Genomic DNA, 115343 nt, shown 5'->3' on the forward strand with positions numbered 1-115343 from the left:
TGTTAGATAGTATTAAAAACTAGATATCGGGGTAATGTAAAAAAGAAGTGGTTTGAAAGTTGAAGAAAGGCAGGGGCGATCAGGACATGAATAAGAAAGCATGGAAAGCGGGTGCGGTATCGGCACTGGCAGTTGGAGCGGGGCTGGCGGCAGCGGCGTCGAAGCGGAAAAAGGCAGGAAAAGTGGTTAAGTCGGCTTCGGATTACCGGAATACGGAACGCGGCAGCCAGGAGAAAAACAGCAAGGGAATTTATTATTCGAAGGGAAATTATGAGGCATTTGCGCGCCCGGAGAAACCGGCGGGAATCGAGGGCAAATCGGCTTATATCGTCGGAAGTGGATTGGCTTCTCTGGCGGCGGCGTGTTTTCTTGTGAGAGACGCACAGATGCCGGGAGAAAATATCCATATTCTGGAGGCGATGGAGGTAGCAGGCGGTGCATGTGACGGTATTCAGGATCCGACCCGTGGATATGTGATGCGCGGCGGCCGCGAGATGGAGGATCATTTTGAGTGCTTGTGGGATCTGTTCCGCAGCATCCCGTCCCTGGAGGTGCCGGGGGCATCAGTTCTCGATGAATATTACTGGCTGAATAAACATGATCCGAACTACTCGCTCTGCCGTGCGACGGTCAACCGAGGCGAGGATGCACACACGGACGGCAAATTCCGCTTGAGCCAGAAAGGCAGCATGGAGATCATGAAGCTGTTCTTCACGAAGGATGAGGATCTGTATGACAAATCCATTGAGGATGTGTTTGATAATGAGGTGTTTGATTCGGATTTCTGGCTGTACTGGAGAACAATGTTTGCGTTTGAAAATTGGCACAGTGCATTAGAGATGAAACGCTATTTTCAGCGTTTTATCCACCACATTGGCGGACTTCCGGATTTCTCGGCACTTAAATTTACGCGTTACAACCAGTATGAGTCGCTGATTCTGCCGATGCAGAAATATCTGGAGACGGCAGGCGTCCAGATCCAGTTTGGCACCGAGGTTACGAATGTGCGGTTTGACATCCAGGGTGAGAAAAAGGTTGCGAAGGCGATCGAGTACGTGAAGGGCGGCGAGAAGAAGGAAATCGCGTTGACTGAGGATGATTTTGTCTTTATTACGAACGGAAGCTGTACTGAGGGAACGATCTACGGCGACCAGAATCAGGCACCGGTAGAAGGTGCGGAAGTGCGTACCAGCGGCTGCTGGAGTCTGTGGCGTCAGATTGCTGCGCAGGATCCGGCATTTGGACATCCGGAGAAATTCTGCTCGGATATCCAGAAGACGAACTGGGAGTCTGCGACGGTCACGACTTCGGATGAGACAATCATTTCCCAGATCCGCAAGATTTGCCGCAGGGATCCGAGAAGTGGACGCGTCGTAACAGGCGGTATCGTGAGCTGCCGTGATTCAAGCTGGCTGCTCAGCTGGACGATCAACCGTCAGGGACAGTTCAAAGCGCAGGATAAGGACGAGATCTGCGTCTGGGTATACAGTTTATTTACGGATGTACCGGGCGATTATGTGAAGAAGCCGATGCGCGCCTGCACGGGCAAGGAGATCACCGAAGAATGGCTGTACCATCTCGGAATCCCGGAGGATCAGATCGAGGAACTGGCTGAGAACCATGCGAACTGTACGCCGACGATGATGCCGTATATTACAGCATTCTTTATGCCGCGGCGTGCCGGAGACCGCCCGGACGTTATCCCGGATGGATGTGTCAATGCGGCATTTCTGGGGCAGTTTGCGGAGACCCCGCGTGATACTATTTTCACGACCGAGTATTCCGTCCGCACCGCGATGGAAGCGGTGTATGGCTTGTGCGGCGTAGACCGCGGCGTACCGGAGGTATGGGGAAGTGTCTACGATATCCGCGAGCTTCTGGACAGCACGGTCAAGCTGATGGATGGCAGATCGCCGCTGGAAATGAAGCTGCCGATGCCGCTTGAAGCACTCAAAAAGCCGGTTCTCCGGAAGATTGACAAGACGGTGGTTGGAAAGCTGCTGCGCGATCACGGCGTGCTGAAAGACTGGATGGTGTAAGAGACTGAGGAACGCAGGTGTTACTGGACACGTATGCATGAACAGTAACACGCAGGTAAATATGGCTGCGTTAGATAAAGGAAGACAGGCTGTCACAAACAGAAGGCCCCGGACGGAAATCGTTCGTTTGGCATTCGTGTGGCAGCCTTTTTTTGTGTAACAGGAAATTGTCGTGAGGCACATTCTTTTTCACTTGCCCGTTTTTCTCTGACATGATACAATAAAGATTGGCGTAAATGTAGAAAATTTGAGAAGAAAACGATTTTGAAAAGGATCGTTTGATAGATGTGAGGGAAAATAGATGGATTATTTACTTTGTATCCCGGCGCGGGAGACAAATACGAGAGAGAATTGTGAGAAAATACATAATGTTCTGGCGCGCATGTCCGATACCTACAAACTGCGGATTGTACCGGAACCGGTTAAGAATAAGCAGTTTCCATGTCCACCGTATTACAAGAAATACCGGATCTACAAGCCGGTAAAGGAACGCGATACGAACGGAGAGGCATATCTGGAAAAAGAAGAGGAAGAGATGCTCTTGAGTTCCTGCAAGACGGAGGAAGAGCAGGAACTGATGAAAAGCTGTATCTATGCGTACCAGTATTCGGCGGCGATCGTACTTAAAAGCTTCCGGGAGAAGGAAAAGAAAAATAAGATGCAGGTTCGACCTCTTTCGGAGCGGACACAGGCGCCAAGAGGCGTAAGTGGTCCGAATAGGGGAACACGTCTGGAAACACCGGAAAAAGCCGAAAAGCCGGAACAGGAGCGCAGCGCACAAGAACGTCCGTCTGGCAGTGACAGACCGGAACGATCGGAGAGAAGCTATCGGAACCGTACAGCGGATCGTGCTGCTGAGGGGAATACTGAGCGCACGCAGGGCAGAGAAAGAGCTTGCTCAGAGAGAGAGAGGGCAGCGCGTGTTTCGGGAGCCGAGAGAGCAGCGGACAGACGTAGCGGAAACCGCGCGGTGCCGGAAAATGAGAAACGGGAAGACCGCCCGGCTTCTGGAAGACGGGAGCGGTTTGAGCGCCGTCCACCGCGCAGAGGAGAACGACCAGAAGTGGAGAAAAATGAGGTCGTGAGAGATCCGGCGCAGGGCGAAATTCCGTTCCGCGCTTACATGGAGACAGGCAGCCTCCCGGCGTTCCGGGATACGGCAGCAACGGTGCCTGTACAGCCGATACAGCGGAAGAAAGAAGGTTATATGCCGATGGAGCGCAAACCGGCCGCGCAGACGCAGGAGCCGGAACCACAGGTGTAAGGTATGTGACCGAAACAGAACGATAAAATTAAATCATAGAATTTATAGAATGGCATCGAAACAATAAGAGTTCCGATGCCATTTGAGCATCAAACAGGACTATGCTTTCCATTTCTTTATTCCAACCATTCAGTTCTAATCCCCCCTATTTTCCGCATATGAATAAATGCAGTCTGTGAAAAGTACAGAACAGGGACAGAAAAAGGGGGAAATGCGCATGTATGAGAACCGGACGGTGGAAGAGGTGTGCAGGGAGTTTTCGGTCGATTTGCGGACAGGCTTATCGGCAGCGGAAGTGGAGGTGCGGCAGCGCCATTATGGGGAAAATGAGCTGCGGGAAGCACCACCGCGGAGTCTGATTGTGCGCATCGGGGCACAGCTTTGCGACTCCCTGATTTTTGTGTTGTTTGCGGCAGCCGGGATCTCCCTGCTTTTGGGCGAGTACGGCGATGCGGGGGTAATTCTGGCGGTTGTCGTATTAAATGCCACGGTGGGCGTGATTCAGGAGGGGAAGGCGGAGAAAGCGCTCGAATCCTTAAAACGGATGACGCAGCTGGAGGCGGTTGTGATCCGGGAAGGAAAAGAGCGGGAGATTGCCGCGCGGGAGCTGGTGCCGGGGGATCTGGTCGTGCTCGATGCCGGGCGGCAGGTTCCAGCCGACCTGCGTCTTACCGAGACAGCTGAAATGCGGGCAGAAGAATCAGCGCTGACCGGCGAATCGCGGGCGGTTGAGAAAAACAGCCATTTTTTAGCCGCCGGTGCGCTTCCGGTGGCAGAGCGTAAAAATGAGACATTTATGACTTCTTACGTGACGGCAGGGCGGGGAAAGGGAATTGTCATCGCCACCGGCATGAATACGGAGGTAGGGCGGATTGCTTCTCTGATCCGCGAGGCGCCGGAGGAGGAGACACCGTTGCAAAAAAGGCTGTCGGATCTGGGGAAACTATTGAGTATTCTTACGATCGGGCTGTGCGTTTTATTATTTGCCCTCGCCGTCTGGCAGAAGCGCGACGTGATGGAAATGCTGCTCACTGCGATTTCCCTGGCGGTAGCTGCCGTGCCGGAGGGGCTTCCGACGACGGTGACGATTGTGCTGGCGCTGGGAGTGACGAAAATGGCGCGGGCTGGCACGATCGTGCGCCGTCTTCCGTCCGTGGAAACACTGGGGGCAGTCAGCGTGGTCTGCTCAGATAAAACGGGGACGCTGACGAAAAATGAGATGACGGTGACGACATGTTATGTAAATCGACAGGAGTATACGGAACAGGAATTGGCGCGCTCTAAGGAAAGAGAAGTGGGAAAACGGCTTCTGGAGGTATTTGCGCTGTGCAGCGATGCCGGGGAGACGGTGGGGGATGCCACCGAGCGGGCGCTGTACGGATTTTGTGAAAATTGTGGTGTTTCTCCGGAGCATCTGCGTCGGAGATATCCGCGGAAAGGGGAGATTCCCTTTGATTCGGATCGGAAGAGAATGACGACGGTGCATGAGCAGGGAGAAAACTGGATTTCTTGTGTAAAAGGGGCGCCGGATGTGATTCTTAAAAGGTGTCGTTATGAGATGGAAGAGGACAAAATTGTGCCGCTGACCAGGGAGAGGCGGACAGAGATTGAGGCGGAGATCACGCGTATGTCCGCGCGTGCCCTGCGAGTACTCGCGGGGGCGTATAGGGAGCTTCAAACAGGAAAAATGCCGGATGGAAAGTGGGAGAAACAGGTGGGACAGCTGGAGCAGAACCTGGTATTTCTGGGTCTGGCAGGCATGATGGATCCGCCGAGGGAGGCAGCAGCCGGGGCAGTTGAGGCATTTCGCAGGGCATCTGTGCGGACGGTCATGATCACTGGAGATCATGCAGACACGGCGCTTGCGATCGCCAGGCAGCTGGGGATTGCCAAACGGCGGGAAGAATGCATGACGGGGGCGCAGCTGGAAACGCTGGATGAGGGAGCTCTGGAGGAACGAATCGGTTCTGTATCAGTCTTTGCACGGGTGTCGCCGGAACATAAAGTCCGGATTGTGCGGGCTTTAAAACGCGCCGGGTGCGTGACGGCGATGACCGGGGACGGCGTAAATGATGCGCCGGCGCTTAAATCAGCGATATCGGGATCGCGATGGGAAAAGGCGGAACCGATGTGGCGCGGCAGGCGGCGGATATGATTTTGACGGATGATAATTTTGCGACGATCGAGAGGGCAATTGAGGAAGGGCGCGGCATCTATGAAAATATACGAAAATCTATACTGTTTCTGCTTTCCTCCAATCTGGGGGAGATTTTAACCATGTTTGCCGCCGTTGCTATCGGAATACCGGCGCCGCTGGGAGCCGGGCACATCCTTTGGATCAATCTGATTACGGACTCGCTTCCGGCGCTGGCACTCGGCATGGATGGAAACGACCGGGAGAACTTGATGCGTCAGCCGCCGCGCCGGACGGGCGAGTCGCTGTTTGCCGGAGGCGGGTGGTTCTGCATGGTATTTTACGGGTCTCTGATTGCAGCAGTCACGCTGGGGGCATTTTTCAGCAGACAGGAGCTTTTGCGGGCACAGACGTATGCATTTACCGTTCTGGGGCTGTCGGAGCTCTTTCATGCGGTCGGCATGCGCTCGCTTACGGGCTCGGCATTTTCACGCAGTCTTGGGAAAAATCCGCTGATGCTTGCGGCAGTCCTTGTGGGGATTCTGATGCAGGTTGCGGTGACGGAGATTCCTTTTTTGATGAAACTCCTTCACACGGTGCGGCTGCGCCCGGCAGAGTGGCTGGCGCTTCTCCTGTTATCCGCCACGCCGCTGTTAGTGCATGAACTTCTAGCATTTCTTTTTCGGAAACGGCATTGATATAGCGAAAATGCAGTTTACAGATAGGCATTTTTGAAGCCACGGAAAAATCCGTTACTGGGCATGTGTGCGTGAACAGTAACACGCGGTAGGAGATTGGGCAGATTTCGAAAACAGGCTTGTTCTTTTGGACAAAAAAACTTATAATAAAATGGAGTCCAAGCTGATTTTGTCAGAAAAGTATAAAAAGTTGCTGTCCGCAGACTGGCATTATTGAAGCCTGAGGTGCCGCATGAAATTAGAATGGCAGCAATCATAGATACATAGGAAGATGAGGGAAGAGATGAGGGAGAAACAGACGAGAGAGGACGCCTCCGGCGTTCGAAAGAAACCGGCAGCTTCATCCGCACGATCTTCGGGCAGGCGGGGCACCGCAAAGAAAAGCGGGAAAATCGATGTCGGCAAGCGAAAGAAAGCGGGCAAAAATAACAGCTGGAGCGGTGGGCGGATCGTGTTCCATGCGATGGCAAGGATCTTTGGAACCATGTTCAAGACGCTTCTGGTGTGTCTGGTACTGCTGGTGATTGGCGGTGCCGGATTTGGAGCATATAAGCTGATTCCGCTCTATGAGGACTATAAAAGCCAGATAGAGGGAGTGGTGGAAAACAGTACGCTGGATACATTCCGTTTGCAGGAGGCAAGTTATATTTATGATTCCAACGGTAATGTGCTGGCGAAGCTGACGGGAGACGAGGATTCCAGTTATTTGAAGTATGACCAGATACCGCAGAATGCAGTCAACGCATTTGTGGCGATCGAGGATCGGACGTTCTGGGAAAATCCAGGCATTGATATAAAAGGTATTTTCCGTGTCGCAGTCAATTACTTTTTGACTGAGGGAGCAGAAAAGCACGGCGCGAGTACGATCACCCAGCAGTTAGCGAGAAACCGTTTTCTGACCCGCGAGGTGTCGATGGAGCGGAAGATCAAGGAGATGCTGATTTCCTTAGATCTGACGAAGAAATACACCAAAGAGCAGATTATGGAGTTCTATATCAATGATATCAGCTTCGCGAACACGTACTACGGGCTTCAGGCGGCTGCAAGAGGTTATTTTGGCAAGGATGCGGATGAACTGTCCTTGAGCCAGACGGCATATTTGTGTGCGATTCCGAACTCGCCGACGTATTACAACCCGTACCGTCATCCGGAAAATGCGCTGACACGCCGCGATAAGATTCTGGAAGATATGCTGAGTATGGGATTTATTACGGAGAAAGCGTGCAAAGAGGCAAAGGCGGAGGAGATCACGGTCAACCGCCAGAGAGTGCCGCTGCACAACTATGAGACGACGTATGCGATCGACTGTGCGATTCGCTATCTGATGCGCCGTGACGGCTTTGAATTCCAGTATGGATTCCGCAGCGACGAGGCTTACAAAGAGTACAATGCCAATTACAACGAGGTGTACAACCAGGAGCGCGATGCGCTCTACACGGGCGGCTATAACCTTTATACCTCGTTGGATCCGGACAAGCAGACGATCCTGCAGGATGCATTAGATGGAGTTTTGTCCTTTGATGGCAATACATCCGAAAACGGCGTTTACAAGCTGCAAGGCGCGTCCACCGTTATTGACAACAAGACGAACCGCGTCGTGGCGATTGTGGGTGGACGTAGTCAGGAGACGGATACCTACACATTAAACCGTGCGTTCCAGAGCCCGAGACAGCCGGGAAGTTCTATCAAACCGTTGATCGTGTATACACCGGCACTGGAAAATGGTTACACATCGGAAACAAAGATTCCGAATATCGATATTGACGCGGCGAAGCAGAAGGGCGTGGATGTGAAGTCCCTTTCCGGCGAGAGGCTGGAGCTTCGAAATGCGGTCGAGCGAAGTAAAAATGGTGTGGCATGGTATATCTATGATGATATCACACCGGATGTCGGCATGGCATATTTAACCCAGATGCGCTTCGCGAGCGTGCAGGCGGCGGACTATTATCCGGCGACCTCCCTGGGCGGCTTTACCACCGGTATGACGACCGAGGAGATGGCGGGCGCTTATGCAGCGCTGTCAGACCGGGGACAGTACCGCGAACCGACCTGTATTATCAAGATGATCAATAACCAGGGCGAAGATATTTTTGAAGATTATGAATCGGTTCAGGTTTACCAGGAGAGCAGCGCCGTGATGATGACCGATATTTTAAAGGGAGTTGTCACAAAAGGTACGGCGGCATCGATGGGGTGGAGCGGCAATATAGAGGCGGCCGGAAAGACCGGTACGACCAACGGCAGCCGTGACGGCTGGTTCTGCGGCATGACGCCATATTATACGATGACGGTCTGGGTTGGCTACGACCAGCAGAAGACACTTTCCAGCCTGTACGGCGGCACGTATCCGGCGAAGATCTGGAAAAATGCGATGGAAAAGATGGTAGAGGGGCTTCCGGCGGCGTCCTTTGATACCCCGGAGACGGACAATGGACGCGGAGAAGGAACCTATCTGGCAGGTCATCCGGATGCATTTGAAATCACAACCAGCGGATATACCGCGGCGAATTTCAGAAGGGATCATTTGCTCTCGGATGAGGCGGCGAAGCTTCTGGAGTCTGCAAAGAGCGGCGATTCCGGCCGCAGCAGCAAGGAGTTAAAAGAAGACGCCAGCGCCAAGATCGAGCAGATCAAGAGCGAATCCATCAAAGAGCGGATGCAGCGGATCCACAAGACGGGTACGGCAGGAAAACGGTATTCAGCCCCGGCGGTGGTGCCGGAAACACCTGCCGAGACAGTTGAAGATCCGGCAGAATCTAGCACGACGATCGTGCCGGCAGGACCGGGCAGCGACATCGGACCAGGACACGGTCCGGCGCAGGAACCGGCAGTGGGTCCGGCGGCGGAGATTGGGCAGTAAAGAATTGAAAATGAGAAGAGTCATTTGATGCAGAGACATTAAATGGCTCTTCTTTGTTTTGTAGAAAAGAATTGTTCTATGAAATCTGTTCAAGATTTATGTGGAATCAATGGCGGAAGAATATTTGAATGAGAATAAAATTGACCGATTGTTTATGCAATAAGGGAAATATGGGGGAAAATGGATTGGAAATGTACAATACAATGAAATAAAACATGATAAAAGATCAATACGATTTAAAGTTCGTCAAATAAAATCAGAAAACGACTTGAAAATAAAAAAATAAAGTGCTAATATATCAGTAAGATATCTGAGATATATTAAAGAAAACAAAGTGCATGTACTAATAAAAGATTAAAAAAGAAAGGAAGGAAAAAGAGTATGGGCGACAAAATCAGATTTGGTATTATCGGCGGCGGTATGGCAGGTCCGTTAAATGCAGGAGCACTTCGGGATATCCCGGAAGCAGAGGTTGTTGCATTCTGTGACGTGAAAGAGGATGTGGCAAAGGAATTCAGCAAAGAGTACAATATTCCGTCTTATTACACGGATTATAAAGAGATGCTGAAACGAGATGATATCGATGCTGTCTGTGTAGTAACACCTCCATTCCTGCATGAGCAGATGGTTGTGGACTGTGCGAAGGCTGGCAAACACGTAATGTGTGAGAAACCAATTTCTGTCGATTGTAATGCAGCTGACAGGATGATTGCAGCATGTAAAGAAGCGGGCGTTAAATTTGGTGTTATCTTTATGTACCGTTTCATGGATCAGGCTCAGCTGATCAAGAAAGCGCTGGATGAAGGCAAGCTTGGTAAACTTCTTTCGGTTGATTGTTCTGGAAAATGCTTCCGAAGCGATGAATACTATGCTTCCGGTGCATGGAGAGGTACATGGAAAGGTGAGGGCGGCGGTTCCCTGATTAGCCAGACCGTTCATTTTATTGACTTAATGCTTTATTTAGTCGGCGATGTAGAGAGACTGACTGGTAATTATATGACAACCCTGCATCCGGATATTGAAGTAGATGACGTAGCCAACGCAATATTCAAATTTAAGAATGGGGCGTTGGGAAGCCTGGTAAGTAGTAGTGCAGTCCGTCCGGGTTATCCGCGTCACATCGAAATCCATGGTGAAAAAGGTACGATCAAGATTGTGGAAGAAGAGATCGTAGAATGGAAAGTAGAAGGCATGAACGAGGATGATTACCTGACCAAGGTAAAAGTTGACTCTGGTGATACAGCAACGGGTGCTGGCTATGTGGCAACCGAAAATCACAGAAGACAGCTTACTGATTTCATCCATGCGATCAAAGAAGATCGTGAGCCGATGGTAGACGGCGTAGAGGGAAGAAGAACACTTGAATTTATCCGTGCGATTTATCAGTCGAGCGACCTTGGTAAAGAAGTGCATTTCCCGATCCAGGAAGATGAAAAATACGGAAAGAAGACAGCTTGGTAATAAGGAGGTATAGATTATGGAAAAGAAGATGTATACAGAGACGTTGGAAAAGGTTCGCAATGATTATGCGGTTCGCAATATTGATAAATTAGAGGCAGCGATCAAAGCCGGTGATATGGAAAAAGCGCTGGAGCTGCACAAATTAAATGTAGAGAAAAAGACAGGATTTCACCATTTCGCAGTCCGCTGGGTAAATCAGACATTACGCAATTTCAAGAAATGGGCACCGGATGAGGCGATCTTTGAATGTATGGAAGACTATGCATTATGGTGCTATCCGCCATGTCTGCAGGACTGGATGGAGAAATATAAAGCGGGTCAGGCTACATATAAAGATTTCCCAATGGAAGATTTCCTGGAGAACCGTGCAGTATTATGGTCTGCTCTTCATGATAACGGCGATCAGATTTGGGAAGAGGATGAGGAGAAGATTACCTTTACACTTCCGCGTTGTAACAGCGGCGGCTGGCTGGTAACCGAATGTCAAGACAAGGTACAGACTTTAGATAAACCGGATCCAAGAGCTTATAATAAGGAAGGATTCCAGTGCTACTGCCTGAACTGTACAACCATGTGGGAGTTTGGTTGGTACAAATGGTTTGGATGGCCATTATTCATTATGGATGTGCCGACTATCGGCAGTGACGGTAAGTGCGTGATGGTTATGTACAAAGATCCGAAAGATATCCCGGATTCTTACTATGAGAAACGCGGCTTAGAGAGAAAGATCTAATAAAAAACCGGCGGCAGTTTCACCGGCTGCCGCCTTTGTAAAAACTATCCAGGAAAGGGGGATACATTATGAAAGAAAAGGGGAACCCACTTCTCCAGATAATTCGAAATGTAAATGATGCGGTAGTAGTTGTTCTTTTCCTTGCGATGACAATTACAGTTATTATTCAGGTTTTTTTTCGTTTTGTAATACAGAGTCCTCTTAGATGGACCGAAGAATTAGCGAGATATCTGATGATATGGCTGGTATTGATGGCATCGGCGATTGCGATGAGAAATCGTTCTCACCTTCAGGTAGATGTTCTGACATCTGCACTTCCGCAAAAGCCGAAACGCATTTTGACCGCGATTGTAGATCTTTTAACGATTGTTTTCTTATGTATTATGACATATTTCGGGTTCAAAGTAGTACAGTCTACGACGGCTCAGACGTCTCCGGCGATGCAGATTCCGATGGCTTTGATTTACGCGGCATTCCCAACCGGTGGAGTTTTGATGATTATGGAACAGCTCCTTACCTTTATCGAACGCTTAAAAAACAAGAATGCACCGGAAGAACCGAGAGAATTTATAGATTAGTAAAGGAGGCTGCGATATGTTAGGATTTTTATTTATCTGTATTTTGTGTCTGTTTCTAATCGGAGCCCCTATTTTTGTTGCACTCGGAATGGGAACGACACTTTCGATTATGCTTGAGGGAAATTTCCCATTGGTTCTGGTACCGCAGAGAATGTTTGCGGGTCTTGACAGCTGGCCGATCATGGCGATTCCGATGTTCATGCTGGCAGGAAATCTGATGGATCAGGGCGGTATGTCCAAACGGATTGTAGATTTTGCAAGTGCGTCGATCGGCTTTGTAAAAGGAAGTCTGGCGATGGTAGCCGTACTGGCATCCATGATTTTCGCGGCAATTTCCGGTTCAGCAACGGCTGGAACAGCAGCAATCGGTTCGATCATGACGCCTGCATTTAAAGAAAAAGGCTATAACATGAGTTTCGTAACGGTTCTGCTCTCAGCAGCAGGAAGTATCGGACCGATTATTCCGCCAAGTATCTTAATGGTTCTGATTGGATATTCCACAGGTGCATCTGTTGGTCAGTTATTCCTCGGAGGCGCTATTCCTGGAGTTATGATTGGTGTGGCACTGATGGTCTACTCCTATATTCACGCTTCCAGGGGCGGAGATGCATATATCCAGACAACCAAGTTTGATCCGAAAGAAGTACGGAGAACGATGTTTTCTGCACTTCCTGGTTTAGGACTTCCGATTATCATTATCGGTGGTATCATCAGCGGTATCTTTTCTGCAACTGAAGCAGCGGCTGTGGCGGTTGTCTATGGCTTCCTGGTAGGTATGTTTATTTACAAAGAAATTACATTGAAAGATTTACCTGGTATTTTTGTTAAGTCCGCGCAGACAGCGGCTGGCATCATGATTATCACAGGCTGCGCTTATATCTTTGCATGGTTTATCACAGCAAAACAGCTGCCGCAGCTCTTAATCCAGGTTATGAATACATTCATCACAAGTAAGACTGCATTCCTTATTTTCTTAAATATTGCGCTGTTCTTAGTTGGAATGTTTATGGAAAGTTTCTCTGCAATTATCGTTTTAATGCCGATCTTATTCCCGGTAGCAACCGCTTATGGATCGACCCGATTCACTTTGGTGTTATTGTCTGCATCAACCTGGCGATTGGATACGTAACACCGCCTTATGGAGCAACTTTATTCGTTGCCTGTGGATTGACCGGCAAGAGTGTAAGAGAGGTATTCCCGTTTGTAATTCCTACGATTCTTGCAATGTTAGTTGTACTGATTATTGTTACATATCTCCCGCAGACCTATTTATGGCTGCCGCAGTTAATGGGATAAGAAGATGAAATGAAAGGAGGATTTATTGATATGAAGAAAAATGTGAAACGGTTTGTAAGCATGACGATGGCGATGCTGGTGGCAGCTGGCTCTCTGGCAGGATGTGGAGGAGGCGGCAGCGCTTCCACAGGAGAGTCCGCAAAGGCAGCGGCTAATACAGGCGGTTCATCCGGTGGTGCGGTGACCGTAAAGGTTTCCTTATCACAGGCAGCAACCGAACCTCCGGTAAAAGCAGCGGAATATTTTAAAGAGATTGTGGAAGAGCGATCCAATGGCGAAATTAAAGTAGAAATATATCCGGATAACCAGCTTGGCAATGAGCGAGATGTCATTGAGGGTATGCAGCTTGGCACCGTAGAGATGGCGATGACGTCGGTAGCGCCGTTCTCCAGCTTTGTTCCATCTGTTAATATATTCTGCCTTCCGTTCCTCTGGAGAGATAAGGAACATATGTATTCCGTTCTGGACTCTGACGAGATTGGAATGTCCTATAGCGGTGACTGTGAGGAGAAAGGCTTCCATCTGATGGGCTTCCTGGATTTGGGAACCAGACATATCATGACAACGCAGAAGACGATCAACAGTATCGAGGATTTAAAGAATCTCAAGATCCGGACCATGGAAAATCAGGTACAGCTGGATTCCTTTACCGCATTCGGCGCAAGCCCGCTGCCGATGGCATACGGCGAATTATACACAGCGCTGCAGCAGAACATTATTGACGGTGCAGAAGCGGCCAATACAAACTATTATTCCAAGAAGTTTTATGAGGCAGCGCCGCACTGGGCAATGGTTGGATGGACCAACGACTTAGGTATCTGCGTAGTTGCTAAGAATTTCTATGATTCTCTTTCGGACGAGCACAAACAGATTATCGATGAGTGCACCAAAGAAATGATCGATAAAGAGAGAGAACTTTATACAGCATCTGAGGATGAGTGCTTGGAACTGTTAAATGGAGAGGGCATCGAAATCACAGAGCCGGATCGCGAACCATTTATCGAGGCAGCCCAGAGCGTATATGATCAGTGGGGCGATAAAGTAGGCGGAAGAGATAAAATTGACGCAATCGTTAATTTTGGAAAATAAAATGTGTTCAGTGACAGAGAAAGGCAAAGGTGTATATGGGATTTGATTATCAAAGTTTTTTGAATGACAAGATTTTTGAAGAATTAAACAAGATAAAAGCCTTTTCTCCGGAGGTTATTGAGCAGGAAGCGGCGGCGCGAAAAAAACCGGGATTTCCGCATGATAAGCTGGTATTTGCGGCAGCGGATCACAATGCCAGAATGATCAATGAGTACAAAGGAAATCCGATTGGTTTAAGTAATAGGCGGGAGTATTTATCCCGCCTGGTGCGGATGCTGCAGAGTGATCAGATTGATGGAATCGAGGCGACACCGGATATTATTGAAGATTTATTTATCCTCAATAAGTTGCAGCGGGAACGTGGAGAAAAGGCGTTTCTGGATGGGAAGATGCTGGTTGGCACTGTGAACCGGGGCGGTCTGAAAAATACGGTATGGGAGATGGACGATATGCCGTCCTGTTATACAGTCGATCGCCTAGTGAAACTTCGGATGGACGGTGTAAAGTTTATGATCCGTCTGAATCCGATGGATGAGCGAAGCAAATATACGGTTCGGTACTGTGCAGAAGCTGTCAATGCAGCAGAGTCAGCTGGTCTTCCAATTTTTATCGAGGCGCTGTATGTAGAAACGACGGAAACGGGGTTTACGATGAAGACGGATTCAGAGAGTCTGTGTAAGGTAGTCGGCGTGGTAGGCGCTCTTGGCTGCCGTGCATCCGGCAAATGGATTGAAGTTCCGCTGAATCATGAATATGCAGTTCCGACGGCGGCGACCACCTGTCCGGTGCTGGTAGTTCCAGACGAGGTAAAGAGTGAGCCGATTGAGGTTGTAGAAGAGTACACGAAAGAGATCGGAATCAGCAGCAATATCCGCGGAATCTTGCTGGGACGAAATGTTATGTACAATGAATCGGATCCGCTTCCAATCGCGGAAGCGATCGCGGATATCTGGCATAAGGGCGGCAACGCGGAAGAAAATTACAAGCGATGCGTCGAAAAATTATAAAAAAAATAGGGCATATCAGGTTACTGGGCATGTATGCGTGAACAGTAACTATATCAGAAACGGGGTATATACAAAAGTCTAATTGAATTTGATCCTTATTTGCGCTATTATAAAAATAAGCATTCCTGTAGACTAAAAGAAGTTGGATGCAAATCACAGATTTGTTCTACAAGAAAGATGAGGGAAACAATGCGAGTTAGTGATGTGGCATACGAGAAGATTAAGATGATGATTATTACAGCCAGACTTCGCCCCGGACAGACATTAGTAGAGGCTGAATTGATGGAAGAGCTGGGGATGGGACGAACTCCCATCCGTGAGGCACTGAATCGACTGGCATGGGAAAACTTTGTGAAAATTGTCCCGAGACAATGTATTATGGTAAATGAGATTTCCTTATATGAAGTGGAATCGATTTATCAGATGAGATTTGCTCTGTCTCCACTTGAATCAGAGCTTGCTGCTATGAATCGGACGGAAGAAGATTTAAAGCGGCTGAAAGACAGCCTGGAAGTCCTGAGAGAGGAGACAGATGCGGAAGAAAGAGTTCTTTTGGATCGAGCATTTCATAGAATTATTTCTTCTATGACTAGGAATCCGTTTCTTGAGCGGGAGATGAATAATTACCAGGATTTGAGTATTCGTCTTCTGTTTTTAAACCGGATTAATTTATCTTCGATTGATGATATGGATATTGGACATCATGAGGAAATTTATCGTTGTCTTCAGGAGAGAGATGTAGATAAATTGATATCGGTTCAGAAAGCGCATGTTCAGGCATTTAAAGAAAAATTTATCCGCTGAGAGCGGGAACTTCCCTTCGCTGAAAGGCGAAGGGAAATATAAGCCACATAAGATATATTTGAAGTATATTACTAACTCGGACTTTAAGTTGAAAGGAGACCAGCTATGAAAAAAATTGCTTTTATTGGAAGTGGAACTATGGGTACAGCTCTTGCAACGGCAGCCTGCAAGGGAATTGATCCATCGGAAGTTGTGATTACAGATGTGGTTACAGAAAAAGGACAGAAATTAGCGGACGAGCTGGGATGCAACTTTGTTGAGACCAATGGAGAAGCGATCAAGGCAGCTCATTATGTTGTGTTCTGTGTAAAACCGCAGTTTTTAAAGAGTGTTCTGGAAGAGGTGAAACCGGTCTTTGCGGCATGTGCAGAAGAAGGGCAGGAAAAAATTATCGTTTCGATTGTAGCGGGTGTTGAGGTTTCAACCTATATGAAAGAATTAGAGTTAGAAGGAAAGAATGTTCCGGTTATCCGTATTCTCCCGAATACAGCCTGCTTGATTGGAAAAGGTTTTATCCTGATCGAACAGGGCGACAGCTACACGAAGGAACAGGAGGACGAATTCCGGTATATTCTACGTGAAGCCGGTGGATTTGACAGCCTTCCGGCCTCCCAGTTTGTGGCAGGCACGGTATTAACATCTACATCCCCGGCGTTTATCGCAATGTTTGCTAATTCTCTGGCAGACGGCGGCGTTTACAATGGTCTTTTACGTTATCAGGCGAGAAGATATGCACTGGAAGGAATCCTTGGAACCGTGCAGCTGTTTTTACAGAGCGAAAAGCATCTTGAGAATTTAAAAGATGATGTGTGTTCTCCGGCTGGTCCGGCGATGATCGGTGTGAAGACACTGGAAGACCGTGGGTTCCGCAGCAGCGTGATCAATGCGGTTGTCGATGCTTATAAACGATTTGATGAAATTGGAAAATTAAAATAATCGTTGCATCATCCTGAAAAAGCCCCCCTTTATATTTTTATACCACCTTAGCAGCCGGTCGGTTTCCCTGATGAAGAGAAGCCGGCCGGTTTTCCATTAACTGCTTGGGATATCTGGTTTTGATAAGTGTTGTTTCCGGTACTGTGCTGGTGTGCAGCCAATGATCCGTTTGAATGTGGCGATGTAATTGCTGACCTGGTTGTATCCGACCAGTCCGGCAATCTGTGAGATGGGCAGATCGCGGTGAAGGAGGGAAACACTGGTCTGGATGCGGTAATTAGTTAAATATCCATAGGGAGTTGTGTGAAGAATATTTTGAAAAATCCGGCAGCATTCTCCGACGCTGATATTGGCTGATGCAGCCAGGTCTGAGAGCTGTAAATCATCTGCGTAATGTGCATAGATGAACAGGAGAATGGATTGCAGGCGCTGCTGGCGCAGGAGGTTAATAGAGGTAGAATTCCCACTGCTGTGAAAATTGGAAATCAACAGATTCCACATCGAGGTAATCTTAATGCAGATAGAATATTCATTGCCTTTAACCTGATTGGAAAGAAATAAATCGGTTATTTTTTTGTGCAGTCCGATCAACTCTTTCTGCCATTCGGATTCCGGGTGAATAGAGAAAGCGGAGAATTTCCCGCCGGCGGTATAGGGCAGGACGTAGTCCTGATCCATGCGGCTTCCAGGAAAAAAGGCAAGAAGGCGGTAAGGAAAATTGAGGCTCGCATAGGAGCCGTCTTCCGACATCTGTGTGACGGCATGAATCAGGGAGGTGTTGACGAAAATCAGATCTCCAGCCTGTCCGGGCAGAGAAAGATTATCTACCTGCATTGTCAATGTTCCGCTTAGTACGAGGGTAAACTGCAGCTCATCATGCCAGTGGAAGTCGCGCAGCCAGCGTCCCGGCGGCTGCATGGAATGAATATCAGAATAGTAGACATTGACCGGAAAATCTTGATCTTGATAGTGGTTGATTTCCTGTAACTGGGAAGTAGATTTCAAAGGATCCCTTCTTTCTATAAAAATTCAATATGTTAAGATTTTGGTATTTTTAGTTATTGATATTGTACCATTTCCACATAAGAATTGCTATACTTTTAAACGAAAAGAGATTTATAGCAGGTGCTAAAAAAATAAATCCCACAGAATGGGAATGTGAGTAAAAAATAGGAGGAAATCAGATGGCAGCAATCGAAAGAAAACCATACATGGATCGGATTGACCGATTAAAACAGAGAGTATTAAAGACCAAGCCAGAGATGGATCTGGAAAATGCAATTATCCTGACAAAGGGCTTCCAGGAATCAGAGGGACAGCCGCTGTGCATCCGGAAAGCATATGCATTTAAGAAACAGTGCCTGGAGAAAACTGTAAAAATCTGGGGGGATGAGCTGATTGTCGGCAATGCCGGAAGCAAGCAGCGCGGCGGTATTTTAAGTGTCGATACCTGCTGGTCGGTTCTGGATGAGGAGCTGGATACCATCAGTACCCGTCCATATGACCCATTCTATCTGCGCCCAGAGGATCGGAAGGCATTTGAGGAGATCATCCGCCCGTACTGGAAGGGACGTTCCACGTATGAGCAGTGGCTGGTACAATGCCCAGATTTTGCGGCAACCTTACGTGACTGCGGCGCTCTTTACATCAACCGTAAATCGGTTCGTGGCTGGGGCGAGACGACTGCGGGTTATTCCAGAGTCATTAAAGAAGGCATGGAGGGAATCAAGGCGCATATCCATAAAGTGCTTGATACACTTGATATTACCCGTCCGGGTGACTATGAGAAGATTGAATACCTGAAAGCGATGGAGCTGGCAGCTGACGGTATCTCCGCATTGGGACACCGCTATGCGGCAGAGGCGAGAAAGCTGGCAGAGGCAGAGCCGGATGAGAAGCGCAGAAAAGAACTGTTACAGATTGCAGGGACCTGCGATCAGGTTCCGGAAAAACCGGCGCGTACCTTCCGCGAGGCGATTCAGTCGATGTATATTTACCAGACCTGTATTTTCATGGAGCAGAATGCAGCAAGCTACAACCCGGGACGTATGGATCAATATCTTTACCCATTTTATAAGGCAGATATCGAGGCTGGCCGTTTGACAGAGGAAGAGGCGCAGGAACTTTTGGACTGCTTATGGGTTAAATTCTCTGAGCAGTGCCTGTTCCAGGATCAGGTAACCGCACAGTTTTCCGCCGGTTACCCAATGTTCCAGAACGTATGCTGCGGCGGTGTGGATGAGCGCGGCATGGACGCAGTCAATGACGTGTCGTACCTGATTTTGCAGGCAACCGCAGAAGTACAGTTATATCAGCCATCCCTGTCTGTCCGCTACAATATGGCGAAGAATCCGAGCAGCTTCTTAAAGAAGATTGCAGAGGTTATCAAGCTTGGAACCGGTTTCCCGGCATTTCACAACGATGAAGTTGGTATCGAGATGCTCCTGAACAAGGGAATCCCGTTAAAAGAAGCATATAACTGGAATCCATGCGGCTGTGTAGAGACGAACCTGGAAGGAAAACAGAGATGCTACACCGCATATGCAGACTTCAACTTAGGTTCTGCGGTTGAATTTGCCCTGTTAAACGGCAAGAGCCGTAAATATGGCATTCAGGCATCTGAGGCGACCGGCGATCCGACTGCCTTTAATACCTACGAAGAGTTTGAAGAGGCAGTCAAAGAGCAGATCCGCTATGAACTTCGCGGAACCGTGGCTTCCAGCCATGTATGCGATGACATTGGCTTCCAGAGGGTCGTTCCGGCACTTTCCCTTTCCTTCTATGAGTGCGTAGAGAATGCGAAAGATTACGCATGGGGCGGTGCGAAATATAACCTTGGAAATGGTATTGATGCGATCGGCGTAGCAGACCTGATCAACAGCCTGATTGCAGTAAAGAAACTTGTATTTGATGAGAAAAAAGTAACGATGCAGCGTCTTCTGGATGCACTGGATGCAAACTTTGTGGGTTATGAGGATGTCAAGAAGATGTGTGATGAAGCTCCGAAGTACGGCAATGATGACGACGAAGTAAACGAGCTGACCGGTGATATGTTCTGTTTTATCGCGGACTATATTGAGTCGTTCCACAGCAAATTCGGCAAGATGACGCCAGGTATTCTTCCGGTATCTGGAAATACTCCGTTTGGTCTGGAGGTCGGTGCACTTCCGTCCGGACGTCTGGCTTGGAAACCGTTAGCAGACGGCGTATCTCCGAACCAGGGAACCGATACCGAGGGCATGGGCGCTGTATTGAAATCCATTTCCCACATTCCGCATGGCCGTTTCAATCAGGGAACCCTGCTGAATGTAAAGATGGATACGGTATTCCGCGACAGCCCGAACTCGACAAAAGAACTGATGAACTACCTGCGGAGTCTCTGCTCCCTGGGCGTATTCCACACACAGTTCAATGTCATCGATACGGAGACCTTAAAAGAAGCACAGAAGCATCCGGAGGATTACAACGGACTGCTGGTACGTGTAGCTGGTTATACAGCATATTTTACAGAGCTTGGAAAAGAAGTACAGGACGATATCATTTCCAGAACTTCACATTCCAATATCTGCTAGGAAAAAGAGTGAAATCTGCCGTGTTTCATAAAAAATACGGCAAATCAGCTACCGGGGATGTGCATCATGCGCGGTGGCGGGCAGCAGGCAAGGTGTACTTGACAGGAGGAACAGCGTATGGAATTAAAAGCAAATATTCTTCGGATTGAGCGGTTATCCCTCTCCGATGGGAAGGGAATGCGGACGGTTGTATTTTTTAAGGGCTGTCCCCTGCGCTGTGCCTGGTGTTCGACACCGGAGTCACAGTCGGGGCAGCGGGAAGTCTACTATATGAAAGAGCGCTGCACCGGATGCGGTGCCTGCATCCAGGTCTGTCCGGAACAGGCACTTCGCCGGAGCGAAAAAACGGGAGAGATCGTGAGGGATTACAGCCGCTGTAAACAGTGCTTTCAGTGTGTGGATGCCTGCAATTACCGGGCACAGCAGATCTATGGCAAGGAGATGACCGTAAAAGAGGTAATGCGCGAGATCCAGAAGGATGAGATGTTTTTCTTCTATTCTGGTGGTGGCGTGACACTTTCAGGAGGTGATCTGTTCTGTCAGACGGATTTTGCGGAAGCACTGCTGGAGGCCTGTGATGATGCCTGTATCAATGCGGCGGCAGAGTTAGATATGTTTACTTCGTTTGAAAATGTCAAACGGATCGTGCCGCATCTGCAGATGTTTTATGTGGATGTGAAAACCATGGATCCGGAAAAGCATAAGAAATGGACGGGGCAGGACAATGCCTGTATTCTGGAAAATATCCGCAAATCCGATGCGATCTGCGCGCCGCATTCGATTCATGTCCGTGTGCCGCTGGTAGAAGGAGTCAATGATGATGTGGAAAATATTCGGAAAACGGCGCAGTTATGCCAGGAACTTAAAAATTGTCAGGAATTGGAATTTCTGCCATATCATAGACTGGGGCTTCATGCATACCGGCAGCTGGGGAGAAAATATCAGTTAGAAGAACATACGTCGATGAGTCGTTGGGATGTGTATCAGAAAATGGAATTTCTGTGCGAAACGGATTGGACATTTGATATAGCGATATCGGGATTGGAGGTGTATAAAGCTGGAATAGGAAAAACGGGAGTAACAGAGGAGGTGTTAAAAGCGTAAAATACGATAAAAATTAGTATTGGATAAAAATGGATAATGGGAAAATGCGTACCGTGTAAGATAAGGTTGGTTGGTGAAAAATAGTCTTGCACGGTACGTTTATTTCTATGAATTTTCTATGAATTTCAATTTTCCTCTGGACAAATAAGATGAGTTAGTGTATACTAACTTCATCAGCAGTTAGACAGAGCTAACTTTCGGAGGATAAAATATGAGTGTTGTAATTGTAGGTGGTCATGACCGCATGGTCAGCCAGTACGTGAAAATCTGCAAATCATTTAACTGTAAGGCAAAGGTATTTACACAGATGACGGCGGATTTCGGCAAACAGATCGGAGCGCCGGATCTGCTTGTACTCTTTACAAGCACCGTTTCCCATAAAATGATTCGGACGGCGGTTGATGGTGCAAAGGGAAGCCGGACAGAAGTTGTCCGCTGCCACACCAGCAGCAAAACCGCGTTGGAAGAAATTTTGCAGGAACACTGTGCAGCTTGCTGACGTATTTAAAGGCGAAGCCACGGCAAATTCCGTTACTGGGCACGTATGCGTGAACAGTAACTCCGTCGGTTTCTGGAAACGATAGATTGATTTCGATATGGTTTGAAATATTCTTCCAAATATGGTATTCTAGTATATAGTATTATGGTAACTGGTCGGCAGTTTGGGAAGACTATTCTGCGGGAGACGGGAAGGCACGAAGCCAGGCCGGTTATGTGTTAGAAGTTTGGAGGGAATCACTTTGAAAATACAGCAGTCAGCAGAGGATTATCTGGAAACGATTCTTATGTTAAGCTATCGCAAGCCGATGATCCGTTCGATCGATGTAGTCAATGAGCTGGGGTATTCAAAACCAAGCGTCAGCGTTGCGATGAAGAATCTTCGTGAAAACGGTTATATTTCGATGGATCATGAGGGATATATCACTCTGGAGCCGTCGGGACGGAAGATCGCGGAGATGATTTATGAGCGTCATACATTACTGACAAAGCTTTTGGTAGCGTTGGATGTGCCAAGAGAGGTGGCAGTGGAAGATGCCTGCCGCATTGAACATGTGATCAGCCCGCAGAGTTTTGAGGCAATCAAAGAATTTGCAGCCGCGCATCTGGCAAAGCTCGAGAAAGCAAACCGGACAGATGAGCCGGAAAAATAGATGGCTGTTTAAGATTCGGACAGTTATATTCTCATCATAAATTTATAATTGCAGAGGACACGGAAGAGAGACCGCACGCGTGAACGTGGCGGTCTCTTTTTTCATAGGAAATTACGTCCTATGAAACAAAAAAACGCTTCGCGGGATTTGCACTCGCGTGAAGAAGCTTTTCTCAAATAAAAGCGATCAGGCGTTGAGCATCTGTACCGAAAAATCATTAAAAGTACCCAGAACCGCCAGTGTGTAGCTGTAACCGCTGCGAAGCCGGATATTTGTGTTGACGATGGCGAATCCCGGATTGGTCCGGCGGTAGACGGTCAGCTGGTAGATGCCGGGGATGATGTGCATGTAGCGCGTATAATTCATGTAATCCAGATCGGATACGACCAGACGTCCGTTCAGGTATATATCGATGGGTTCGCGGATGGAGGCGGCATTGTAGAAACGCAGGTGCGCGATCTCCGATGAGGTGGAAAAGAACGGCGAGAGAATGCCCCAGGTCCAGAGCGCGCCATTTGGAGATGGCTTCCAGTTGGAACCGCCGCAGTTTATGCAGCCACCGGTGTTCGGGCTGCCATGATTATTGGACGGCAGGGTGGGCATCACATCCCCGTATGGTCCGAAGCCCGGAGATACCTGAAGATCATTGGATGAGCTGTCCGGATATGTTAAGATAACAGGAGGCTGAGAACTAAATCCAGACTGTGCCGTATCACTGGTTCCAGCTGCTGCCGCATCCGTCTCCGGTGCCGCCGCCGGAGTCGTGTCAGCATCCCCCTCAGGCACTGCTGCTGCATCGTAGTTGTATGTTTCCATAAAAAGATACCTCTTTTCATATTGGCTATATTGCAGTATATGAAGAAGAAAAAAGGAGAGTTACTATTTGCAGGCAGGAATTTTCTGGACTGAAAATCCTGTTCGATACTGTAGAAAAGTGTATTTTGCCGATCTGGAATGCGGAGCATCGGCAAAATTCAGTTATAGTTTACATGATTTTGTGAAAGGTCAAGAATGAAGAAAATAAAAAAGAGACTCGAATCTCGAATCTCTTTCCAGTGACCTGTCCGGGAATCGAACCCGGGTTTACGCCGTGAGAGGGCGTCGTCTTGACCGCTTGACCAACAGGCCATATTTAATTTTATTCAATCGAGGCGACGTGATTCGAACACGCGACCTCTGCGTCCCGAACGCAGCGCTCTACCAAACTGAGCCACGCCTCGATATGATTTTCTCGCTTTTGAAGCGGTGCTCATCAGCGACTCCTATATACTATCACGCCTTCAAAAAAAATGCAAGCGTTTTTTTGAAAAAAATTGAAAAAGTTTTAAAAAATTGAAAAAACCCTTTAAAATCAATATTTTCACGCTTTTAACTTATATTTCGAAATTATTATGAATAACGTAAGAAAGCGAAAGGATGATTAAAGTCTTGCTAAGGATGCGCCGAAACTCTTTTCATTTTGGATAAAAAGAATAAAATGGGGAACAAAGCATAGTGAGCTTGCATTGAAAAATGAATGAGTCAGGAGGAATTAAGTATGAACATCATCGCAGCCATCTTATTTGGAATATATGGAGTGATCGGAGGCGTGAGTACCGTCGTATGTACCGTGAGCATTCCGGGTATCATTATTTGGAAAATTTACCGGAAAACGAAATATCATAAGGCGCTGACGGATTAAGTAAAATAAGGGTAACTGTTCAGTAGGTCTGTGCATTTACTGCGCTGACCGTACGAAAACATGGGCTAGCAGGCAAAAATCCCATTGCCGTAGGCAATTTTTAATGGATTTTTGCGCGTGACTGTGAAGGTACTGAACAGTTACAAATAAGAATTATAAAAAAAGGGTCTTGCAGGTGAAAGATTTTCTATCTGCAAGACCCTTTTTTGCTTAAAATCAATGTAATTATCGGACAATATAGACATCGGCGCTTCTCTTTCCATACTGCAGTGCCTGACTGTGGGAATTGAAGAAGATGTCCAGTTTGTTTCCGCGGATGCCGCTGCCGCTGTCCTCAACGGTATAGACAACGCCGTTGATGCGGAGTTTAGTTCCGAGCGGGAATACGCGCAAGTCGGCGGAAATGGTATGTCCTGCCTGCGGAATGGTGCCGGATTTAGTGCGGTTCTTTCCACCACGGCAGCATCTGCGGCAGCTGCAGTAAGCAGTTGTCGTAAAACGTCCGGCGTAGATTTCAGCAGGTGCCTCTGCTTCCTGTGCCTCGGCAGCAGCATTTGTGTCAGTATTTTCAGTCATTGCAGCTTCGCCAGCGTTCTCTGCCTCCACTTGTGCAGACTCATTTGAAAATGCAGCGACTTCTGCCTCGGAAGCGTTCGTGTCAGCCGCTTCTTCCGCAGCAGCGTTTGTCTGCTTTCTAATCAGCTCCGGATCGGAAGCCGGACCAGATGGTGTCTGGGCTGCTTCGGTGGAAATGCCGTTTGTTTCTTCACCGGCTGCCGCATCTATTTGGGAGACAAGCTCAGTTCCGGCATCTGTGGCTGCCAGTGTATTCATGGTGCCTGCCATGAGACAGACCAGGCTCATTGCCGTTGTGGCAAGTCCGCGCCGCATGGTGTTCATCATATTCATCAAATAAAAACCTCTCATTTCAATTTAGATTCATTTGTCTCATCGCAACGATTGTGTATCTCACAAATATTGCAATGCGTTTACAAATGTTATAATTTGTTACTATTATATTACAAAAATGTTAAATGTCAAGCCGGAGAGCCTGAAATAGGGCTCTGGGAGCGGTCGGAGGTTCGACAAGTCGAAAGCTTGTTCGGACGCAAACAGGAAAGCGGGTGAGTGAGTTTCTACCTATAGAAAGTGTGAAAATCAGCGTGCCTAAAAACAGGGTATGCAGAATGAAAAATTTTATTCGAAAAAAGAAGAAAAAATTTTTTTTAAAAAACCGAAAAAAATCATTGACAAATACTTGCGTAAGTAATATAGTATGAACTGTAGATATTAGCACTCTGATAGATTGAGTGCTAACAAAAAACTTCCAGAGCGGGTTTAAGAGACCGGCGGAAGCGGATGCACGGAAGGAGAGATTGGATGGAACTGGATGAGAGAAAAGAAAAGATTTTGAAAGCGATTATCCAGAACTATCTGGAGACCGGAGAGCCGGTTGGTTCCAGAACGATCTCCAAGTATTCCGATTTGAAACTCAGTTCGGCGACGATTCGAAATGAGATGTCGGATCTGGAAGAACTGGGATATATCATTCAGCCGCACACATCGGCAGGCGGATTCCTTCAGATAAAGGATATCGTTTCTATGTGGATCAGTTGATTCATGAGAAAGAGACGGAGGTCACGCAGGTGCGTGATATGGTCATCCAGAGAGTGGATCGGGTGGAGCTTCTGTTAAAGCAGATGGCAAAGCTTTTGGCGAGCAATACGAATTATGCGACGCTGATCAGCGGACCGCAGTATCACCAGACGAAGATCAAGTTTATACAGCTTTCCAGAGTGGAAGCCGGGAAACTCCTGATTGTCACTGTTTTAGAAGGCAACATTATCAAGAACTCGATTGTGGCACTCGATGCGGAGCTGACTGATGAGGACATCCTGAATCTGAATATTCTTTTAAATAGCGGTCTCAACGGATTGACGATGGAGCAGATTAATCTGGATGTCATTACCCGGATGAAAGGGCAGGCAGGCGAGCGCAGCCACATCGTGGATGTGGTACTAAGCGAGGTGGCCGAGGCGATTCGTTCCGGCGAGGAAGATTTACAGATTTACACCGAAGGTACGACGAACATTTTCAAATATCCGGAACTGAGCGATGGTGCGAAAGCCAGCCAGCTCATCGGGACACTGGAGCAGAAAGACCTCTGGAGAGAGATTCTTACCGAGGACGATGCGGACAGCGATAAGAAAAATGAGATTCAGGTCTACATCGGAAGTGAGACACAGGTGCAGTCGATGAAGGACTGCAGTATCGTTACTGCCAATTATGAATTGGGGGACGGACTTCGGGGAACGATAGGAATCGTTGGACCGAAACGAATGGATTATGACAAAGTTGTATCGACCCTGCGCTCATTAAAGAGCCAGCTCGATCAGACATTCAATCATAAAGATACCGAGTAGCACGGATGTGCAAAATAAAGAGGTGAGAGACATGGCAAAGACAGAGATAGATTCCAAAGCAGCCGAGGCAGCAAATGAGGAGCAGGTAAAAGAAACAGAAACCCAGGCAGAAGCTGAGGTAGTGAAGGAAAAGGAAGCTTCTTCGGAAGACGCACAAGCGCCGGAGGGAGAAAAAGAGAAAAAAGGATTTTTCTCCAAAAAGAAGGATAAGAAAGATGAGCAGATCGAGGAGCTGACGGATCGCCTGAAGCGCACGATGGCTGAATTTGACAATTTCCGAAAACGAACGGAGAAAGAAAAATCAGCGATGTATGAGATTGGCGCAAAGGACATCATCGAGAAGATTCTCCCGGTGGTGGACAATTTCGAGCGTGGTTTGGCGACCATCCCGGAGGGCGAAGAAAAAAGTGCTTTCGCCGAGGGCATGGATAAGGTTTACAAGCAGCTCGTAAAAACACTGGGTGATGCAGGTGTAAAGCCAATCGAAGCGGTTGGTCAGCCATTTGATCCGAACTTCCACAATGCAGTGATGCATATTGAGGATGAAAACCTGGGTGAGAATGTGGTAGCCGAGGAGTTCCAGAAAGGCTATGTATACCGCGACAGCGTGGTTCGCCACAGCATGGTAAAAGTGGCAAATTAAAATAGGTAACACGTAAACAGCTGGCACCCAGAATTCGGTGCTGGTGGTTGATTTGATATAATATAGACAGACAGGCGGCAGAATTTAACTCCCATGGGGAGAAAGAGAACTGCCAGAAAAAGATAATTTCAGGAGGAAATAACTATGAGCAAGATTATCGGTATTGACTTAGGTACAACAAACAGTTGTGTAGCCGTTATGGAAGGTGGTAAACCGGTTGTTATCGCAAATACAGAAGGTATCCGTACCACACCGTCCGTTGTGGCATTTACAAAGACAGGCGAGAGACTGGTCGGCGAGCCGGCAAAGCGTCAGGCAGTTACCAACGCTGAGAAGACCATTTCTTCTATCAAGAGACACATGGGCAGCGACTACAAAGTAACCATTGATGACAAGAAATATACGCCGCAGGAGATTTCCGCGATGATTCTGCAGAAGCTGAAAGCAGATGCAGAGAGCTACTTGGGCGAGAAGGTAAACGAGGCAGTTATTACTGTTCCGGCTTACTTCAACGACGCACAGCGTCAGGCAACCAAGGATGCAGGTAAGATCGCTGGTCTGGATGTAAAGAGAATTATCAACGAGCCGACGGCAGCAGCGCTTGCGTATGGCCTTGATAATGAGAAAGAGCAGAAGATCATGGTATATGATTTAGGTGGCGGTACATTCGATGTTTCCATCATCGAGATCGGTGACGGCGTTATCGAGGTTCTGGCAACCAACGGCGATACACATCTGGGCGGCGATGATTTCGATAACCGTATTACCCAGTGGATGATCGACGAGTTCAAGAAAGCAGAGGGTGTAGACCTTTCCGCTGATAAGATGGCGCTTCAGAGACTGAAAGAAGCAGCTGAGAAAGCGAAAAAAGAGCTTTCTTCCGCAACTACAACCAATATCAACCTTCCGTTCATCACTGCAACCAGCGAGGGACCGAAGCATCTGGATATGAACCTGACCAGAGCTAAATTTGATGAGCTGACCAGAGACTTAATCGAGAGAACCGCAATTCCGGTACAGAACGCACTGAAAGATGCTGGTATCACTGCTTCTGAGTTAAGCAAAGTACTTCTGGTAGGTGGTTCCACACGTATGCTGGCAGCACAGGAAGAAGTAAAACGTCTGACTGGTAAAGAGCCGAGCAAATCCTTAAACCCGGATGAGTGCGTAGCAATCGGTGCAGCTATCCAGGGGGGTAAGCTGGCTGGCGATGCCGGTGCCGGTGATATCCTTCTTCTGGATGTAACTCCGCTGTCTCTGTCCATCGAGACTATGGGTGGTGTAGCAACCAGACTGATTGAGAGAAATACCACAATCCCGACCAAGAAGAGCCAGATCTTCTCTACCGCAGCTGATAACCAGACCGCTGTTGATATCCACGTTGTACAGGGCGAGAGACAGTTCGCAAAGGACAACAAGACACTGGGAACCTTCCGTCTGGATGGCATTCTTCCGGCAAGAAGAGGTGTTCCGCAGATTGAGGTTACCTTCGATATTGATGCAAACGGTATCGTAAATGTATCTGCAAAAGACCTTGGTACAGGTAAAGAGCAGCACATCACGATTACCTCTGGTTCCAATATGTCCGATTCCGATATCGATAAGGCAGTCAAAGAGGCAGCTGAGTACGAGGCACAGGATAAGAAGAGAAAAGAGGGCATCGATGCAAGAAATGAAGCTGACTCCATGGTATTCCAGACCGAGAAAGCTCTGCAGGATGTAGGCGATAAGATCGATGCAAACGATAAAGCAGCCGTAGAAGCTGACTTAAATGCACTGAAAGAAGCTATCAACAAAGCTCCGATCGACCAGATGACCGATGCACAGATTGATGAAATCAAGGCTGGCAAGGAAAAACTGATGAACAGCGCACAGGCACTCTTCAGCAAGGTTTACGAGCAGGCACAGGCAGCTGGCGCAGCAGGAGCACAGGGCGGTGCTCAGGGTGCAGCTGATGCAGGAAGTGCACCGCATGACGATAATGTAGTTGACGGAGACTTTAAAGAGGTATAATATAATAAGCAGCCATTTTTCAAAGAAAAATGAGCGGATTACGAATGTTTTTGAGGATTGCGGGAGCACGCAGTGCGGAGCAATCCGGGACATCGGGGTATCAATAGAAAAACGCAGTGAGGGGCTGTCGCAGGAATCTGCGGCAGACCCCCATTTGTAGGTTTTGGGGTAACTGTTCAGTAGGTCTGCGCATTTACTGCGCTGACCGTACGAAAACATGGGCCAGCAGGCAAAAATCCCATTGCCGTAGGCAATTTTTAATGGATTTTTGCGCGTGACTGTGAAGGTACTGAACAGTTACGTTGTGGGAAGATAAATAGATACGATAGAAACTCTGCCGGATGCGGTCAAATGTACCGGCGGATTTTGGGAAGGAAGAGCTGAAATGGCAGAGAGTAAGAGAGATTACTATGAGGTCTTAGGCGTCCCGAAGGATGCGGACGATGCGACACTCAAAAAAGCATACAGAACCCTGGCCAAAAAGTATCATCCGGATGCAAATCCGGGCGATCAGGCGGCAGCCGATAAATTTAAGGAAGCATCGGAGGCGTACAGCGTACTGAGTGATCCGGAGAAGAGACGTCAGTATGATCAGTTCGGCCATGCGGCTTTTGACGGCGGTGCAGGCGGCGCTGGCGGATTCGGTGGTTTTGATTTCAACGGCGGCGATATGGGAGACATTTTCGGAGATATCTTCGGAGATATTTTTGGCGGCGGACGCAGCCGCGGCGGCAGAAGCAACGGACCGATGCGCGGCGCGGATGTGCGTACCAGTGTGCGGATTACTTTTGAAGAAGCGATCTTCGGCTGTGAAAAAGAGCTGGAGTTAAACTTAAAGGAAACCTGTGAGAAATGTCATGGAACGGGTGCAAAACCGGGAACCCAGCCGCAGACCTGTCCGAAATGTAACGGTAAAGGCAAGATCATGTACACGCAGCAGTCGTTCTTTGGTCAGATTCAGAATGTACAGACCTGTCCGGATTGTAACGGAACCGGAAAGATCATCAAGGATAAATGCCCGGATTGCTACGGAACCGGCTATGTAGCGAAGAGAAAGAAGATCAAAGTGACGATCCCGGCAGGTATCGACAACGGTCAGATGCTGCGTGACCGCGGCAACGGCGAACCAGGTACCAACGGCGGTCCGCGCGGAGATCTGCTGGTAGAAGTAGTGGTATCCCAGCACCCGATCTTCAAGCGCCAGGATACAACAATCTACTCAACCGTGCCGATCTCCTTCGTGAAAGCAGCACTCGGCGGTCCGATCCGTATCAAGACGGTGGACGGCGAGGTAGAGTATGAGGTCAAACCGGGAACCCAGACAGATACGAGAGTCCGCCTGAAAGGAAAAGGTGTTCCGTCCCTGCGTAACCGCAACGTGCGCGGCGACCATTTCGTGACGCTGGTGGTACAGGTTCCGGAGCGCATGACCGAGGCACAGAAGGAAGCGCTTCGCAAGTTTGACGATGCCATGAACGGAATTGCACCGGAGGGCGAGAAACATAAGAAGAAAGGACTGTTCGGAAAGCTGGAGAAATAGAATACGGACAGGACAAAAATAGAAAAGAGTTGTCGGGCTGACATAAAAATGCGGCGCGGCAGCTCTTTGTTTCTGTTTCATAGGAAATTGCGTCCTATGAAACAAAAAAAACGCTCCGCGAGGATGCGTACTCGCGCGAAGCAGAAGCATGTCTCAGGCGATCGCGCTCGGCGCGAGAATATACCAGAAAAAGACAGAGTTTTGTAAGTTGACTTCCGTTTAAAACTTATATACAATAGGACAATGGGGGATCAGCAACACAGATAGCATGGATTTTTGTCAGAAAAATATGCCAAATGATAAAAACATTACTTGAATGGCAGATCCTTCCGGGAATAGGAACCCGTATTGGATTTTTAAAGGGAGAATAGGACGATGACAGATAGAAACGGGAATTTGAATGAAAATTCACGTTCCGGCAGCCGCGAAGATGGGCGGGAGCCGATGAGACGAAATACGGCGATGAACAGCCGGGAGATTATGCTGGAAGATGAAGATTATCTGGATGATCCGGATGAGGGCTATTTGGATGATGATTATTTCGACCAGGATATGGAAGAACGGATCCTGAGGGAAGCAGAGCTGGACATGGAAAACATACACCAGCCAGAGCGTCAGGATCAGAACCGGTGGGAAGAGCCGGAACGCCTGCCGGAGAAAGAGCCGGAGGAGACAGCCAGTCGAAAGCGCAGCCGCGCCCGTGGAAATCAGAGCGCGGGCACAGGGCGGGAGGCAGCTCATGCGGCGCCGCAGCGGGGACAGGATTCCGGAAAGACGGCATCCTGGACGGAAGCCACCCCGGAAAAGGCAGCTCTGAAAGCTGAGCATAGAAAAAACGGTAAAAAGGCGGCATGGATCGCTGCCTGTACGGCGGGCATTCTGCTCGTGGCAGCCGGAGGCGTCTATGTGGGAATGTCCCAGAAATATAAGACCCGTTTCTTTCCGAATACGCAGATCAACGGTGTTGACGCGTCCGGAAAGACAGCGGCAGAGGTGCAGGAACTGATTTCGGAAGGTGTGAATGGTTACACACTGACGATCGATGAGAGAAATAATCAGACAGAAACGATCGCCGGAACCGATATCAAGCTGCATGCGGAGTTTGACGGCAGCCTGGAAAAGATGGTAGCGGCGCAGAACCCGTTCGCATGGCTGTGGCATATGAAACAGGAAGAATATACGATCGGAACGATGGTGACGTATGACGATGCGGCGCTGGAAAGCCAGATCCGGAATTTATCGTGTTTAGACCCGGAGAAAGTGGTAGAACCGGTCAATGCAAAGATTTCAGAGTATGTGTCCGGACAGGGCTATTCGATTGAGCCCGAACAGGAAGGAACGGCAGTCGAGGCGGAGAAGCTGACACAGGCGGTAACGGAGGCGATCGAGAATCTGCAGGATCATTTATCGCTGGAGGAAGCAGATGTCTATAAGAAGCCGACGGTATTGAAAGACGATGCATCTCTGGCAGAACAGCTGGATAAGATGAATAAATACGCGAAAATGAGCGTGACATACCAGTTCGGCGATTCGACGGAGACCTTAAATGGAGATCAGATTCATGGGTGGCTGATTGCCAATGCAGACGGAAGTGTTTCGGTAGATTCCTCCAAGGTGTCGGAGTACGTGTCTGAGATGGCGAAAGCACACAATACTTCAAACAAAGCGAAAACATTGAAAACATCGTATGGTTCCACGATTCAGGTAAGCGGCGGAACGTATGGCTGGAAGATCAACCAGGCGGCAGAGACGGAAGCGCTGGCAGCGATTATTGCCTCCGGCGAGAGTACGACGCGTGAGCCGGAGTATTCCCAGAAGGCGGCGAGCCATGGGGCAAATGACTACGGTGACACTTACGTGGAGATCAACCTGACCGGACAGCACCTTTTCTTCTATAAAGAAGGAAAGCTGGTGGTAGAGTCGGATTTCGTATCTGGAAACCTGGCGAAAGGCTGGGGAACTCCGGCAGGCTCGTATCCGCTGGCCTATAAGCAGAAAAATGCGGTCCTGAAGGGTGAGAATTACCGGACGCCGGTTAATTACTGGATGCCGTTCAATAATGGTATCGGTATGCATGATGCGAAGTGGAGAAGCAGTTTTGGCGGTACGATTTACAAGACGGGCGGTTCCCACGGCTGTATCAACCTGCCGCCGAGTGTTGCGAAGACGATCTTTGACAATATTTCGGCAGGAACTCCGGTGATCTGCTACAATCTGCCTGGTACGGAGAAGAGTACGACGAGCGGTACGGCAAAACCGGCGGAGACGAAGCCGGCAGAGACTACGGCGCCAGCAGAAACACCAGCTCCGGCAGAGACGCAGGCGCCAGCACCGGCAGAAACACAGGCACCGGGTCCGGAACCGACCACAGCGCCGACGCAGGCGGAGACGAAAGCGCCGGAGACTGCGGCACCGACCAGGCAGGACCGGGAGGTCCTCGGGGGATAATGGTGGAAATATTGCAGTGGGACCAGGAGCATAGGAAGAAACGGGCACTGGAACTCTGCACCTCCGGCTTCTTCCCTTATCGTTGTTCGCTTGCTTTCACAACATCTGTTCGCCTGTGACGGACCACGGTCCGCCACATTCGGACAGATGTGTTCAAGATGCGTACAACTGGATAAGGGAAAAGCCTTTGGCACAGAGTTCCAGTGCCCGTTTCTTTGAATTGGGAATAAAAATCGAGAAAAAACCTGCATAAAATGATTTACACCGAAAACATATTGTGTTATACTAAATACGTATGAGTCCGCCGGTGCTCAGTTTTTTGACGACTCCGACATAAACTTAGCATACGGTAAGAATAATTTTAAGGAGGAAATCACAATGATTTCAAAGGAAAAGAAAGCAGCTATTATCGAACAGTACGGAAGAAAAGCAGGCGATACAGGTTCACCGGAGGTTCAGATCGCAATTCTGACCGCTAGAATCGCTGAGCTTACAGAGCATTTAAAATCCAATCAGAAGGATCATCATTCCCGCCGCGGACTTCTGAAGATGGTAGGACAGAGACGTGGTCTTCTGGATTACTTAAAGAAATCCGATCTGGAAGGATACCGTGCACTGATCGAGAAGTTAGGCATCAGAAAGTAATTAAGATTAAAACGTATAGGGTGGAGCAATCCACCCTAGTTGTTTATGTAGAAGAAAAGTCCGAGACCGCTGCTGTACCCGTAAAGCAGAAAAACATATTTGCGGGCAGAGCAGTAGTTTCGGTATTACTTTTCACAGAAAGGCACTTTTGGAACCGAAAGCGGCGTATGAGAATGTGAAGGTTCTTCTGCAAAACAAGATGAAAGGAGATATGAGATGTACAAGAGTTTTTCGATGGAACTGGCTGGCAGAACTTTAACAGTGGATGTTGGCCGTGTAGCAGCTCAGGCAAATGGTGCTGCATTTATGCATTATGGAGATACAACCGTATTATCAACCGCGACAGCTTCTGACAAGCCGCGTGACGGTATTGATTTCTTCCCGTTAAGCGTTGAGTTTGAGGAGAAGATGTATTCGGTCGGAAAGATTCCGGGCGGATTTAACAAGAGAGAGGGAAAGGCATCTGAGAATGCAGTTCTGACAGCACGTGTTATTGACCGTCCGATGCGTCCGCTGTTCCCGAAGGATTACCGCAACGATGTTACCTTAAATAACCTCGTATTATCCGTTGACCAGGACTGCAGCCCGGAGTATACCGCGATGTTAGGCTCTGCAATCGCAACCTGCATTTCCGATATCCCGTTTGATGGTCCGTGTGCGACCACCCAGATCGGCATGATCGACGGCGAGTTTATCGTAAACCCGACCAATGCACAGAAGAAAGTATCTGATATGGCTCTGACCGTTGCTTCTACCCGCGAGAAGGTTATCATGATCGAGGCTGGCGCAAAGGAAGTTCCGGAGAACATCATGATCGACGCGATCTTCAAGGCACACGAAGTAAACCAGGAGATCATCAAATTCATCGACACTATCGTAGCTGAGTGCGGCAAGCCGAAACATTCCTACGAGAGCTGTGCAGTTCCGGAAGAGCTGTTTGCAGCGATTCGTGAGCTGGTTCCGCAGGAAGAGATGGAAGAGGCTGTATTTACAGACGAGAAACAGAAGAGAGAAGAGAATATCCGCGCAATCACCGAGCGCCTGGAAGAGGCATTCGCTGATAACGAGGAGTGGCTGGCTGTTCTGGGTGAGGCTGTATATCAGTACCAGAAGAAGACTGTCCGCAAGATGATCCTCAAAGATCACAAGCGTCCGGATGGCCGCGGTATCACCGAGATCCGTCCGCTGGCAGCAGAGATCGACATTCTGCCGCGTGTACACGGTTCCGGTATGTTCACCCGTGGACAGACACAGATTTTAAATATCTGTACACTGGCTCCGCTGTCCGAGGCACAGAAGATCGACGGACTGGATGAGAACGAGACATCCAAGAGATATATGCACCATTACAACTTCCCGTCCTACTCCGTAGGCGAAACCAAACCGTCCAGAGGACCGGGACGCCGTGAGATCGGTCATGGTGCGTTGGCGGAGCGTGCGCTTGTGCCGGTACTTCCGACTGCGGAAGAGTTCCCGTATGCAATCCGTACCGTATCTGAGACGATGGAATCCAATGGTTCTACCTCCCAGGCAAGTATCTGTGCATCCACTCTGTCTCTGATGGCAGCAGGTGTACCGATCAAAGCTCCGGTAGCTGGTATTTCCTGCGGTCTGGTAACAGGCGACACCGATGATGATTACATCGTTCTGACCGATATCCAGGGTCTGGAAGACTTCTTCGGCGATATGGACTTCAAGGTAGGCGGCACTCACAAGGGTATTACTTCCATCCAGATGGATATCAAGATCCACGGTCTGACCCGCCCGATCATCGAGGAGGCAATCGCTAAGACGAGAGAGGCAAGACTCTACATTCTGGATGAAGTTATGGCGCCGGTTATCTCCGAGCCGAGAAAGACCGTCAGCCAGTATGCTCCGAAGATCGTTCAGATCTCCATCGATCCGCAGAAGATCGGCGATGTAGTCGGCAAACAGGGCAAGGTAATCAACAAGATCATCGAGCAGACCGGCGTTAAGATCGATATCGAGGACGATGGCAGCGTAGCTGTATGCGGCACCGATCAGGCAATGATCGACAAGGCAGTTTCTATCATCAAGGGCATCGTGACCGACATCGAGCCGGGTCAGATTCTGACAGGTACCGTTGTCCGTATCATGAATTTTGGTGCATTCGTAGAGCTGGCTCCGAACAAAGATGGTATGGTTCATATTTCCAAGCTTTCGGACAAGCGCGTAGCGAAGGTAGAGGATGTTGTCAACATCGGCGATGAAGTTACTGTAAAGGTAATCGAGGTCGATAAGATGGGTCGTATCAACCTGAGCATGAAACCAGGCGATCTGGCTGAAAATAAATAATAAATAGATTGCAAATGCACACGATGTGCTGCAATCATCCATCATAAAATCAATGTGCCTGCATCACTGCGGCGCAGACCAGATAAAGTAAGGAATGCTGCAAGGCAGAGAAGCGGTTCGCTTCTGCTTTGCGGTGTTCCTTTTTACTTTACAAAGAGGAAAAATATGTTAGAGGTAACAGGGATAGAAAAACGGTACCGCGGAAGGACGATCCTAAAAGATGTCTCTTTTCGGGCAAATCCAGGGGAATGCATCGGGATTGTCGGCGGAAATGGATGCGGCAAGACGACGCTGCTCTCGATCCTCGCGGGGATCCGCAAGCCGAATCGGGGGAGTATTCGGATTGACGGGCAGGAGGCGCTTGGAAGACATCGTCTATTAGAAGAAAAAATCGCCTATGTGCCTCAGGAAAATCCATTGATCCCGGAGCTGACGGCATTTGATAATTACCGTCTCTGGTTCCGGGGGAAACGGCGGGAGATGGAGCGGGATCTGGAATGCGGCGTCGGTCGTGTGCTGGGCGTGGACCGATTCTTGAAAACGCAGGCGGGACGGCTTTCCGGCGGAGAGAAAAAGAGGCTGAGCATCGCGGCGGCACTCTCCGGGCGCGCGGATATCCTGATTCTCGATGAACCGGGGGCAGCGCTTGACCTGGAGGCAAAGGAGCAGATCCTGACTTATATCAGGAGCTATGTGAAAGCAGGGGGGACAGTTCTTTTAACGTCCCATGAGATGGGAGAGATAGGGGCGTGTACAACCCTTTATGTATTAAAGGACGGTGTGCTGGTTCCAACGGAGGCAGGGCTTTCGGCGCGGGAGCTGATACAGAGGTTTTAAGGTTACTGGGCACGTATGCGTGAACAGTAACGTTTTAGGAGTGAGAAAACAGGAGGAGGTACAAGATGGAAGAGGGAAACAACACAAACAACACAAACAATACAAACAATGCAAACATGTCAAGCAATTCAACCCCGCTAAACCCGGCAGAGGCAGCGGCACAGGCGCTTACGGCCGCATCTGACACAGCGGATGGAACCGGTGCAGGCGGCTCCGCTGGTGCTGGCGGCGGAATCGGTGGAAATGCTGCAGGCGGCAGTGACGGTGGCAGAACGGGCGGAAATGGTTCTGGCAGGAAGAAATGGCTCATTTCAGCCGGAGCAGCCGCAGCGGTGGTCGTGGTCGGCGGCGGTGTGATGCTCAGCCATCAGGCAGACCCAAAGGACACAGTGATCGATGCGTTCAAGAGCATCACGGCGGAAGGGCAGTTAAATCCGTCTGAGGAGATCTTTGGGACGAAAGAGCTGGAAAAACTTTTACAGAAGGGATCCGCGCAGACGGGGATGGAGTTAAGCATGACGGGTATTTCCGATGAATCCCTGAACCAGATGAGCGGTGCGGGCATCGGTTTGGATGTGAAGCGCGATGTGGACAGCGGACGGCAGCTGCTAAATCTTTCCTTGCAGTATGGCGGCGGAGAATTGGCGGACGCACAGCTTTACATGGATGATACACAGATCATGGCGGCGATTCCGGCACTTTCCAGCCGTATGTTTACCCTTGACTATGTCAATGATCTGGAAGGACAGCTCATTAATTCTCCGTATGCGGCGCAGAAGCTCGAAGAGCAGGGGATTGATATTGAGGGGCTGGCAAATTATCTGGGACAGTACAAGGGGGCGCTTTCGGACGAGGAGCCGATGATGGATCTGAAAGCACTCTGGAACCGCTACAAAGAGGGAAGCAAGGCGATTGATGACCTCAAAACGGCTATGACCGTCACTAAGAATGACAAAAAAGAGTTTACGATCGATGGACAGAGCGAGAACTGCCGCGGTTACCATGTGACTCTGCCGAAGGATGCGCTGATTCGCTTTGCAAAGACGACGAGAGAATTTTTCCTGAATGATGAGACACTCAAACAGGATGTGGTGCGCTATCTGGAACTGGCAGGCGACGCAAGCAGCATCTATGCAGCGGACGGGGAAGGAGAGAGCGTGGATCCGGAGGAACAGCAGAAGGAACTCTGGGCGCAGGCGGAAGCGGTGCTGGACAATCTGGTAGAGGAAATGGAAAATACCATCGGGGATGTGACGATGGATGTCTATGTGAGAAAAGACGGCAAAATGGCTGGATTTTCCTATGAGACGGATGCAACGGTTGACGAAGAAAATGTCCGTCTTTACGGCGATGTTTCCTTTGGCGGCGGTTACAACATGCTGTCGAATGTGAATGGGGCGTTAAATATTGAGGATTCGGACGGTCAGATTATCACGGTTTCCCTGGATAAAACAGGCGCTTACGAGGCTGGAAAGAGCTGGAGTGGTCAGGTAATTGCGACCCTGGAAGGCGACGAAGAGAAATACCAGTTTATCCTGGATGGCGATTATCAGATCGCGGACGGCAGCTATGAGCTGAAGCTGGATCTGCAGAGCAACGGTGCGTCTCAGGCATCGATCACGGCGAATGGCGCGGTCAGCGAGCTTTCGAAGGGCGAGAGCGTCCATATCGATATGGATTCTCTGCGTATGGAAACTACATTGTTAAATGGAAGCATTTCTTATGTTGAATTAGCCGGTTCCTATTATGTCAACCCGCTGGAGGATGAGATCGCGCAGCCGGACGGCGTTCCATTTGATGTGCTGGCTTCCTCCGAGGAGGATTATAACCAGGTCACAACGGAGATGACAGGCAACCTGTTCGCAATTCTACTGAAAGTCATGTCATAGGCGGCGGAAAATGCGAACATATATGATATATCTGCTGCTGACCGGAAAGCGCCTGCTCCGCCAGCTGCCGTATTTTCTGGCAGGGCTGGCAGTGATGGTGCTGCTCATCGGCATGGCGGCGTTTTCGGCATCTAAGGTTTTATATGGGGAAACATCTTTAAAGAAAATCGAGGTGGGTGTGGTGCTTCCGGAGGACGATGCGCTTTCGGAAAAGATAACCAAAATGATTGCCTCGCTGGACAGCGTGGAAAGTCTCTGCGATTTTTCGTATCTGGAACACGATGAAGCGTTCCAAAGGATGAAAAGCGGGGAACTTCAGGCGGTTTTCGAGGTGCCCTCCGGCATGGCGCGTGACATTTTGGACGGAACGAACCAGCCCGCCACGATCTGGTTTCTGGATGAGAGCGGGCTGGAAGAAGCTGTTTTCAGGGAGCTGGCAGAGTCGGGCAGTTCGATGCTTGGCACTTCGCAGGCGGCGATCTACGCGGCAAATGAATGTTTAAATATCCAGGGAGTGCCGGAACAGATTCCGGTGTCTGAACAGGATTTGAACCGTATCTTTTTAAAATATGCGATGAACCGGGAGGCACTTTTCCGGAAGAAAACGGTCAGCGCGGCGGGGGATGTATCGACGGCGGTCTTTTATGGAATTTCGGGGATTGTATTTTTGATGATTCTTACCGGAATCCCGGCAGCGCCGTTTCTGGCGCCCCAGACGGAGGCGCTGGAACAGGGGCTTCGGCGTATCGGGATCCGGCGGTGGTATCCGCTTTTCTGTAAATGCTTGTGCATGACGCTTCTTCTGATGGCAGTCACAGCGGGCGGCTATGGCTGGGGCGGTGCAGAAGGGATATGCGCTGGCGGGGCGGGAAGAACTGGCGGCGTGGGGGCTGACCTGCGCGGCAGTTTCGGCGTGGATTCTGCTGTTTTATGAGGTGTGCAGAAGTTCGGCAGCGGCGATTTTGACGTTGTTTGCGGTCAATGTGGTATTTCTCTTTCTGGCGGGCGGCATCATCCCGTCCGTCTTTCTGCCGGAACTGGTTCAGAAAGTCGGAAATATGACGGTGACGGCGCTCTGGATGGATGGAATCCGCTTTATTGCTTCGGGCGAGGAGACAGGGACGGTTCCGGTGCTGTGGAAACTGGCTGCGGCGGCATTGGCATGCTTTGCACTGGCGCTTGCCGCCGGAAAAAGGAGGGATTGACGGATGCGGAAGCTGGCGTGGTGGTTCTGTATGTTTGGAATGACGCTGCGGCGGGCTCTTTACCGCCCGGTGTTCCTCCTGTTTCTTCTGATCTTTCCATTGGGAATGGGCGCGCTCCATCAGGTGGAAAAACGGGATTCCGGGCGGATCGCGGTGGCGCTCTGCCCGGGAACGGATGCGTGGAATCAGGCGCTTGCAGAAAGACTGGAATCGGAAGAGAGCCGTTCATTTTTCTTTTATCCGTGCGGGACGGAGGAAGAGGCAAAGGAGGCGGTTATGACCGGACGGGCGGAGTGCGCCTACCTGTTTCCAGAGAGATTAAAGGAACGGCTGGACGAGGGGCGTTATACCCGTGCGGTCCGCGTGCTGGTGTCGCCATCCACAGTGGCAGAGAAAATTATATCAGAAAAGATATTTTCTGAACTGTTCGAGGTGTACGGGCGGGAACTGCTGGCGGACTATGGGAAAAATGGAGCGGCATTCCAGACGGTGATGGCGCGCTGCCAGACGACGGAGGCGCGGGAAAAGGCGTGCGGCGTGCTGATGGAACTCTATGAAAAATACCGCAGCAACGGAAGCACCTTTACCTTTGATTATCAGACCTTACAGGGAGGAACGGCACTGCAGACAGGGGCGATGAAGGTGGTCTTTCCGGTGCGCGGGCTGACGGCGGTTTTCCTTTTTATCATGGGGCTGGCGGCAACTGTCATGGCGGGCGAGGATGCGGAGCGCGGGCTTTATACGGCGGTCCGGAGCCGGGAGCGGTGGCTTCTGCAGACGGCGGAGATCGCGGCGTTTGTCTTTTTAGCAACCATTTCGGCCTATGCGGCGCTTCTGGTATCGGGAAATGGGGCAGAGCCGCTTTTAGAGGCGGGAAAGCTGCTTTTTTATCTCTTCTTCGTGACCATGTATGCCTTTGGATGCCTGGCAGTCTGCCGGAAGTCGGGATTTCTGGCGGCGCTGATTCCGGTGTTTATCCTTGCGAGCCTCCTGCTCTGTCCGATCTTTTTTGACGCTTCGCTCTTTTTGCCGGGAGCCGCAGGTGTGCGAAAGCTGCTGCCGCCGTGGTGGTATCTGAGCGGCATTTTCGGTTTCTAAAGTGTCTACCCGTGAATAGTTACTTTTTAACAACGTTTTTTTGGATAACTTCGATAAAAAGATTGCTATTTTTTCATTCAATTATTATAATAAAAAGAGACATCCGGTATCGAGCATCAATCTGCCGGATGTTTTCATGCGAGAAAATCAGGAGAGGAGTGAACACAATGGAAAGCCGGAGTCATAAGGCGGAATCAGACGGCAGCTACCCAGAACCGAAGGCAGCGTACACATGCATTTGCAGGAATGACAGCTGCAAACAGCGGATTCCTTGTGTACACTGCCGCATCTGTGGATAAGTTTCCGGCATTCTGCCTGTGTGCAGGAGCAGGAAGGGAGCAGCCTGTCCGATTTCCAAAATGACAATATTTTGGAAGGAGACGGGAATGTTAGAAGAAGAGAAGAAAGAAGAGCTGCTGGCTCTGCTGACCGGGAAGAAGTACCGGGAGCTGAAAAGCCAGCTGGTCGAGATGAATGAGGTGGATATTGCCTCATTTATCGAAGAATTGGATTCAGAGAAGACGGTCGTTGTATTCCGTATGCTGCCGAAAGAGCTGGCATCGGAGGTATTTGCCTGTCTGGAAGTCGAACAGCAGCAGCACATCATTACCAGTATTACGGATAATGAGCTGCGTGCCATCATTGACGACCTGTATGTCGATGATGCGGTCGATATGCTGGAGGAGCTGCCGGCGACGATCGTGCGGCGCGTACTTCAGAACTCCAGCCCGGATACGAGAAAACTGATCAACCAGTTCCTCAATTACCCGGAAAACAGCGCCGGAAGCGTCATGACGGCGGAGTACGTGGGACTCAAGAAAAATATGACGGTGGAGCAGGCATTTGATTATATCCGGAAATATGGTGTGGACAAGGAGACGATTTACACCTGCTACGTCATGGATGAAAAACGCCGCTTAGAGGGCGTTGTGACGGTCAAGGATCTTCTGATGAATGATTATGCGGCGCTCATGGGCGATATCATGGATCCGCATGTGATCAAGGCGTATACGACGGAAGACCAGGAAAAGGTCGTGGAGACGTTCAATGAGTACAACCTCTTGAGTTTACCGGTTGTGGACGGCGAAGACCGTCTGGTCGGCATCATCACGGTCGATGATGTCATGGATGTCATGGAGCAGGAGGCGACGGAGGACTTCGAGAAGATGGCGGCGATGCTGCCGAGTGAGAAGCCGTACCTGAAGACGGGCGTGTTCCAGCTTGCGAGAAATCGTATTCCGTGGCTGATGATCCTGATGTTGAGCAGTATGGTGACCGGCGGTATTTTGTTAAAATATGAGAATGCCTTTTCGGTAATTCCGCTTTTGGTTACGTTTATTCCGATGCTGATGGATACGGGCGGAAACTCCGGCAGCCAGGCGAGCACGATGATCATCCGTGGTATGGCGGTCGGCGAGGTAGAACCGGCGGATATTCTGAAAGTTATGTGGAAAGAAATCCGCGTGGGAATGCTCTGTGGACTTTCTCTGGCGCTTGTCAATTTCGTGCGCCTGATGATCCAGTATCCGGGGCAGGTACTCATCTGCCTGACAGTAGTTATCAGCCTGTTCTGCACGGTTATCATCGCGAAGACGATCGGATGTGTGCTTCCGATTGCGGCGAAGACGATCCACCTCGACCCGGCGATCATGGCGTCGCCGATGATCACGACGATCGTGGATGCGTGCAGCCTGATGATTTATTTCCAGCTGGCGTGCCATTTGCTGAATATGAAGGCGTGATATAAATTACCTGCCTGCTGGCCCATGTTTTCGTATGGTCAGCGCAGTAAATGCGCAGACTTACGGAACAGTTACTTTATTTTATAATTCCAATATTTTAATTATTTCTAGGAAAGGAAAAACTGTTTGGAACATAAGCTTCCAGACAGCCGTGTGAAAAGTATGACAAAGATCAGAACCAGATACGCACCGAGCCCGACAGGCAAAATGCATGTAGGAAACTTAAGAACTGCATTATACGCATACCTGATTGCAAAACATGAGGGCGGCGATTTTATCCTGCGAATCGAGGATACCGATCAGGAGCGTTTCGTTGAAGGCGCGACCGAGATCATTTACAATACGATGCGCGATACCGGACTGAAGCATGACGAAGGTCCGGACATCGGAGGTCCGGTTGGCCCGTATGTACAGAGCGACCGTCAGAAACAGGGCATCTACATGGAATATGCGAAGAAGCTGATCGATAAAGGCGAAGCTTATTACTGTTTCTGCGATCAGGAACGCTTAAACAGCTTAAAGAGAGAAGTAAACGGCGAAGAGATCATGACCTATGATAAGCACTGCCTGCACCTTTCCAAGGAAGAGGTAGAGGCAAACTTAAAGGCAGGAAAGCCGTTTGTCATCCGTCAGAACAACCCGACCGAGGGAAAGACTACCTTCCACGATGAGATTTACGGGGATATTTCCGTAGATAACTCCGAGCTGGACGATATGGTTTTAATCAAATCGGATGGATTCCCGACCTACAACTTCGCAAATGTGGTGGACGATCATTTACAGCAGATCACCCATGTAGTCCGCGGTAACGAGTACCTGTCTTCTTCACCGAAGTACAACCGTCTGTACGACGCATTCGGATGGGAAGTTCCGGTTTATGTGCACTGCCCGACCATCACGAACGAGGAGCACAAGAAGCTGAGCAAGCGAAGCGGTCATTCTTCCTATCAGGATCTGATCGATCAGGGCTTCGTTTCCGAGGCAGTTGTCAACTTCGTTGCCCTGCTTGGCTGGTCACCGGAAAATAATCAGGAGATTTTCTCCTTAGACGAGCTGGTAAAAGAGTTCAACTACAAGAATATCAGCAAATCTCCGGCTGTTTTCGATATGGTAAAACTGAAATGGATGAACGGCGAGTACATCAAGGCGATGGATTTTGATAAGTTCTATGAGATGGCAGAGCCGTACATCAAGAAAGTAATCACCAAGGATCTGGATCTGAAGAAGATCGCGGCGATGGTTAAGACGAGAATCGAGATTTTCCCGGATATCGAGGGACACATCGATTTCTTTGAGACACTGCCGGAGTATGATCCGCAGATGTATATTCACAAGAAGATGAAGACCAATCTGGAGACATCCTTAAAGGTATTAAAAGATGTTCTGCCGATTCTGGAAGCACAGGAAGATTACTCCAACGACGCCCTGTACGCGGCGCTGTCCGAGTATGTATCCAAAGAGGGCGTTAAGACCGGCTTTGTAATGTGGCCGATCCGTACCGCTGTATCCGGCAAGCAGATGACGCCGGCAGGCGCGACCGAGATCATGGAAGTGCTTGGCAAGGAGGAGTCGATCCGCCGTATCAAGAAGGGGATTGAACTTCTGGAGGCACAGCAGTAGGCTGTCGTAACCGTCGATGTTCGACTTGAAGCAGGTTTGGCTTCGCAGATTAAATCAGTAGGTAGTAAATAAACAACTGCTTTTTCATGTATCGTAGATGCATGAAAAGCAGTGAAAAGGTGCGCTTTGTGAGAAATACATTCCAAGGCGCACTTTTCTTACATTTGTACTTGACAGATTTGCTTCAGATGCGCGGCAGAAGGATGTCTTGCACATCAAAATGCGAATTTCGAAGCAAATATGCCGAGATATTCTTGAATTGTGGAGTAAGGAAACAGGAAATGGCATTCAGTAAAGCACAGACACAGGCAATCATGCATAAAGATGGTCCCATGATGGTTCTGGCGGGACCGGGATCAGGGAAAACAACGGTGATCACCCATCGGGTCCAGTATCTGACGAAGGAGTACGGAATCGATCCGGGGGATATTCTGGTAATCACCTTTACCCGGGCAGCAGCCGAGGAGATGCGGGAGCGGTATGAAGCATTGACCGGCGGCGGATCCAGAGTCACCTTCGGTACTTTTCATTCGATCTTTTTTAGGATCTTAAAGCTGGCATACCGATATACCGCTGACAATATTGTCCGGGAAGAGCAGCAGATGCAGTTTGTCCGGGAGCTGGCTCAGACCGGAGGTCTGGAGCCGGAGGATGAAAATGAGTTTGCAGCCTCCATTTTAAGTGAGATAAGCTCTGTCAAGGGAGAGAGGATTGCACTGGAACATTACTATTCCAAAAACTGTCCGGATGCAGTTTTCCGTCAGCTCTATGCGGGCTATGAAGAGAAAATGCGCCGGGCCGGACTCATCGATTTCGATGACATGATGGTGCTGTGTCTGGAACTTTTTACGGAAAGAAAAGATATCCTGTCTGCCTGGCAGAGGAGGTATCGGTACATCCTGATTGATGAGTTTCAGGACATCAACCGGCTTCAATATGAGATCGTGCGGATGTTAGCCAAGCCGGAAGATAATCTTTTTATCGTGGGGGATGATGATCAGTCGATTTACCGGTTTCGTGGGGCCAAACCGGAGATTATGCTGGGGTTTGAGCGGGATTATCCGGGTGCCGGACGGATTCTTCTGGATGTGAATTACCGAAGCACCGAGGAGATCGTGGCACCGGCATTGCGGCTGATCGGAGAAAACCAGAAACGTTTTTCAAAGGCCATCCATACAACGGGGCGTCATGGGAAGAACGTGATCACGAAGCTCTGGCAGGATCCGGGGGAAGAAAATCTGGCCATTGCCAGGGAGATACAGCTGTATCTGCAGTCGGGAGTGCGGCCGGGGGATATCGCAGTTTTATACCGGACCAATGCTGGTCCTCGTTTTCTGATGGAAAAGCTGATGGAATACAACCTTCCCTTCCGGACACGGGATACGGTGCCGAACCTCTATGAACACTGGATTTCGCGAAATATCCTGACCTATATCCGGATTGCCATGGGAAGCCGGGCACGGGAAGATATTTTGCAGGTCATCAACCGTCCGAAGCGGTATATCAGCCGGGATGCGATGCCGGATGAGACGGTTTCGTTCGAGAAGATGAAGGCATTCTATGCGGAGAAAGACTGGATTGCCGAGCGGATCGAGAGTCTGGAAGGGGATCTGCGGGCCATCGCCCGGATGTCACCTCTGGCAGCCGTCAATTATATCCGCCAGGGCATGGGATACGATGAATATCTGATCGAGTATGCGGCATTCCGGCGGATGCGGCCGGAGGAACTTTTAGAGACTGCCGATGAGCTAAAAGAAAGTGCGGCGGGTTTCAAGACCTTTGACGAGTGGTTTGCACACATCGAGGCGTACAAGGAGGAACTGCTCCGGCAGGCGGCGCAGCGGCGGACGGAGACGGATGCGATCACGCTGGCGACGATGCACAGCGCCAAGGGGCTGGAATTTCCCATTGTTTATATTCTCGATGCCAATGAGGGCATCACGCCGCACAGCCGCGCGATGCTGGACGAGGATATGGAGGAAGAACGACGTCTGTTCTATGTGGCAATGACGCGTGCAAAGACCCGGCTGCATGTATATGCGGTGCGGGAGAGGTACCATAAAAAGGCGGAAGTATCGCGGTTTGTGTGGGAGTATCTGGGGCGGGATGGAGATAGCAGGTAACGAAATTCACAATGAAAATCGGGAAATCAGGCAAAAAAGTTGAGGACAAAGGAGAAATGTCGTTCGGTTCCAAAAGTGCCTACCCGTGAACAGTAACAATAACGGTACCAAACATATATTGTGTATAGTTTATTGACATTTTTTGAAAATTGTTCAATAATAACAGTATGAGAATTAAACTTCATGGGCGTCAAAAGAGATGACAGGTAAACAGAGAGGAGATGGGAGAATGAAAGGTATACGAAGGGCGGCAGCGGTGTGTCTGACAATGACATTGGCAGTATCGACATTATTTGGAAATACAGCATGGGCGGATATGCCGCAGAAGACGGAGAGGAAAAAATGTGTCCATGTGCATACAGAGGAGTGCTACGGCGAGCCGGATGAGGAGGCAACCTCGTCCCAGATAGGAGAAGAGCCAACGGAATGTACCCATGTCTGCAGTGTGGAAAGCGGATGCATACGGAATACAGCCTCGTCTTCCGGTACGAACGAGGACGATTCTGAAACCGGGCCGGATGATGAAGAAACCAACGATCAGAAGGATTCTGCTGACAAAGCGGAGAATGCACCTTCCGTCAGTACACCATCGGATATGGAAGATACGACAGTTCCAGGTGGAACAGTGATACCGGCTGTGAAGTCCAGATCTTCTCCTGGTCCTGGTATGATCCGGAGGAGAACCTGCTGGATGGCAAATTAGAGCTTAGCGGAGTTACCGAGGAAGCCCAGCCATCCTTCGAAGAAGTCACGGAGTACTTACCACAGGCTATTATTGCCCAGGTCGGAGAAGAAAGCGAAGCTGGTAAAGAGGAAAAACTTCCGATCACTGGCTGGAGCTGTAACGAGTATGTGCAGGATGAAGAAGGCCGCTGGCCGCTGGAAGGCACCTATGAGTTTGCAGCAGAGCTGCCGGAGGCATATGAACTGGCGGAAGATGCAGAGGCGCTGGTGGTGGAAGTATCTGTGACAGGAGACCAGGCGGCGATGCCTGTAGTAAGTGGAACTCCTGTGCTACATGTAAGTTTTAACTCAGGCGATGAAGTTAAAAGTCTATACTTTGATGGAGAAAATTTTTCTAGTGTTTACAGCGATGTAATGAATTTATTGAAGGCTCGCGGTATAACGGTTACTAGTCTAGGAGAAAGTAGCTTTCAATTAACAATGACGAATGCTTCCATACAGTACCTTGAGTTAAGCCAGGGAACATGGGAGATAGTATTAAATGGAAGCAATGAATTAAAGGGAAAAGGAAAAGGTGTTGGAGGATGTGGTCTTAGGATTAATAACTGGGTAAGTGCGACGATTGAGGCAGGAACAGCACCCGCTTCTTTGAAAGCTAAGAATTCTCCAACGACAGGAAGAAGTGATCCCTCCAGCGGATAGTGGTCGCAGGTAACTTGACGATAGAAAGTGGAACGATAGAAGCAACTGCCTATGCGGGAAACAATAGCGATCCATTCTCAGGGGGCATTGTTGTGGGAAGCGATGGAAATTTAAATATTAACGGAGGCGCTGTTACTGCTGCGGGAACAGGCAAGAATGGCGTGCTTGTCCGTGGAAATTTCCAGATGACGGGTGGATCATTAACGGCAACTGGAAGTGGGAAACCCGGAATTGAGAATGAGGGTAGTTTTGAACTTTCAGATGGAACAATTTCAACAAGTTCTGATAGTGGTGGAACAGGATTTGTGCAGAGGGGTAAACCTGCAATGATCAGAGCCAAACTGATTACGGATCGATTATGCATTACTGGAAATAGTTCCTTCACTGTTGCAAGAGGCGGAAAGGTAACCTCTGAAAGTACGATAATTAAAAGTGGCAGCACACTTACCAATGAGGGGGAATTTGTTTCAAACGGTGCATTTGAAAAAGAAAAAGATGGAACATTTATCAATAAAGGCACAATCAGCGGAACCGGAAGTCTGCCCGATGGTGCAAAGCAGATTCCAGATACAATTACAGTTCGTAAAACGGAAATAATTGCAGATTATCGCAACAATATGTTGATCGATGTTCCAAGCCTTGCGGGTATTCATCAACCGGATAGAGCCGGAAACCTGCAATATGAACTTGCTGAATATACAGGAAGTGATAAAGGAGAAGGAACGATTAACGAGAAAACGGGTTAGTTGACGGTGACCAAGGCTGGTGTATTTAAAATCGAGGTGAATACACAGGAAAGTGGATTCTATAAAGCCGGAGAAAATCCGGTTTGTATAACATTGACGGTTAATAAAGCAGCTTTTCCTGCTTCCTGGAATTTGATCGTAACGGCTACCAGCGGTATATATAATGGATCTAAAGGGTATCCGGCAGCAACCATTAGCACAACAGATATACCTGATGGGGCAAGATATGAATATCAGCTGAAGCGTACAAATCGTACGGATGATTTACAAGAAGATCAGTGGAAGTCGGAGTGTCCGAAGATTGTGAATGTAGCAGAGTCGGAGCAGTTTGTATTTGTAAGAGTGACAGTAGATAATTACGAGTCGAAGGTATTTTGCTCTGGCAATCAGACAAATATTACCCAACGGAGGTTTGCAGATACAAAAGTAACACTTGAACCAGAGAAAGTCATTTATAATGGTCAATCCCGGGATCCGGAGATCAAGGTGGTTGAGAACTGGCAGGAAGCTTCCAGGGATGCAGTGGATAGGGCGGATTATATAATCCAATATTGGACATATTGGACAGGAACTGATAATAGGGAAGTTGGAGAGCGAAAAGATGCTGGAACATACACTGTCCATCTGTTGGGACAGGGAAATTATAAGAATGAATCGAATACAGCTATATTTACAATCGACAAGTGTAAATTAAATGCACGGATAACAGGAGGCTCTTTCGATAAAGTCTATGATGGAACGACAGATATTAGGGAGGAGCAGAATTTATCCGTTCAGCTTTACAGTGATTCCGGCACTCCTGATTCTCAGGATGTTCGTGCTGACCAGGTGAATTTGGCATATCAGAGTGCGGATGTTGGAGAGCATGATATTGAGGCGGCAAATATTACGTTAGCAGGTGACAATGCAAAGAATTATGAGCTGACAGAAAATAGCACATCTATCAAAGGCAATATCGTAGCACGTGATTTTGCATCCATGACTGTGTCGGCAGATCCGCTTACCTACAATGGTACCGAACAGAAGCCGCAGATCCATGCATCTGTGGAAACCGGTCTTTCAAATGTGAGTCCGGATGCAGTGGTAGTTACTTATTCTAAGAATGGAGTGGATTACCAGAGTGAGATCCCGGGCTTTACAGATGCGGGAACTTATCAGGTATATGTGAAAGCTTCGATGGACAATTTCAATGATGCTGTAAAAACAGTCAATGTGACGGTTCAGCAAGCGCCTCAAGCTCAGGCAGTCATTCAGGCGGCGGAAAAGACAGCGGTGGAAAAGACAGCGGTGGAAAGGGCAGCAGTGGAACAAGCAGCAGCGTAAGTTCCGGCACAGTAACCAAAGATAGCCAGAAAGGCTACCGCAGCGAGGAGCAGGGGGTTATCACCGGTGCATCGAATCAGGCAGTGAATGACGGTTACAGCCATTGGATAAAGGATGCCAGAGGCTGGTGGCTCCGCTACAGTGACGGCACCTGGCCTATGGGCAATACCGGTGCATTTCATTGGGAAAAAGTCAACGGCAGATGGTGGGCATTTGGCGCTGAGGGATATCTGAGTACCGGCTGGATCTATGACACCCTGTACCAGGGATGGTTCTATATGGACGAAAACCAGGGTATGCTTACAGGATGGCAGTTCATCAATGGAAAATGGTATTATCTGAATTCGAATCAAGACGGCAGTGCCGGCATCATGTATTCAAAACGCCGGACACCGGACGGCTGGTACGTGAAAGAAGACGGCAGCTGGGATGAAGAAGCGGGAAGATAATAGGTAAAAGAGTTATTTAAAGCGGTTGATCGGGAGGTCAGCCGCTTTTTTGACCACATTTTGGCTTTAAAAATTGAAAAACGGTCACCAGAATTTGTGGGAAATGATAGGTGGTTGTTTGCTCAGTTTTTTGGAATATAGATGATTTTGTCACAGGCGTAAAGTTCTTCTCCCCCTCTGTTTCGCGTTTCATATCCGATATATTTACAATTCCCATCCAACTGACTATAATAAAGAATGCCCGTTTGCCTGCAAAGGCGCGGAACCATATCCATCTGCATCAGGGCGATATGACAGAAAAATGAACTTAAAAGAATGGAAGAAAGAACAATGGATGTAATTGGAAAATTTGGAAATAGGGTGAGCAGCCAGGCGCTTAAGGATCCGGAAAAAGCGCGTCGGCTGCTTCTTGCGGGATACCGCCTGCAGGAAAAGAAGCTTCAGTTTTTGCCGGATCGGGGGCTGCCGTCGTCGGGACAGTATGTGGCGCGGGTGGTTATGAAAAATATCATTCAGTCGCTGTCGGAACCGGAGAATGCGGCGATGGTCAGCATATTTGTGCCGGGAGAGCTGGTGATGGCGGCAGGGCTGACGCCGTACTCAGTGGAGGCGATGTCCTGTTTTATGGCGGGAACGAAGTGTGAGCAGACGTTTCTTCGGAAAACGGAGGAAGAAGGATTTCCGGAGACGATGTGTTCGTACCACAGGGTGTTTCTGGGGGCGGCGCTGACGGGGATTCTGCCAAAACCGAACTGCATGATTTATACGAACCTTGCGTGTGATGGAAATATGATGACGTTTCCTTATTTAAAGGATAAATTTGAATGTCCGGGCTTTTATATCGATGTTCCGTATGAGAAAAACCGGGAATCGGTTCTGTATGTGGCGGATCAGCTGCGGAAATTGAAACGGTTTCTGGAGGAGACGACGGACAGACGGATTTCGGAGGAAACAGTGCGGAGTGCGGTAGATAACAGCCGGAAAGCGGCAGCGAATTATAAAAAACAGCTTGCCCTGCGGTGTGCGCATGACCCGGTGACCTCTCTGACGAATGAATTGTATGCGCTTTTTATGTGCCATCTGATGGCTGGCTCAGAGACGGCGGTTACCTATACGGAAAAACTTCTGCGCGATGTGCGGATGTCACCGAGGGGAGATGGTCTTTCGGTAATCTGGATGCACATCATGCCATTTTTACAGGAGCCGGTTAAGGATATTTTTAATTATAGTAAGAAAATGCACATCCGCGCCTGTGATTTTATCGCAGATGGTTTTCAGGAGATGCATGCGGAAGACCCGTATGAGGCGATGGCAGAGAAAATGGTCTACTGCATTTACAACGGCAGTGTGAAACAGAGAATTGAGGAAGCGGAACGGCTTGCCAGAATCACGGAAGCGGATGGTGCTGTTTTATTTGCCCACTGGGGCTGTAAGGGAACGATCGGTGCATCCAGCCTGATTAAGCAGTCCTTAGAAAAGACAGGACTTCCGACGATGATCCTCGACGGTGACGGCTGCAACCCTGCCAATACCAGCGACGGTCAGGTATCGACGCGGCTTCAGGCGTTTGTGGAAATGCTGGAAAAGGGCAAGGAGGAGAAACACGCATGATTTATTACGTCTGTAAGTACACCCCGATCGAGCTGTTCCGGGGGTTTGGAGAAGAATGTTCTGTTTTGGAGGAAATGCCGGAAAATTTCGAACAGTCGGATCAGATTGCACATGCAAATCTGTGCGGCTTTGGAAAATCGGTCATTCAGGCAGTGCTGGAAGGAAAGGTTGAACAGCTGGTGCTGGTAAACTGCTGCGATTCGATGCGGCGCGTTTACGATATCGTGGAGAGCACGGGAAAATGTAAGTTTTTATATATGCTGGATCTGCCGCATGATGATAATGAATGTGAAAAAGTGAAATTTGCGGGCACGATCCGGAGGCTTAAAAAGGCATATGAGGCATATTCCGGGAAAGTGTTTGATAAACGCGCTTTTATCAAGTCCTTTATTACGCCGGAAATGAACACGGAGCCGTACATTGGTGTGCTGGGCGTGCGGGTCAGCGGCATTCTGGAGGATATGATCCGGGACAATATCCAGATGGATGTGGAAAATCTGACCTGTACGGGTGGTCGGAAACTGTCGGTCGTACAGGATGAAATGTGGAATATGGAGGAAGAGGAGCTGTTTCTTTCTTATGCGGACGTCCTGCTGGGACAGATGCCGTGTTTCCGCATGAACCGTTCGATCCGCAGAAACCGTCTGTATCTGGATCCGAATTTAAAGGGAATTATTTATCACACGATCAAGTTCTGTGATTATTATGGATTTGAGTATGCGAGTATCAAGCGGGATATCAAGGTTCCGCTCCTTAAGATTGAGACTGATTTTACGAGCCAGAGCGCGGGGCAGCTTTTGACGCGCATTCAGGCATTTGAGGAGACGATAGAGGGATCAGAGGATATGGATCCGGGAAAAGGTATCAGTGAGGAGGCAAGAAAGAAGATGGAGTCGGGCATTTTTTATGTAGCGGGAATCGACAGCGGTTCGACAAGTACGGATGTGGTCATACTGGATCAGGATGGAAAAATTAAATCGACGATGATTATTCCGACCGGCGGCGGTGCGATGATGAGCGCCGAGAAGAGTCTGGATCTGGCGATTGAGAAAGCGGGAATTAAGAAAGAGGAGATCGTGCGGATCGATACGACCGGATATGGACGATCCTACATTGACAGCGGGGATGACAGCATCACGGAGATTACCTGCCATGCCAAGGGCGCAAATTATCTGAATCCGAATGTCCGCACTATCATCGACATTGGCGGGCAGGATATCAAGGCGATCAGCATCGACGGGCAGGGAGCCGTGAAAAATTTCCTGATGAATGACAAATGTGCCGCCGGAACGGGACGTTTTCTGGAAATGATGGCGAAAACGCTGGGACTTTCCCTGGAGGAAATGAGTGTGAAAGGGCTGGAATGGAAGCATAATATCGTGATTTCCAGCATGTGTACGGTGTTTGCAGAGTCGGAGGTCGTGTCGCTGGTGGCACAGAATAAGGATGTGGCAGATATTATCCACGGTTTAAATGTGTCAGTTGCCTCAAAAGTCGGCGCGTTGGCAGCCCGCCTTGGAAAGGATCATCCAGGCGAATATATGATGACCGGCGGTGTGGCGAAGAACCAGGGTATCATCCAGGCATTGGAAGAGAAGCTTGGTGCTAAACTTTATATCTGTGATGAGGCGCAGCTCTGCGGTGCGCTGGGAGCGGCGCTATTTGCTTATGAGAAATGTAAAGGCAGTGCGGAGGAAACGCGATGAAGCGGCAGGGTTAAAACACTTGTATCGATATTTTCGTCAGATATTCACTGGGAGAGGCTGTGGCCAATTCGTCGATCACAGCCTCTTTATAAGAGTATTTGCCGGTTTTAAGTGATAGGGGTGATTTTTCGGTTTTGTTATAACTTTTGTGAAAAAATAAGCATAGGTATCCAGATGATTTTTTCGTAAATCTGCCACATCAAGTATGGCACCATAAGGATGACCGACATTTAGAGCGTGGGCATTACAGTAACCGATGTGGCGGCAAAGAGCCTGGATGATTTTATGATGGTCATCTGTATGAATCGGATCGCTGAGAATCAGATATTCTTCCGGTGTCGTCTCGAGAAAAATACGACCATTTTTATTTTCTGTATGGAAGAATAATTCATCTTCTGTGTATTCTGCCTGTTTCTGATTCAGTGATTCCTGGAGTGATACCAGGGATAATTTTATATGATTGGACTGTAAAGTGAATAAAAATCCAAGAATGCATCTACATTCTGAAATCAGAAATCAAATTAAAACATTATAATCTTCGATGCCTCGTTGGGAAGCCAACGGGGTATTTTTTTACCCAATCAGGCTGTATAGGACACCTCATTTTTGATGTCTTTGGACGATGCGAGAAGCATTACTGATTGGAATCCTTATATCTATGATATAGCTTTTTGCAATACAAAAAGACTTTACATATGGCTATAAAAATCAACTGTATTCCAAGCGGAACCTTCCCCCATTTTCTGGAACACGAAAAAGAAGAAACGCTTTCGGTCTATCTGGAGGCCGTCAAATGGGCGCTTCTGGAAGAATGAATATGTCCGAAAAAATGTTGGAATTATAATAATATTAATCGAAAAAATGTGATTTATAATAAAATAATGTCCGCAAAAATGCTGTTTAGCAATGGAAATATGCCCTGAAAAGTGTTAAGATAGAATACAGATGCTTTTGGATGTATATGTTGCGCAGGAGGTTTCTTAATGGAAAGAGAGCTGTTTACGAAACTGGAACGATGGATGAATAAAAAGAACAGAAAGCCGCTGATCATACAAGGAGCGCGCCAGGTCGGAAAAACCTGGATTATGAAGGAATTTGGAGCCAGGTTCTATGAAAATACAGTCTATATCAATTTTGATAATAATAAAGCAATGAAGGATGTATTTGACCTAGACTTTGACTTAAAGCGGATCCTTTCTGCAATCAAAATTGAGTACGGAAAGAGTTTTCAGGCTGAAAATACATTGATTATTTTTGATGAGATCCAGGAAGCACCAAAGGCGCTGGCATCTTTAAAATATTTCTATGAGAATGCACCGCAGTATTCTATCATTGCAGCTGGTTCCCTGCTCGGTGTTGCATTACATCAGGGAACATCCTTCCTGTTGGGAAAGTTGATTTTTTAAAATTATGCCCTATGAGCTTCAATGAATTCATTTTGGCAGTTGGTGAAAAGGGGTTGCATGAAGCGTTGAGGTCCCAAGATTATGAACTGATCAATGCATATGCCGGGAAATATACGGATTTGTTAAAAAAGTATTATTATGTGGGCGGAATGCCAGAAGTAGTCCAGACATATATTGATTCCGATGATCTATTTGAGGTACGTGAGATCCAAAACAATCTTCTGCAGTACTATGAAGAGGATTTTAGCAAACATGCGCCAAAGGAAGTTGTTCCGCGCATCATGATGGTCTGGAATTCGATTCCTTCCCAATTGGCTAAGGAAAATCGTAAGTTTATGTATGGAGCACTACGAGAGGGTGCACGGGCAAAAGATTTTGAACTTGCAATTCAGTGGTTGGAAGATGCAGGGTTAATCCTGAAAAGCTATAGAGTATCAAAGCCAGATATTCCACTGATTGCGTACATGGAAATGAACAGTTTTAAAATGTTCATGTTCGATGTGGGATTGTTAACAGCAAAGGCCGGACTATCAGCAAGACTTCTATTGGAGGGAAGCCGGATCTTTGAAGAATTCAAGGGGGCACTTACGGAACAGTATGTTGCACAGGAGTTACACGCTGCAGGATATCCGCTTTATTATTTTGCAACAGCACGATCAACTGGAGAGATAGATTTTATGTTGCAGGGAGATTTAGACTGCGTTCCGATTGAGGTGAAGGCAGAACAGAATCTCCGTGCCAGGAGTTTGAGGGCATTTTGCGATAAATATAAGCCGGGCATGGCGATTCGTAGCAGTATGTCAAATTATAAGCAGGAAGACTGGCTGACAAATGTTCCGTTATATATGCTTGCGGAATATTTGAAAAGAACAATATATGTGGTAAGCTGATAACAATTTACCTCAAAACCAACGGGGGATTTTTTGTTCTGAATCAGACAATACAGAAGTTCGCGCTAAGCGAACTAATGAAATGGAGGTTCTGGAGTCCCTTCACGGCAATGTAGTATGTGCATTAGCTGCCGGAATCGGTGACTATGTGCGATGTACTCTCTTGGAATATAGCTATCACGATGGCCAGTTTTGGATTTTTACAGAAGGCGGCGAGAAGTTTATAGGACTTGAGAGGAATAAAAATGTCAGTCTTGCTGTCTTTGAAAAGCCCCCGGACTTTGGTGCGCTGAAAAGCGTGCTGGTCATGGGAACAGCAAAGCTCATCGAGCCGATGTTATTTGAGGTTCCTGGATTTGATGAATATTCGGAAAACTTGATAAAAAGTTCGATGATAGGAGTTCGAAAAATTTCTTTCGGGAAAGAATCTGTTGCGGAAACGCGGGAAATACCGTATAATAATGCGGTCTGATCTGCACATATGCAACAGATTTGTCCGTAAAAAAATGAAAAATCAGAATTGTGCGTATTTCAGAAACAATTTTTTGTTGTAAGAGTGAAAAAAAGTTATGTAAACTGTCTGCAAAAAAATACTTGACAAGAATTTGTATTTTTACGCTTACGGAGAAAAACAAAAAAAGAACTAAAAAACAGCGATGAACACATCGCAAAAAATGAGAAATGTAGGTAAAAATAATTTTATGAGAAAATTAGCATTAAGTGATGAAATCCTTCTCAAGATCTCCCAGCCGGCGCGTTATATTGGCGGCGAGGTGAATATGGTGAAGAAGGATCCGTCGAAGGTAGCAGTCCGGTTTGCCATGTGCTTTCCGGATGTGTATGAGATCGGTATGTCCCATCTGGGCATCCAGATTCTTTATGATATGTTCAACCGCCGGGATGACGTTTACTGTGAGCGCGTTTATTCCCCGTGGATGGACTTAGATCCGATCATGCGGGAGCAGAAGATCCCGCTGTTTGCTGTTGAAAGCCAGGATCCGATCAAAAAATTTGACTTCCTTGGAATTACAATCCAGTACGAAATGTGCTACACCAATATTTTGCAGGTGCTGGAATTATCACAGATTCCGCTCCATGCAGAAGATCGTACCGAGGAGGATCCGATCGTCATCGGCGGCGGTCCGTGTACCTACAATCCGGAGCCGATCGCGCCGTTTTTTGATCTCTTCTATATGGGCGAGGGCGAGGTGGTTTATTTTGACCTGATCGACCGCTACAAGGAGATCAAGGCGCGCGGCGGCAGCCGGAAGGAATTTCTGGAGCAGGCGGCGCAGATTCCGGGTATCTATGTGCCGGGATTTTATGATGTGACATACAAAGAGGACGGCACGATCGAGGCGATGACGCCGAACAACCCGCACGCGCCGCAGACCGTTTCCAAGCAGCTTGTCATGGATATGAGCGATACCTGGTATCCGGAGAAGCCGGTGGTTCCGTATCTGCGCGCGACGCAGGACCGTGTGGTTCTCGAGATCATGCGCGGCTGTATCCGCGGATGCCGTTTCTGCCAGGCGGGCATGGTATACCGCCCGGTGCGTGAGCGCAGCCTGGAGGAACTGAAACGTCTGGCGCGGACGATGCTAAAGAGCACCGGACATGAGGAAATTTCGCTGAGTTCGCTGAGCTCTAGTGATTACACGAAGCTGGAGGGAATCGTCAATTTCCTGATCGACGAGTTTGACGGAAAGGGCGTCAATGTGTCCCTGCCGTCCCTGCGTATTGACGCATTTTCCCTCGATGTCATGAGCAAGGTGCAGGACGTGAAGAAGAGCAGCCTGACCTTTGCGCCGGAGGCGGGATCCCAGCGTTTGCGTAACGTTATCAACAAGGGTCTGACCGAGGAAAACATTTTAAATGGTTCTGCCGAGGCGTTCAAGGGCGGCTGGAACCGCGTAAAGCTCTACTTCATGCTGGGACTTCCGACTGAGACCGTGGAAGATATGCAGGGCATTGCCGAGCTTTCGGAGAAGGTGGCGGAAGTGTACTATGACACGGTTCCGAAGGAACAGCGCCACGGCAAGGTGCAGGTAACCGCCAGCACCTCGTTCTTTGTGCCGAAGCCATTTACCCCGTTCCAGTGGGCGCCGATGTGCACGAAAGAGCAGTTCTTGGAGCGCGCGAGCATCGTCAACCACCGCATGAAAGAGATGTTAAATAAGAAGAGTCTCCGCTATAACTGGCATGAGGCGGATGTGACCGTGCTGGAAGGTGTTCTGGCGCGCGGCGACCGCAAGGTGGCAGCTGTGATTGAGGAGGCATACCGCAAAGGTGCAATCTACGATTCCTGGTCCGAGTATTTCAACAATGATATCTGGATGAAGGCGTTTGAGACTTGCGGCGTGGACATTGATTTCTATACGACGCGTGAGCGAAGCCTTGATGAAGTGTTCCCGTGGGATTTCATCGACGCGGGTGTGACGAAGGATTTCTTGAAACGCGAGTGGGCGAACGCACAGGCGGAAACGGTAACGCCGAACTGCCGGATGCGCTGTTCGGGATGTGGTGTCCGTAAGTACGGCGGCGGAGTCTGTTTCGAAGAACGGGCATGAGGAAGGAGCGGTCATGAAGATACGAATTAAATTTCAAAAACAGGGAACGGTGCGTTTTATCGGTCATCTGGATGTGATGCGTTACTTCCAGAAGGTGATGCGCCGGGCGGAAGTGGATATCCGTTATAGCGAAGGATTCAGCCCGCACCAGATCATGTCGTTTGCGTCTCCGCTCAGCGTGGGGCTTATCAGCCATGCGGAGTATGTGGATATTGATGTCAATTCCAGCGGAAATTCGACCGGGATGGTGCGCCGCTTAAATGAGGTCAGCGCCGAGGGGCTGGAGGTGCTCAGCTACCGCGAGCTTCCGGAGACGGCAAAGAATGCGATGTCGCTGGTGGCAGCTGCTGATTACACATTCTGGTTTAAAGAGGGATTTGCACCGGAGGACGGCAGCAGTGTAGAAGAATTTTTCGGGAAATTCCTGACATTCTGCAAAAACGAGACAATTCCGTTTGTGAAGCAGACGAAAAAGGGCGAGAGAACCGTGGATCTGCGTCCGCTGATCTGTGAGGCGCGAATCGCGGAGCGGAAAGAGTATGTTCCGGCGATGGTCGCAGACTGGTATCCGGATCTGGAAAATGAGACGGTTGAGGAGGAAAAACAGGCAGAAGGAATCTGTGTCTTCCTGCGTCTCTTATCGGGCAGTGCGGCAAACGGAAAGCCGGAGCAGGTATTGCAGGCATTCTATGAGAGCCTGGGGCTGACCTACCGCCCGTTTGCCATTCAGGTCGAGCGCGAGGAGCTGTATGCGGACGAGGGCGCCGAGGGCGCACCGGAATATGTGCCGCTTGAGGCGTATGGAAGCGAGATTGTGTAAATGCTTCAATGTTCATTAAAAGATGAAATGCGAAGCGCCAGCAAAATCCGGCTGCAGGTAGCGCGAAGTGTGAACGGCAGCAAAAAATGAGAGGAGACGAAGAGTTTGGATCAGTTAATAGTGACAAAATGGAAGGATCGAAGCCTGACGGCGCTCCTCTCGGACGGGCACTGCTGGTCGCTGACGCTGGAATCTGGCGATGAAAGCCTGCTGGGGAATATTTACATCGGCAAGGTGAAAAATGTGGTAAAAAACATCAACGCCGCGTTTATTGACCTCGGCGGTGGAAAAACCGGGTATTTCAGCCTGGCGGAAAATCCGGTTCCGCTTTATACAGACGAGCTGAACCAGCTATGTTCATTCGGATATTCTGGAAATTCTGAGAAGAAAGTAAGTCCACGGAAACTAAAAGCTGGAGACGAGCTTCTCGTCCAGGTATCCCGCGACGCCCTGAAAACCAAGGATCCGTCCGTGACCTGCTGTCTGAATTTTCCGGGTACCTATATGGTTCTGACGGTTGGAAAACCGCAGATCGGATTTTCGACAAAAATCAAGGATAATGCCTGGAAAGAGAAGGTGCGGGAGGAACTTCTGACACATAAGGATGAGCGTTTTGGACTGATTGTCCGGACGAATGGGGCGTCGGCTTCCATCGAAACACTCTGTGCAGAAACAGAGAAGCTGAAACAGCAGATGGAAGAACTTTTTGCCCGGGCAGCCTGCCGCACCTGTTACAGCCTTTTAGAGCAGGGTACGCCGCCCTATATCCAGAGTCTTAGGGATGCGAAGAAAGGAACCCTTTCGGAGATCATCACAGATGTGCCGGAGTATGCGAAGAAGATTGAGGCATGGCTGGAGGAAGAGAAGGAAGAGGACAAAGAACAAAAAGAAAATCAGCCCCAGGCAGATAAAAATGAAAGCATAAAACAGGCGATTCCGAAATTGTCCCTATATACAGATGAAAACCTCCCATTAATGAAGCTGTATCGTCTCGAATCCGTCTTAAAAAGCGCCACAGACCGCCGTGTCTGGATGAAATCCGGCGGCTATCTGGTCATCGAGCCAACCGAGGCATTGACGGTGATCGATGTCAATACAGGAAAATATACAGGGAAAAAGACGCCTGCCGAGACGATCTTAAAGATCAACCTGGAGGCGGCGCATGAGGTGGCGCGCCAGCTTTCCCTTCGCAATCTTTCCGGTATTATTATTGTGGATTTTATCGATATGGAATCGAAAGAAGATCAGGAGACGCTGATGCGGACGCTCGGGGAAGAGCTTTCCCGTGACCCGGTCAAAACGATCCTGGTGGATATGACGCGGCTTGGGCTGGTGGAGATCACCCGCAAAAAGGTGCGCCGTCCGCTTCATGAGATTTTGTAGCGGTTGAATCATAGAATGAAAAACACAAGGAGAAGAAAAGATGTTTGAAAAAGTATTTAAGCTATCCGAGCATCAGACGACCGTAAAGACGGAAGTCATGGCTGGAATTACGACCTTTATGACGATGGCGTACATTCTGGCAGTCAATCCGAGCATCCTCGGATCGACCGGCATGGACCCGACTGCGGTGCTTCTGGCTACGGCTCTGGCATCATTCATCGGTACTGCCTGCATGGCATTTATGGCGAACCTGCCGTTCGTTCTGTCCGCAGGCATGGGACTCAACGCGTATATGGCGTATACGGTGTGCGCGGGCTATGGCTATAGCTGGCATGTTGCACTGCTGGCTGTATTTGCAGAGGGTCTGATCTTCATCGTGCTGTCTCTGACAAACGTGCGCGAGGCGATCTTCAATGCGATTCCGTTGACTTTAAAGCGCGGTGTGTCCGTCGGTATCGGTCTGTTCATTGCATTTATCGGTCTTCAGAATGCGGGACTTTCAGTAGACTCTTCCACACTGGTAACGATCATCAGCTTCCCGGAAAATTTCCATACCGCAGGTATCTGCGCGCTGCTGGCGCTGATCGGTCTGTTTATCATGGCGGTTTTATACACCTACCGCGTGAAGGGCGCGATTCTGTACGGCATTTTGGGAACCTGGATTCTCGGTATGCTGTGCCAGGTAACCGGCATTTACACACCGGACGTAGAGAATGGTTTCTACACCCTGTTCCCGACCCTGGGAATCACCGATTTCTCCAAACTGGGAGAGACATTTGGTAAATGCTTTACCGTTGACTTCGATGCAGTTGGAATTATCAATTTTATCGTAGTTATTTTCTCATTCCTGTTTGTAGATATTTTTGATACACTTGGAACATTAATCGGTGTAGCAACCAAGGCAGACATGCTGGACGAGGAAGGCCGTCTTCCGGGTATCCGTCCGGCGCTGATGGCAGATGCGATCGCAACTTCCTTTGGTGCGGTATTAGGTACTTCCACAACGACTACCTTCGTTGAGTCTGCATCGGGTGTTGCAGTCGGCGGACGTACCGGTCTGACTGCCCTGGTATCGGCACTCCTGTTCCTGCTTTCTACCCTGTTTGCACCGATTTTTACGGCGATCCCGTCCTTTGCGACGGCTCCGGCATTAATCATGGTTGGCTTCCTGATGGTGGGAACTGTAACTGAAATTCGTTTCGATGAGGACAATATCACCGAGGCAATCCCGGCATATCTGGCAATCATCGCCATGCCGTTGTTCTACAGCATTTCCGAGGGTATTTCCATGGGAATTATCTCTTATGTGCTTTTGAATGTGGCAGCAGGAAAAGCAAAGAAGATCACTCCGCTTATGTATGTGCTGGCGGTGCTCTTCGTTCTCAAATACATTTTCCTGTAACAACTTGTAATAATTTAACCCCTGAAAACTTGACGAAAACAGGTTTTCATAATAAAATAGTCTATATCAAAAAAAGTTTTTAAAATTTTTTTTGATTAACGTGCAATAAAATGCGTATGCAGCGCATTAACTTATTGAACGGATGAAAATCATTCCCGCGCGGAAGAACGCGGACAGAGACGAACAAAAACAAATCAAGTTACTCGAAATTCCTTGATGCATTACACTCCGTTACGAACTGTCCAAGATTTTCTGCTGGGATCTTTTCGGTATCGGTTGACAACCAGCAACCGATATTGGGTAAAAAGCGCCGGACCTGCTTGCAGTGCCGCGCTTTTTACTGTACAAAAAAGGGGTAATTTTTATCAGGAATATCTCATTGACATTTTGGCGGGCAGACGGTATAAAGGACAGAGGGTAACTGTTCACAGGTAGGAATTTTCTGAACTGAAAATTCCGTACGATACAGTTCTGGCAGCAGATTTTGCCGATTTGGAATGCGCAGCATCGGCAAAATCCCGTTGCTGGGCACACGTGTGTGAACAGTAACGACAGAAGAGGGAGTAGACTCTGGCGAAAGAAACACGCATGGAACCAGTTCTGGGAGGAAAAGTTAAGAAAACATGAAAACAAAACAGCAGGGCGGGTTTCATACGGAGGTGGGATACATATGAAGATAGAAAATGATTTGGGGCGGGACGATATCCGGCGGCTGGTGCTCCGTCTGGCGATTCCTTCGAGCTGGCGCAGTTTATCAATGTGCTTTACAGCGTGGTCGATCGAATCTATATTGGAAATATCCCAGTGATCGGGGAGACAGCGCTTGCGGGTGTCGGTGTCAGCGGACCGATTGTGACGCTGATCTCGGCGTTTGCCTATCTGGTCGGTGTGGGCGGCTCGCCGCTCATGAGCATCCGTATGGGTGAGGGACAGAATGAGAAAGCGAAAAAGATTCTGGCGAACAGCTTCTGGATGATTGTCGGGCTGTCGTCGGTTCTGACGTTGGTTCTGTTTGTATTTAAACGAGAAATTTTGACGCGGTTTGGTGCGAGTGAGGCGATTCTGCCGTATGCGGAATCGTACTTTACGATCTATCTGTTGGGAACGGTCTTTGCGCTGCTTTCGATCGGAATGAACCAGTTTATTATCTGCCAGGGATTTGCGCGGATCGGAATGATTTCGGTGGCGCTCGGTGCGGTAACGAATATTGTGCTGGATCCAGTGTTTATTTTTGTGTTTGACATGGGCGTGGCAGGGGCGGCGTTTGCCACGGTTCTGTCACAGTTTGCGTCGGCGGCCTTTGTCCTTCGTTTCCTGCGAGGAAATCGCGTGCTTCTGCGGCTTGAATTTGAATGTCCGCAGGTGAAGACAGTCTGTAAGATTGCGCTGATGGGACTGTCGCCATTTTTGATTATCGCATTTGACAATGTGCTGATCATTTCGCTCAATACGGTAATTCAGATGTATGGCGGCGCGGAGGCGGACATGCTTTTGACCTGTACGACAATCGTGCAGAGCTTTATGCTGATCGTGACGATGCCGCTCGGAGGCATTACATCGGGAACGGGGGCGATCCTGGGCTTCAATTTCGGCGCGGGACGCCCGGATCGGATCCGGAGCGCACAGAAGTATATCACATTGCTGGCGGTGGTGCAGTGCAGCATCATGTTCCTGTTTTCACGGACGCTGGCGCAGTATTTTGTGTATCTCTTTACGCGCAATGAGTCCTATGTGGAACTGACCGTCTGGGCGATCCGGGTCTACACGATGGGGATTATTCCGCTGGCAGTCCAGTATGAGGTCGTAGATGGATTTACCGGAATGGGCGTGCCGTCAGTGGCGATCTCACTGTCAATGTTCCGGAAACTGCTGTACCTGGTCAGCGTGTTCCTGATTCCGGTGTTTGCGGGAGTTGAAAATGTTTTCTACGCAGAAGTGGTATCGGATTTCGGCGGAACGACGGTGTCGGTGATCGTGTATCTTCTTTTGATTGGGCGCATTATGGGGCGCTGTGTAGAGCGCGCTAAATTGAACGGGAAAGCAGTGGAAGCAGACACTTGAGGCGGCGCTTAAAATGGCTGAAAATGTATGTCAGATAACGCTGTCATCCATCAATAAATGAAAAAATAATGGATTGACAAACGGATTCTCTGGATCTATAATGCAATACAGATAATGAATGACAACAAAATAACGATATCTTCAGGGCAGGGTGTAATTCCCGACCGGCGGTAAAGTCCGCGAGCGCATGGCGCATGATTTGGTGCAATTCCAAAACCGACTGTATAGTCTGGATGAAAGAAGAGAAAACGTAAATAAAAACGGCGGTGCCGGGAAGCTTCCAGATACACTCCCCCGGATGATGGATATGGCGGATATATACCGCTATGGCAAAAGAGAGAGAAAAGTCATCGAGAATGGATGTAAAAAAATATTTACGATAATTAATATCATGAAAGATATTATAAAATAGAAATTATAAGCCCTGAGATGTGAAAATAAAAGTATTTCACATTTCAGGGCTTTTTTGTTTCAATAGAAAATTGTATCATATGAAACAAAAAACGCTCCGTGAGGATGCACACTTGCGCGAAGCAGAAATATGTCGCAGGCGACCGCGTCGGTGCGAGAATGTGCTTGGCACATTCTTTTGATAGAAAGGTGGGGAAAAAGATGGAACGAATCCATGTAAAGGTTCCCGGTGAGCAGCCACAGGATCGGGAATATATGAAGCAGGCGTTAGCACTGGCAGAAAAAGGGCACGGATGGGTCAATCCGAATCCGATGGTCGGCGCGGTGCTGGTAAAGGATGGACACATCATCGGCGAGGGATATCATACACGATATGGACAGCTTCATGCAGAACGGGAGGCATTTAAGAATGCGGCAGAGCGGGGCGAAGAGACGGCGGGAGCAGATTTGTATGTGACGCTGGAACCCTGCTGTCACACCGGAAAACAGCCGCCGTGTACGGAAGCGGTGCTGGCATCCGGGGTGAAGCGAGTGATTGTCGGCTGCACGGATCCGAATCCGGTGGTGGCAGGGCGCGGCATCCGGCTTCTGAGGGAAAAAGGGCTGGAAGTGGTGGCCGGAGTTTTACGCGGGGAGTGTGAACGGCGGAATGAGGTGTTCTTCCATTTTATGCGGACGAAACTTCCGTTTACGGTGCTGAAATACGCGATGACACTCGACGGAAAGACAGCGACGGTGTCGGGTAAATCCCAGTGGATCACGGGCGAGGCGGCGCGGAAGCGGGTGCATGAGGACCGCGGGCGTTATATGGCGATTCTGACTGGCGTTTCGACGGTGCTGGCGGACAATCCGCAGCTGACCTGCCGGATTCCGGGAGGAAAAAATCCGATCCGGGTGATTGCAGATACGAAGCTTCGGACACCGCTTTCATCGACCGTGGTACAGACCGCGCGGGAGACACCGACCTGGATTGTGACGGCGGTATCGGATGCCGGAAGGAAGAAAGCATATGAGGACGCCGGCTGTCGTGTTTTAAGTGTCCCGGCAAAAGAGGGAGAACTGGATTTGCAGGCGATGATGCAGCGGCTGGGCGAGGAGAAAGTGGACAGCGTGATGGTCGAGAGCGGCGGGACGCTGGCATGGTCGTTTTTAAAGGCAGGGCTTGTGAACCGGGTGCAGGCGTACATTGCTCCGAAGATTTTCGGAGGTGCAGGCGCCCCGACCCCGGTGAGGGGAACCGGCGTGGATGCGCCGCCGGAGGCATTTCTTCTTAAAAAGCCGGAGGCAGTGTGGCTGGGAGAGGATCTGCTGCTGGAATATGAAGTGTCCGGTCGAGATGCATGAGGCGGTGTTAGAATGGGAAAAAATTGCTGATTTGAAAAGGAGAAAAGATGTTCACAGGAATCATAGAGGAAGTGGGAAGGATCCGCGCGATTGAGCGCCAGGCAGTCTCGGCACGGCTGACGGTTGCGGCGTCCAAGGTGCTCTCGGATGTCCATCTGGGTGACAGCATTGCGGTCAACGGTGTGTGTCTGACGGTCACGTCATTTGGGAGAGATTATTTCTGTGCGGATGTGATGCATGAGACGCTGAACCGTTCGTCCCTGGGGGCGCTGGGTGTCAAAAGCCCGGTCAATCTGGAGCGGGCGATGCTGGCTGGCGGACGGTTTGGCGGACATATCGTCTCCGGTCACATCGACGGAACCGGAACCATCCGGGATGTGCGCCGGGATGGAAATGCCGTCTGGTATACGATTCAGGCCCCAGAACCGATTCTGCGGCTGATTGTGGAAAAAGGATCGATCGCGATCGACGGAATCAGCCTGACGGTCGCACGGGTGGATCACGTATCATTTTCCGTTTCCATCATCCCGCATACGCTGCAGGAGACAGCGCTAGCGTTTAAGCGGGCAGGCGATATCGTCAATCTGGAAAATGACTGCATTGGAAAGTATGTGGCGAAGCTGATAGGAGTGGAAGAAGAGGATAAGGCAGGAAAGGGCATGACAAGAGAATTTCTGCAGCGGTATGGATTTTAATAGAGGAGGAGAACAATGAAGCAGTTTGATACAGTTGAAAAGGCTCTGGACGAGCTGAAACAGGGACATTTAATCCTGGTTACGGATGACGAGGATCGCGAAAACGAAGGCGATCTTATCTGCGCGGCAAGTTTTGCCACGACAGAAAATGTCAATTTCATGGCGACGCATGCGAAGGGCTTAATCTGTATGCCGATGAGCGCAGAAATCTGCCGGAAGCTGCAATTCCCACAGATGGTGATGGATAACACGGATAACCATGAGACGGCGTTTACCGTATCGATCGACCATAAAACGACGACCACCGGCATTTCCGCTGAGGAGCGCGGTATTACGGCGCGTGCGTGTGTCGATCCGGACACAAAGCCGGAGGATTTCCGCCGCCCGGGACATATGTTTCCGCTGATGGCGAAGAAAAACGGCATTCTGGAGCGCAACGGCCACACAGAGGCGACGGTAGATCTGATGCGGCTTGCAGGGCTGCCGGAATGCGGTCTGTGCTGCGAGATTATGCGCGAGGATGGAACGATGATGCGGTCGGAAGAATTATTTGCGATGGCAGAACAATGGGGGCTGGCGATGATTTCCATTAAACAGCTGCAGGAGTACCGCAAGAGACATGAAAAACTGGTCGAGTGTGTGGCAGAGACGCGGATGCCGACGAAATATGGCGAATTCCGCGCGTATGGCTACCTGAATCTCTTAAATGGAGAACACCATGTGGCACTCGTCAAGGGCGATATCGGAGATGGGAAAGATGTACTCTGCCGCGTGCATTCGGAGTGCCTGACCGGCGATGCATTTGGTTCTCTGCGCTGCGACTGCGGACAGCAGCTTGCGTCGGCGATGACACAGATTGAGAAAGAGGGACGAGGCGTTCTCCTCTATATGCGGCAGGAGGGACGAGGCATCGGACTTTTAAATAAGCTGCGCGCTTACAAGCTGCAGGATGGCGGCATGGACACGCTGGATGCGAACCTTGCGTTGGGATTTAAAGGCGATCTGCGGGAATACTACATTGGGGCGCAGATTTTAAAGGATCTGGGAATCAAGACGCTTCGTCTTTTGACCAATAACCCTGATAAGGTATATCAGCTTTCGGATTTTGGCATGGAAATCAAAGAGCGCGTGCCGATTCAGATGGAGGCGACGCCGTATGATGGATTTTACCTGAAAACAAAGCAGGCGCGGATGGGACATATTTTGAATTTTAAATAGAAAAAGTGACAGGCGAAAATAGATCGTCGGAAAGGATGGTACTTATGCGTACATTTGAAGGAAACGTAGTAGCGGAAAATAATATGAGGATCGGAATTGTGGCGGCACGATTCAATGAGTTTATCACCTCGAAATTGGTTGCAGGCGCGCAGGATGCGCTGCGCCGTCACAATGTCTCGGAGGAGGACGTAGATGTTGCGTGGGTTCCAGGTGCTTTTGAGATTCCGCTGATTGCGTCAGAGATGGCGAAGTGCGGAAAGTATGATGCAGTGATCTGCGTGGGTGCAGTTATCCGTGGAAGCACAAGCCATTATGATTATGTGTGCAGCGAGGTTTCGAAAGGAATCGCACAGGTTTCTCTGACAAGCAGCGTGCCGGTTATGTTCGGTGTGCTGACGACGGATACGATCGAGCAGGCGATCGAGAGAGCGGGAACAAAGAGCGGAAATAAGGGATTTGACTGCGCGACGGGAGCAATCGAGATGGTGAATTTGCTGCGGGAGATCCGGAAGTAAAAATAATCAGGTAATCGGGCATCGAAAAAGCCAGGACTGCGGAATGCTGCAGCCCTGGCTTTTTTGTCTTAGGGAAATTCGTCCATGCGCCAGGTTTTGGTGTTACCTGTTTTTGTTTGCTATCATGTTACTCTGTTTTCAACAGCCCCTGTTCCGTATAATATTTCTCAGCTCCCGGATGCAGCGGAATAGGAAGTTGGCTGCATATATATTCCGGATCAGATAAGTTACTTAAGGATGGGTGGGCGCTGATCAGTTCTTCACGGGATTCGTCGAGAATCTTGGTGATGGTGTAGACCAGCTGTTCGTCCATGGATGCGTCCACGCAGAGAAGGCATTTGATTCCGAAAGTTTTCAGCGTCTCGGTTTGTCCCGGATAGGTACCGGCTGGGACGGTGGCGCGGACGTAGAAGGGGTTGGCTGCAAGAATTTTTTGCAGTTCCTTGTCAGTGTACTTCAGCAGGCGGCAGGGCGTCTGGCTGGCCAGGTCGGTCAGGCTGTGGACCGGGATTCCGGCGAAGCTGTGGACGGCGTCGAGTTTATCGTTTAAGACAGAGTCCACGCTGGCGGAGAAGCTGTAGTTTTCAAGGGCAGTGTTGGCAATAGTGAGCCCGGCTGCCTTGAGAGCGGTGCGGGCGGAAAGATCCGTGGTGGATCCTTCTGGCCCGACGGCAATGTGGTGTCCGGCGAGTTCATGAACGTAGGAGATATGCTCGGATTCCGGCGCCATCCAGGTGGACAGGCTTGAATAGACGGCCCCGATCGCCCGCAGGGATTCGACCGGATGATCGGAAAATTTGTCCGTTCCCTGATAGGCGGAAAATGCCACATCGCCGCTGACCAGTCCCATATCAAATTGTCCGTTTTTGATATTTTCCACGTTCGTGTAGGAACCGTTGGAGGCGCTTAAATTGACCTTGAGCTGTTCATCATGTCCGCTTAAAACAGAGGCGATGGCACTGCCAATTGGGTACATGGTTCCGCCGCTGTCGGCAGTTCCGATGGTCAGAACGTGCAGCTCTTCATCTGCTTCGCTGGGATGGTCGTTGACCCGCGCATCTGCGGCGGTGCTGCCGGAACAGCCGGAAAGTCCGAGCAGGAAGGTAAGAAGCATCATTGGTGCGAATTTTACCAGTTTTTTTATTTTCATAGATCTCACCTTTTCGTAGTTTATCAGTATATAGAAAAAAACGCAGCGGTTCTGTCGAATGCTGCCTTAGCGATTAAAAGAATATTAAAACTCTATAAAAAGTATAACACAAAAAACATTGATAAGACAAGACCAAGGAAGAGGAAAATATAAATGTAACTGTTCACAGGTAGGCACTTTTGGAACCGAAAGTGCCGTAAGAAAACGTGGTGGCAGCAGGAATTTGCCGTATTTAAATGCGAAGCCACGGCAAATTCCGTTACTGGGCACGTATGCGTGAACAGTAACAAAAAAGAGCGTCCGGTTTATGTGGGGGAACCGGACGCTCTTCTTTCAGGTTACATTTTCAATTGAGCTTTAGGTATGTTGTTATATAAAAGATGTCTTATATGAAGCGTTCCTATCTCGTCTCAGTGATTATTTTGTAATCAGGCTGGAGAAGATGGAAAGGAAAATCGGGTTGTAAATATCGTCGATGATAACTGCGAAGGACGGATACAGAACCCAAGCAACGGTGTGCCATCCATACTGATCCATAACGGCTTTCTCGTTTGCTACTGCGTTCGGACCTGAACCACAGCCCCATCCACAGTTACCAGCTGCCATAACAGCTGCACCGTAATCGCGGCCAAATACGTTGAAGGATACGAAGATTGCAAAGAGTGCCATCAGGATAGCCTGTGCAAGGAGGATGATACCCATCTGACCAGCTACCGGAGCCAGCTTTGTGATATCGATGGTCATCAGAACCAGTGCCAGGTAGAGTTCCAGGAACATATGCTCGATAGCGTCGATCTCCGGAACCGGGAATTCGATACCAGCTGCATCCATGATGTTTCTTGCGATAGCACCTGCGAACAGACAGCCGATGAATTTCGGCATCTCGATCATCGGGATGTTGTCTAACAGGCAGTAGATCGGCATACCAAGTGCTGCTACAAGCAGAGACAGGGCAAATGCTTTGATCATACGAGTGTTGTTAAGAACAGCTGCTGAACCTGCTTTTGCGGATTCCGGTCTGTCGTTCGGGTCAGATTTCAGACCGTGACGGGAAATCAGGAAAGCTGCAACCGGACCACCGATTAAGGAACCCATGATGTTGCCCATAGTACCGGCTGCTACACCGACTGTGGTTGCATCCGGAGCACCCATGTTCTCGAAGATAGGACCAAATGCAGAAGCAGTACCAACACCGCCGGACATAGCTGAGGAAGAACACTGCAGAGCCAGAAGCGGATGAAGACCGATAGCGCTGCCTACCAGGTAACCAACGACATCCTGTAAGGTAATCAGGACACAGGCTGCAACTGCGATTGCGATACAAAGCTTTCCGCCTGCATGCTTTAACATCTTGTAGCTGAAGCCGAAACCTACGCACAGGAAGAATAAGTTCTGGCATAAGTCTTTCACGATTTTTGCATCAAAGGAAAAACCGATGATTCCGGAACCCTTGATGATAGATACAACAACAGAAAAGATGATACCGGAGATAACCGGAGCCGGTATAGCATATTTTCTGAGCAGGGCGCTGTGAGCGACAATCGCGCGTCCTAAGAAGATAACGATGGCTGCGAAACCAAGTGTGGTCAGATACTCGAACTGGAATGTTGCGATGGCACCGTCCGCTGCCGGTGTGTAAGTTCCAAAGTATCCCATAATGTGTTCTAACATAGAACTTCCCTCCATTCTTTTTTAAGAATTTGTTTATTTCTTTTATAAGCAGTTTATAAGATTGAAAAAGGGAAGTCAATTTATGTAATTTTAAATACAGTTTTGTAAGTATTGTAAATAAAAATGACTATAAGAAAGCGACTGCAGTATAGATACGGTTCTATGATGAATCTGTACAGCTGTAGCCGCGAAAAGGCAGGAAAAACCTGTATATTGCTGGAAAACGAAGTGGTTCTTATTTTCCGGAAAATCTATATTTAATAGAAGGGCGTCCACCGGTCTGGTAATCGATCATGCTGACCAGTTCGTTGGTTTCGACTAAGTAATTTAAGTACCGCCGGACTGTAATACGGGACAAATGAACCTGTTCCGAAATCTGTTCGCTGGACCAGACCTCCTCCGGATGTTCGGAGAGAAAGAGACGGATCAGTCCAAGGGTGCGTTCATTTAGGCCCTTTGTCAGCGGAGCGCTCTGGGAGGAGACATCCGGGACGGAGAAGAGGCGGTCGATCTCCGCCTGTCCCAGGTCAGAAGCGGATGCCGATGTTTTCAATTCCTCCTGACGTTTCGCAAATCGTTCCAGGGCAGCTTTGAAACGGTCATATTCAAATGGTTTGACGAGATAATCGGTGACGCCGCGGGAAATAAGCCGGCGGACGGTCTCTGCGTCGGTGGCAGAGGTTACCATGATGATCGCAGGGGTCATGCCAGCCGCGTGGAGCTGGTCGATAAATTCGTCGCCGTTCATCTGAGGCGTGTAGTAGTCGAGAATAATCAGGTCAACCGTGCAGTTCTGCAGATACTGCAGGGCAAGGATGCCGTTTTTGAAAGTTGCCTCCACGTGAAAAGAGGAGGTCAGTTCGACATACTGTTTATTGATGGATGCAACCATCGGATCATCTTCTATAATAATGACTTTATACATTAGATTCTGTCTCCTTTCGGGTAAATGTCAGGGTGAAGCAGGTGCCCTCGCCAGGCTCTGTGTCGATATCGATGGTTCCGCCGTACTCCTCCATCAGCTCATGAACCAGAAAAAGCCCGGTTCCGCGGTTCTCGCCCTTGGAGGAAACACCTTTTTCGAAAATATGATCGAGCAGCTCCGGCTGTATGCCGTGCCCGGTGTCCTCGCAGGTGATGATGTTGACGTCTGGGCGGCAGTAGATGCCGATGTGGATCTCGCGCGGGCTTTCAGATGCGTTAATGACATCCGGACTGGCGGTGTGATCGTGGCTTAGCTCTTCAATGGCATTTTCCATCAGATTGCCGAGAATGGTGACAAATCCTTCCACCGGGATCAGCAGATCATGGTCGCGGCAGGTGCTGTCGGGGCTGACCTGCAGGCGGATGCCAAGCTCAGCGGCGTGCATCATTTTCCCGATCACAAGCGCACAGATTTTCGGAACGCGGATGCAGTTGGCTGTCTCACGGACGGACTGGCTGGAGACAAGGCTGCTGTTGGTGATAAAATTCATCGCCTGCTGAATCTCCCCGGTCTGTAGGTAGCCGAGAATGATGTGCAGCTTATTTAAAAATTCATGGTTGAACGCGCGCAGCGTGTCCAACATATTGTGGGCGCCGGAAAGCTCGTCGGAGAGACGCAGGAGGTCGGTGCGGTCAAATAAAACGATGAGGACACCCCGGCGCGCCTGTTTGCCGCGTCCATGGATTGGCACCTCCTTGACGATGAGCTGGCGTCCGGCGAAGCTGATGCTCTCGTGCGTTACACTTTCGCCGGTTTTTATGACCTGATCGAAAGCGGTCTGTGGAAACAATTCCTGAATCGTTAAGTGGGTGAGCGGAGGGTCGTTTGCAGGACGACCGAGTATTGTGGAAACTTTCTGGTTGGCAAAGAGAATTCTGCCGTCCAGATCGGTTGCGGCAAGTCCCTCGTCGATCATATTCATGACCTCATCCTGGCGGGTATAAATATTGACGAGTTCTTCCGGGTCATATCCCAACAGGGAGTCGCGCAGCAGGGAGAACATTGTGTGCGTCAGGGAAATGCTGACGATCATCATGATCAGGAATATAATTATATAAAAGAACAGCAGACTGCGGTGCTGGGCGGACAGAGTAGCGGTGAACAGGGAAACCATCACAAAACCGACGATTTCTCCGCCGCTGTTTTTTACTGCGTGAAAGGCGCGTCGCTGCATGCCGTGCGTGCCGTAGCCGGTTGTGATATATGGATCGCTTCCTGCCAGAATAGCGTCCTCGTCACCTGCCACGTAGGAATCGCCGGTTTTCAGACGGTTCGTGTGGTAAAAGCGCAGTCCGTTTTTATCACTGATGACGATGACATTGATGTCTGGTATATTCGAAGAAAGAGAATCCAGGTCGCGGGTCACGGTGGAATCAGGATAGCCGTTTTCCAGCATGGCGGCGACATCCGGAATTGCAGCAATATAAGAAGCAGTACCGCTGATCAGCTTGTCCATATCCTTTCGCTGCCTGGAAATATCAAAAAACAGAGTAAAACCAAGTGAGATGAGCACCAGGGTAGCGGAAAGGAGCAGAAAGGATCGGTACAGATTCTGTTCCAGCGCTGATTTTCCTTCCTTTATCTTCATATATAAAACCTCCGGAATTTATTTGATGTAGGAAATGAGTTGATCCGGTCTGCAAAATGTGTAAACCAAAACGATGATTAAAGTTATTATAGTAAAAAAAGAAACGATCTGCAAGAAAGTGTGAAGGTTTACAAGGCGCCGGATGGCGAATTGCAAAGTGGCCGGGTTATTGTTCACGGGTAAGCACTTTTGGAACCGAAAGTGCCGTAAGAAAACGTGGTGGCAGCAGGAATTTGCCGTATTCAAATGCGAAGCCACGGAAAAAGGTTGAAAAACAAGAAGAGATCGATTAAAATGAGAATAGTTCGAATTAGAGCATTTGGTTAAAAAATTATGCAAAATTAAGGCTGTCAGCACAAAATTCCATTTAAGGTATGACAATCCGTCGAAGTTGTGCGCAGCAAGAGAGAAAATACTGAATATTTGCTGCAAAATTTACAAAAAACCACTTGCTATTTTAGGAAAAGTTGGGTACAATACAAACAGGGTTGATTAATATTTAACAATCATGAAGATGAATTTCTAGGAGGAATGAGATCATGGCAGTAAAAGTTGCAATTAATGGTTTTGGTCGTATTGGTCGTCTGGCTTTCAGACAGATGTTTGGCGCTGAGGGTTACGAAGTCGTAGCTATCAACGATCTGACAAATCCGAAAATGTTAGCTCACCTGTTAAAGTATGATTCTGCTCAGGGCAGATACGATGGACATACGGTAGAAGCTGGCGAAGATTATATTGTAGTAGATGGCAAGAAGATTACTATCTACGCAAAGGCAAACGCTGCTGAACTTCCGTGGGGCGAGATTGGTGTAGACGTAGTTCTGGAGTGTACCGGATTCTATACATCCAAGGCAAAAGCACAGGCACATATCGATGCAGGCGCTAAGAAAGTCGTTATCTCCGCACCGGCAGGCAATGACCTTCCGACTATCGTATACAATGTAAACCACAAGACACTGAAACCGGAAGATAAGATTATCTCCGCAGCATCCTGTACAACTAACTGCCTGGCTCCGATGGCTAAGGCATTAAACGACTATGCTCCGATTCAGTCCGGTATCATGTCCACCATTCACGCTTACACAGGCGATCAGATGATTCTGGACGGACCGCACAGAAAAGGCGATTTAAGAAGAGCAAGAGCAGGCGCTGTCAACATCGTTCCGAACTCCACCGGTGCTGCAAAAGCGATCGGTCTGGTTATTCCGGAATTAAACGGCAAGCTCATCGGTTCCGCACAGCGTGTTCCGGTTCCGACTGGTTCCACTACCATTCTGACAGCCGTTGTTAAGAAAGCTGACGTTACCAAGGAAGCTATCAACGAGGCTATGAAGGCAGCTCAGACTGAGTCCTTCGGCTACAACGAGGATGAGATCGTTTCTTCCGATATCGTAGGTATCCGCTATGGTTCCCTGTTTGATTCTACACAGACTATGGTATCTCCGATCGGTGATGACTTATATCAGGTACAGGTTGTTTCCTGGTATGACAACGAGAACTCCTACACAAGCCAGATGGTTCGTACAATCAAATACTTCGCAGAGCTGGCATAATTTTATCGATTCGATAGAAAATCATAAGGATTCAAGATGGGTCCGGTCCTCGGTCGGGACCGGACCTGTTTTTTATTCTTTTATAATGTAAAGGAGACAGGATATGCTGAATAAAAAATCCGTGGATGATATCAATGTAAAGGGCAAACGCGTTCTGGTACGCTGTGATTTCAACGTACCGTTAAAAGAAGGAAAGATCACCGATGAAAACCGTCTGGTGGCAGCGCTTCCGACGATCAAAAAACTGATTGCGGACGGCGGAAAGGTAATTCTCTGCTCCCATCTTGGCAAACCGAAGGGAGAGCCGAAGCCGGAGCTGTCTCTGGCACCGGTAGCCGTTCGTCTGTCTGAACTTCTGGGACAGGAAGTGAAATTTGCAGCCGATCCGGAAGTGGTTGGACCGAACGCAAAGGCAGCCGTTGAGGCGATGAAGGATGGCGAGGTTGTTCTGCTTGAGAACACCCGTTACCGTGCCGAGGAAACCAAGAACGGTGAGGCGTTCAGCAAGGATCTGGCATCCCTGTGTGATGTCTATGTGGACGATGCATTTGGTACTGCACACCGCGCACACTGCTCAAACGTAGGCGTGACCCAGTATGTGGACACCGCAGTAGTTGGTTACCTGATGCAGAAAGAGATCGATTTCCTTGGAAATGCAGTGGATAACCCGGTCCGCCCGTTCGTTGCCATTTTAGGCGGCGCGAAGGTAGCCGATAAATTAAACGTTATCTCCAACCTGCTGGAGAAGTGCGACACGCTGATCATCGGCGGCGGCATGGCATTTACCTTCTTAAAAGCACAGGGCAAGGAGATTGGTAAATCCTTAGTCGATGATACAAAGTTAGATTATTGTCGTGAGATGGTAGAGAAGGCGGCGAAGCTTGGCAAGAAACTGCTTCTTCCGGTTGATGCAGCTGTAGCAGCATCCTTCCCGGATCCGATCGATGCACCGATCGAGGTACAGAATGTATCGGTTGACGCTATCCCGGCTGACACGATGGGACTTGACATAGGACCGGAAACTGCAAAGCTGTATGCAGACACCGTAAAATCTGCTAAGACAGTTGTATGGAACGGACCGATGGGTGTATTTGAGAACCCGACTCTTGCCCAGGGTACAATCGCAGTTGCAAAAGCACTGGCAGACACCGAAGCGACCACAATCATCGGTGGCGGCGATTCTGCAGCAGCGGTCAACCAGCTTGGATTTGGCGATAAGATGACCCATATTTCTACCGGCGGCGGCGCTTCCCTGGAATTCTTAGAGGGAAAGGAGCTTCCGGGTGTAGCGGCAGCGAATGATAAATAAATAGAAAAGAGGAATAGAATAGTCATGGCTAGAAGAAAGATCGTAGCAGGCAACTGGAAAATGAACATGACGCCGTCGGAGGCAGTAGCTCTGGTAGAGCTTCTGAAACCGCTCGTTATTTCGGAAGATGTAGACGTTGTATTCTGTGTACCGGCGATTGATATTATCCCGGTTGTAAAAGCGTGTGAGGGAACTAACATCGCAGTCGGTGCTGAAAATATGTATTTCGAGGAGAAAGGTGCTTACACCGGCGAGATTTCCCCGAATATGCTGACCGATGCAGGCGTCAAATACGTGATTATCGGACATTCCGAGCGCAGAGAATACTTTGCAGAGACCGATGAGACGGTCAATAAGAAGGTACTGAAAGCATTTGAGCACGGTCTGACCCCGATCATCTGCTGCGGCGAAACTCTGACCCAGAGAGAGCAGGGCATCACGCTTGACTGGATCCGCCAGCAGATCAAGATTGCATTCCAGAATGTAACCGCAGAGCAGGCAAAGACAGCTGTGATCGCATACGAGCCAATCTGGGCGATCGGTACCGGCAAGGTAGCGACCACCGAGCAGGCTGAGGAAGTGTGCGGCGCGATCCGTGCGTGCATCAAGGAAGTGTACGATGAGGCGACCGCAGAGGCGATCCGCATTCAGTACGGCGGTTCCGTATCTGCAGCATCGGCTCCGGAGCTGTTTGCACAGCCGGATATCGATGGCGGTCTGGTAGGCGGCGCATCCTTAAAGGCAGATTTTGGAAAGATTGTAAATTATAAATAAGAGATGAGCAAAAGGGGGCTGTCGCACGTGTGAGGCGTGGCAGTCCCCTTTTTGCCAGTAAAAAAAGAAGGTGAAGGTTTTGAACTGAAACAATCAAAATTGTTGGTTCATCCGGTTGTTTCAGAAAAAACGGTTCATTTCATGGAAGGAAAGGAAGAAGAAAGAGATGAAAAAAAAGCCAACCGTATTAATGATTCTCGATGGATATGGCATGAGAGATACCTGTGAGCACAATGCCGTGTGTGAGGCGAAGACACCGATCATGGATCAGCTGATGAGCCAGTGCCCGTTTGTGCGCGGCAATGCCAGCGGTCTGGCGGTCGGTCTGCCGGACGGACAGATGGGTAACTCGGAGGTTGGACATTTAAATATGGGTGCCGGACGTATCGTATACCAGGAGCTGACCCGTATCACGAAATCAATCGAGGATGGCGATTTCTTTGAAAATCCGGAATTTCTGGCAGCCGCAGACACCTGCAAGAAAAATGATTCCGCCCTGCATCTGTTTGGACTGGTATCAGACGGCGGCGTTCACAGCCATCTGACCCATTTATTCGGACTTCTGGAGTTTGCAAAACGTCAGGGACTTAAAAAAGTGTATGTGCACTGCTTCCTGGACGGACGTGATACACCGCCGACCTCCGGCAAGGAGTTCGTAACAGAATTAGAGAAGAAGATGCAGCAGCTTGGCGTCGGCGAGGTGGCTTCCGTGATGGGACGCTACTATGCGATGGACCGTGATAAAAACTGGGATCGTGTCCAGAAAGCTTACGATGTGCTGACAAAGGCAGAGGGTGAGAAGGCAGAAAGTGCGTGTGCAGGCATTCAGGCATCCTATGATAAAGAGGTAAACGATGAGTTCGTCGTACCGTTCTATGTAGAGAAGAACGGAAAGCCGGTTGCAACGATTCAGGATGGCGATTCCGTCATTTTCTTCAACTTCCGTCCGGACCGTGCAAGAGAGATCACCCGCGCATTCTGCGAAGAGGGATTTACCGGATTTGCGAGAGAGAAGAAGCTTGACCTGACATTTGTATGCTTTACCGATTACGATGAGACGATCGGGAACAAGCTGATTGCGTTCAAGAAGGAAGAGATTAAGAACACGTTTGGAGAGTTCCTGGCGGCGCACCATATGACGCAGGCACGTATCGCCGAGACCGAGAAATATGCACACGTAACATTTTTCTTCAACGGCGGCGTGGAAGAGCCGAACGAGGGCGAGGACCGCATTCTGGTTCCGTCTCCGAAGGAGGTTCCGACCTACGACCTGAAACCGGAGATGAGCGCACCGATCGTGTGCGATAAGCTGGTGGAGGCGATTGAGTCCGGCAAATATGATGTCATCATCATCAATTTTGCAAACCCGGATATGGTAGGCCACACGGGCGTGGAGTCGGCTGCGATCAAGGCGATTGAGACCGTCGATGCCTGCGTAGGACGTGCAGTTGAAGCCATCAAGCAGCCGGAGGCGTTCTCTTTATCTGCGCCGATCACGGTAATGCAGAGGTGATGGTTGATGAGGCAACCGGCGAGCCGTGGACCGCTCACACGACCAATCAGGTACCGTTTGTCCTGGTCGGCGCTGACCCGGCGTACAAGCTGCGCGAGGACGGACGCCTCTGCGATATCGTGCCGACGCTGATTGAACTGATGGGACTTGAGAAGCCGAAGGAGATGACGGGAGAGTCGCTGTTGGTGAAATAGGGAGAATTTTCGAATATATTAGGAAAGTATAAATATAACCGTCAATAAGAATCGGGAAAACTGCCATAAAGCAAGAAAAGATCATGAACAGAGAAATGGTCGGGGCTTGTTTTGTGGCAGTTTTTTGTTCACAGGTAGGAATTTTCTGAACTGAAAATCCCGTGAAAATCCCGTTACTTCTCTCTTCCATTTCATAAGAAAATAGGATAAAATAAAATCATCTATGTGAACCGCTCGGAGGCTGTTCCAGGGCAGACATTTTTAGAAAAGAAAGTGTTATGCGGAAAGGAAAATGGGATGGCAGCAGATTCACAGGGAAAACAGGAGGAAACAAGCATGAAGGTAGCGGTTGTTACAGACAGCAACAGCGGAATTACACAGGCACAGGCGAAAGAGATGGGCGTATATGTCCTGCCGATGCCGTTTATGATTGATGGAACCGAGTATCTGGAAGATATAAATTTGACACAGAAGGAATTTTACGAGCATCTGAGCGGGGATCACGATGTGAGCACATCCCAGCCGTCCCCGGAGACGATCTTAAATCTCTGGGAAAAACTTTTGGAGGAATACGATGCAGTTGTGCACATCCCGATGTCCAGCGGGCTTTCGAGCTCCTGCCAGACGGCAAAGATGCTGGCAGAGGATTTCGACGGAAAAGTACAGGTGGCGGATAATCACAGGATTTCCGTGACCCAGCGCCGTTCGGTGCAGGATGCGCTTGACATGGCGGCAGCCGGCATGGACGCGGAGGCGATCTGCAAAAAGCTGGAAGAGACAGGTTTGGATTCAACTATTTATATCACGGTTGACACATTAAAATATCTGAAAAAGGGCGGTAGAATCACACCAGCGGCAGCAGCGCTCGGAACACTTCTCCGTTTAAAACCGGTTCTGACGATACAGGGCGAGAAGCTGGACGCATTTGCGAAGGCGCGGACGATGAAACAGGCGCGTTCCATGATGATCACGGCGATCACCCGCGATCTGGAAAATCGGTTTGATGATATGACGGGAGAAAAAACGTATATTGATGTAGCGCATACCGACAATGATGAGATGGCGCAGGAGCTGGCAGCCGAGCTTCGGGAACTTTTCCCGGAGACGGAAGTCCGTGTAGAGCCGCTGTCCTTAAGTGTAGCCTGCCATATCGGACCGGGAGCGCTGGCGATTGCGGCAACGAAGAAGCTTGAAATCGGATCGTTGTTGTGAGAAACGCAGTTACGGAGCAGCATTTCGGGGTTAAAGTTCACAGCCAATGTCAGTAAGTTAAGCAACGCAAAGAGCGTGTGAACTGTAATCGTTCAGGACAGGAACATGAGAAGAATAGCAGAACATAAAAGAAAGATATGGAAAGCGATGGAGCACACGATTGGGATGCGAATCCCGCTGTTCCTTGCCTTTCTGATCCTGACGCTGGTTCCGCTTCTGGTACAGGTTCGTTTTACATCGGGGTATTTTTACCAGAGCCACGTGGAAGAACGGATGGCGGAAGCGCAGAACCGGTGTCTGATTTTAGCAAACAAGATACGCAGCAGTGATTATATCAATGTACTGCTGTCGGGAAATCCAAATCTGGCGCTGGATGCGGAACTTAGTACAACGGCGGATCTGATGAACGGAAGAATCGTGCTGGTGGACGACAGCTTTAAGATTTTGAAAGACACATTTGGTCTTTCCAGAGGGAAAACGCTGGTTGTATCGGATGTGTTAAAGGCATTTGACGGGGAAACTTCCAGCTATCTGAACCAGAAGAAAAAGTATTTCTATGTAGCGCAGCCGATTCAGGCAAAAAGCACGGATGCAGCGCCGATCGATTCGGATGTGGCAGCCGGAAATGGGAAAAATACGGCAGGCGTGCAGGGAGTCCTTCTTCTGATGGCGTCCACGGAAAATTCGGCGCTTTTGCAGGAGAAAATTGTGCATAAGACGGGATTTTTGCAGCTCGTTATGTTCTGTTTTATTCTGATCGCAGATTTATTGGCGGCGGCTTGCCTGCTGAAACCATTCCGCCGCCTGCAGCAGCAGCTCGATATGGTGGCAGAGGGAAATCTGGATCAGGATATTGATGTAAAAACGTACCGGGAGACGCGGGACATTTCGGAGGCAGTCATGCAGACCATCCGGAAACTGAAAAACCTGGATCAGTCGCGTCAGGAGTTTGTTTCCAACGTGTCGCATGAGCTGAAAACACCGCTGACTTCGATAAGAGTGCTGGCGGATTCTCTGATGGGGATGGAGAACGCCCCGGCGGAGCTATATCAGGAGTTTATGCAGGATATTTCGGCGGAGATTGACCGCGAGGGCAAGATTATCGATGATCTGCTGACGTTAGTCAAAATGGATAAATCATCGCCGGATCTGAATATTGCCCAGACTTCGATCAATGGTCTTCTGGAACAGATTTTAAAACGTCTGACCCCGATCGCGAAGCGGCGGAACATTGAGATCACGTATGAGAGCAAGCGGGAAGTATCGGCGGATGTGGACGAGGTAAAATTGAGCCTGGCACTTTCGAACCTGGTGGAAAATGCCATCAAGTATAACCGCGAAGAGGGAAAAGTCTGGGTGACGCTGGATGCTGACCACAAGTTCTTTTATGTGAAGGTGGAGGATAATGGCGTGGGAATCCCGAAGGAATTTCAGGAGCGCGTATTTGAGCGTTTTTACCGTGTAGATAAGGCGCGCTCACGCGAGACAGGCGGTACCGGGCTGGGGCTTGCGATCACGAAGAATATTATTCTTCTTCATCAGGCGCGATCCGCCTGAAGAGTGAAGAAGGCAAGGGAGCAACCTTTACGGTGCGGATTCCGTTGAATTATATTCCGTAGACAGCGTGGTTCTGGGCGGTTTAGAGGTTCGAGAGGGTTGCTGGTGCTGCGGTGTTCGAATATTTCGGTGTTTGAATGCTGCAGTGTTCGGATGTTTCAGTGTTTGAATGTTGCAGTATTTGAGGGTTGCAGTGTTCGAATGTGCGGTCAGGGCAATGTCTATTGTGAGATAGATTGCAAAATAACAACAGGAAATAATAAATGGAGAAAATAAGAAAAAAAAGCTCTGGAAAATGGGCAGGAAGCGTAAGTTTGTGGCTGATCCTTTGCCTGGCATGTCTGCTTCTTCTGAGCGGATGCCGAAAAAAAGAAGAGGTGCATCCGACGGCGGGTGAGGACGGCGTCTATCAGATTTATTATCTCAATTCGACGCGCACGGGGCTGGCGAGTGTTTCCTATCAGACGGAGACGGCGGACGCTGAGATCCTGATCGGGGAGCTGGCGGGGCAGATCCTTGCGGCACCGGAAAACCCGGAGTATCAGGCAGTTTTAAGCGATAAGGTTGAATTCCTGGATATTAACCGGGACAATAACGTGCTGACGTTGAATTTTAATCAGGAATATATGAATACGAAAGCGTCGCGGGAGATTCTGTGCCGGGCGGCGCTGGCAAAGACCTTTACACAGGTTAAGGGAGTCGATTATATCAGCATTAATTGCGAGGGACAGCCGCTCCTGGACACACATGGAAACCCGGTGGGCGCGATCGCAGGAAGTGATTTTGTAGACAGTATTTCGGATGTCAATTCGTATGAAAAAGTAGAGCTGACCCTGTATTTTGCCAATGAAGAAAAAGATGGTCTGGTGGCAGAAAAACGGGAAGTATTTCACAGTATGAACACGTCGCTGGAACGCCTGGTAGTGGAACAGCTACTGGCAGGTTCCCAGAATGGCGGGCTTTCAGTGATGCCGAAAAATACAAAGGTATTAAACGTATCACTGACAGATAATACCTGCTATGTCAACCTGGATAGCAGTTTTATTTCCGGGGATATCGATGTGGCGGAGTATATTCCGATTTACGCGATCGTCGATTCGCTGACAGAGCTTCAGACGGTAAATAAAGTACAGATCACGGTCAATGGCTCGGCAGATGTGACGTACCGGAATGTGATTTCGCTGGTGCAGCCTCTGGAGAGAGAGGAGAAGTATATTGTGAAGTAACTGTCAGACAGAATGTATATGCCATATTTGGAAGAGAGCAGCAATGGGATTTTGTTGATGTTTTGTAGAATACAGGAAAAGAGGAATTGAATATCAAACGACCGGTAATGTGGATGATGGTGGCTTTCGTACTTGGAGAGGTCGCAGCGTACCAGATGGGCATGACGGTGTGGTTTATAATTGCAGCAGCGTTTTTTTGGCTTGCAGTCATAAAAACAGCAGAAGGACGGGTAGATTCGGACTTTCAGACAGACGCAGAACGCGTCTGGAATTGGAAAGATCCGATGATGTGCCGTGTCTTTCTGCTGTTTTTCTGTTTCCTGGCAGGATGGGGACGGATGATGGTGGAAATGCGCCCGGATGCGCTGGAACGGATGGTAACGCAGAAGGGCGGTTCGGCAGAGGTGGCGGTATCGGGAACACTGGATTCTGTTTCGGAAAAAAATGGGTGGTGTACGATGATTTTGACGGAGGTGGAGGTAGAGGATGAAAGTGTAAGAAAGGTACTGATATCGTGTAAAAGAGATTTACTGGAGAAGTATGAAGAAAAAGTTCTGCCACCCTGCGGAAGTCAGATTCATCTGACGGGAACTGCTGAGTTTCTGGAAGAAGCGCGCAATCCGGGGCAGTTTTCGTATCGGATGTATTATCGGGGACTAGGAATCAGAAACCGGGTAACGGCGGATCGGATTTTTATTTCAGAAGGAAAAAGTTCCCCTCTCCGAAGTCAGGCAGAATGCTTCCGGGCGTACGCGACGGCTGTTTTTCAGGAAATCTGTGTTCCAGAAGATGCAGGGATTTTCCAGGCAATTTTGCTGGGGGATAAATCCGGGTTATCGGAAGAGCTGCGCGAACGGTTTCAGGATAATGGGATTGCACATATTCTGGCAGTCAGCGGGCTTCATGTCTCTTTGATTGGCATGAGCGTTTACAGCGCACTGCGTTTTTGGGGCATATCGTATGGATGGGCGGGGCTGGGTGCTTCAGCGCTTCTTACCTTTTATGGTTTAGTAACCGGATTTGGAGCATCGGTATTCCGGGCGGTATTTATGGTAGAGGTGTCCTGTCTGGCGGCATATCTGGGGCGGAGTTACGATCTGCTGAGTGCGCTGTCGCTATCTTTGATTTTACAGGCGTGGCAGTCGCCGTATCTGCTCTTTTCGGCGGGATTGCAGCTTTCCTATGGCGCGGTTGCCGCGATTGGGCTGGAGACGGAGGAGCTGCGGAAAGTGGGAAAAAAGAGAAAAGAGCGGGAAGAGGAGGAACAAGAGAAAGAAAAAAAGAAAGGATATGAAACACTCATGCTCAGCTTGGCAATTCAGCTTTATACGATGCCGATTCAGCTGTATCACTATTTTACATTTCCGATGTTGGGAATTTTTCTGAACCTGATCGTGATTCCGCTTCTCACGTATGCAGCCGGAAGCGGTCTGCTGGCGCTTGGAATTTACAGTATAGCGTTTGTGGGAGGCAAAATGGGGGAAATGGGCGGAGGCAGCATTGCGGGAGTGCTTTCGGCTTTTGGGGGTGCAGCATCAGGAATATCAGAAATACCAGAAATATTCAGAATAGCGGCAAGTGCATGTACGGGTCCGGGGCATTATATTTTTCAGTTGTATGAATGGCTTTGCATCCAGGTGGAACGCGTGCCGTTTCATTCCATCGTGGCAGGACGCCCGGAAATGTGGAAAATAGGGGTGTTTTATGTGGCGCTGGGGATTCGATATGTGTGGAGTGTGGGAGAAGCAAGAGAGAATCTAGAGAGAAAAGGGATTTTTCTGTTTCCAAAAGAATGGAATGCACCGGGAAAAAATAGTGTATTTATTGCTGTGGCGGTAGTCTTTTTAGTAGTTCAGCCTGTTCATGGCTTTCAGATCTGGTTTCTCGATGTAGGACAGGGCGACGGCGTCTTTCTGCGGACGCAGGATGAGGCAATTCTTTCGGACTGTGGCAGCAGCCAGGATAAAAAAATCGGGAAAAATGTGCTGGGACCATTTTTGAAAAGTCAGGGAATCCGCACGCTGGATTGGATTCTGGTCAGCCATGCGGATGCGGATCACACGAACGGGATCGAGTGGCTTTTGAAGGAGGAGGCAGATATCCGGGTGCGGAATCTGGCACTTCCGGCGGCGGGAAAAGGACAGGAGGCATATAAAAAACTGGAAACTCTTGCCAGAAAACGGGGGGCGGAAGTCTATTATCTGCATCGGGGAGAAACGGTGCGGGCGAAACGCCTGGCGCTTCGGTGCCTGTACCCGGAGGCGGGGGAAACGCCAGCCGAGGAGCGAAATAGTCATTCACTGGTGTTTGATGTCACGTATGGAAAGTTTCGTATGCTTCTGACAGGAGATATTGGAGTGGAGGACGAAAGGAAGATTCTGGCGATGGAAGAGGACAAAAAGGGGGAAAAGGTGACACTGTTAAAAGCCGCACACCATGGTTCGAACGGTTCCTCCTCAGAGGAGTTTTTGGAGTGCTTTTCCCCAGCTTTCACGGTGCTCTCTTATGGAGAGGGAAATACTTACGGGCATCCGGCACCGGAGGCGGTGGAACGTCTGGAACAGACGGGAACGGAGATCTGGAGAACGGCGGATTCAGGGGCAGTGAATGTGTGGACGGACGGGAAACGTATGTATATCAAGGGATATAAGAAACAAGATTATGGAAAGGGAAGAGGTAAAAAACAGATAAAAAACTAATTGTTAACTATATAAAAATAATAGGTTGACAATAGAAAAAGGCTATGTTATGCTTGCAATCAGTTCTGCATCTGTTTCGACTACCCGGGATCTGGAACGGCCGCTGCTGTTTTAGATGGTTGGAACAGGGGTTGCGGAGAGAAATTTATGTACATGTGCGAGAATAGAATGGCTTCGGATGCCTGAAATCATTCAGATAACCAAGGAGGAAAAAGGTTTGAAACACATGAAGACAAAGGATTTAGTTTTGTGCGCGATGTTTGTCGCACTGATTGCAGTGGGAGCATTTATCAAGATACCGGTTCCGGTGGTTCCATTTACATTGCAGTTTTTATTTACGATGCTGGCGGGTCTGCTTTTAGGTCCGGTCAACGGGGCGCTGGCGGTTGTGGTTTATATCGTATTAGGTTTAATTGGACTTCCGATTTTCACACAGGGCGGCGGACCGGGATATATTTTCCAGCCGAGTTTTGGATATATCATCGGATTTGCGGTTGCGGCGTATGTGAATGGTAAGATTGCCAATGCCAAGACGCATCCGAGTTACCGGCGCCTGCTGGGAGCTAATTTTCTGGGACTTTTTATTGTCTATGCATTTGGAATGATTTATTACTACGTGATCAGCAATTTCTATCTGAATTCGCCGATCGCGTAGGAGCGCTGTTTTTATATTGCTTTGTTCTGGCAGTTCCGGGCGATATCGTGCTCTGTATTGTGGCTGCCATCATAGGAAAACGGATGATTCCGCTGATTCAGGGAGGGAGACTTGGATAAAAGATGAGCAAGGGGATTTTTATAACAGGTACGGGAACGGATATTGGAAAAACGTATGTGACAGGATTGATTGTGAAAAAACTGCGGGAGAGCGGCGTGAATGCGGCGTATTATAAAGCGGCAATGAGCGGCAATGAGCGGCGTGCGGATGGAAGCCTGATTCCAGGAGATGCCCTGCAGGTAAAAACAATGTCGGGAATCGGGCAGCCGCTTGAGGAAATGTGTCCGTATGTGTACGAGACGGCGGTATCGCCGCATCTGGCATCCCGCCTCGAGGGCAACCCGGTCCAGATGGAACGGGTGCTGGAAGATTTTCACAAAGTCTGTGAAAAATATGAGTATGTGACGATGGAAGGAAGCGGCGGAATTCTCTGTCCACTCTGCATAGACGAAGCGGATATCCGTCTTCCAGAAGTAGTAAAAGCGTGCGGGCTTGGCTGCCTGCTGATTGCAGATGCGGGGCTTGGGACGATCAATGGCGTGGGGCTTACTGCCTATTATCTGAAACAACAGGGAATTGCCCTGAAAGGAATTATTTTCAACCATTATGAGACGGGGAATCTGCTTCATGAGGATAACCGGAAAATGTGTGAATATTACACGGGCGTTCCGGTGGTTGCCTGTGTGGCGGATGGAGATATGGAGCTTTCCATGGATGTGGAGACGCTGAAAGGGCTGTATGCGTAAGAAAGAAGATAAAAAGGAGAAGAAAAATGATCTGGTATCCATATGAACAGTTAAAAACAATGAAAGCGCCTTATGAGATCGTGGATGCGAACGGGGTATATCTTTACACGAAGGATCAGAAGCTGATTGATTCGGTTTCGTCCTGGTGGAGTGTGATTCATGGATATAAACATCCGGTGATCAATCAGGCAATTATTTCACAGGTAGAAAAATTTTCTCATGTGATGCTGGGCGGGCTGACGCATGAGCCGGCGCGCAGGCTTTCAGAAAAACTGGCGTCCTGGCTGCCGGGCGATCTGGACTACTGCTTTTTTTCAGATTCCGGCAGCGTGGCGGTTGAGGTAGCGCTGAAAATGGCGCTGCAGTATTATATGAACCGCGGCGATGAGAAGCGGACGATGATTCTGGCGCTGGAACACGCGTACCACGGCGATACTTTTAAGACGATGGAGGCAGGCGATGATGAGGACTACCATTTTGTGCTGAAAGCCTATGGTGCAAGCCCGTATGTGGTTCACATTCCGACTGAGATCCCGGCGCTGGAGAAAGCATTTGAACAGTATCATGATAAGTTGAACTGCGTGCTGGTGGAACCGCTTTTACAGGGCGCTGGCGGAATGCGGATGTACGATATTTCATTTTTGGAGAAGGCAAGGGAACTCTGTGATAAATACGGCGTGCTGCTGGTTTTTGATGAGGTGGCAACCGGATTTGGCAGAACCGGAAACCGCTTTGTGGCAGATCGGGTGCTTCCGGATATTCTGGTTCTCGGAAAGGCATTGACCGGCGGTTACATTGGTCATGCGGCGACTGTGGCAAATAAAAAGGTATTTGATGGATTTTTCGATGATAACCCGGAACATGCGCTGATGCACGGACCGACCTTCATGGGAAATGCCCTCGCGTGCAGTGCAGCGCTTGCCTCGATCGAGCTGTTTGAAACGCAGAATTACATGGAAAAGATTCAGAAGATCGAAGCCATCACCCGCCGGGAGATGAAAGGATTTACCGATCCGAGAATCAAGGAGGTCCGCATGATGGGCGGATGTGTCTGCGTCGAGGTATATGATCCGGCAGTCCTGAAAGGGTATCAGGAATATGCGTACAAACGCGGCGTGTTCAGCCGTCCGTTCTTAAATTATCTGTACGCGATGGTTCCGTATATTATCAAGGAAGAAGAGCTGGTTCAGGTGCTTCAGTGCATGAAGGACTGGTTTGCGCGGGGATAGAGGTAACGAAGGAACATCTATCTTAGAAAAATAATTTAGGTATTTCTTTCTGAATGAATTTCATTTATGATAGAAGATATGGAGTATTGTTTTAAGAAACGATACATGGATTGTGTTGCCTGCGATTGTGAATGAATAGGACAGAAGCAATCAGAATTCTAGTATAAAACTAACATTCGGGGAGAAACCAATATGAAAGAACAAATGAAGAAAATAGCGCTGCTATCGCTGTCATTGATACTGACATCGGCGTATTCTGTTTCGATCGTGCTGCCATCGCTGCTGCAGCATTTCAGTGAATATACAACCGCACAGGTGGAGATGTTGATCTCAGCACCGTCGTTTGCGATCACTGTCATGATCGTGCTGAATGCATGGCTGTCGCGTTATATGAAAGACCGTCCAATGATTGTGGGCGGTCTGCTTCTTTTATCGGTCAGCGGCATGGTACCGGTGTTTGTACAGGAATATCCGGTGGTGTTCACGTCCAGGATTTTCCTGGGGATCGGGATTGGACTCATTAATGCGAAAGCAATCAGCATTTTCAGTGAATATTATGAAGGCAGGGAAAAAGCGGCGCTGCTCGGATACCGCGGATCGGCGGAGGTGCTGGGAAGCGCGGTTATGACGCTGGTTGCTGGAAAATTGGTGTTGATCCGGTGGAATCTGGCATTTTGGGTGTACGCGCTCGGATTTGTGATTGTACTTCTGTATCTTGTATGGGTTCCGGGGAATATGGAGATGGGACAGAGTGCGGGCTCACAGAGTGCAGGGGGAGAGAAAGAAAGTCTGGAAGCGGAGGAAGATGGAAAGAGAAAATGCTGGAAAAAAGAAGTCCTGCCCATTGCTTATGCACTGTTTGCGGGATTTGTCATCTGCATCTACTGTTCCAATTCCCTGCGTGTCCCGATGTTGATTTTAGAGAAGAAACTTGGAACGGAGTCGGAAGCCAGCATCATTCTCACGCTCATGATGCTGATGGGAATAGCTGCCGGTGTTTATTTTGGAAAACTGACGATGTGGTGGAAGGAAAAATTACCGGGGGTTGGATGCCTGATGCTTGGAGCGGGGATGCTTCTGACCGCATATGCGGGCAATCTGCCGCTGATTGGAATTGGCATCAGTATCGTTGGATTTTTCTATACCGTTCTGGTTACCTATTCCTTCCACCAGATTTCCGAGCAGATTCCGCAGTCTTCTATCAATACAGCCACATCAATCGTGCTGGTCGGCTGCAATCTGGGAGCGGCGTGTTCGCCGTTTGTGCTGAAATGGATGGGAAGATTCAGTGAGGGCGTGAGTGTGCCGTTTGTGGGGTATGCGGGGATGATGGGAGTATTAGGAATCGTTCTGATAGTAGTCACGGGAAGAAAGAAATAATACAGTAAACCAATAATAGGAATGACGGCAAAATCTGCAACCAGAACTGTATCGTACGGAATCTTCAGTTTAGAAAATTCAGAAAATTCCTACCTGTGAACAGTTGTCTGAAATCGAACGTTTGTACTGATTTGTTTTGCTTTTATGTATACATTCATGGGTGGATTTGGTATAATAGAAATACTTAATGGGATTTTTTGTGTACTAGGAAATTCCTTGGAATCCCCTATTACACAAAAAGGCACATTCTTTATTTGTGAATTATATCAAATCAGGAGAAAGCAATGGATCATTTTGAGTTGGTATCAGAATACAGCCCGACCGGCGACCAGCCGCAGGCGATTGAAAAGCTGGTGGAGGGCTTCAAGGAAGGAAATCAGTTCCAGACATTACTGGGTGTAACGGGCTCTGGCAAGACGTTTACGATGGCAAATGTGATTCAGAAGCTGAATAAGCCGACGTTAATTATTGCACATAATAAGACGCTGGCAGCCCAGCTTTATTCAGAAATGAAGGAATTTTTTCCCAATAATGCGGTGGAATACTTTGTCAGCTACTATGACTACTACCAGCCGGAGGCTTACGTCCCGTCCACGGACACATATATCGAGAAGGATTCCTCCATCAACGACGAGATCGATAAGCTGCGGCATTCAGCGACGGCGGCGCTGTCGGAGCGGCAGGATGTGATTATTGTGGCATCGGTTTCCTGTATCTATGGTCTGGGAAGCCCGATCGATTATAAAACATGGTTATTTCCCTGCGCCCGGGCATGGAGAAGGACCGCGACGAGGTCATTCACAAGCTGATCGACATTCAGTACAGCCGGAATGACATGGATTTCAAGCGAGGTTCGTTCCGGGTGCGCGGCGATGTGCTGGAGGTATACCCGGCGTATTCGGGCGGCGATGCGTACCGGATTGAGTTTTTCGGGGATGAGGTAGACCGGATCACAGAGATTGACACGCTGACGGGCGAGATCAAGGCGCAGCTGGGACATATCGCGATTTTCCCGGCATCGCATTATGTCATCCCGAAAGAGCGGATGGAGATTGCGGCAAACAATATTTTAGAGGAAATGAAGGAGCAGGTCGCTTACTTTAAGAGTGAGGATAAGCTTCTGGAGGCACAGAGAATCGCGGAGCGGACGAATTTTGATGTGGAAATGATGCGGGAAACAGGCTTCTGTTCTGGTATCGAGAATTATTCACGCCATCTGATTGGTTCGAAACCGGGAGAACCGCCGTGTACGCTGATGGATTATTTCCCGGATGAATTTCTGGTAATTGTGGACGAGTCGCACATCACGCTGCCGCAGGTGCGCGGGATGTACGCGGGCGACCAGTCGCGCAAGAAAACGCTGGTGGAATATGGCTTCCGCCTGCCGTCGGCGCTGGATAACCGACCGTTAAATTTTGAAGAATTTGAGAGCAAACTGGATCAGATTCTCTGCGTTTCAGCAACACCGGGCGAGTATGAGGCGGATCATGAGCTTCTGCGGGCAGAGCAGGTGATCCGTCCAACGGGACTTCTTGATCCGCCGATTGAGGTGAGACCGGTCGAGGGACAGATCGACGATCTGATTTCGGAGGTCAACCGGGAGGTGGATCGAGGGTTTAAGGTGCTTGTTACGACGCTGACAAAGCGGATGGCAGAAGACCTGACCGACTATATGCGCGATGCGGGAATCCGCGTCAAATATCTGCATTCGGATATTGACACGTTGGAACGCGCCCAGATTATCCGGGATATGCGTCTGAATGTCTTCGATGTGCTGGTCGGCATCAACCTGCTTCGTGAGGGTCTGGATATCCCGGAGATTGCGCTGGTGGCGATTCTGGATGCGGATAAAGAGGGATTCCTGCGTTCGGAAACGTCTCTGATTCAGACGATCGGCCGAGCAGCGCGAAATTCCGAGGGGCATGTTATCATGTATGCAGATTCGATCACGGATTCGATGCGTGCGGCGATCGAGGAGACGGAGCGAAGACGCGCGATTCAGCAGGCGTACAATGAGGAACATCACATTACGCCGACGACGATCAAGAAAGCTGTCCGGGATCTGATCACGATCTCGCAGGCAGCCGAACCGGTTACGAATAAGGTAACGAAGGATCTGGAATCGATGGATCGCCAGGAATTAGAAAAACTCGTAAAGGAACTGACGAAGAAGATGAATCAGGCGGCAGCCGAGCTGAATTTCGAGGAAGCGGTCGTGTTGCGTGACCGCATGGTAGAGGTTAAGAAAATGTTGCTGGATTTGGAAAATCCGTGACTGTGAAAGTACTGAACAGTTACGAAAATTCATAAATCAGAGGGTGGTTGGTATGGAATATGGCGCGCTGATGGAGATGGCGGTCCGGGCGGGGGAGATCATGCTGGCGAGCGGAGCGGAGGTCTACCGTGTGGAGGACACGATTCACCGTATTTTAAAGCATTCAGGGATTGCACGGGCAGATGTGTTTGTCGTGACGACGGGGATCGTGGCGACGATTGCGGATGCATCACTTCCGCCGCTTACCTTGGTAAAACGGGTGGAAAACCGGGCAACGAATTTGAACCGCATCTATCAGGTAAACAATGTTTCAAGGGAATTTTGCAGCGGAAAATTGTCTGTCGGGGAGGCGCAGGAACGACTGGATCGGATTGCTAATACGACATTATACGGATTCTGGAAGAAATGCATTGGCTATGCGGCAACGACGGGATTTTTTGCGGTGATGTTTGGAGGCGGTCCGGGCGAATGCCTGGTGGCGGCTGTCGTGGGAGTCGTTCTTGCGTTTGTCCTGCGGGCGGCGTCCAAACTTATGTTGAATGATTTCTGTCAAAATGCACTTGGCTCGTTTGCACTGGCGGTTGCGGCGTATCTGCTGCGCCGTGGGCATTTCTGGGAATGAGCCTGGATGTAGTGATTATCAGCGCAATCATGCCGCTGGTGCCTGGGGTCACATTTACGGCGGCAATCCGCGATACGCTGAATGGAGATTACAGTTCGGGAGTCGCGCGGATGGCGGAGGCAGTCGTGGTGGCGCTGGCGGTTGCGTCGGGCGTCGGTCTGGCGATCGTGGCAGTCCGGCTGGCGGGAGGATCGGTATGACAGAGATGATAAGAGAATTGATGATCCAGAGCGTGGGAGCATTTCTGGCGATTTTTGGTTTTTCCCTGCTGGTCGATATGCCGCGGAAATATCTGGTTTATGCGGGCATTACCGGAGGTGCCGGATGGCTGGCGTACCTGGTATCAATGCAGGTGGGAACCTCGCAGGTGGCGGCGGCATTTTTTTCCAGTCTGGCAGCGGCTCTGCTGAGTCAGGTATTTGCACGCGTGTTAAAAGCGCCCGTCACGATCTTTCTGGTGGCAGGAATCCTGCCGACGGTGCCGGGCGCATCGATCTACCGGAGCGTCTATTTTCTGATACAGGGACAGACAAAATGGTACAATTTTTATCTGATCCAGACGATCCAGATAGCGGGGGCGATGGCGGTTGCCATCTTTATTGTGGATTCACTGTTCCGTCTGCTCCGGAATAAAGCGTCGTAGTGGAACTGGGCGGCAGGTAGAGACAGCCCTGAATCCTGCTAAAATAATAAATATGATCTGACAGGCGGTCTTCAGCGGGCACATCCGACTGATTGATCGCCTGAACCATTTCATTGAGTTCTTCCGGCGGAAGGGAGACGCTGCTGGGAGTGAGAAGCACTTCATGGATGCTGGATGGAAGGATAATCAGATCTTCGCCCAGGCTTTCGGCAAACTCTTTTAAGACGCGGGGATAGAGCATGCAGGCAGCGCCGTTGATGCCGCGCGAATTTGTCAGAACGTAGAGAGCGACCGATGGAAGAGCTTCCGTTTCAACGATGTCCTCCATTTCGAGCTGATTGAGGGTGGATTCGATGGAGTTGATGTGGTACGGCAGCATGCGAGGTGTATTTTCTTCCGCCAGTATGCCGAGCTCTTCCAGAGAAATATCCCACAGGGCAAGATGGTCGCTGTGTACCAGGGTCGTCATCTGCCCCTCCTCATTGTCAGTGAGGATCAGATAGAAAACGATCGCCAGATCGAGATACGGAATATGCGGGACGTGGGAGAGAAGCACCTTATTTTTAGCGGCGTGGATCAATTTGTAGGCAATCCGGTCGCGTACGGCATCAAAATCACGCAGTTCCTCGCAGATATCCTCCGAAAATCCTGGATTTGTCTCATACACCATCAAGATCTGATCGGTAATAATGGAGAGCGGCATTCCTTCCTCCGCTTCATTATAATAGGCGTTCAGATAGACAGTCGGTGATAACCGTGAGCCGGGTTTCGTAAAGCTCAGCCCGTCGAGCATCAGTCCATTATTTTTCAGAACCCGCCGCAGGGAGACGTTGGCTTTTTTATTGAGGCGCGTCTGCACCATCGACTGGATTGTTTTCAAAAATGTTTCATAGACCATAGAGTACCTCCTGAAATAAAATTGCAGATAGGGGATGTCCGCTTGCTCATGTAGGTTATGAATTTCAACAAGATGAGAAACAGTTTCCCCGTGTGAATAAGTTTTAAGGAATCAAATCAAGAAGCAGTCATGAAGTTTGAGATGTGCAGAAAGATTGCTTAGTGATTAAAAAATAAATAAAAAGTTCAGAGTTTTAGCGTTTATCTTTTGAGTGCGTAAGTATGAAAATAGTCATGGAAATCATCGAAAAAACTGAACATGAGAATCGCAGGAACCAGTAAGATGTGAAAAAATTGCCTGCATATAAAGAAGCAGGTGCCAAAATGCACCGATATCATAATTATACTGGAAAATGGGAAGATTGGCAAGAAAAATAACAGGGGAAAAGTGAAGTTCTGGTTGCGGATTTGTTGCTGTTCACGCATACGTTCCCAGTAACAGTTTGCATGATGCTCATAATGTGTGAACGATGGTAAATAAAGAGATAAGATGGCGCGACTGCGAGACGAAAACTAATAGCTGGCATTCGTGATGAAGATAAAACTGAAAAATAACAAGAAAATACAAAATTAGTATTGACAAAATGCGACATATGTATTAGAATAAAACCATCAAAAGAAACAAGAAATAAAACAAAAAAAGAAGGGAGCTGATTCCACCGAAAACATAAAACTGGTTCGATTTTTTAATAAAAAAATTGAACAAAGGAAAACCAAAATCAACAAGTAAAAATCAGTCAATCATCTATCATACATATTTAGAAACAGGATTCGGTTTAGTGATATGACGAGAAAGTATCATTAAAAAGAAGCGTTTTTTAAAAGAGAGATAGATAAGTGGAAAAAGAAAAAATAAGATTGAACGATTCAGAAATTGTTGAAAAAGGAATCAAAATTGAATAAAGGAAAAGTTCAAAGAAAGAGGTATCATCCAATGGACGAGATAGTTTAAAGGGTATCGATAAAATGTCAATTTATCGATACCCTTTTTTCTGGTTCATGGAAAAGTATCAAGAAGGATTTTTTCTTATATAAATATCAAATCCCCTGCAACTCAAACGGCGGCGTGTATTCTTCTTTCGCGCTGCTTTTTTCCTGCATAAAGCCCTGTGTGAGTCCCAGCTCAATCGCGGCATCGACGACTTTCTGGTATTCGTAGCTTGTGATGCGACGGTTGATTTCCGGATATTTGTTGCTCTGGTAGAAGGGGGTGTACTGGCTCATAAGGCTTACCAGAAAATGCCCCTCCGGGAGGTTATCGTGAATCCAGTGGAGCAGGCGGATGGAATCGTCTTTGTGTTTCGGAAGAACCATATGCCGCAGGATCACGCCGCGCTTCATGAGCTGGCAGGCCTGACCATTTTCAGAGAAATCTTCCAATACCAGCGGACCGGTGTGCTCGATCATCCGTTTGACTGCTGCGGAGGCAACCGGAAAATAGTCCGGGGCGGCGGAATAGCGGGCGGACAGTTCGGAAGAGTAATATTTTAAATCCGGCAGCCAGATATCGATATAGGGAGCCAGCGCATCAACCGCTTCCAGCGTCTCATAACCGCCGCAGTTGTAGACGATCGGGATGGAAAGCTGCGGTTTGACCCGTTTTAGACAGGCAGTAGCGACGGAAGGTACTGTGTCGGTGTCACCAGATTGATATTATGCGCGCCCTGTGCCTGCAGTTCCAGAAAAATTTCCTCCAGGCGCGTTTCAGAAATATCTTTTCCAAAGCCTTCGCTGCTGATCTGGTAGTTCTGGCAGAAACAGCAGCGCAGCGTGCAGCCGGAAAAAAAGATGGTACCGCTTCCGTGCAGACCGCTGATACACGGTTCCTCCCACGGATGAAGCGCCGCGCGTGCCGCCCGGATACCGGCAGGGCTGTGACACCAGCCCTGTTTTTTGGTGCGGTTGATCTGACAATTTCGCGGACAGCAATGGCAGCTTTCGTAGGAGTAGGCGGCTGGTTCAGAGAACTGGACAGGCGAGCCGGCACTTGAATTAGGGAGGGGAATATATGTGTTCATAGGTTTTGCTCCCTTTTTTATAAGATTTTTTGTAAAGGTAATTCCTTCAAAGCTTTTTTACATAGTTCAAATCTGTGTTGAATCCGAAAAATCGATCGTTATAATGTATTTATTCTACTAAGAAAGATAAGCAGTGTCAAATGTGATTACATTTAATACGAAAGGGCTGGACTTTGCACTGACGGCACTGTTTGTAATGATTTTTACGGAACAGTGGATCGGACAGAAGCGCCATTGGCCGGCAGGGACTGTATTTTATATGATTCTGGTGCAGATGGTGTTTGTTTAGATGATGCGTGTTTTTGCCTCGCGTGCGTTGCCATCGGAAACAGTGTTTTTTGTTTCAGATCCGGGTTTCCCCAGGATCTGGTTGATACATTTCCAGGCATCTGTCAGCCGGTCGAGGTTCCAGGCAGCGTTGGCAGGGCTGGTGGACGGCAGTTTGATTGCCTCAATGCCAGTCTGTTTACGGCAGAAGCGGTCGTACATTTTTCCGGACAGCCCGCCGTTTGTGTAAATCGCCTGGATGGAAGCGTGATCCAGGATAGAGGCGAGGTCGTTTGGAACAACATCGCGGATGGAACTGTCGCTGGATCCTTCGATGGAACAGCTATGGATGGTGTCCCAGACGGCGATGTGGTTCCGCAGCAGAAATTCCTTCTTTTCCTCGATGGAGGATGGAACGTCTTCCTTTCGCAGGCGCGCTAAGAGCTTCCAGAAACGATTCTGCGGGTGCCCGTAGAAAAAACAGCTTTCTCGGGATTTGACCGACGGAAAGGAACCGAGGATCAGGATGCGGGAGTCGGCGTCAAAAACAGGCGGAATTGGGTGGATGATGTGGGATGGCATGGTGGAACCTCCTTTTTGCGGATTATTGTTGTCAATTATAATAAATACGAAATCAATTTTCGACTTTGATCTGGCTTCATTTGGTGCATGGACATGATACTCACGAACCCGCGCTATCGCGCGCTACCGCCCTGCTTCGCATGGCTGTTTGTTCGGTAATGGCGCAAGAAAAGAATATGTCTGCTTCGCAGCCGCATTCTTTTCTTCTGGGCTCATTATACCATGACCACTAAATTCGTGAAACACCTCATTAAGTGGTCAGGCATATGTTCTCACTAGACTCGAAAATACCTCGTCAAGTGTTCACATTATATCATAGATCAAAAATGATAGAATGTTTTTTTGAAACTCCCTTTTTACAAAAGTGTGTCTGATGCATACTAACTCATAATTATACGAAACACCACACTTTTATTCGTTTTCTATTCATTTCCGGCTAATGGGTATTCATTTTTACTCTAAGTTATCATGCAATTTATTTAGAATGGAATTTTTGAAAGAGCCGGCACCTTGAATGGGCTGACTCTTTCAATGTCACCTGTAATTGACAAACTGGAATTGTTCTACTTCTTTATCTTTTTAATATCCTGATACAGCCCATATCCCAGAAACAGGATTCCAATAATAAACGCAATACCAGCCGCTATTGCTAAAAAAGGACCTACATATTCAAGACCTGCTGCAAATAAAGTGGCATTCCACGAAGCTACTCCACTCATAAATATCGCAGCAGAAATATATCGTGCAGAAATTAAAACTGCTGACATGAAACAGAAAATAGCACCTACAATTTTGTTTTCCATTTAAATTACCTCCAAATTCCGATTTTTCGTTCTCTGTGACTTCCCAATAAACGGGAATTTATCGTTTTATTCTGGTATAAAACTCTTTTTCATCTTGGTGATGAATATAGGCCCCATTTTTAATCTGCACACGTAAAGATGCCATATTATCCCTATGAACAGACATATATATTTCGTCTTCTTTAATAATGTGCCAGGCTTTTTCGATTGTCAATCTCAACCCTTCCGAGGCGTATCCCTTGCCTCTGAATTCTTTCTTTATTCCATATCCTATATGGCCTCCTCCGTTTGCAAGTGCAGGAGTAAGGTAATGACGCACGCGAAATAATCCTACTATTTTCTCATCATCCCATAAGAAAAAATCCGTTTCTGGAACCCATCCATCAGCCAGATCAATTCCCTTTTCAGCATTAATATAACCAGGTAATATTTTTATTTCAAATTCCTTTCTTGAACATCCAGACGCAAAATTCGTAAATCCATTTTCATTGGAAGGGGTATTAGTAATAAATTCGTATTCCTTTTCAATATCTTCCAAATTAGCTGATTTTAAGTACAACATAAAAAGCTGCTTCCTCCTATTTTTCTCAAAGAGTTCGGTCAATCCCGATTTGTATAACAGTAGTCTAACACACGTTGTTTAAAAATACTACAGCCAAGCCAATGTCTGTAATTTGCCCTAAAATTTCATTTTATGGAATTTGGACTACTTGATTTTCTAATTGCATACGCAATTCGTGAAATGTATCATTATACTGTTGATACATCAGACACACAAATGTAAATAGGGACTTTTTAAAAAGCAATTTTTCGAATAACTGTGACGAGGTAACTGTATCGGGAAGAGATACACAGCGGATGATTTTGATGGCATTTCATATATGCAGAGAAAACACCTATATTTTATAAGGAGTTCACAAGTTTTTAATATTTTCACTTCTTGATTTATAGGCAATCTGCCACTATAATGGATAAGAGTACGCAGAAATTTGCGCGCTGATGGGGAAGAAAAGCGGGGCTGAAGCCGGATGAGAAGCAGATGCGGCAGATTTAGAGGGCTTTTGAGTAACCTGATGTGACAGATTCCGGATGTACAGTGACACAGAATGGAGAAAGTGTATGGATAATAAGGGAAACCAGAATAAAAATGGAAAAAATCCCCGCGGTCAGAATTATGCAGTGCTGATCATGACGATGCTGTTTACGCTTCTCTGCGTGGCGATGATGCACAACCTCTGGCAGGGCAGCCGCACGCACAAGATGCCGTACAGCGAGTTTAATCAGATGCTTAAGGATCACGAGGTAGAATCGGTTGTGATTGGCAATGGAAAGATTCAGATCACGCCGAAGGAAGATTCGAAGAAATATGGCGGCAGCCAGGGCAAATACGGAAATCTGGTAGGAATGGAGTACTACACGATTCCGATTAACGATCCAGATTTGGAGAAGAAGCTGGATGAAGCTGGTGTTACGACCTATGAACAGGCAGAAGTGGACGCGACAGGCAGTATTATCATGCTTCTGCTTGAGTGGGTGCTTCCGATTGCAGCGATGTTCGTCATTTTCAATATGATGATGAAGCGCATGGGCGGCGGAGGCGGCATAATGGGTGTCGGCAAGAGCAATGCCAAAGTATATGTACAGAAAGAGACCGGTGTTACATTCAAGGATGTGGCAGGCGAGGATGAGGCGAAGGAGTCTCTGACGGAGATTGTTGATTTCCTGCATAACCCGGGAAAATATACGAAGATTGGTGCGAAACTGCCGAAGGGTGCGTTGTTAGTCGGACCGCCAGGAACCGGTAAAACACTTCTTGCCAAGGCAGTAGCTGGAGAGGCGAAGGTTCCGTTTTTCTCTCTGTCCGGTTCGGATTTTGTGGAAATGTTTGTCGGCGTCGGCGCATCCCGTGTGCGTGACCTGTTCAAGCAGGCGCAGCAGTCGGCTCCGTGTATCATTTTCATCGATGAGGTGGATGCGATCGGTAAAAGCCGTGATTCCCGTCTGGGCGGCAACGATGAACGTGAGCAGACGTTAAACCAGCTCCTTTCGGAGATGGATGGATTTGATTCCTCCAAGGGTCTTTTAGTCATGGCGGCGACGAACCGCCCGGAGATTCTGGATCCGGCGCTGCTTCGTCCGGGACGTTTTGACCGCCGGATTATCGTGGATAAGCCGGATTTAAAGGGGCGTGTGCAGATTTTAAAGGTACATTCCAAGGATGTAAAACTGGATGAGACGGTTGATTTCGAGGAGATCGCGCTGGCGACATCCGGCGCTGTAGGTGCGGATCTTGCCAATATGATGAACGAGGCGGCGATCACAGCCGTTAAGAATGGCAGGAAAGCCGTTTCCCAGAAGGATTTATTTGAGGCAGTTGAGCTGGTTCTGGTCGGCAAAGAGAAGAAAGACCGCATCCTGAGCCAGGAGGAGCGCCGGATTGTTTCGTATCATGAGGTTGGTCATGCGCTGGTCAGCGCCCTGCAGAAGGATTCGGAGCCGGTACAGAAGATCACGATTGTGCCGCGTACCATGGGGGCGCTTGGCTATGTCATGCAGGTGCCGGAGGAAGAGAAGTACTTAAATACCGAGAAGGAAATCCGCGCGATGCTGGTCGGATTTTTAGGCGGACGTGCGGCTGAGGAGATCGTTTTTGATACGGTAACGACAGGTGCGTCAAATGATATTGAAAAAGCAACCCGGATCGCGCGTGCGATGGTAACCCAGTACGGTATGTCCAAGAAGTTCGGTCTGATGGGGCTGGAAAGCCAGGAAAATCAGTACCTGAACGGGAGAACTGTCCTGAATTGCAGTGATATGACGGCGGCAGAGATTGACAAGGAAGTCATGCATATTTTGAAGGTTTCTTATGAGGAGGCGAAACGCCTGCTGAGTGAAAACCGCGAGGCGCTTGATAAGATTGCGGCGTTCCTGATTGAGAAAGAGACGATCACCGGTAAAGAATTCATGAAGATTTTCCATGAGGTAAAGGGAATCCCGGAGCTGGAGGAAAAGAAACAGGAAGGCGAGAGCCGGATTGAGATGCCGGAGGCTGCGAAGACAGGCGATGAGGTGCAGCCGGTAAAGACTGCGGAGGAAACGAACGCGGAAAACTCACAGAACCAGCAGAAGCTGGAAGGAAAACCGGCGGATGAAGCACCGGCGGACGAAACACCGGAATCGGCAAAAGCTGTAGCAGCAGAGAGTCCAAATGAGGATGAGATGCGCGGTGGAAGCTCGTTCGACCGGAAATAAAAGTGATGTATAGCATAAAAGAAATATTTATACAGTAAATAGAACGGCTGTATTTCAGCAATGTGAATTCATATATTGAAAAATCGTAACTGTTCAGTAGGTCTGCGCATTTACTGCGCTGACCGTACGAAAACATGGGCTAGCAGGCAAAAATCCCATTGCCGTAGGCAATGGGATTTTTGCGCGTGACTGTGAAGGCACTGAACAGTTACGAAAAATCTATGAGTTCTGTTTTGCTGAGATACAGCCGTTATTTATATAGGATTATATCAATTACTGGTACAGGCGGTTGTGCTCATATACTGGCTCGGAGGTCAGTTCGATGCCGAGACGTTTGAAGGTCTTAATATCAACCTCCGACAGCATGACGGAGGTGTGAACCTGGCAGCCGCGCAGTTTTTCGAGCTGTTCCAGGGCGATCTGTGCGTGTTTGTTGGTAGCGGCGCACATGGACAGCGCGATCAGAACTTCATCGGTGTGGAGACGCGGGTTGCGGCTTCCGAGGTACTCGACTTTCAGCTTCTGGATCGGCTCGATCGCGATCGGGGAGATCAGGTGCTCATCGTGCGGAATATTGCCAAGTACCTTGACAGCATTCAGAAGCAGGGCAGCGGAAGCACCGAGCAGGTTGGTTGTCTTTCCGGTGGCGATGGTTCCGTTCGGAAGTTCGATGGCAGCAGCCGGAGCACCGGTTTCTTCGGCGCGTTTCAGGGCAGCCGGAACAACCTTGCGCATATCGGTGGTCAGTTTTGCCTGCTTCATCAGAAGTTCGATCTTATAAACTTCCTCTTTGCCGACATCCTCTTTGACAACGCGGTTTAATGCCTGATAGTAGCGGCGCAGGATTTCCTGACGGGATGCCTCGCAGCAGGCTTCGTCGTCAATGATGCAGTTTCCTGCCATGTTGACGCCCATATCAGTCGGGGATTTGTACGGGTTCTCGCCGTAGATTCCCTCGAAAATAGCGCTCAGAACCGGGAAAATCTCGATGTCACGGTTGTAGTTGACCGTTGTCACACCATAAGCCTCCAGATGGAACGGATCGATCATGTTGACATCGTTTAAGTCAGCGGTCGCTGCCTCGTATGCCAGGTTGACCGGGTGCTTTAACGGGATATTCCAGATCGGGAAGGTCTCAAATTTGGCATATCCAGCCTTGACGCCGCGTTTGTTCTCGTGGTAGAGCTGGGAAAGGCAGGTTGCCATTTTTCCGCTTCCCGGTCCCGGCGCGGTGACAACAACGAGTGGACGTTTGGTTTCAATGTAATCATTTTTACCATAACCTTCATCGCTGACGATCAGCGGAACATTGCCCGGATAACCGTCGATGGTGTAGTGGCGGTAAACCTTGATGCCCATGGATTCGAGCTTGTGTTTGAAGACATCCGCAGTGTTCTGCCCGGAATAGTGGGTGATTACAACGCTTCCAACATAGAGTCCCTTGTCGGTAAAGGATTGAATCAGACGGAGTACGTCTACGTCGTAAGTAATGCCGAGGTCGGAACGTACTTTGTTTTTCTCGATATCCGCAGCACTGATGACGATGACGATCTCCGCCTGATCCGCTAACTGCAGAAGCATCCGCAGCTTGCTGTCAGGTGCAAAGCCCGGAAGAACCCGGGATGCGTGGTAGTCATCGAACAGTTTTCCGCCAAATTCGAGGTAGAGCTTATCACCGAACTGGTTGATACGCTCACGGATATGTTCCGACTGCATTTTCAGGTATTTGTTGTTGTCAAAACCGATTTTCATCTAATCCTCCGTTCTTAGTTTCGTCCCGCACAGAATACCGGTATCGCGGTGGGGGCAGATGCCGGTTTCCATCTGGTGGGATGAAAATCATATGTTTGTATGGATGATTGCGCCGCCAGGTCACAGTCCATGTCCGGCACAGACTGCCATTCGCAGTTGTTTATGTCGATGCTCTTTGTGTGAAATGAACGCAGCACAGCAGACCGCAAAGAATCACAATTAGTACTATTATCCTACAAAAAAGTCTATTTGAGTAGAGGAAAAATAAAAAAATTTTAAAATCGGAAAAATGACGGATTTGGTTTTCGGAAATGTAATATTTTCTGGCGAAAATTTTTGTGTACAGGCGATGGGGATGGAGAAAAGAAAATCTGGATGTAAATTGATAAAAAACAGAAAAGGGCATACAAAATGTGATATAATGAGCGCAGAAGAAAAGAATGCGGCTGCGAAGCAGACATATTCTTTTCTTGCGCCATTAACGAACGAACAGCCATGCGAAGCAGGGCGGTGGAGCGCGATAGCGCGGGTTCGTGAGTGGACGGGTGAGAATACGTTCTTATGATATAATGAGCGCAAGTGAGCCAGAAAGCTGCTTGCAGATTTAAGGCGAACGGCGAATCGTGATATAATGTGAACACTTAGCGAGATGTTTTAAGGAGGTATCAGCATTCATGCGGGAAATTCCAAAGCCGGGCGAGCGGTACCGGCATTTTAAAAATAAAGAATATCAGATTCTGGCGGTGGCGACCCACTCGGAAACGGGGGAAAAGATGGTTGTCTATCAGGCGCTCTATGGAGAATATGGCGTCTGGGTTAGACCGCTTTCTATGTTTATGGAAGAGGTAGATCGGGTAAAATATCCGGAGGCGGCGCAGAGATACCGGTTTGAGCGGATTGCGGCGGGTCCGTGGGAAAATTCGAAACAGCAGGAAATAAGGACAACCAGAACGACTCATGTCGTAAATGAAGGTGTTCGCCGTTCGAAAATGTCTGACGCAGCCACTCATTCCTGGGACATACCGCAGGAGGAACCGGAGCTGCATCCGCTTGTGGCAGAATTTCTGGATCAGGAAACGACCGAGGGCAGGCTGGAAGTGCTCCAGAGAATGAGCGGCAAGGTGGACAAGCGGGATCTCGACAGTCTCTGCTTCTGTCTGGATATGAATCCGGTCGGTGGAAGCGTGGAGGAAGAGCTGGACGCGATCCGTCAGTGCATCCGGATGCAGCAGAGGTACGATGCACCGCGCCTGCGGTATGGAAAGTGAGCGGCTGTCTGGCAGAAGAGTCTGGGTAACTGTTCACGGGTAGGCACTTTTGGAACCGAAAGTGCCGTAAGAAAACGTGGTGGCAGCAGATTACAAAACAGGATGGTTTGAGATGTTTCAAATAGAAGAAGAACTGAAAAAACTGCCGGGGCAGCCGGGTGTTTATATTATGCACGATGCGAAGGACGCGATCATCTATGTCGGCAAGGCGATCAGCCTGAAAAACCGAGTCCGTCAATATTTCCAGAGCAGCCGGGATAAGACGGCGAAGATCAAGCAGATGGTCTCGAAGATAGCACGTTTTGAGTATATCGTGACGGATTCGGAGCTGGAAGCGCTGGTGCTGGAGTGCAACCTGATCAAAGAGCACCGCCCACGCTACAATACGATGCTCAAGGATGACAAGACGTACCCGTACATCAAGGTGACGGCTTCGGAGGAGTACCCGCGGATCTTGTTTTCACGCCAGATGAAAAAGGATAAAAATAAGTATTTTGGTCCTTTTACGAGCGCGGGAGCAGTCAAAGACACAATCGAGCTGATTCGGAAGATATACCGGATCCGGGCGTGCAGCCGGAAGCTGCCGCAGGATATGGGAAAGGACCGTCCGTGCCTCTATTACCATATTCACCAGTGCGACGCGCCATGTCAGGGGTATATTTCACAGGCAGATTATCAGAAATCGGTGAAGCAGGCGGTCGGTTTTTTAAATGGACAGTATGAGCCGGTCATGAAATATCTGGAAGAAAAGATGAGGACGGCGTCCGAGACGATGGAGTTTGAGAAGGCGATTGAGTACCGGGATCTGCTTGAAAGTGTCAGAAAGGTGGCGCAGAAGCAGAAGATTACGAGCCAGAGCATGGAAGATCGGGATATTATCGCGATGGCGAAGGATGAGCGCGATGCGGTTGTGCAGGTGTTTTTCGTGCGCGATGGCAAGCTTATTGGGCGGGAACATTTCCATATGAATCTGACCGGCTCGGAGAGCAAGGCAGAAATTTTAAACAGCTTCGTCAAACAGTTTTACGCGGGAACGCCGTTTGTGCCGCATGAGATCTGGGTGCAGGAGGAGTTAGAGGACGCGGAGGTTATCGCCAGCTTCCTGACGGCGCGCCGGGGACAGAAGGTGCGCTTTGTCGTGCCAAAGATGGGCGAGAAAGAGCGGCTGGTCGAGCTGGCGGAGAAGAATGCGAAGATGGTGCTCTCCCAGGATAAGGAGAAGATCAAGCGCGAGGAACTTCGGACGATCGGGGCGATGAACCAGATTGGATCGTGGATCGGACTTTCGGGAATCAAGCGGGTAGAAGCCTACGATATTTCCAATATCAGCGGTTTTGAGTCGGTCGGTTCGATGATTGTCTACGAAAATGGACGTCCGAAACGCAATGATTACCGCAAATTTCGCATCCGGACGGTGCAGGGACCGAACGATTACGCTTCAATGCGCGAGGTGCTGCTGCGGCGGTTTTCCCATGGCCTGGAGGAGACGAAGAAACTGCAAGCCGAGGGCGGCGATCTGGCGATGGGAAGTTTTACGCGTTTTCCAGATCTGCTGATGATGGATGGCGGACGCGGACAGGTTAATATCGCGCTGGAGGTATTAAGAGAGCTTCAGCTGGAAATCCCGGTCTGTGGCATGGTAAAGGATGATAACCACCGGACGAGGGGATTGTATTATCAGAATGTGGAAATTCCAATCGATCGCCATTCGGAAGGATTTCAGCTGATCACCCGGATTCAGGACGAGGCGCACCGGTTCGCGATCGAGTACCACCGGAGTCTCCGGGGCAAGGAGCAGGTGCGCTCCGTGCTGGATGATATCAAGGGCATCGGACCAGCGCGCCGTAAGTCTCTGATGCGGACGTTCAAGACGATCGAAGCAGTCCGGGAGGCGAGCGTGGAGGAGCTGGAAGCTGCGCCACAGATGAACCGGGCAGCTGCCGAGGCAGTCTATATATTTTTCCGTGATGACAAGCAGGGGAAGATGTGATAGGATGTAGACAATAGTAAAAATAAAAGGAGACAAAAGTATGGGTGGAGTGACGATAACAGAACTGATCGATAAGATGGGGCTTCGCAATATGACGCCGGAGCTGGAGACGGACAATGTTATGCTGGTGCATGCGGATGTGAACCGTCCGGCATTGCAGCTGACTGGATTTTTCGACCATTTTGACAAGGACCGTGTGCAGATCATCGGTTATGTGGAAAATGCGTACATCTCGACCCTGACTCCGCAGCGCCGCCGGGAAATGTTTGACAAACTGCTGTCTTCGGGTATACCATGTCTGGTATATAGCCGCGGCATGGCACCGGAGGAGGAAGTGCTGGAGCTGTGTAACCATTATGGGGTTCCGTGCATGGTATCGGAGAAGACGACTTCGGATCTGATGGCGGAGATCATCCGCTGGCTGAACGTCAAGATGGCGCCGATGATCAGCATTCACGGCGTACTGGTCGATGTATTTGGCGAGGGTGTCCTGATTATGGGCGAGAGCGGTATCGGCAAGAGTGAGGCAGCGCTGGAACTGATTAAGCGCGGTCACCGTCTCGTCAGCGATGATGTGGTCGAGATCCGCCGCGTCAGCGATGAAACCCTGATCGGTTCGGCACCGGATATTACCCGTCATTTCATCGAGCTTCGCGGTATCGGCATTATCGATGTCAAGACGCTGTTCGGTGTAGAGAGCGTAAAGGATACACAGTCGATTGACATGGTAATCAAGCTGGAAGAGTGGGATAAGGACAAGGAGTATGACCGCCTTGGCATGGAAGATCAGTATACCGAGTTCCTTGGCAACAAGATTGTATGCCATTCAATTCCGATCCGTCCGGGACGTAACCTGGCAATCATCGTAGAGTCGGCGGCAGTCAACTATCGTACCAAGAAGATGGGATATAATGCGGCGAAAGAACTGTACAAGCGGGTACAGGCGAACCTGGCAAGAAGAGATTAATGGAACGATTCACGCAGTCTGATTCGTGTGATTTAGTGCGGAAATCCCGACTTGCAAGGGATGGAGCCGTTATGAAATGAATAAAGGAAAATAGATATGTCTAATTTTTATCAGAAACTTTGTGATGCCATCGGCGCTGCTTCCGTGCGGGAGCAGGAGCCGATGAGCGCACATACGACCTTTCGGGCTGGTGGACCAGCCCGCTATTTTGTGACCCCGGAGGGCGAAAAAGAGCTGGCGGCAGTGCTGGCGGCGTGCCGGGAGGCAGAGAAAGCGTATTACATATTAGGAAATGGAAGCAATCTGCTTGTCAGTGATGCGGGCTATCCGGGCGTGATGATCCTTCTGGGAAGCCAGTTTACAGAGGTGGTCTGTCCGGAGGGAGAACCGGGCGTCTATGAGCTGGGCGCCGGTGTGCTGCTTTCGCGTGCCGCCAGGGAGGCGCAGAAAGATGGAATGACCGGATTTGAGTTTGCAGCCGGGATTCCTGGAACCGTGGGCGGCGCGGCGGTCATGAATGCGGGCGCTTACGGCGGAGAATTAAAGGATGTGCTGGAATCTGTGCGCGTGATGACGCCGGACGGCGAGGTAAAAGAGCTTAAAACGGAAGAACTGGATCTGGGTTACCGCCACAGCTGTATCCCGGAGCGCGGATATATCGTTTTATCGGCGCGGATCCGTCTGGAGAAAGGTGATCCGGAAGCGATCCGGGTGCGGATGGATGAACTGGCAGCCAAACGGCGGGAAAAACAGCCGCTGGAATATCCGAGTGCCGGAAGCACCTTTAAGCGCCCTGAGGGCTATTTCGCTGGAAAATTGATCGAAGATGCCGGACTTCGCGGCTATCAGGAGGGCGGCGCACAGGTGTCGGAGAAACACTGTGGTTTCGTTATCAACCGCGACCATGCGACGGCTTCGGACATCGCGGGGTTGTGTGGGACGGTGCAGAAGCGCGTGTATGAGCAGTTTGGGGTGAAACTGGAGACGGAAGTAAAGATGCTGGGCTTTTAAGATATTAAGATATATAGAGTATGGAAAAGGGAGGAACAATATGCGGCTTGTGATCGTAACCGGTATGTCGGGAGCCGGAAAGACGGCGGCACTGAAAATGCTGGAGGACATGGGATTTTACTGTGTTGACAATCTCCCGATCCCGCTGGTGGGAAAATTTGCGGAGCTGGTGCAGAGCAGCAGCGGGGAGGTAAGCTGTGCAGCGTTGGGAATCGATGTTCGCAGCGGCGACGAGCTGGCACAGCTGGAGGGAACACTGAATGATTGGAATAACATCCAGTTTCCGTATGAGATCCTGTTTCTGGATGCCAGCGATGAGGTGCTGATCAAGCGATATAAGGAAACGCGCCGTTCCCATCCGCTGGCAGGAAAAGAGCGGCTGGACCGCGGTATTGCGAAAGAGCGCCTGAAACTCGATTTCCTGAAAAAGCGGGCGGACTATATTCTGGACACCAGCACGCTTCTGACGCGAGAGCTCAAGGCGGAACTGGAACGGATTTTCATGGGGCGCGAGCGCTTTTCCAGCCTCTTTGTGACGATCTTAAGCTTTGGCTTTAAATATGGGATTCCGTCGGACGCGGATCTCGTGTTTGACGTCCGTTTTCTGCCGAATCCTTATTATGATGAGAATTTAAGAAGCCATACTGGCAATGAGAAGGCGGTGCAGGACTTTGTGCGCCGCGGCGGGACGGCAGACGTATTTTTGGATAAACTCTATGACATGATTGACTTCCTGTTTCCGTACTATGTAAAAGAAGGGAAGAATCAGCTTGTCATAGCCGTAGGATGTACCGGTGGAAAGCACCGTTCAGTTACGGTGGCGAACCGGCTCTATGAGCGCCTCAAGGAGCACTCGGAAATAGGGCTTAAACTGGAACATCGGGACATAGAGATGGATAACCGGACAAAAGGGTAAACGGAGGTAGAGGACTTTGTCATTTTCAGCCCGGGTAAAGGAAGAGCTGTCGCATCAGCTGAGCAAGGCGAGGCACTGCCAGATTGCAGAGCTGGCGGCGATTTTGAGCCTTTGCGGCAAGATTCATATTGATGAAGAGGATCATTTCAGCATACGGATCCACACGGAAAACGTAGCGGTTGCACGAAAATACTTTACATTATTGAAAAATACATTTAATATTAAGGCGGACATTTCGATCCGGCGCAATGCATTTTTAAAAAAGAGCCGTTCTTATACGCTTCTGGTGCGCGATCACGAAAATGCACTCCGGGTGCTGGAGGCGGTCAAGATGGTGGATGCGCAGGGAAATGTCGGGGAAAACCTTTCGGTGGTGCGGAATCTGGTGATTCAGAATGCGTGCTGCAAGAAGGCATTTATCCGGGGCGCTTTTCTGGCAGCCGGATCCTTAAGCGATCCGGAGAAATTTTACCATTTTGAGATCGTATGCGCGTCGCTTGAAAAGGCGGTGCAGCTTCAGAATGTGATTCTGACATTCGACATCGATGCGAAAATAGTTGTCAGAAAGAAGTATTATGTGGTATATATAAAAGAAGGCAGTCAGATTGTGGAACTTCTGGGGCTGATGGAAGCGCATGTGGCATTGATGGAGCTGGAAAATATCCGGATCCTGAAAGAAATGCGAAACAGCGTCAACCGTCAGGTCAACTGCGAGACTGCCAATATCAATAAGACTGTTTCGGCGGCAGTCAAGCAGCTTGCGGATATCACATACATCCGTGATACGGTCGGGCTGGATTACTTGCCGGAGCTTCTTTCAGAGGTAGCACAGGTTCGTCTGGAGATGCCGGATGCAACCTTGAAGGAATTGGGGGAGAATCTGAGCCATCCAGTTGGAAAATCGGGAGTCAATCACAGGCTCAGAAAGATAAGTGCAGTAGCTGAAAGTCTCCGCGAAGAGCGGGGCGAGTAAAGTTAGGTTATTGTTCACAGGCAGGAATTTCCCGGATGGAAAATTCCGTGCGATACAGTAGTGGCAGCGGATTTTGCCGTTTTTTTCGAGCGGGGCTCGATGAGGAGGATATTATGACAAGTAAGGAAATCAGAATTGGTTTGAGTTCAGGTCTGGAGGCACGTCCTGCGGCGATGCTGGTGCAGGTGGCAAGCCAGTATGAGAGCAGCATCTATGTGGAAAGTGAAGAAAAACGCGTCAATGCAAAGAGCATCATGGGCATGATGACGCTGGGACTGGCAGAGGGCGCGCACGTAAAGGTAACGGCTGATGGCAGCGACGAGGAGAGTGCGATCGAGGGAATTGAGAAATATCTGAGCAATCAGTAGAAATCCAGATTTCTGACCGTTTTTCGGAAAGAGACAGGGGACGTAACAGTTACACAAAACAAGAGCTTTGATAGACGAGGGGGTGTCGTTTCGCGGGAAATGGCAGTCCCTTAAAAGATCTGAATGGGAGGAAAAAGGTGGCATTTACACATCTGCATGTGCATACAGAGTACAGTCTGCTTGACGCATCGAGTAAAATAAAAGAACTGACCGCCCGGGCGAAGGAACTGGGGATGGACAGTCTGGCGATTACCGACCACGGCGTCATGTACGGCGTGATCGATTTTACCGGGCAGCCAGAGAAAATGGGATCAAGCCGATCATCGGCTGTGAGATCTATGTGGCGCCCGGATCGCGTTTTGACCGGGAGGCGGGAAGCGGCGAGGATCGCTATTATCATATGATTCTGCTGGCGGAAAATAATACCGGCTATCAGAATCTGATGAAGATCGTCTCCAAGGGTTTTGTCGAGGGATTTTATTATAAACCGCGTGTGGATGACGAGGTGCTGAGAACCTACCATGAAGGCATTATTGCACTCAGCGCGTGTCTGGCGGGCGAGATCCCGAGGTATTTGTCGAGAGGCATGTATGAGGAAGCGTGCAAGTCGGCGCAGAAATACCGCGATATCTTTGGACCGGACAATTTCTTTCTGGAATTGCAGGATCACGGCATCCCGGCGCAGCGGACGGTCAACCAGGGCTTGATGCGGATGAGCCAGGAACTGCAGATTCCGCTGGTGGCGACGAACGACTGCCACTATATTTATAAAGAAGATGTGGAATCGCACGATATTTTGCTCTGTATCCAGACGGGCAAAAAAGTCACGGACGAGAACCGGATGCGCTATGAGGGCGGGCAGTTCTATGTCAAATCCGAGGAGGAGATGCGTGCGCTGTTTCCGTATGCACAGGAAGCACTTGACAACACGCACAAGATCGCCGAGAGGTGCAATGTCGAGATCGAGTTTGGCGTGACGAAGCTGCCGCAGTATGATGTCCCGGACGGATATACGTCCTGGGAATATCTGCAGAAGCTCTGCGGGGAGGGCTTTCACAAGCGCTACCCGAACGACGATGGGACGCTGCGGGAGCGCCTGAGGTATGAGCTGGACGTTATCCATTCGATGGGATATGTCGATTATTTTCTGATTGTGTGGGATTTTATCCATTTTGCAAAATCAAACGGTATCATGGTCGGTCCGGGACGTGGTTCGGCGGCGGGCAGTATCGTCGCGTACAGTCTGGAGATCACGGACATCGACCCGATCCGCTATCAGCTGATTTTCGAGCGTTTCCTGAACCCGGAACGAGTTTCCATGCCTGATATCGACGTCGATTTCTGTTTCGAACGGCGTCAGGAGGTTATCGACTATGTCGTGCGGAAATACGGAAAAGACCGCGTCGTGCAGATTGTTACCTCGGTACGTTGGCGGCAAAGGGTGTCGTCCGCGACGTGGGGCGCGCGCTCGATATGCCGTATGCACAGTGTGATGCGATCGCAAAAATGATTCCGGGTGATCTCGGCATGACGCTAGACAAGGCGCTCAAAGCCAGTCCGGATCTGCGTGAGGCGTATGAGTCGGATGATTCGGTCAAATATCTGATCGACATGAGTAAACGTCTGGAGGGGCTGCCGAGACATACCTCCATGCATGCGGCGGGGGTTGTCATCAGCCGTGCGGCGGTCGATGAGTATGTGCCGTTGTCCAGGGCATCTGACGGTTCGATCACGACCCAGTTTACGATGACGACGCTGGAAGAGCTGGGACTTCTGAAAATGGATTTCCTGGGTCTTAGAACCCTGACGGTTATCCAGAATGCGGTTCGCCTGGTGGAGAAAACGACCGGAAAACCGCTTGATATAGATAAGATCGATTACAACGATAAAAAGGTGCTGGATTCGATTGGAACCGGCAAAAATGACGGTGTGTTCCAGCTGGAGAGTTCCGGCATGAAAGGATTCATGAAAGAGTTAAAGCCGGAAAACCTGGAGGATCTGATCGCCGGTATTTCCCTGTATCGTCCGGGTCCGATGGATTTCATTCCACGTTATCTGACAGGCAAAAATGACAAGGCTTCGATTGTCTATGAGTGCCCGCAGTTAGAACCGATTCTGGCGCCGACCTATGGCTGTATCGTCTATCAGGAGCAGGTTATGCAGATCGTGCGCGATCTGGCTGGCTATACCTGGGGACGAAGCGACCTGGTGCGCCGTGCGATGGCAAAGAAAAAAGCGGCAGTCATGGAGAAAGAACGCCAGAATTTCGTCTACGGCAATGCACAAGAGGGCGTAAAGGGCTGTATTGCGAATGGGATCGACGAGAAGACGGCGAACCATATTTACGATGAGATGATCGATTTCGCGAAATACGCCTTCAACAAGTCGCACGCGGCGGCATACGCGGTTGTCTCCTACCAGACAGCATATCTGAAATATTACCATCCGGTCGAATTCATGGCGGCGCTGATGACCTCGGTCAAGGATAATGTTACGAAGGTATCGGAATATATCATGAGCTGCCGTCAGATGGGGATGAAGATCATGCCGCCGGATATCAATGAGGGCGAGGGCGGCTTCTCCGTTTCGGACGGTGCGATCCGCTATGGTTTATCGGCGATCAAGAGTATCGGTCAGTCGGTGGTGGATGAGATCGTGCGGGAGCGGACCGAACATGGAAAATTCCGATCGCTGGAAGATTTCATTGACCGGATGTCGGGCAGGGAGGTCAATAAGCGCACATTGGAAAGCTTTATCAAATCCGGTGCGATGGACGGGCTGCCGGGAACCCGCAAGCAGAAATGTATGGTCTGCGGTTCGATGGTCGATCAGAAGAATAAAGAGAAGAAAAATACGATGGAAGGGCAGATGTCACTCTTTGATTTTGCAGCGGAAGAGGACAAGAAGAGTTTTCAGATCACATTTCCGAATGTCGGAGAGTATTCGAGGGAAGAATATCTGGCATACGAGAAAGAAATGCTGGGCGTCTACGTCAGCGGGCATCCGCTGGAGGAATATATCGGCACCTGGGAGAAAAATGTGACGGCGAAGAGCTCCGATTTTGTTGTGGATGAGGAGACAGGTTCGGCGGTGATTCACGACGGCGCGTATGTGACGATCGGCGGAATGATCACCGAGAAAACGGTTAAGACGACCCGGAATAACAAAATGATGGCGTTCCTGACGGTGGAAGATCTGGCGGGAAGTGTGGAAGTGCTGGTATTCCCGAAGGATTATGAAAAACGGCGCGATATGCTGATCAAGGATGAAAAAGTCTTTATCCGCGGGCGCGCATCGGTCGGCGATGAGCCGGTCGGAAAACTGATCTGCGAGCAGATTATCCCATTTTCGCAGGTGCCGCGCGAGCTGTGGATTCAGTATGCGGACAAGGATGCGTATCTGGCGGGAGAGAAAGAACTTCTCGACCTCCTGAAAACAAGTGATGGAAATGACACCGTGATCATTTACCTGGGACGTGAGCGCGCGAAAAAGGTTCTGCCGCGCAACTGGAATGTGCGGGCAGGCGAGGCGCTGGTGACGACGCTCAGCGAGATGCTGGGAGAGAAGAACGTCAAGGTGGTGGAGAAGCCGCTGGGGAAGATTTCTTCATAAGTGTTAAAATTTGCATTGGACATTAGAAGCTTTGGTAACTGGGCATGTATGTGTGAACAGTAACACGCTTTGGCGACATGTTAAAAAAATATCATAAAAAATCTTGAAATGACCTATAAAATGAATTACAATAAAATTGTTTGAAAATTGTGGTAGCACGCAGTGCAGAACAATTTGGTATCAGAAGGGTCAAAAGATTCGAAAATAAAACGGCTGGTTCACGGTTGGGGATGTGAAGCGGAAAGCCTTAGGACGGAGGAATAAGCGATGGCAAAAGAGGTTAAAACGATTGGTGTACTGACAAGCGGCGGCGATGCGCCGGGTATGAATGCAGCGATCCGTGCGGTGGTCCGGACTGCGATCAACAAGGGCATGAAGGTAAAAGGTATCATGCGTGGTTACGCTGGACTTTTGCAGGAAGAGATTGTGGACATGGACGGAACCAGCGTGGCAGATACGATTGGCCGTGGCGGTACGATCTTATACACAGCCCGCTGTCCGGAATTTATGACCGAGGAAGGTCAGAAGCGCGGTGCAGAAATCTGCCGCAAGCACAACATTGACGGTCTGGTCGTCATCGGCGGCGATGGTTCCTACCGCGGCGCCGGAAAGTTATCCGCGCTGGGAATCAATACGGTAGGTCTTCCGGGCACGATCGATCTGGATATTGCCTGCACCGATTATACGATCGGGTTTGATACCGCGATCAACACGGCGATGGAGGCGATCGATAAGGTAAGA

The 115343-nt window shown here is 49.2% G+C and carries 88 protein-coding genes, 2 tRNA genes, 6 pseudogenes and 1 riboswitch (1 of these 97 only partly in view); of the genes and pseudogenes, 80 read left to right on the forward strand and 16 right to left on the reverse strand.

What is annotated here, in order from left to right; all coding sequences use genetic code 11:
- The first annotated feature begins 86 nt into the window (after window positions 1-86).
- The 13 genes from DW085_RS08795 to proC all read left to right on the forward strand — a co-directional run bounded on the left by DW085_RS08795 (window position 87) and on the right by proC (window position 16899).
- On the forward strand, window positions 87-2039 hold the full coding sequence (locus DW085_RS08795; protein ID WP_107001294.1) for an oleate hydratase: 1953 nt from the start codon (window positions 87-89) through the stop codon (window positions 2037-2039).
- A 301-nt stretch (window positions 2040-2340) separates the two neighbouring features.
- Window positions 2341-3303: a hypothetical protein gene (locus tag DW085_RS19735; protein ID WP_233430245.1), complete on the forward strand. Its 963-nt coding sequence runs from the start codon at window positions 2341-2343 to the stop codon at window positions 3301-3303.
- Between the two features lie 217 nt (window positions 3304-3520).
- On the forward strand, window positions 3521-5458 hold the full coding sequence (locus tag DW085_RS08805) for an HAD-IC family P-type ATPase (RefSeq protein ID WP_243033983.1): 1938 nt from the start codon (window positions 3521-3523) through the stop codon (window positions 5456-5458).
- Entirely contained in the window at window positions 5413-6135 is a 723-nt protein-coding gene (locus tag DW085_RS19740; RefSeq protein WP_243033984.1) for a cation transporting ATPase C-terminal domain-containing protein, read from the forward strand. The genes DW085_RS08805 and DW085_RS19740 overlap by 46 nt, the downstream gene beginning before the upstream one ends.
- A gap of 283 nt (window positions 6136-6418) precedes the next feature.
- Complete coding sequence (locus tag DW085_RS08810; RefSeq protein WP_233430244.1) at window positions 6419-8995, forward strand: transglycosylase domain-containing protein; 2577 nt, start codon at window positions 6419-6421, stop codon at window positions 8993-8995.
- Between the two features lie 381 nt (window positions 8996-9376).
- Window positions 9377-10456, forward strand: a complete 1080-nt coding sequence (locus DW085_RS08815) for a Gfo/Idh/MocA family oxidoreductase (protein ID WP_107001112.1) — start codon at window positions 9377-9379, stop codon at window positions 10454-10456.
- A 16-nt stretch (window positions 10457-10472) separates the two neighbouring features.
- Window positions 10473-11189: a hypothetical protein gene (locus tag DW085_RS08820; RefSeq protein ID WP_107001111.1), complete on the forward strand. Its 717-nt coding sequence runs from the start codon at window positions 10473-10475 to the stop codon at window positions 11187-11189.
- 68 nt (window positions 11190-11257) lie between these two features.
- On the forward strand, window positions 11258-11767 hold the full coding sequence (locus DW085_RS08825) for a TRAP transporter small permease (protein WP_107001110.1): 510 nt from the start codon (window positions 11258-11260) through the stop codon (window positions 11765-11767).
- A 16-nt stretch (window positions 11768-11783) separates the two neighbouring features.
- Window positions 11784-12896, forward strand: a complete 1113-nt coding sequence (locus DW085_RS08830) for a TRAP transporter large permease (RefSeq protein WP_118492293.1) — start codon at window positions 11784-11786, stop codon at window positions 12894-12896.
- Between the two features lie 197 nt (window positions 12897-13093).
- Window positions 13094-14152 carry a TRAP transporter substrate-binding protein gene (locus DW085_RS08840; protein WP_182430844.1) on the forward strand — a complete coding sequence of 353 codons (1059 nt, stop codon included), beginning with the start codon at window positions 13094-13096 and terminating at the stop codon, window positions 14150-14152.
- Window positions 14153-14187: 35 nt separating this feature from the next.
- A complete protein-coding gene (locus tag DW085_RS08845) occupies window positions 14188-15159 on the forward strand; it encodes a hypothetical protein (protein WP_107001107.1) in 972 nt (323 codons plus the stop codon).
- 189 nt (window positions 15160-15348) lie between these two features.
- Window positions 15349-15963 (forward strand): GntR family transcriptional regulator, encoded by a 615-nt coding sequence (locus DW085_RS08850; protein WP_181357223.1) that lies wholly within the window; start codon window positions 15349-15351, stop codon window positions 15961-15963.
- Between the two features lie 105 nt (window positions 15964-16068).
- Window positions 16069-16899, forward strand: a complete 831-nt coding sequence (gene proC / locus DW085_RS08855) for a pyrroline-5-carboxylate reductase (protein ID WP_107001105.1) — start codon at window positions 16069-16071, stop codon at window positions 16897-16899.
- 96 nt (window positions 16900-16995) lie between these two features.
- On the opposite strand, the gene DW085_RS08860 is transcribed toward proC, so the two are convergent.
- Window positions 16996-17904 (reverse strand): AraC family transcriptional regulator, encoded by a 909-nt coding sequence (locus DW085_RS08860; RefSeq protein WP_107001104.1) that lies wholly within the window; start codon window positions 17902-17904, stop codon window positions 16996-16998.
- A 179-nt stretch (window positions 17905-18083) separates the two neighbouring features.
- Between DW085_RS08860 and DW085_RS08865 the strand changes: the two genes are divergently transcribed.
- From DW085_RS08865 to DW085_RS08880, 4 genes are all read left to right on the forward strand, one after another.
- Window positions 18084-20471 carry a formate C-acetyltransferase/glycerol dehydratase family glycyl radical enzyme gene (locus DW085_RS08865; protein ID WP_107001103.1) on the forward strand — a complete coding sequence of 796 codons (2388 nt, stop codon included), beginning with the start codon at window positions 18084-18086 and terminating at the stop codon, window positions 20469-20471.
- Between the two features lie 117 nt (window positions 20472-20588).
- Window positions 20589-21575, forward strand: a complete 987-nt coding sequence (locus tag DW085_RS08870) for a glycyl-radical enzyme activating protein (RefSeq protein ID WP_107001102.1) — start codon at window positions 20589-20591, stop codon at window positions 21573-21575.
- A gap of 211 nt (window positions 21576-21786) precedes the next feature.
- On the forward strand, window positions 21787-22074 hold the full coding sequence (locus DW085_RS08875; RefSeq protein ID WP_022358490.1) for a DUF2325 domain-containing protein: 288 nt from the start codon (window positions 21787-21789) through the stop codon (window positions 22072-22074).
- Between the two features lie 241 nt (window positions 22075-22315).
- Window positions 22316-22726, forward strand: a complete 411-nt coding sequence (locus tag DW085_RS08880) for a metal-dependent transcriptional regulator (RefSeq protein ID WP_107001101.1) — start codon at window positions 22316-22318, stop codon at window positions 22724-22726.
- A 186-nt stretch (window positions 22727-22912) separates the two neighbouring features.
- On the opposite strand, the gene DW085_RS08885 is transcribed toward DW085_RS08880, so the two are convergent.
- From DW085_RS08885 to DW085_RS08895, 3 genes are all read right to left on the reverse strand, one after another.
- On the reverse strand, window positions 22913-23542 hold the full coding sequence (locus tag DW085_RS08885; protein WP_107001100.1) for a DUF4397 domain-containing protein: 630 nt from the start codon (window positions 23540-23542) through the stop codon (window positions 22913-22915).
- A gap of 240 nt (window positions 23543-23782) precedes the next feature.
- Window positions 23783-23854: transfer RNA gene (locus tag DW085_RS08890), tRNA-Glu, on the reverse strand.
- 18 nt (window positions 23855-23872) lie between these two features.
- Window positions 23873-23946, reverse strand: a tRNA-Pro gene (locus DW085_RS08895).
- A gap of 317 nt (window positions 23947-24263) precedes the next feature.
- Here DW085_RS08895 and DW085_RS19120 point away from each other — a divergent pair.
- Window positions 24264-24407, forward strand: a complete 144-nt coding sequence (locus tag DW085_RS19120) for a hypothetical protein (protein ID WP_022358601.1) — start codon at window positions 24264-24266, stop codon at window positions 24405-24407.
- Window positions 24408-24632: 225 nt separating this feature from the next.
- Here the strand turns inward: DW085_RS19120 and DW085_RS08900 are convergent, their stop codons facing one another.
- Window positions 24633-25316 carry a 3D domain-containing protein gene (locus tag DW085_RS08900; RefSeq protein WP_181357222.1) on the reverse strand — a complete coding sequence of 228 codons (684 nt, stop codon included), beginning with the start codon at window positions 25314-25316 and terminating at the stop codon, window positions 24633-24635.
- Window positions 25317-25787: 471 nt separating this feature from the next.
- On the opposite strand from DW085_RS08900, the pseudogene hrcA reads away from it, so the two are divergent.
- The 35 genes and pseudogenes from hrcA (at window position 25788) to ribE (ending at window position 68885) form a co-directional block, all read left to right on the forward strand.
- Window positions 25788-26830 (forward strand): annotated as a pseudogene (hrcA, locus tag DW085_RS08905) (heat-inducible transcriptional repressor HrcA).
- A gap of 31 nt (window positions 26831-26861) precedes the next feature.
- Window positions 26862-27473, forward strand: coding sequence for a nucleotide exchange factor GrpE (gene grpE / locus DW085_RS08910; protein WP_107001097.1), 612 nt, complete (start codon window positions 26862-26864; stop codon window positions 27471-27473).
- Between the two features lie 144 nt (window positions 27474-27617).
- Window positions 27618-29486: a molecular chaperone DnaK gene (gene dnaK / locus DW085_RS08915; protein WP_022359496.1), complete on the forward strand. Its 1869-nt coding sequence runs from the start codon at window positions 27618-27620 to the stop codon at window positions 29484-29486.
- A gap of 385 nt (window positions 29487-29871) precedes the next feature.
- Window positions 29872-31026 carry a molecular chaperone DnaJ gene (dnaJ, locus tag DW085_RS08920; protein ID WP_107001096.1) on the forward strand — a complete coding sequence of 385 codons (1155 nt, stop codon included), beginning with the start codon at window positions 29872-29874 and terminating at the stop codon, window positions 31024-31026.
- Between the two features lie 375 nt (window positions 31027-31401).
- A complete protein-coding gene (locus tag DW085_RS08925; protein WP_118492297.1) occupies window positions 31402-33474 on the forward strand; it encodes a L,D-transpeptidase family protein in 2073 nt (690 codons plus the stop codon).
- A gap of 378 nt (window positions 33475-33852) precedes the next feature.
- Window positions 33853-34119, forward strand: coding sequence for a 30S ribosomal protein S15 (gene rpsO, locus DW085_RS08930; RefSeq protein WP_022358577.1), 267 nt, complete (start codon window positions 33853-33855; stop codon window positions 34117-34119).
- Window positions 34120-34335: 216 nt separating this feature from the next.
- Window positions 34336-36435 (forward strand): polyribonucleotide nucleotidyltransferase, encoded by a 2100-nt coding sequence (locus DW085_RS08935; RefSeq protein WP_118471940.1) that lies wholly within the window; start codon window positions 34336-34338, stop codon window positions 36433-36435.
- Window positions 36436-36600: 165 nt separating this feature from the next.
- Window positions 36601-37272: an ABC transporter ATP-binding protein gene (locus tag DW085_RS08940; protein WP_118492299.1), complete on the forward strand. Its 672-nt coding sequence runs from the start codon at window positions 36601-36603 to the stop codon at window positions 37270-37272.
- A gap of 65 nt (window positions 37273-37337) precedes the next feature.
- On the forward strand, window positions 37338-39161 hold the full coding sequence (locus tag DW085_RS08945; protein ID WP_118492301.1) for a zinc ribbon domain-containing protein: 1824 nt from the start codon (window positions 37338-37340) through the stop codon (window positions 39159-39161).
- 10 nt (window positions 39162-39171) lie between these two features.
- The gene (locus tag DW085_RS08950) at window positions 39172-40095 is read left to right on the forward strand and encodes an ABC transporter permease (protein WP_118492303.1); all 924 of its coding nucleotides are present in this window, start codon (window positions 39172-39174) and stop codon (window positions 40093-40095) included.
- The gene (locus tag DW085_RS08955) at window positions 39989-40366 is read left to right on the forward strand and encodes an ABC transporter permease (protein ID WP_147353938.1); all 378 of its coding nucleotides are present in this window, start codon (window positions 39989-39991) and stop codon (window positions 40364-40366) included. Before DW085_RS08950 ends, DW085_RS08955 begins: the two co-directional genes overlap by 107 nt.
- Before the next feature lie 3 nt (window positions 40367-40369).
- Window positions 40370-41464: a hypothetical protein gene (locus DW085_RS08960; protein WP_118492307.1), complete on the forward strand. Its 1095-nt coding sequence runs from the start codon at window positions 40370-40372 to the stop codon at window positions 41462-41464.
- Between the two features lie 386 nt (window positions 41465-41850).
- Complete coding sequence (gene mgtE, locus DW085_RS08965) at window positions 41851-43206, forward strand: magnesium transporter (RefSeq protein ID WP_022360674.1); 1356 nt, start codon at window positions 41851-41853, stop codon at window positions 43204-43206.
- Between the two features lie 162 nt (window positions 43207-43368).
- Window positions 43369-44826: a glutamate--tRNA ligase gene (gltX, locus tag DW085_RS08970; protein ID WP_118492362.1), complete on the forward strand. Its 1458-nt coding sequence runs from the start codon at window positions 43369-43371 to the stop codon at window positions 44824-44826.
- 281 nt (window positions 44827-45107) lie between these two features.
- Entirely contained in the window at window positions 45108-46949 is a 1842-nt protein-coding gene (locus DW085_RS08975; protein WP_118492309.1) for an ATP-dependent helicase, read from the forward strand.
- A gap of 229 nt (window positions 46950-47178) precedes the next feature.
- Window positions 47179-47652 carry a hypothetical protein gene (locus tag DW085_RS08980; protein ID WP_118492311.1) on the forward strand — a complete coding sequence of 158 codons (474 nt, stop codon included), beginning with the start codon at window positions 47179-47181 and terminating at the stop codon, window positions 47650-47652.
- A 149-nt stretch (window positions 47653-47801) separates the two neighbouring features.
- Window positions 47802-48335: a hypothetical protein gene (locus DW085_RS08985; RefSeq protein WP_118492313.1), complete on the forward strand. Its 534-nt coding sequence runs from the start codon at window positions 47802-47804 to the stop codon at window positions 48333-48335.
- Between the two features lie 14 nt (window positions 48336-48349).
- Complete coding sequence (locus DW085_RS08990) at window positions 48350-49081, forward strand: hypothetical protein (protein ID WP_147353939.1); 732 nt, start codon at window positions 48350-48352, stop codon at window positions 49079-49081.
- A gap of 6 nt (window positions 49082-49087) precedes the next feature.
- Complete coding sequence (locus DW085_RS08995; protein WP_243033986.1) at window positions 49088-50404, forward strand: YDG domain-containing protein; 1317 nt, start codon at window positions 49088-49090, stop codon at window positions 50402-50404.
- A gap of 83 nt (window positions 50405-50487) precedes the next feature.
- Window positions 50488-50853 carry a hypothetical protein gene (locus tag DW085_RS09000; RefSeq protein ID WP_118492319.1) on the forward strand — a complete coding sequence of 122 codons (366 nt, stop codon included), beginning with the start codon at window positions 50488-50490 and terminating at the stop codon, window positions 50851-50853.
- A gap of 330 nt (window positions 50854-51183) precedes the next feature.
- Entirely contained in the window at window positions 51184-52464 is a 1281-nt protein-coding gene (locus tag DW085_RS09005; protein WP_022359647.1) for a 2-hydroxyacyl-CoA dehydratase family protein, read from the forward strand.
- Window positions 52461-54170, forward strand: coding sequence for an acyl-CoA dehydratase activase (locus DW085_RS09010; RefSeq protein WP_118471956.1), 1710 nt, complete (start codon window positions 52461-52463; stop codon window positions 54168-54170). The genes DW085_RS09005 and DW085_RS09010 overlap by 4 nt, the downstream gene beginning before the upstream one ends.
- A 983-nt stretch (window positions 54171-55153) precedes the next feature.
- Window positions 55154-55576 (forward strand): AAA family ATPase, encoded by a 423-nt coding sequence (locus DW085_RS20525; RefSeq protein ID WP_347475027.1) that lies wholly within the window; start codon window positions 55154-55156, stop codon window positions 55574-55576.
- Window positions 55577-55608: 32 nt separating this feature from the next.
- Entirely contained in the window at window positions 55609-56466 is an 858-nt protein-coding gene (locus DW085_RS09015) for a DUF4143 domain-containing protein (protein WP_347475028.1), read from the forward strand.
- Window positions 56467-56548: 82 nt separating this feature from the next.
- On the forward strand, window positions 56549-56938 hold the full coding sequence (locus DW085_RS09020; protein ID WP_118492320.1) for a pyridoxamine 5'-phosphate oxidase family protein: 390 nt from the start codon (window positions 56549-56551) through the stop codon (window positions 56936-56938).
- A gap of 229 nt (window positions 56939-57167) precedes the next feature.
- Window positions 57168-59036: a TIGR03960 family B12-binding radical SAM protein gene (locus DW085_RS09025; RefSeq protein WP_107001291.1), complete on the forward strand. Its 1869-nt coding sequence runs from the start codon at window positions 57168-57170 to the stop codon at window positions 59034-59036.
- Between the two features lie 13 nt (window positions 59037-59049).
- A complete protein-coding gene (locus DW085_RS09030; protein ID WP_118471964.1) occupies window positions 59050-59856 on the forward strand; it encodes a TIGR03936 family radical SAM-associated protein in 807 nt (268 codons plus the stop codon).
- Window positions 59857-59961: 105 nt separating this feature from the next.
- Window positions 59962-61239 carry a ribonuclease E/G gene (locus DW085_RS09035; RefSeq protein ID WP_118492322.1) on the forward strand — a complete coding sequence of 426 codons (1278 nt, stop codon included), beginning with the start codon at window positions 59962-59964 and terminating at the stop codon, window positions 61237-61239.
- Between the two features lie 40 nt (window positions 61240-61279).
- Window positions 61280-62641 carry an NCS2 family permease gene (locus tag DW085_RS09040; RefSeq protein WP_022359656.1) on the forward strand — a complete coding sequence of 454 codons (1362 nt, stop codon included), beginning with the start codon at window positions 61280-61282 and terminating at the stop codon, window positions 62639-62641.
- Between the two features lie 670 nt (window positions 62642-63311).
- On the forward strand, window positions 63312-63449 hold the full coding sequence (locus DW085_RS20530; protein ID WP_347475029.1) for a hypothetical protein: 138 nt from the start codon (window positions 63312-63314) through the stop codon (window positions 63447-63449).
- A complete protein-coding gene (locus DW085_RS09045) occupies window positions 63413-64702 on the forward strand; it encodes an MATE family efflux transporter (RefSeq protein ID WP_347475042.1) in 1290 nt (429 codons plus the stop codon). The genes DW085_RS20530 and DW085_RS09045 overlap by 37 nt, the downstream gene beginning before the upstream one ends.
- A gap of 133 nt (window positions 64703-64835) precedes the next feature.
- A riboswitch (FMN riboswitch) is annotated at window positions 64836-64951 on the forward strand.
- A gap of 363 nt (window positions 64952-65314) precedes the next feature.
- Window positions 65315-66457 carry a bifunctional diaminohydroxyphosphoribosylaminopyrimidine deaminase/5-amino-6-(5-phosphoribosylamino)uracil reductase RibD gene (gene ribD, locus DW085_RS09050; RefSeq protein WP_117795947.1) on the forward strand — a complete coding sequence of 381 codons (1143 nt, stop codon included), beginning with the start codon at window positions 65315-65317 and terminating at the stop codon, window positions 66455-66457.
- A 47-nt stretch (window positions 66458-66504) separates the two neighbouring features.
- Complete coding sequence (locus DW085_RS09055) at window positions 66505-67152, forward strand: riboflavin synthase (RefSeq protein WP_107001077.1); 648 nt, start codon at window positions 66505-66507, stop codon at window positions 67150-67152.
- Window positions 67153-67167: 15 nt separating this feature from the next.
- Window positions 67168-68370: a bifunctional 3,4-dihydroxy-2-butanone-4-phosphate synthase/GTP cyclohydrolase II gene (locus DW085_RS09060; RefSeq protein WP_107001076.1), complete on the forward strand. Its 1203-nt coding sequence runs from the start codon at window positions 67168-67170 to the stop codon at window positions 68368-68370.
- A gap of 44 nt (window positions 68371-68414) precedes the next feature.
- Window positions 68415-68885, forward strand: a complete 471-nt coding sequence (gene ribE / locus DW085_RS09065) for a 6,7-dimethyl-8-ribityllumazine synthase (RefSeq protein WP_118492323.1) — start codon at window positions 68415-68417, stop codon at window positions 68883-68885.
- A gap of 127 nt (window positions 68886-69012) precedes the next feature.
- Here the strand turns inward: ribE and DW085_RS09070 are convergent, their stop codons facing one another.
- The 4 genes from DW085_RS09070 to DW085_RS09085 all read right to left on the reverse strand — a co-directional run bounded on the left by DW085_RS09070 (window position 69013) and on the right by DW085_RS09085 (window position 74279).
- Window positions 69013-70035, reverse strand: a complete 1023-nt coding sequence (locus tag DW085_RS09070) for a TAXI family TRAP transporter solute-binding subunit (RefSeq protein ID WP_118492325.1) — start codon at window positions 70033-70035, stop codon at window positions 69013-69015.
- Between the two features lie 417 nt (window positions 70036-70452).
- Window positions 70453-71706: a sodium/glutamate symporter gene (locus DW085_RS09075; RefSeq protein ID WP_107001073.1), complete on the reverse strand. Its 1254-nt coding sequence runs from the start codon at window positions 71704-71706 to the stop codon at window positions 70453-70455.
- A gap of 235 nt (window positions 71707-71941) precedes the next feature.
- Entirely contained in the window at window positions 71942-72631 is a 690-nt protein-coding gene (locus DW085_RS09080; RefSeq protein WP_118492327.1) for a response regulator, read from the reverse strand.
- On the reverse strand, window positions 72624-74279 hold the full coding sequence (locus DW085_RS09085; RefSeq protein WP_118492329.1) for an ATP-binding protein: 1656 nt from the start codon (window positions 74277-74279) through the stop codon (window positions 72624-72626). The genes DW085_RS09080 and DW085_RS09085 overlap by 8 nt, the downstream gene beginning before the upstream one ends.
- A gap of 539 nt (window positions 74280-74818) precedes the next feature.
- Here DW085_RS09085 and gap point away from each other — a divergent pair.
- The 16 genes and pseudogenes from gap to DW085_RS09160 all read left to right on the forward strand — a co-directional run bounded on the left by gap (window position 74819) and on the right by DW085_RS09160 (window position 93926).
- Window positions 74819-75832, forward strand: a complete 1014-nt coding sequence (gene gap, locus DW085_RS09090; RefSeq protein WP_022359484.1) for a type I glyceraldehyde-3-phosphate dehydrogenase — start codon at window positions 74819-74821, stop codon at window positions 75830-75832.
- A 103-nt stretch (window positions 75833-75935) separates the two neighbouring features.
- The gene (locus DW085_RS09095; protein WP_118492330.1) at window positions 75936-77141 is read left to right on the forward strand and encodes a phosphoglycerate kinase; all 1206 of its coding nucleotides are present in this window, start codon (window positions 75936-75938) and stop codon (window positions 77139-77141) included.
- A gap of 24 nt (window positions 77142-77165) precedes the next feature.
- Window positions 77166-77915 (forward strand): triose-phosphate isomerase, encoded by a 750-nt coding sequence (gene tpiA, locus DW085_RS09100; RefSeq protein WP_118492332.1) that lies wholly within the window; start codon window positions 77166-77168, stop codon window positions 77913-77915.
- Between the two features lie 166 nt (window positions 77916-78081).
- Window positions 78082-79622, forward strand: a pseudogene (gpmI, locus tag DW085_RS09105) (2,3-bisphosphoglycerate-independent phosphoglycerate mutase).
- A 336-nt stretch (window positions 79623-79958) separates the two neighbouring features.
- Window positions 79959-80834: a DegV family protein gene (locus DW085_RS09110; RefSeq protein WP_118492364.1), complete on the forward strand. Its 876-nt coding sequence runs from the start codon at window positions 79959-79961 to the stop codon at window positions 80832-80834.
- A gap of 105 nt (window positions 80835-80939) precedes the next feature.
- Window positions 80940-82391 carry an ATP-binding protein gene (locus DW085_RS09115; protein ID WP_347475031.1) on the forward strand — a complete coding sequence of 484 codons (1452 nt, stop codon included), beginning with the start codon at window positions 80940-80942 and terminating at the stop codon, window positions 82389-82391.
- Between the two features lie 263 nt (window positions 82392-82654).
- The gene (locus DW085_RS09120) at window positions 82655-83617 is read left to right on the forward strand and encodes a GerMN domain-containing protein (protein WP_107001067.1); all 963 of its coding nucleotides are present in this window, start codon (window positions 82655-82657) and stop codon (window positions 83615-83617) included.
- Between the two features lie 86 nt (window positions 83618-83703).
- The gene (locus DW085_RS09125; RefSeq protein ID WP_118492334.1) at window positions 83704-86316 is read left to right on the forward strand and encodes a ComEC/Rec2 family competence protein; all 2613 of its coding nucleotides are present in this window, start codon (window positions 83704-83706) and stop codon (window positions 86314-86316) included.
- 226 nt (window positions 86317-86542) lie between these two features.
- Window positions 86543-87090: pseudogene (locus tag DW085_RS09130) on the forward strand (biotin transporter BioY).
- Between the two features lie 3 nt (window positions 87091-87093).
- The gene (gene bioD, locus DW085_RS09135; protein ID WP_118492336.1) at window positions 87094-87777 is read left to right on the forward strand and encodes a dethiobiotin synthase; all 684 of its coding nucleotides are present in this window, start codon (window positions 87094-87096) and stop codon (window positions 87775-87777) included.
- A 26-nt stretch (window positions 87778-87803) separates the two neighbouring features.
- Window positions 87804-89006, forward strand: coding sequence for an adenosylmethionine--8-amino-7-oxononanoate transaminase (gene bioA / locus DW085_RS09140; protein ID WP_118492338.1), 1203 nt, complete (start codon window positions 87804-87806; stop codon window positions 89004-89006).
- A gap of 192 nt (window positions 89007-89198) precedes the next feature.
- Window positions 89199-90386: an MFS transporter gene (locus DW085_RS09145; protein WP_117795873.1), complete on the forward strand. Its 1188-nt coding sequence runs from the start codon at window positions 89199-89201 to the stop codon at window positions 90384-90386.
- 284 nt (window positions 90387-90670) lie between these two features.
- Window positions 90671-92661, forward strand: a pseudogene (uvrB, locus tag DW085_RS09150) (excinuclease ABC subunit UvrB).
- A 52-nt stretch (window positions 92662-92713) separates the two neighbouring features.
- A complete protein-coding gene (locus tag DW085_RS09155; protein WP_347475032.1) occupies window positions 92714-93283 on the forward strand; it encodes a threonine/serine exporter family protein in 570 nt (189 codons plus the stop codon).
- Entirely contained in the window at window positions 93280-93483 is a 204-nt protein-coding gene (locus DW085_RS20535) for a threonine/serine exporter family protein (RefSeq protein ID WP_347475033.1), read from the forward strand. Before DW085_RS09155 ends, DW085_RS20535 begins: the two co-directional genes overlap by 4 nt.
- Window positions 93480-93926: a threonine/serine exporter family protein gene (locus DW085_RS09160; RefSeq protein WP_243032244.1), complete on the forward strand. Its 447-nt coding sequence runs from the start codon at window positions 93480-93482 to the stop codon at window positions 93924-93926. Before DW085_RS20535 ends, DW085_RS09160 begins: the two co-directional genes overlap by 4 nt.
- On the opposite strand, the gene DW085_RS09165 is transcribed toward DW085_RS09160, so the two are convergent.
- The 3 genes from DW085_RS09165 to DW085_RS20545 form a co-directional block, all read right to left on the reverse strand.
- On the reverse strand, window positions 93880-94824 hold the full coding sequence (locus DW085_RS09165) for a DUF5688 family protein (RefSeq protein WP_118492340.1): 945 nt from the start codon (window positions 94822-94824) through the stop codon (window positions 93880-93882). The genes DW085_RS09160 and DW085_RS09165 overlap by 47 nt on opposite strands.
- A gap of 1037 nt (window positions 94825-95861) precedes the next feature.
- On the reverse strand, window positions 95862-96230 hold the full coding sequence (locus tag DW085_RS20540; protein WP_347475035.1) for a hypothetical protein: 369 nt from the start codon (window positions 96228-96230) through the stop codon (window positions 95862-95864).
- A 194-nt stretch (window positions 96231-96424) separates the two neighbouring features.
- On the reverse strand, window positions 96425-96841 hold the full coding sequence (locus DW085_RS20545; protein WP_347475036.1) for a 4Fe-4S cluster-binding domain-containing protein: 417 nt from the start codon (window positions 96839-96841) through the stop codon (window positions 96425-96427).
- Between the two features lie 142 nt (window positions 96842-96983).
- On the opposite strand from DW085_RS20545, the gene DW085_RS09175 reads away from it, so the two are divergent.
- A complete protein-coding gene (locus tag DW085_RS09175; protein WP_243017769.1) occupies window positions 96984-97130 on the forward strand; it encodes a hypothetical protein in 147 nt (48 codons plus the stop codon).
- Here the strand turns inward: DW085_RS09175 and DW085_RS09180 are convergent.
- From DW085_RS09180 to DW085_RS09190, 3 genes are all read right to left on the reverse strand, one after another.
- Window positions 97127-97690 (reverse strand): DNA-deoxyinosine glycosylase, encoded by a 564-nt coding sequence (locus DW085_RS09180; RefSeq protein WP_118492342.1) that lies wholly within the window; start codon window positions 97688-97690, stop codon window positions 97127-97129. The two genes, DW085_RS09175 and DW085_RS09180, sit on opposite strands and share 4 nt — an antisense overlap.
- 563 nt (window positions 97691-98253) lie before the next feature.
- The gene (locus tag DW085_RS09185; protein WP_107001055.1) at window positions 98254-98493 is read right to left on the reverse strand and encodes a hypothetical protein; all 240 of its coding nucleotides are present in this window, start codon (window positions 98491-98493) and stop codon (window positions 98254-98256) included.
- A gap of 58 nt (window positions 98494-98551) precedes the next feature.
- Complete coding sequence (locus DW085_RS09190; RefSeq protein WP_107001054.1) at window positions 98552-99055, reverse strand: GNAT family N-acetyltransferase; 504 nt, start codon at window positions 99053-99055, stop codon at window positions 98552-98554.
- A 557-nt stretch (window positions 99056-99612) separates the two neighbouring features.
- Between DW085_RS09190 and ftsH the strand changes: the two genes are divergently transcribed.
- Complete coding sequence (gene ftsH / locus DW085_RS09195; RefSeq protein WP_118492344.1) at window positions 99613-101745, forward strand: ATP-dependent zinc metalloprotease FtsH; 2133 nt, start codon at window positions 99613-99615, stop codon at window positions 101743-101745.
- A gap of 273 nt (window positions 101746-102018) precedes the next feature.
- Here ftsH and DW085_RS09200 read toward each other — a convergent pair whose 3' ends face one another.
- On the reverse strand, window positions 102019-103497 hold the full coding sequence (locus DW085_RS09200) for a DUF1846 domain-containing protein (RefSeq protein WP_118492346.1): 1479 nt from the start codon (window positions 103495-103497) through the stop codon (window positions 102019-102021).
- 674 nt (window positions 103498-104171) lie between these two features.
- Here DW085_RS09200 and DW085_RS09210 point away from each other — a divergent pair.
- The 9 genes and pseudogenes from DW085_RS09210 to pfkA form a co-directional block, all read left to right on the forward strand.
- Window positions 104172-104765 carry a DUF1653 domain-containing protein gene (locus tag DW085_RS09210; protein ID WP_022359296.1) on the forward strand — a complete coding sequence of 198 codons (594 nt, stop codon included), beginning with the start codon at window positions 104172-104174 and terminating at the stop codon, window positions 104763-104765.
- A gap of 112 nt (window positions 104766-104877) precedes the next feature.
- Window positions 104878-106755 carry an excinuclease ABC subunit UvrC gene (gene uvrC, locus DW085_RS09215; protein WP_118467289.1) on the forward strand — a complete coding sequence of 626 codons (1878 nt, stop codon included), beginning with the start codon at window positions 104878-104880 and terminating at the stop codon, window positions 106753-106755.
- Window positions 106756-106795: 40 nt separating this feature from the next.
- Entirely contained in the window at window positions 106796-107722 is a 927-nt protein-coding gene (gene hprK, locus DW085_RS09220) for an HPr(Ser) kinase/phosphatase (RefSeq protein ID WP_022359298.1), read from the forward strand.
- Window positions 107723-107818: 96 nt separating this feature from the next.
- On the forward strand, window positions 107819-108733 hold the full coding sequence (murB, locus tag DW085_RS09225; protein WP_118467291.1) for a UDP-N-acetylmuramate dehydrogenase: 915 nt from the start codon (window positions 107819-107821) through the stop codon (window positions 108731-108733).
- Window positions 108734-108773: 40 nt separating this feature from the next.
- Window positions 108774-109649: an RNase adapter RapZ gene (gene rapZ, locus DW085_RS09230; RefSeq protein ID WP_022359300.1), complete on the forward strand. Its 876-nt coding sequence runs from the start codon at window positions 108774-108776 to the stop codon at window positions 109647-109649.
- Between the two features lie 16 nt (window positions 109650-109665).
- Entirely contained in the window at window positions 109666-110622 is a 957-nt protein-coding gene (gene whiA / locus DW085_RS09235; protein ID WP_022359301.1) for a DNA-binding protein WhiA, read from the forward strand.
- Window positions 110623-110735: 113 nt separating this feature from the next.
- Window positions 110736-110990 carry an HPr family phosphocarrier protein gene (locus DW085_RS09240; RefSeq protein ID WP_107001048.1) on the forward strand — a complete coding sequence of 85 codons (255 nt, stop codon included), beginning with the start codon at window positions 110736-110738 and terminating at the stop codon, window positions 110988-110990.
- Window positions 110991-111127: 137 nt separating this feature from the next.
- A pseudogene (locus DW085_RS09245) lies at window positions 111128-114602 on the forward strand (DNA polymerase III subunit alpha).
- A gap of 267 nt (window positions 114603-114869) precedes the next feature.
- Window positions 114870-115343: pseudogene (pfkA, locus tag DW085_RS09250) on the forward strand (6-phosphofructokinase) (it continues 500 nt past the right edge of the window).

Source organism: Clostridium sp. AF50-3 (assembly GCF_003477445.1).
GTDB lineage: Bacteria > Bacillota > Clostridia > Lachnospirales > Lachnospiraceae > Otoolea > Otoolea fessa.

What these genes read in the sequence shown, in the direction of transcription:
- DW085_RS20525 (WP_347475027.1), top strand. Translation starts at nt 55,154, where the DNA reads ATGGAAAGAGAGCTGTTTACGAAACTGGAACGATGGATGAATAAAAAG.
- DW085_RS09145 (WP_117795873.1), top strand. Translation starts at nt 89,199, where the DNA reads ATGAAAGAACAAATGAAGAAAATAGCGCTGCTATCGCTGTCATTGATA.
- DW085_RS09010 (WP_118471956.1), top strand. Translation starts at nt 52,461, where the DNA reads ATGATTTATTACGTCTGTAAGTACACCCCGATCGAGCTGTTCCGGGGG.
- DW085_RS08815 (WP_107001112.1), top strand. Translation starts at nt 9,377, where the DNA reads ATGGGCGACAAAATCAGATTTGGTATTATCGGCGGCGGTATGGCAGGT.
- DW085_RS08865 (WP_107001103.1), top strand. Translation starts at nt 18,084, where the DNA reads ATGGCAGCAATCGAAAGAAAACCATACATGGATCGGATTGACCGATTA.
- DW085_RS09110 (WP_118492364.1), top strand. Translation starts at nt 79,959, where the DNA reads ATGAAGGTAGCGGTTGTTACAGACAGCAACAGCGGAATTACACAGGCA.
- dnaK (WP_022359496.1), top strand. Translation starts at nt 27,618, where the DNA reads ATGAGCAAGATTATCGGTATTGACTTAGGTACAACAAACAGTTGTGTA.
- DW085_RS08950 (WP_118492303.1), top strand. Translation starts at nt 39,172, where the DNA reads ATGCGAACATATATGATATATCTGCTGCTGACCGGAAAGCGCCTGCTC.
- DW085_RS08875 (WP_022358490.1), top strand. Translation starts at nt 21,787, where the DNA reads ATGAGTGTTGTAATTGTAGGTGGTCATGACCGCATGGTCAGCCAGTAC.
- DW085_RS09155 (WP_347475032.1), top strand. Translation starts at nt 92,714, where the DNA reads ATGGAATATGGCGCGCTGATGGAGATGGCGGTCCGGGCGGGGGAGATC.
- DW085_RS20545 (WP_347475036.1), bottom strand. Translation starts at nt 96,841, where the DNA reads ATGAACACATATATTCCCCTCCCTAATTCAAGTGCCGGCTCGCCTGTC.
- DW085_RS08850 (WP_181357223.1), top strand. Translation starts at nt 15,349, where the DNA reads ATGCGAGTTAGTGATGTGGCATACGAGAAGATTAAGATGATGATTATT.
- DW085_RS08935 (WP_118471940.1), top strand. Translation starts at nt 34,336, where the DNA reads ATGTACAAGAGTTTTTCGATGGAACTGGCTGGCAGAACTTTAACAGTG.
- DW085_RS09030 (WP_118471964.1), top strand. Translation starts at nt 59,050, where the DNA reads ATGAAGATACGAATTAAATTTCAAAAACAGGGAACGGTGCGTTTTATC.
- rapZ (WP_022359300.1), top strand. Translation starts at nt 108,774, where the DNA reads ATGCGGCTTGTGATCGTAACCGGTATGTCGGGAGCCGGAAAGACGGCG.
- murB (WP_118467291.1), top strand. Translation starts at nt 107,819, where the DNA reads ATGTCTAATTTTTATCAGAAACTTTGTGATGCCATCGGCGCTGCTTCC.
- DW085_RS08840 (WP_182430844.1), top strand. Translation starts at nt 13,094, where the DNA reads ATGAAGAAAAATGTGAAACGGTTTGTAAGCATGACGATGGCGATGCTG.
- DW085_RS09085 (WP_118492329.1), bottom strand. Translation starts at nt 74,279, where the DNA reads ATGAAGATAAAGGAAGGAAAATCAGCGCTGGAACAGAATCTGTACCGA.
- DW085_RS09180 (WP_118492342.1), bottom strand. Translation starts at nt 97,690, where the DNA reads ATGCCATCCCACATCATCCACCCAATTCCGCCTGTTTTTGACGCCGAC.
- DW085_RS09190 (WP_107001054.1), bottom strand. Translation starts at nt 99,055, where the DNA reads ATGTTGTACTTAAAATCAGCTAATTTGGAAGATATTGAAAAGGAATAC.
- DW085_RS09055 (WP_107001077.1), top strand. Translation starts at nt 66,505, where the DNA reads ATGTTCACAGGAATCATAGAGGAAGTGGGAAGGATCCGCGCGATTGAG.
- DW085_RS08830 (WP_118492293.1), top strand. Translation starts at nt 11,784, where the DNA reads ATGTTAGGATTTTTATTTATCTGTATTTTGTGTCTGTTTCTAATCGGA.
- DW085_RS08945 (WP_118492301.1), top strand. Translation starts at nt 37,338, where the DNA reads ATGGAAGAGGGAAACAACACAAACAACACAAACAATACAAACAATGCA.
- DW085_RS08885 (WP_107001100.1), bottom strand. Translation starts at nt 23,542, where the DNA reads ATGGAAACATACAACTACGATGCAGCAGCAGTGCCTGAGGGGGATGCT.
- DW085_RS08980 (WP_118492311.1), top strand. Translation starts at nt 47,179, where the DNA reads ATGAAAGGTATACGAAGGGCGGCAGCGGTGTGTCTGACAATGACATTG.
- DW085_RS08825 (WP_107001110.1), top strand. Translation starts at nt 11,258, where the DNA reads ATGAAAGAAAAGGGGAACCCACTTCTCCAGATAATTCGAAATGTAAAT.
- DW085_RS09240 (WP_107001048.1), top strand. Translation starts at nt 110,736, where the DNA reads ATGACAAGTAAGGAAATCAGAATTGGTTTGAGTTCAGGTCTGGAGGCA.
- DW085_RS09200 (WP_118492346.1), bottom strand. Translation starts at nt 103,497, where the DNA reads ATGAAAATCGGTTTTGACAACAACAAATACCTGAAAATGCAGTCGGAA.
- mgtE (WP_022360674.1), top strand. Translation starts at nt 41,851, where the DNA reads ATGTTAGAAGAAGAGAAGAAAGAAGAGCTGCTGGCTCTGCTGACCGGG.
- DW085_RS08820 (WP_107001111.1), top strand. Translation starts at nt 10,473, where the DNA reads ATGGAAAAGAAGATGTATACAGAGACGTTGGAAAAGGTTCGCAATGAT.
- DW085_RS09020 (WP_118492320.1), top strand. Translation starts at nt 56,549, where the DNA reads ATGGAGGTTCTGGAGTCCCTTCACGGCAATGTAGTATGTGCATTAGCT.
- hprK (WP_022359298.1), top strand. Translation starts at nt 106,796, where the DNA reads ATGGGTGGAGTGACGATAACAGAACTGATCGATAAGATGGGGCTTCGC.
- rpsO (WP_022358577.1), top strand. Translation starts at nt 33,853, where the DNA reads ATGATTTCAAAGGAAAAGAAAGCAGCTATTATCGAACAGTACGGAAGA.
- DW085_RS09160 (WP_243032244.1), top strand. Translation starts at nt 93,480, where the DNA reads ATGACAGAGATGATAAGAGAATTGATGATCCAGAGCGTGGGAGCATTT.
- DW085_RS19735 (WP_233430245.1), top strand. Translation starts at nt 2,341, where the DNA reads ATGGATTATTTACTTTGTATCCCGGCGCGGGAGACAAATACGAGAGAG.
- uvrC (WP_118467289.1), top strand. Translation starts at nt 104,878, where the DNA reads ATGTTTCAAATAGAAGAAGAACTGAAAAAACTGCCGGGGCAGCCGGGT.
- DW085_RS19120 (WP_022358601.1), top strand. Translation starts at nt 24,264, where the DNA reads ATGAACATCATCGCAGCCATCTTATTTGGAATATATGGAGTGATCGGA.
- DW085_RS08900 (WP_181357222.1), bottom strand. Translation starts at nt 25,316, where the DNA reads ATGAATATGATGAACACCATGCGGCGCGGACTTGCCACAACGGCAATG.
- grpE (WP_107001097.1), top strand. Translation starts at nt 26,862, where the DNA reads ATGGCAAAGACAGAGATAGATTCCAAAGCAGCCGAGGCAGCAAATGAG.
- DW085_RS09060 (WP_107001076.1), top strand. Translation starts at nt 67,168, where the DNA reads ATGAAGCAGTTTGATACAGTTGAAAAGGCTCTGGACGAGCTGAAACAG.
- DW085_RS08940 (WP_118492299.1), top strand. Translation starts at nt 36,601, where the DNA reads ATGTTAGAGGTAACAGGGATAGAAAAACGGTACCGCGGAAGGACGATC.
- DW085_RS20540 (WP_347475035.1), bottom strand. Translation starts at nt 96,230, where the DNA reads ATGATCGAGCACACCGGTCCGCTGGTATTGGAAGATTTCTCTGAAAAT.
- bioD (WP_118492336.1), top strand. Translation starts at nt 87,094, where the DNA reads ATGAGCAAGGGGATTTTTATAACAGGTACGGGAACGGATATTGGAAAA.
- DW085_RS08845 (WP_107001107.1), top strand. Translation starts at nt 14,188, where the DNA reads ATGGGATTTGATTATCAAAGTTTTTTGAATGACAAGATTTTTGAAGAA.
- gltX (WP_118492362.1), top strand. Translation starts at nt 43,369, where the DNA reads ATGACAAAGATCAGAACCAGATACGCACCGAGCCCGACAGGCAAAATG.
- DW085_RS09185 (WP_107001055.1), bottom strand. Translation starts at nt 98,493, where the DNA reads ATGGAAAACAAAATTGTAGGTGCTATTTTCTGTTTCATGTCAGCAGTT.
- DW085_RS09095 (WP_118492330.1), top strand. Translation starts at nt 75,936, where the DNA reads ATGCTGAATAAAAAATCCGTGGATGATATCAATGTAAAGGGCAAACGC.
- DW085_RS09025 (WP_107001291.1), top strand. Translation starts at nt 57,168, where the DNA reads ATGAGAAAATTAGCATTAAGTGATGAAATCCTTCTCAAGATCTCCCAG.
- DW085_RS08975 (WP_118492309.1), top strand. Translation starts at nt 45,108, where the DNA reads ATGGCATTCAGTAAAGCACAGACACAGGCAATCATGCATAAAGATGGT.
- DW085_RS08925 (WP_118492297.1), top strand. Translation starts at nt 31,402, where the DNA reads ATGACAGATAGAAACGGGAATTTGAATGAAAATTCACGTTCCGGCAGC.
- DW085_RS08955 (WP_147353938.1), top strand. Translation starts at nt 39,989, where the DNA reads ATGGCTGGGGCGGTGCAGAAGGGATATGCGCTGGCGGGGCGGGAAGAA.
- DW085_RS08870 (WP_107001102.1), top strand. Translation starts at nt 20,589, where the DNA reads ATGGAATTAAAAGCAAATATTCTTCGGATTGAGCGGTTATCCCTCTCC.
- DW085_RS09165 (WP_118492340.1), bottom strand. Translation starts at nt 94,824, where the DNA reads ATGGTCTATGAAACATTTTTGAAAACAATCCAGTCGATGGTGCAGACG.
- proC (WP_107001105.1), top strand. Translation starts at nt 16,069, where the DNA reads ATGAAAAAAATTGCTTTTATTGGAAGTGGAACTATGGGTACAGCTCTT.
- gap (WP_022359484.1), top strand. Translation starts at nt 74,819, where the DNA reads ATGGCAGTAAAAGTTGCAATTAATGGTTTTGGTCGTATTGGTCGTCTG.
- DW085_RS09005 (WP_022359647.1), top strand. Translation starts at nt 51,184, where the DNA reads ATGGATGTAATTGGAAAATTTGGAAATAGGGTGAGCAGCCAGGCGCTT.
- DW085_RS09080 (WP_118492327.1), bottom strand. Translation starts at nt 72,631, where the DNA reads ATGTATAAAGTCATTATTATAGAAGATGATCCGATGGTTGCATCCATC.
- DW085_RS09040 (WP_022359656.1), top strand. Translation starts at nt 61,280, where the DNA reads ATGTTTGAAAAAGTATTTAAGCTATCCGAGCATCAGACGACCGTAAAG.
- bioA (WP_118492338.1), top strand. Translation starts at nt 87,804, where the DNA reads ATGATCTGGTATCCATATGAACAGTTAAAAACAATGAAAGCGCCTTAT.
- dnaJ (WP_107001096.1), top strand. Translation starts at nt 29,872, where the DNA reads ATGGCAGAGAGTAAGAGAGATTACTATGAGGTCTTAGGCGTCCCGAAG.
- DW085_RS20535 (WP_347475033.1), top strand. Translation starts at nt 93,280, where the DNA reads ATGAGCCTGGATGTAGTGATTATCAGCGCAATCATGCCGCTGGTGCCT.
- DW085_RS08960 (WP_118492307.1), top strand. Translation starts at nt 40,370, where the DNA reads ATGCGGAAGCTGGCGTGGTGGTTCTGTATGTTTGGAATGACGCTGCGG.
- tpiA (WP_118492332.1), top strand. Translation starts at nt 77,166, where the DNA reads ATGGCTAGAAGAAAGATCGTAGCAGGCAACTGGAAAATGAACATGACG.
- DW085_RS08810 (WP_233430244.1), top strand. Translation starts at nt 6,419, where the DNA reads ATGAGGGAGAAACAGACGAGAGAGGACGCCTCCGGCGTTCGAAAGAAA.
- DW085_RS09115 (WP_347475031.1), top strand. Translation starts at nt 80,940, where the DNA reads ATGAGAAGAATAGCAGAACATAAAAGAAAGATATGGAAAGCGATGGAG.
- ribD (WP_117795947.1), top strand. Translation starts at nt 65,315, where the DNA reads ATGGAACGAATCCATGTAAAGGTTCCCGGTGAGCAGCCACAGGATCGG.
- DW085_RS09075 (WP_107001073.1), bottom strand. Translation starts at nt 71,706, where the DNA reads ATGTTAGAACACATTATGGGATACTTTGGAACTTACACACCGGCAGCG.
- DW085_RS09210 (WP_022359296.1), top strand. Translation starts at nt 104,172, where the DNA reads ATGCGGGAAATTCCAAAGCCGGGCGAGCGGTACCGGCATTTTAAAAAT.
- DW085_RS09070 (WP_118492325.1), bottom strand. Translation starts at nt 70,035, where the DNA reads ATGAAAATAAAAAAACTGGTAAAATTCGCACCAATGATGCTTCTTACC.
- DW085_RS19740 (WP_243033984.1), top strand. Translation starts at nt 5,413, where the DNA reads ATGGGAAAAGGCGGAACCGATGTGGCGCGGCAGGCGGCGGATATGATT.
- DW085_RS08795 (WP_107001294.1), top strand. Translation starts at nt 87, where the DNA reads ATGAATAAGAAAGCATGGAAAGCGGGTGCGGTATCGGCACTGGCAGTT.
- ribE (WP_118492323.1), top strand. Translation starts at nt 68,415, where the DNA reads ATGCGTACATTTGAAGGAAACGTAGTAGCGGAAAATAATATGAGGATC.
- DW085_RS09120 (WP_107001067.1), top strand. Translation starts at nt 82,655, where the DNA reads ATGGAGAAAATAAGAAAAAAAAGCTCTGGAAAATGGGCAGGAAGCGTA.
- DW085_RS08805 (WP_243033983.1), top strand. Translation starts at nt 3,521, where the DNA reads ATGTATGAGAACCGGACGGTGGAAGAGGTGTGCAGGGAGTTTTCGGTC.
- DW085_RS20530 (WP_347475029.1), top strand. Translation starts at nt 63,312, where the DNA reads ATGAAGATAGAAAATGATTTGGGGCGGGACGATATCCGGCGGCTGGTG.
- ftsH (WP_118492344.1), top strand. Translation starts at nt 99,613, where the DNA reads ATGGATAATAAGGGAAACCAGAATAAAAATGGAAAAAATCCCCGCGGT.